The sequence below is a fragment of the Xenorhabdus ehlersii genome, assembly GCF_003610465.1.
GTDB classification, from domain to species: domain Bacteria; phylum Pseudomonadota; class Gammaproteobacteria; order Enterobacterales; family Enterobacteriaceae; genus Xenorhabdus; species Xenorhabdus ehlersii.
In genome coordinates this window covers 626664-742006 of sequence record NZ_RAQI01000002.1, presented here as the reverse complement: position 1 = coordinate 742006, position 115343 = coordinate 626664, and the positions used below count along the sequence as shown (strand labels likewise).

Here is a 115343-nt window from a genome sequence, read left to right as displayed (position 1 = left end):
GGTAGTGTTTTTCCATGGTATTTGTGATGAGGTATCCAATAGGGTACAGGGAATTATGTTAAGAGGATTTGTAAAATCGCAAGATAAATCATCACTATGATTAATGACGGCGATTATAAAGACATTATTTATTATTTGTCGCCACCATATAATCGCAGGAACGTCTTTAATTGAATTAAACTAAAAATAGCGTAGCCAATCCCAAAAAGATAAAAAAGCCACCTGTATCGGTAATTGCAGTAATCATTACACTGGAGCCGATGGCGGGATCTCTTCCCAATTTCATCATAATAAACGGGATTAAGACTCCCATCAGCGCAGCCATCAGTAGGTTTAATATCATTGCCATTGTCATGACTCCCCCCATAGCAAGGTCACCATAGAGCAAATAAGTGATGACGCCCATGATCCCTCCCCAAATAATGCCGTTGATAAAGGCAACACCAAGTTCCCTTAATAGCAGATAAGAAAAACTCCCCGTCTGGATTTGATGGAGTGCGAGTGCGCGGACGATCATGGTGATGGTTTGGTTACCGGTATTGCCACCAATGCCTGCTACGATGGGCATTAAAGTTGCAAGAGCAACGAGTTGGGAAATAGTATGCTCAAAGAGCCCGATAACTCGTGATGCCACGAATGCGGTGCACAAATTGATGGCAAGCCATGTCCAGCGGGTTTTGACGGCCTGACCAACCGGAGCAAAAACATCTTCTTCGCGGCTTAAGCCCCCCATGCGGCGAATATTGGTATCAGTTTCTTCACTTAAGGTATCAACAATATCTTCAACAGTCAGGCGTCCCATTAGGCGCCCGTTATTGTCTACCACGGCGGCAGAAATCAGGTCATAACGTTCAAATGCACTGGCGGCATCTTCACCTTTTTGCTCTGGTAAGAAAGTAACGGTATCCGTGTTCATGACTTCGGAAACTAATTTATCCGGTACGTTTATCAGCAAAGCAGTGAGTGGCAGCTCTCCCTGTAGACGATTTTTGCGGTCAATAACAAAGATCTTATCTGTTGTTTCAGGAATGGCGTATCGGGAACGTAAAAAGCGCTGAACGGTGCCGAGTGTAACGTTGCTTCGTACTGTCACGAACTCGAAATCCATCATTTGGCCGATACTGTCTTTGTGGTACTGCAATACTTCTCGGATACGATTGCGTTGGCCCGGCTCTAAATAGGTCAGCAAGCGTCGAGTGGTATCACGGGGAAGATGTTCTGCAATATAAGCTTGTTCATCTACGTGCAGTTTACCGATGGCACGTAACAGCTCAACTTCAGTCATATCCTTGATTAGATTATCCCAAACGGGAATGGAGGCTTCTACCAGAACCTCACCGCGCTGGTTATTGTCGATCAAGCGCCATAAAGCGAGACGTTCATCATAAGGTAAGGCTTCCAGAATGTCGGCAATATCGGCGGCATGCAGGCTGGTCAGCAGCGCGCTGACTTCCTCTATTTTCTCCAATAACTGTTCGTCACTGATTGCTGAATGTTCATCAGCCTGACCTAATAATGTATCGACAAATAACTTATCGTGGGTAAATAGAGAAAGCAGGCGTTGACGAATATGTGCCAGTTTTTGGGAATGCTGGTTGGCAATAGTTGGAGTATCAGGTGTAAAGGTCGATTGTGACATAGTAAACCTTTAAGGCAGAAAATAGGGCTAACAACCGGCGATTGCAATAATATCGCCATAAATTTAACAGCTATTGGGTATTATATTCTGTTTTCGAACCAGTTGGAGGCGTCACCAATTGCTGCTGGGTTTGCTGATGATGCTCCAATGCTGCCATAAATGAATAGATAAAGCGCCCAAAGAAAATAAAGAAGCTGATAAACAGTACTAATTTTATAATTTGAACAGTTTTCTTTTTCTTTTTCATAACGCGATATCGTTAAGTCGATTCCTCTTCAATGTGTAAGTGCCAGCCAGCCACATCATTCCAGTAGCTTTGCTCTTGCTCCAAATCGAGCAACACAAGCGCATTTTGTTTTAGATAGTTTTTAGGTAAGTAGAGCGTCCAATGACTATGATCAGTTTCTAGCTTTAGTGTATCCGGTGTCGTGGTAGCCTGGCGTTGGTTATTCAACAAGGTTGCCAATCGCAATATTTTAAGCATGGGAAGATACTGTTTTTTCTTAAACAGATAGAAGCGGGGATGTTCATGTACTTTAACCGCTTTGCGGTGGTAACGTACTAATGTTGCCAGCAACGATTGCTGCTCTTGGGTAAATCCTGGTAGATCGGTATTTTGCAGGATGTAAGCTGAATGCCGTTGCAATCCACTCAGATTGATGCTTAAACCGACTTCATGCAGCATGGCTGCCCACAGTAGAATGGATTCCAGTTGTGGATGTATTCGTTTGGGATTTTGCTCTGCCCATTGGTCATAAAGGTTTTTGGCGGTACTCCAGACGCGGGCTGCTTGTTCTCGATCGATATTATAGTGTTTGGCAAGGCTTTTGGCAGTTCGTTGGCGAATATCTTGATGGCGGAAACGATCTTCCATTTCATACAGTACACCTTCCCGCAATGCGCCATGAGACAAGCGGAGTTCTTGAATATGTAAGGCATCAAAAATACCGCACAAGATTGATAATCCAGGAACAAAAGTTTGTTTACGGTCATTAGATAATCCAGGCAATTCCAGCGCCTTGAAATTTTTGTATTTCAGGACACGTTTCACCAGCATGTTTAGGCGCTCTGGGGTGATCAGGCCATCTTTCTCACCCAATTCGACCAACAGTTCGTGTATTGCCTTGATCGTTCCCGACGCACCTAAAGCAAAATCCCAGCCTTTTGTCCGAAATTGCCAGACGAGATTTTCCAATTTTTGCGCCGCCTGGAGTCGTGCCTTGCGAAAATTAGGCTCATTAATGATACCGTCTGGAAAGAACTGGCGAGAAAAACTGACACACCCCATACGACGGCTTTCAATCAAGAGAGGTTCAAAGTCTTCACCAATGACCAATTCTGTCGAGCCGCCGCCAATATCAATCACCAATTTCCGGCCTTTTTCTGGCTGTGTATGCTCAACCCCCATGAAAATCAGGCGAGCTTCTTCATGACCAGAAATAATTTCAATGGGATAGGGGATAACTTCTTTTGCCTGTTGCAGAAATTGTTGTACGTTGGTCGCTTCACGTAAACTATGCGTTCCCACCAAACAGACATTACCTGCGGAAAAGCCTTGCAATCGCTCAGCAAACAGAGCGAGGCATTTCAGGCCGCGGTTTATGGCTTCTTCGCTTAACTCATTTTTATTGTTTAAACCATCAGCAAGATAAACCCGTTTCTTTAAACGCCCAATAACCTGTAATGCACCGTTTACGATACGGGCGATGACCATGTGAAAGCTATTGGAACCCAAATCAATAGTGGCAATTTCTTGCGGTTTGGGTATTGGGGTATCGTGTTTCAACGGCATAGATCAGGCTCTTGGTTCCGGTTGTTCAAGGTTTTTCAAATAATCATAAACAGCAAGCTGTGCGCGGATTTTACGCTTATTTCCTCGCGGAACATAGCGATTGCTCAATTCCTTATCGATATATCGTGCCTTGACGGTATCACTGAATTGTAGTTCAAGGATATCCATAACTTGTTGTTTTAGCCCGGGGTCGAGCAGACAAACTGCCACTTCAATGCGATAGTCAATGTTACGGGTCATCCAATCGGCTGAAGAAAGGAAAACTTTTTCATTGCCTTTGTTGATGAAAACATAAACGCGATCATGTTCCAGGAAACGATCCACAATACTGGTGACTTGAATGTTTTCACTAAAGCCAGGTTGATTGGGAATCAAAGAGCACATCCCTCGCACCAGAATGCGGATCTTGACGCCAGCTTCAGAGGCATCATACAGGCGATCCACCAACTCCTTATCTACCAGGTTATTGATTTTCAGAGTGATGCCTGCCAATTCACCGGCTTGTGCATTTTCGATTTCCTGAGTAATCAGTTGATTGAGCATAGCCCGCGAATTTTGGGGCGATACCATTAAATTATCAAATGTGACGGGCCGATAAGGGTTTTCAATAAAGTTAAACACTCGGCGAACTTCATTGGTGACTTCAGGTTTAGCGGTCAGCAGAGAATAATCGGTATAGAGCCGCGCCGTTTTTTCGTTGAAATTTCCTGTACCAATATGGGCATAACGGATAATTTCTTCCCCTTCCAGACGCGAAATGATGAATAGTTTTGCGTGAATTTTCAGGCCAGGAGCGGAGAAGATAACATGTACACCTGCTTCAGTGAGGCGTTTCGCCCAATGAATGTTAGCTGCTTCGTCAAAACGTGCCTGCAACTCCACCACGACAGTGACTTTCTTGCCGTTGTATGCGGCGTGGATCATGGAGTCAATAATGCGTGAGTCTTTTGCGACGCGGTAGATATTAATCTTAATCGAGAGCACACTGGGATCGAAAGAAGCCTGACGCAGCAATTCCAGCACATGTTCGAATGTGTGATAAGGATAATAAAGCAGAACATCTCTTTCACGGATAGCGTCGAATCCGTTGCGGAAATGGTCGAACCAAGTATGGCGCAGTCGCGGCATCGGTTTATTCTGGAGATTCCGATTTCCTTCATTGGGGAATTTGATGAAATCTTTAAAGTTATGATAACGGCCACCTGCAATCACCGAGTCATCATTGGATAGCCCCAGCTTGCTACGCAGTAGTTCCACCATTTCGTCAGACATATCACGCTGATAGACAAACCGTACAGGCTCTGCTGTCAGTCGCTGTTTCAGCGTGGAAGACATCAATTCCAGCAGGCTGGATTCCATCTCTGTTGCCAGATCATATTCGGAATCACGGGTCATTTTCATCGAATAGACGTTCAACGTGTCGTAATCGAAAAATCCTTTGAAAATTTCATCCAGCGTGTAACGCAGAATATTATCAAGTAATATCATTGACTTGCGTTTTTTTGGCATCTCTGGAGGCAGATTGACGAAACGCGGGACTTTATCTGATGGAATTTCTAACAAAGCATACTGCGTTTCTTGCCCATGAATAATTTCAACGGCCAAATAGGTGTAATCATCTTTGAGAAACTCAACTAAATTAGTTTCTGGGTTGATGACGATGGGTGTGATATGTGGTCGCAAATGCTGGCGAAAATATTGCCGCAGCCAGATTTGTTGATTCGGGGATATCTGCCGTTCATTGATCAAGAAAATCTGATTACGTGCCATTTCCAGCAGTAGATCGTTATAGAGGGCATCGAATTCTTGATCGATCTTGGCAACCTTAGTCTGAATCTTTTTCAATAATTGGCGGGCAGTAGTGGCTGAACCTTGTTCTTCACTGATAAGAATACGCCGCTTTACATCGGCAAAGCGCACTTTATAAAACTCATCTAAATTATTGGAGTAGATCCCTAAAAACCTCATTCTTTCAATCAGCGGGTTACTTTTGTCAGCCGCTTCCTGAAGTACACGTTCGTTGAAAGAGAGCCAACTGAGTTCTTTCTCGGTATAAAGACGATCGTGGGACATTACTACTCCTTACTACTCCACTGAGTTTTTCACTTAGTTTAAGGGTTGGCGTTTAACGAGTCGATGTGCTGGTTTGGGCTTCACGGGTTTTATTGGCGAAATAGTGGTGCTGGAAAGTACACATCCTGATAGCTGTATGATAAGAACCGTTTACAAAAAACTCATCGATTAATTCACCTTCAGTATAGAATCCCAATTTATTGTATATATGAATTGCTTTCGTATTCTCTTTATCAACAATCAGATACAACTTGTAAAGATTTAAGACAGCAAAAGCGTATTCCATTGCAAGTTTGACAGCTACCGCTGCGTAACCTTGTCCTTGATAAGCTGGGGCGATGATAATCTGGAATTCTGCGCGACGGTGGACATAATCAATCTCAACCAGTTCCACCAAACCGACTTTGGAATTCAGGCTTTCTATAATAAAACGGCGCTCACTTTGGTCATGAATATGCTTATCATAGAGGTCGCATAATTCAACAAAGGCTTCATAAGGCTCTTCAAACCAGTAGCGCATAACGCTGGCGTTATTATCGAGTTGATGAACAAAAGGAAGATCTTCTCGTTCAAGAGGACGTAAATTTACCGATGGATTTTCCGAACCACTGGACATTGGATACCTCAGTGTTTTGTGGTGAAATTTATAGGGTATAAGTGTATTTGATGTTGAATAATGTTCGAATAAATAATCATTGCCAGGTAAATCAATCCAAAATAGCAACTTACAGCAAAGTGTTACTGGAATATAGCACTTAAAAAATATTATAACAAAATCTGCTAACACAGAGCCGTAAGTTGAAGCCAGCGGGTTAAATTATTCTGATGCGTAACCTTGTGGCGGCAGAACCTTGCCATCCATAATTGCGTTATTGCTTTCCATCATCAAACGTTGATCTAAAAACCAGCTGATGACCAGAGGATAAATATGGTGTTCCTGGGTTTGTACACGCCCGATGACTTCTTCTTCTTTATCCCCCGCAAAAATCGGCACCTTAGCCTGTAAAATAATAGGGCCGCCATCTAATTCTTCAGTCACGAAATGGACGGAAGTGCCATGTTCTTTATCACCGTTCTCAATGGCTTTCCGATGGGTATGCAGACCGGGATATTTAGGCAAGAGAGAAGGGTGAATATTGAGCAGGTGTCCATAATAGTGCTGGACAAATTCGGGTGATAAGATCCTCATGTAACCTGCTAAGACCACTAAATCGGGTTCATATTGGTCAATGGCTTTGAGTAGGGCGATATCATAATTTGTACGATCCGCATAAGCTTTCGGGTTGATAAAGTAGGCAGGGATATCTGCTTGTTCAGCACGTTGCAAGCCATAGGCATCGGCATTATTACTGAAAACGGCAGCAATATATCCATTAATTCGGTTTTGTTGGCAGGCATCTATGATGGATTGAAGATTGCTGCCATTGCCGGAGACTAAAACGACAATTTTTTTCATAACGGGTTTTCACTGAAGAAATTCATTGATTAATAGGCTCTTCATTTTTCAAGCTACAGCTTTATTAGCTGTAACTTGAAATCAATCAGACAAAATATTTATTTTGTAATAACGACTGGTTGCTCATCGGCATTAAGTTCGACAATTGTACCGATTTGCCATGCATTTTCGCCTGATGTGGTTAAATACGAAATCGCCTGCTCTACCTGAGATTGAGGAAGTGCGATTATCATACCGACTCCGCAGTTAAATGTGCGGTACATTTCATGTTCGCTGACATTACCAGCTTGCTGTAACCAGGTAAAAATTGCCGGCCATTGCCAACTGTCAGCTTTGATTCTGGCTTGCATGTTTTCTGGCAGAACACGAGGAATATTTTCCCAGAAGCCGCCACCAGTCAGATGTGCAATCGCATGAACATCAACTTTTTCAATCAGTTCAAGAATGGATTTGACGTAAATTTGGGTTGGGGTAAGTAAGTGATCGGCGAGTGGTTTCCCTTCAAGCTCGGTAGTTTCTGGATCAACCTGACTTACCTCAAGGATTTTACGGATCAAAGAATAACCATTGGAATGCGGTCCACTGGATGCAAGTGCAATCAGGGCATCACCAGTCTGAACCTGACTGCCGTCAATAATTTCCGATTTTTCAACAACACCAACGCAAAAACCCGCGACATCATAATCTTCACCGTGATACATGCCGGGCATTTCTGCGGTTTCACCACCGACTAATGCACAGCCTGCTTGTTTGCAGCCTTCTGCTATTCCTGTGATGACACTGGCGGCTGTATCAACATCCAGTTTGCCAGTAGCATAGTAATCAAGGAAGAAAAGAGGCTCGGCGCCTTGCACAACCAGATCATTGACACACATGGCAACCAAATCAATTCCGATAGTGTCATGGCGCTTTAAGTCCATGGCCAGACGCAGCTTAGTACCAACGCCATCTGTACCGGAAACCAACACCGGTTCGCGATATTTCTGTGGTAAGGCACATAATGCACCGAAACCACCTAATCCTCCCATCACTTCGGGGCGACGGGTCTGTTTTACGACACCTTTGATACGATTGACTAAGGCATTACCGGCATCAATATCGACACCAGCATCTTTATAGCTAAGAGAGGTTTTGTTGGTCACTGCGTAGCTCCCAGGCGGTTGCATTTTTATGAATAAAACAGAACGGTGACAATTCTAACAGTCTAAGCAAACGTTTGCGATAGCTTTATATCGGTTTCCTGCTAGATCGGGATCGAAGAAAATAACTCTTTAGTAATAAAAATTAACAGATTGGTAGTGGTTTGATACGGAAAAGGAGTTATAATCCCGCGATTTTTTTATCTGCCGGCTATGAGGAGAAACCCATGAAGATCGTTGAGGTTAAACACCCGCTAGTTAAACATAAACTTGGCCTGATGCGAGATCATGATATAAGCACTAAACGCTTCCGTGAACTGGCTTCAGAGGTGGGGAGTCTTCTGACATATGAAGCAACTGCTGATTTGGAAGTCGAGAAAGTGACCATTGACGGATGGTGTGGTCCGGTAGAGATAGATCAGATTAAAGGGAAAAAGATTACGGTAGTACCTATTCTGCGTGCGGGCTTGGGCATGATGGATGGTGTACTGGAAAATATTCCTAGTGCACGAATCAGTGTTGTTGGTGTGTATCGTGATGAAGAAACACTTGAGCCAGTGCCTTATTTTCAGAAATTAGTCTCCGATATTAATGAACGCATGGCATTGGTTGTCGATCCAATGTTGGCAACCGGTGGCTCCATGATCGCTACCATTGATTTGTTGAAAAAAGCGGGATGTCCTGCCATTAAGGTATTGGTTTTGGTTGCTGCGCCGGAAGGGGTCGCTGCACTGGAGAAAGCTCACCCTGATGTTGAATTGTATACCGCGTCGATTGATAAATGTCTAAATGAGCATGGATACATCGTCCCTGGTTTAGGGGATGCAGGTGATAAAATATTTGGCACTAAATAACATTGATAGCCGGCTGGAAAGTCGGCTTTTTTTTGGTTTCTAGCAAGGTGATATAAGAGGATATCAATAATGACTCGTCGAACTATTGGAGTAGAAGAAAGACCTCCTTTGGCACAGACTATTCCTTTAAGTTTGCAACATCTATTTGCCATGTTTGGCGCAACCGTTTTGGTTCCCATTTTATTTAAAGTGAATCCGGCGACAATTTTGTTATTCAATGGCATTGGAACATTACTGTATTTGGTGATTTGTAAAGGAAGAATTCCGGCTTATTTAGGTTCCAGCTTTGCTTTTATTTCGCCTGTATTGTTGTTACTGCCTTTGGGATATGAATTGGCATTAGGTGGATTTATTGTCTGCGGTTTGTTGTTTTGTCTGGTTGCCCTGCTTGTAAAAGTTGCAGGAAGGGGATGGATTAATGTGATGTTTCCTCCGGCAGCGATGGGAGCGATTGTTGCGGTGATCGGCCTGGAGTTGGCTGGTGTTGCTGCTGATATGGCGGGGTTGCGTCCAGCGGTAGGTACTGAAATTAATATGACCAACCTGACCATATCTATGGTTACGCTGGGCGTGACTATCTTGGGATCAGTGATATTCCGTGGTTTTATGGCGATTATTCCGATTCTGATTGGTGTTTTGGTAGGGTATGTGCTGTCATTTTTTATGGGAGTTGTAGATTTAACGCCAGTACGTGAAGCGCCGTGGTTTGCATTGCCGACGTTCTATACACCGTGTTTTGAATGGTTTGCCATTATGACAATTTTACCTGCGGCGCTGGTGGTTATTGCAGAACACGTTGGGCACTTAGTGGTAACGGCAAATATTGTGCAGAAAGACTTATTGAAAAATCCAGGTTTGCACCGCTCAATGTTTGCCAATGGTTTTTTCAACGATGATTTCGGGTTTCTTTGGTTCAACACCTAACACGACTTATGGTGAAAATATTGGTGTTATGGCGCTTACCCGTGTATACAGCACATGGGTGATTGGTGGCGCTGCGGTGATGGCAATATTGCTTTCCTGCGTTGGTAAATTGGCGGCAGCGATCCAAATGATCCCAATCCCTGTGATGGGAGGTGTTTCCCTGTTACTGTATGGTGTGATTGGTGCATCAGGCATTCGAGTTCTGATTGATTCGAAAGTTGATTACAGTAAGGCACAGAACCTGATCCTGACCTCCATTATTTTGATTATTGGTGTTAGCGGAGCGAAAATTCAGATCGGTTCGGCAGAATTGAAGGGTATGGCGCTTGCAACTGTTGTGGGGATTGGTTTAAGCCTGTTTTTTAAACTGATAAGCTTCATCCGTCCAGAAGAGCCATATATTAACTCCTCTGTGGAATCAATCAGAAATGATAAGAAGAGCGAAGTGGTGGAATAAAAGACATTAATGAAATTTATTGGAAAGGGTTTTTTAAAAGCCCTTTCTGTTTTTAAAAATTATTTTCTCTATCATTTTACTTTGTCATTTATAACGATAAGTTTTTCCTTTACCAATAATATCTGCCGTCAATCGCTATTGAAAATAACTTAAGAGAGATAAGTTAAAATCTTCGGCAATACAATATATTTTTACTCTTGGTTTTTACTTTTTACTATTGTCAATATTGACTATTGATAGTATGAGATTATCAAATATAAGAATTTTTATTCTAGGGTGGGTTATTTCTAGCTTGCGCAAGAAATACGAGTGGTTTTGTTACTGGTCGTAATCTATCCATTTTATGGGGAAATATGCTTTGATGATAATCTCCTACTTTAAACAAAGCATTCGTTTCATTTATAGAGACTTTTTGTGGTAGACTTAGCGCTGTTCGTTATCCATTCTGTTTGAGGTGCTTCTGAATACACCGTCGCAGCTTTCACTACCATTATATTTGCCCGATGATGAAACTTTTGCCAGTTTCTTTGCAGGTGAGAATACTTCCTTATTAGCTGCAATAAAATTGGCTATAAGTCAGTCACACGGCAGTTATATCTATTTCTGGTCCCGCGATGGCGGGGGTAAGAGCCATTTGCTTCACGCAGCCTGTGCCGAATTATCCCAACAGGGAGAAGCTGTAGGGTATGTACCACTGGATAAGCGCGCCTATTTTGTCCCTGAAGTCCTTGATGGTATGGAACATTTATCATTAGTGTGCATCGATAATATTGAGTGTATTGCGGGTGATCAGGAATGGGAGATGGCTATTTTCAATCTTTACAACCGCATTGTAGAAATTGGCCGAACTTGTCTTTTAATCACAGGTGATCGTCCTCCACGGCAAATTAACCTGACGTTACCGGATTTGGCATCTCGTTTGGATTGGGGGCAAATTTACAAATTACAACCTCTGTCAGATGATGAGAAAATCCAGGCATTGCAACTACGGGCAAAATTACGGGGTTTCGAACTGCCTGAGGATGTGGGGCGTTTTGTGTTAAAGCGGCTCGATAGGGAAATGCAAACGTTGTTCAGGACCTTGGATGAGCTTGATCGGGCTTCCATTGTGGCACAACGCAAACTCACGATCCCATTTGTAAAGGATATCCTTGAGCTTTGAGTGAATAAAGCAGTAAGGAAATGAGATCAGAATAAAAAAGTGATAGAGAATATATTCCTGTCACTTTTTTATTGAAAACGTTCTTAGTGAAAAATAGTTACAGCAGAATTTCTTTAACCTGTTCAGGGGGACGTCCCAAACGAGCCTTATCACCGACAACAACAATCGGGCGCTCTATCAATTTGGGATTTTCAGCCATCGCCTGGAGCAATGCGTCTTGGGATAACGTGGTATCGTCCAGGTTTAATGCTTTGTAGAGCTCTTCTTTAGTACGCATTAATTGGCGGGCATCTTTGAAACCGAGCTGTTGTAACAGTACGGCAAGCTGTTCTGCTGTAGGTGGTGTATCAAGATAGTGAATGATTTCCGGTGTAATACCGAATTCTTCAATCAGCTTGAGGGTTTCACGGCTCTTTGAACAGCGAGGATTGTGGTAAAAAATCACTTTTCGTGTATCAAGATTTTGCATGTAAAAAATCCTTTATTTTTTATATTGGTCATAACTTTGTTGCAGTTGGCGCAATTGATCAATACGGGCATCATATCGCTCTTGTTCATAACTGCCTAATTTGGCCAACGCACTGGCTTTGCTAAGTTGTTCTATAGCGGAGCCAAAATTACCTTGCAATGCCATGATTTCCGCATAGGCGGCTAATTCATCATTGTGTTTTCCCTGTGCTCCGGCAGTTTTTCTTAACAGTATCCAGCCAGTAAGATCGTCAGGATGATTGAAAGTATAACGAAACAGAAGTTGTGATGCCTGAGAATACTTTTTATCCATAAGATAGGTATTTGCGAGGTTAATTTGCAATACCGGATTGTTTTTCAGTTTCTTGAGTGCATCCTGCAAGCGAATGATGGCGTTGGTATACTGTTTTTGCCCGATATCAATATCCGTCATGGTATCAATAAACCAAATATTATCCGGTTGTTTATCAAGCAATGGAGAGAGTATTGCCCTGGCCTCGGCATACTTTTTATCTTCAGAAAGCAAAATAGCCCGTCCATAGGCAGCAGCCAGCTGTTCTTTGGCGGTTCCCTGGCTGTATTTCTTTAGCCATTGATCAATGTAGGGACGTTGATCAGTTGAATACATGGTTAGAATACGGACACGGGCGAACAGAAAATCTTGGGATTCTGAAACGGCTTTAGTTGAATATTGATTGGCCCGATTACGGGCGTCAGCCAGACGGCTGGCAGGTAATGGGTGAGTATATAGCATTTCAGGTAGTTTGGAGCTATAGCGAGATTGATCTACCAGTACTTGCATAAAATCAGGCATACCGTGTGGATCAAATCCCGCTCGACTGAGCGTTTGTATTCCAATACGATCAGCTTCTTGCTCATTCGATTGGGTAAAACTGATCATGCCTTGTTGGACGCCCGCCAGTGTGCCACTGAGTGCAGCCATGCCGGCTTGTGGATTAGCTATCATAAGCAAAATAGCGCCCAATGTGCCGGTCCATGCCAGAGGGCTGGTACGTTTTTGTTCTTCTATCCATCGTGCTAAATGCCGCTGAGTAACATGGGAAATCTCATGCGCCATGACAGAGGCCAGTTCACTTTCATTGTTACTATAGCGAAATAAGCCCGAATGAAGAACAACATTACCACCAAAAAATGCGAGGGCATTAATATTAGGGTTATCTACCAGATAGAAATGGAAAGGTGTTTTGACTGAATCGGCGTGAGTGACTAATTTTTGGCCTAACTGATTAATATATTGAGTTAGCAGAGGATCATAAATCAGAGGAGCCTGGGCTCTTATCGAGCGTATATATAAATCACCCATAGCCATTTCCTGGTTGATGCTGAGGGTTGCTCCCGCTGTGGTGCCGATATCAGGTAGTGAATCTTCAGCCGGTGCGGAGAATACAGGAGGGTTCCCCAATAACAACAGGCTGATAAAAATAGTTATCAAAGATTTTCTGGGTGTTTTTCTCATAAAGCGATTCTCATAAAATAGTGTGCTCCGTTTTAGCTATCAATTTCATGAATACTTTTATGACAAAGAGTACCTTAAAACTATTAATCATAATAAATTTTAGTGAAAAATACTCATTAAGTATTGTCGAAAAGGAGTTGTATTTATGTTGGATATGATTATGCAATGGTATCGTCGCCGTTTCGCTGATCCACAAGTTGTTGCATTATCAGTTATTTTATTGGTTGGTTTTGGGATCATCTACTTTTTTAATGGAATTCTGGCACCTGTCCTTGCAGCTATTGTGTTGGCTTATTTGTTGGAGTGGCCTACGACACAATTAGGTAAGCTGGGATGTAGCCGTACACTCTCTGTTGCCGTTGTATTAACGGTATTTATGGGAATCAGTGCGTTGATAATCTTGATTGTAGCCCCAACCGTCTGGCAGCAAGGTTTAAATTTATTCTCCGATCTTCCCAATATGATTAATCGGTTTAATGAGTATGCGCTTACTTTTCCCTCCCGTTATCCTGCGCTGGTTGATGTTGGCATTATCGATATGGTTGCTGATAATCTGCGTAGCAAACTCTCTTTGGCGGGGGAGTCCGTTTTCAAATTTTCAGTTGCATCACTGATTGGATTATTGACTCTGGCGATTTATCTGATCCTTGTTCCCTTGATGGTGTTCTTTCTATTGAAAGACAAGGACCAAATAGGGGCGGCATTGCGGTGTGTATTGCCACGTAATCGTAGTTTGGCGGGGAAAGTGTGGCGTGAAATGAACCAACAGATTACCAATTATATCCGCGGTAAAGTGACCGAAATGGTTATACTGACTATCTGCACGTATGCTGTATTTGCCTTCTTTGGATTGCATTATTCGCTATTGCTTGCGGTTTTGGTCGGTTTGTCTGTGTTCGCTCCTTATATCGGCACCGTACTTGTTACCATTCCAGTTATTGTTGTGGCGCTGTTTCAATGGGGGATTGGGGCTGATTTCTGGGGGCTGTTTGTCGCATATCTGGTGGTACAGGGGTTAGATGGTAACCTGCTTGTGCCAATCTTATTTTCGGAAGCAGTCAATCTTCATCCGCTCGTTATCATCCTTTCTGTCATTATTTTTGGTGGATTATGGGGGTTCTGGGGTGTTTTCTTTGCTATTCCACTCGCTACATTAATCAAAGCAGTTATTCATGCCTGGCCGGAAGAAAAAGAATGATAACGGCCAATATTGTAAATGTTTGTAGTGAAGGATGTTTAGGTTCGCTTTGAATAACAATGCAATGGAATAAATACCAAGCGAGTAAACTAAGTTGCCGCTTTATTGATTAAGCGGCAACTCAAAACTTATTGTATCTATGCTGACATTAATGTTGGTTTAGGTAATCCAGCACAACTTGGTGATGATCGCTGGTTTTGAATTTATTAAAAACGTGTTCAATTTCACCTTGTGGATTAATTAAGAAACTGATGCGATGAATGCCATCATAGGTTTTCCCCATGAACTGCTTTTCTCCCCACACACCAAATTGTTCAGCAACTTGGTGGTCAATATCAGAAAGCAGTGTGAAATTCAGCATCTCTTTTTCTACAAAGCGGAATAACTTTTCTGGTGCATCTGTGCTAATACCCAGTACTTCAACATTGGCACTTTTCAGTTCATCTATCGAATCACGTAAGCCACACGCTTGAACTGTGCAGCCTGGTGTCATTGCTTTGGGATAAAAATAGACTAAGACACGTTGACCTTTGAAGTCAGATAAATTAATGGGCTCGCCATCTTGGTCAGGAAGGCTGAATTGAGGGGCCTTATCACCGGCTTTCAATGGACTCATCACTTATTCTCCGTTTAATCGTTTTGATTTAATTGATCTTGTACGATAATACTGCCTTGTGCATTTAATTCTGTACATAGATGATGAAAATTTTCTTTAAATATCGTGCCATTATCATCAACTGGGTTGTGACCAGTGATTTGGATTTGCAGACGAGCAGGGTGATTTCCTTCGGCTGGGTGAGTTTTTGATACCAGTTCCGCGATATTAAGATCTTGGGCTGTGAATAAACTGGTAAAACGTTCAACAATTCCCGGTGAATCAACTACGTCTACCTTAACGGTGATGGTAGAAGGAAATTTTTTCTGGACACCGCATCGGGTACGTTTCATCACTATGAGTAATTCAAGTTCTGCGCCCTTTTGTGGCAAAGTGGATTCGATCAAAGTAATGGCGTTCCAGCTACCAGATAGCAACATGATAAAAGTAAATTCTTCGCCAAACATAGCTAAACGGCTGTCTTCAATATTACAGCCACATGTGCTGACAAGGCGGGTAATGGTATTGACAATGCCGGGACGATCGGTACCTAGGGCAGTGATCACTAAAAAATGCGGTTCTGATGTTGGCAAAGCGATTTTCCTTTAATTTTAGTTGGTGTTTGCTGTGTATGTTGTGTTTTAACATAAGAAATGATCAGGAGAAGGTCAATCGCCTTTGTTAAGGAAGCAAAATTATAATTTATGTTTAATCGGCTACACTTGATATTAACAAAATTCATTGAAATCGCGTGGTTAAAGAGTTTTCTTCTGTATAGCAAGAAAGTACCATGAACCTCTCATTTGCAGTTTTAGGTTTAACTAAGGGGAAATGGCAATGGTAAGCACTCATTCTGGTTTTACAGGCAGTATAGTTGCATTGATAACTCCGATGGACTCAGCGGGTCAGATTGATAAGGCCAGTTTGAAAAAATTGGTTAATTATCATATCGCCAGTGGCACATCTGCGATTGTGTCTGTTGGAACAACAGGCGAGTGTGCAACACTTAACCATGACGAACACGTTGATGTTGTACTGACAACACTGGATATGGCTGATGGGCGTATTCCGGTGATTGCAGGAACAGGAGCAAACGCTACAGCAGAAGCCATCTCTCTGACCAACCGTTTCGAAAACACGGGGGTTTTGGGTTGCCTGTCAGTCACACCTTATTATAATAGACCATCACAGGAAGGTTTATATTTGCACTATAAGGCAATAGCTGAGAATACTGACTTACCACAAATTCTGTATAATGTGCCATCTCGTACCGGATGTGATTTATTGCCACCGACTGTCGCTCGTTTGGCGAAGCTGAAAAATATTGTTGCACTTAAGGAAGCGACAGGGAACTTAAGTCGTATTAGTCAGATCCAAGCATTGGTTAGTGATGAAGATTTCATTCTTCTAAGTGGTGATGATGCAAGTTTTGTCGATTTCATGCAGCTTGGTGGTAAAGGGGTTATTTCTGTCACTGCAAATATTGCGGCAGCGGAAATGGCACAGGTGTGTGAATTGGCTGAGCAAGGTGAATTTTTGCAAGCTCGTGAACTGAACCGCCGACTGATGGAATTGCATCATCAATTATTTGTTGAACCTAGCCCGACGCCAGTTAAGTGGGCTTGCCGTCAATTGGGATTGATTGCCGATGATACATTGCGTTTGCCAATGGTTCCGCTAACGCAGGAAGGGCAAATTCCAGTTGGTAGTGCCTTGAAAATAGCTGGATTACTGTAAAATTTTAGGGAATTTTAATGGCAACATTATTGCAAAAATCGAAGGTCATGAAGATTGCTGGTCTGTCATTGGTGGTTTTTTTAGCTGCCTGCTCCAGTGATCAGCGCTATAAACGCCAAATAGGCGGGGATCAATCCTATCTTGACACGCCTCCAATGAAACTATTGAACGTCCCCGCGGGAATGGCATTACCGCTGCAAAATGGTGAGTATAATATTCCGACAACAACGGCAACGGGGGCTGTGGGTGAAGATTTGGATATACGTCCTCCGTTGCAAGCTCTTGCATTGTTGACGGGTTCCCGCGTTGAAAATAGTGCTAACAGCAGTAAGTTGTTGCTTGAAAATACTCCGGAATACAGCAATTTATGGTCTCAGGTAAACAATCTGTTGGCGGAAAAAGGGTATAAAATCAGCCAGAAAGATGAAGCAGCACAAACCCTGGCGACAGATTGGGTTACATGGCAACGGGCAGATGAAAATGTTCCTTATCAGGGGCGTTACCGTATTTCAGTTACTAAACAGGATTACCAAATAGCGCTATCTGTTGCGAATGAAGGTTTGAAACAGGGAGAAAAGGAAATTACCGATCCGGTACAAATCCAGCGTTATAATGTCGTGATGCTTAATAAATTGGCGGGTGACTTAAGCCAGCAACAAGAAGCTGCGAGCCTGAGCAGTGCTAAAAATTCAGGTCCATTATCTGTACAAAGTGGTAGTGATAATACTGGATTGCCGCAGATCATCGTGCGTGCACCCTATAACGTGGTCTGGAACAGATTGCCGTACGTGTTGGATAGCATAGGCATGGAAGTCACGGATCGTACACGCTCTACAGGCGCAATAGCGGTGACTTATAAAGGACGCAGTTCCTCTGATTGGAAAGCAATAGGGGTAGACGCGCCTTCTATCAGCGAAGGAAATTACAAGTTACAGGTGGGTGATTTGGATAACCGAAGCAGCCTGCAATTTATCAGCGACAAAGGCAAGCCGTTGACTCAATCTGAAAATGATCAAATGGTGGCTGCGCTGGAAGCCGTATTTAGCCAATCCAAAGATAAGTAATATATAAAAGGGGCTCAGGCCCCTTTTATATTTTTGGTGCGTTTTTTGTTTAATCCTTTACGTTTAAAGATGTCATATTTCTGGAGTGTAAAATGCAGAAGAAAGCTGAGTTGTATCGTGGAAAAGCAAAAACAGTGTATACCACTGATAATCCTGATTTACTGGTACTGGAATTCCGTAATGATACATCAGCATTGGATGGTGAACGCATCGAACAGTTCGATCGCAAAGGAATGGTGAATAATAAATTCAATCATTTCATTATGAAAAAACTGGAAGAAGCGGGTATTCCTACGCAAATGGAACAACTGTTGTCAGATAATGAATGCTTGGTGAAAAAACTAGATATGGTGCCTGTTGAATGTGTTATTCGTAACCGTGCCGCAGGTTCCCTGGTTAAGCGTTTGGGAGTGGAAGAGGGGATGGTGCTGAATCCGCCATTGTTTGACCTGTTTCTGAAAGATGATGCCAAACACGATCCTATGGTTAATGAATCTTACTGTGAGACATTCGGTTGGGTGAGTAAAGAGCACTTATCTGAAATGAAACGCCTGAGCTATAAGGCCAATGAAGTATTGAGCAAGCTGTTTGACGATGCGGGTTTGATTCTGGTGGATTTTAAGTTGGAATTTGGTTTGTTCAAGGGCAATGTCATATTGGGAGATGAATTTTCACCGGATGGTAGCCGTTTATGGGATAAACTGACGATGGATAAAATGGATAAAGATCGTTTTCGCCAAAGTCTCGGTGGCTTGATTGAAGCGTATGAAGAAGTTGCGCGCCGTATTGGTGTTATTTTGGACTAGTGACGCAAACGATTACTTAAAAAATATAATATAAAATAGGCAGGATGCTCCGATAATCAAAAGGGCATCCTGTCCCTGTTTTGCACGTTAAATAAACTTTAAAGTAGGGATTTAGTTATTTGTTTCCAGCCCTTTTGGTGCATACAGTCGTAATAAAATTCACTTCTAGAACCCTTGTTGACATCAGTCACATAGCTTTCGACCATGGGAACATTTTGACTGTAGTAACCGTTTTTTCCACATTGCTCTTTATTGATACAAGGTTGCTGCACCATTTGCAGTGTTGATCTTTGGGCTACTTCATTTTTAATCGGAAATTGTTGTAATGCTGACAATCTGCATTCAACTTTTGCTTCACTGAAAGGGACAGGATTACTAGTTGCAGGTACCCATTGGGTGGTGCAACCCGCTAAGGAGATACAGATTATCATAGAGGAGGTTAATTTTTTCATATTCATATCGCTTATACGAACGCATATTAGCTGTAAGGCACTTCTTACAACCTTTCTGCTTTACCTTAGTAAAAAGGCGCTGGTGTTTAAAAGGTTAACTATCAGGAAATAGGGGTTGTATCTTGGTTTATATGGCTAATTATTTATCAATGTGATTGTTTAAAGCAAGGATGTTAACAAACTACTCGTTGTTGCGCTATTACCCAATTTTGGGATGGCTCTTTATGAATATTTTTGATTAAGTGCAAAAATTTTAAGTTATCATCTTTTCCATGCCAGAATTTATGTTTCCTGGTTTAAAAATAATCAAATATTGATCTATCGGAGTTTATGGGAAATAAAAACTCATGAGTCACATCGATCCTACTTTACTTATTTTACTCGTGCTTGCAGGGCTCGGTATTATCAGCCATAACATGACAGTGACACTTGCCATGTTATTTCTATTGGTAGTTCGTATCACACCACTGAATCAGTTTTTCCCTTGGGTGGAAAAGTACGGCTTGACGATAGGTATCCTGATTCTGACTGTAGGAGTCATGGCACCTATCGCAAGCGGAAAAATATCCGCCCAGGACATCTTTAGCTCTTTCTTAAATTGGAAATCACTGTTGGCTATTGCTGTTGGTGTCCTTGTGTCATGGTTGGGAAGCCGTGGTGTAGCTTTAATGTCTGGCCAGCCTTCTACGGTGGCTGGGTTATTGGTCGGCACTGTGTTGGGAGTAGCTCTATTTAAAGGCGTTCCGGTAGGCCCTCTGATTGCCGCTGGTATTTTATCGCTCATGATTGGTAAATCGTGATCATGCGGGTAGCCATTTTAACCATCAGATACTTCACATGTTATACATGTTTATTTTATGGATAATTCGCACTATGTATAGCGTATGGGCAATGTTGCAGGCACAGATGCAACAACAAGGACAGCGCCGTTTAGTTGTTTTGAGTGGTGATCCGCAATGGAGTGAATTGATTGTCAATCAACTGACAAAACAGTTTCACGGGGATTGGTTAACGGTTTCAGCCCATGTATCTGGTGCTATTGATCCAACAAAAGCCGTCAGCTTGCTTGGGCGTGAATTCTTGCATGGTGTTTTTGATGCTACTCAAGGGCTTAATGCTGAAGCATTGGCGATACTGGCTGGTACACTGAAAGCGGGAAGCTGGTTGGTGATGCGTGTACCAGTCTGGTCACAATGGCCAGAACAGCCTGATGAAGATAGTTTGCGTTGGAATGAATCGGCAGGCATTATTTCGACGCCTAATTTTATTCGCCATATTCAGCAGCAACTCCTTGCATTCCCTGAAGTATTATTATGGCGTCAGGAAATACCGTTTCAGATATCTCAGATACCACCATTGCCTGCAACCAGAGCATGGCAGATGCCAGATGGTAACCCAACGGTAAGCCAGCAATCCATTCTTGAAGAATTGCTACAGGCCACGCGAGGCGTTTGGGTGATCACCGCACCACGGGGGCGAGGAAAATCGGCTTTGGCAGGAATGTTGGTACGATATTGGCAAGGAAAATGCTGGTTATGTGCCCCTGCAAAAATAACCACAGAAGTTATTCGGCGTTACTCTAGTATCCCAGATTCTGCTGAACAAAAGTCTTTGGAACAAGAAACACCTTTTTGGTCAGTAGACAATTTGTTGAAATATTGCCGAGCGAAAAAAGGTAAACAGGAAAATAAAGGCGATGCTGATTGGTTATTGATCGACGAAGCAGCCGCGATCCCAACGCCACAATTAGCAGAATTGATCCGCTATTTTCCACGAGTATTGTTGACCTCAACAGTCCAGGGTTATGAGGGAACGGGACGCGGTTTTTTGTTGAAACTCTGTGCTGAATTGCCTGATTGCCATATTCGTGAATTGAAAACCCCAATGCGCTGGGCTGAAAATGATCCATTGGAAGCATGGCTGGATAGTGCTTTGTTGTTCGATGATAAACCGTTCATTGATGACACACGATTAAACGCGGAAGCATTGCATTTTCATCCGATCTATCAACCTGAGTGGTTACAACACTCCACATTATTGCGCCAATTTTATGGCTTATTAACCAGTGCGCATTACCGTACGTCTCCCCTTGATCTGCGGCGATTAATGGATGGTAACGGGATGACATTTTTGTCTGCTATTTCTGGGATGCCAGAGCATAAGCAACAATTGATTGGCGCTTTGTGGATGGTGAATGAAGGCGATTTGTCACAGACATTAGCACATGAGATTTGGGCAGGACGTCGGCGGCCAAGAGGTAATTTGGTGGCTCAATCTCTGGCGGCACATGGCGGTTTTCCGCAAGCTGCCACTTTGCGATCACAGCGAATTAGCCGTATTGCTGTGCAAGCTCAATATCGCCGTCGGGGTATCGCCCAACATTTGATCATTCAGCAATGTCAGGAAGCCAGTAAACAAAAATTGGATTTCATCTCTGTCAGTTTTGGTTATACCGCTGAACTGTGGGCTCTTTGGCAAAAATGTGGTTTTCGTTTGGTGAGAATGGGGACTCACCAAGAAGCAAGTAGTGGTTGTTATACCGCGATGGCTGTTTTGCCTTTGAGTGAGCAAGGGGAACGATTTGCCCAATCCGCACAACAGCGATTATCCAGAGATGCCAGAGGATTAGAATCGTCACTCGGTTTTGCCTTGCCAGTTGAGCATGATTGTGACGAACAGCTCAATGACAGTGATTGGCAGGAGTTGGCTGGGTTTGCATTTGCTCATCGTCCTCTGTCAGCGTCTTATTTTGCATTACAGAGATTATTGTTGAAGAGCAATCTGGCCTTGCCTGCGTTGAGAAAGCATCTTCAACAGCGGCTAAGTATCGAACAATGTGTTAGTGACTTATCGCTGAGTGGTCGTAAAGCCCTATTAACACACTGGCGTGAAGAGACTGCCGATGCATTGGCAAGCATCGATAAAATACTTGCCAAGCACTGGAGAGATTGGGTTATTTCTTGCGATCCCGCTGCGGCCAATCATCTTCATCATCCCATTGATCATTAAGATCTCGGTGCGGGGGCAATTCGGGTTTGTTATCTAAGAAAGATTTCTTATCGACGCGGCTTAGTGCTTTTACTGCATTAACGATAATGCCGACGAGCACTAACAGAACAATCCACCAATAATCTATCAACCAATGCATGGTATTTTCCTCAGAATGTTTAGAGCCTCTTCCATGAGGCTCAGGAGCCTAATGAATTATTTCTATCTGTTAATTATTTTCATGACCAGCTATTTTGCTGAACTGTTATTTTCCTGATTTATAGTTTTCTTAATCTATTATCCTGATGTATTTTTCAAATATATAGGATAGATTGGTTTTTAACCAGTTTATGCCGGCAATATCACGATATTTCCAAGCACTCAATAGAATTTGTTCATCGAATAAATTTTCAGCTTCATGGGATAATGGCCAATAGCTGATATGCCACGGTTCATAAGCTACACCTGCATCGTGGCGCGTAAAGGGACGGTAGAAATCATAGTGAGACATGTTTTCTGTCAGCCAGTGGGTTAATGGTTCAAAGTACCCGCCGTTTTCATACTCCCACGGCTCTAGCTGCAATTTTTTACCTTCTGGTAGCAGAAAGGGATCGTAAATATCCAGCTCCGTACCCCAATGATGACGGCTTGCTCCTGGCAGAGCTGACCAGCGGAGAATAGCTTCACAACGTTCCCCTTCATCCATTTTCGAGATATCAAGAGGCTGGCTATTCTCATCTAATACTGGACGCTGACCACGGAATTTCTCATTCCAGATAGTTTGCTGGCGTGTGAAATCGCGGAACGAACTGGCAGGTTGTAGCTTAAAACCTGCTTTGGCAGCTTCTTTCTGCATGGCAAGAAACGCTTTGGTGGCATTAAACTGCAAACGGTGATTGCCGGTAAGAGTGATCAGGTGATCAGTGGACAGGCCGGTCAAAGCTTCAGGTGTCATCATTTGATTAATTGCTCCATGATACGTTGATAAATCAGGCTCAATTCTTGTAAATCAGTTACCTTGACACATTCATTGGTTTTATGGATGGTGGCATTAATTGGCCCCAATTCCACGACCTGAGCCCCCATCTTAGCAATAAAACGTCCATCTGATGTACCGCCACTGGTTGATAGCTCTGGTTTATATCCACAATAGTGCTCAATAGATTCAACTACAGTGTCAACAAGAACCCCCTTACAGGTGAGGAAAGGCTGGCCTGATAACCACCAGTCAATCTCATATTTTAGATGATGCTTTTTCAGCATATCTTCAACCTGTTGGCGGATCTCGCTATCTGTCAGTTCAGTGCTGAAACGGAAATTAAATTGCACCCACAATTTACCAGGAATAATGTTATTACTGCCGGTTCCCGCCTGAATATTGGCGATTTGCATACTTGTAGCAGGGAAAAATTCATTGCCGTTATCCCACTGAGTATTGATGAGTTCTTGCAGAAAAGGCATTGAACGATGGATAGGGTTATCTGCCAACTGTGGATAAGCAACATGTCCTTGGGTGCCAAAGCTAGTTAAGCTGGCAGTTAGCGATCCTCGTCGTCCGTTTTTGATCATATCCCCAAGGCATTTCTGGCTGGATGGCTCTCCCACCAGGCAATAATCCAAACGTTCATGGCGGGACATTAACTCTTCAACCACCTTAACTGTACCATTGGTGGCTTTAGCCTCTTCGTCGGAGGTGATCAGAAAAGCCAGACGGCCTTTGTGCTCAGGATTTTCTGCGACAAAACGTTCAGCGGCAACAACCATTGCAGCCAGAGAGCCTTTCATATCTGCGGCACCACGGCCATACAGCATTCCGTCACGAATAGAGGGTTCGAAAGGCGGAGTTTGCCATTGTGAGATATCGCCGGCAGGAACGATATCGGTGTGCCCAGCAAGGGCAAAAGTGACTCCGGTTCCACGATAAGCCCAGAAGTTCTCGGTATCGCCAAAAGGCATTCGTTCTATTGTAAAACCAATGTCTTGCAGGCGCTGGATAAGCAGTTCCTGACAACCTTGATCATCTGGGCTGATAGAAGGACGTTTGATTAACTGCTGAGCAAGGTCAATTACCGGACAAGCCATGATACTCTCCTCATCTAGTCATGCGAGAAAAATTGTTGATATTGTTCTGCCTTGAAACCGAGTAAATACTTTTCTATCCCCTCGCTTTTTGAACTTTCTGAGCCTGAGACCAATAGAGGGCGTTTTATGATTGAAGGGTGCTCCAGCATGAGTGCCTTGGCCGCGTCTGCATTGTTAATAGCTGCTTTTTGCTCGTCGGGTAATTTGCGCCACGTTGTGCCACGGGTATTCAGGAGAGATTCCCAGCCAACGTGTTCAATAAATGATTGAAGTAGCTCAGGGGAGAGACCATCAACCCGATAATCATGGAATTGATAAGGTATTTCTTGATCTTCTAACCAACGACGCGCTTTTTTTATGGTATCGCAGTTTTTGATACCGTAGAGAATGGATGTTTTGTGAGAAAGGGTATCTGGATGAAAAGGGGTATTTGACATGATGAGTGCCTTAGTTTTGTCTTGTTCAACATATCCGACATAATGCGGGAAACTGGCTATTTTATCCAGATAACGTATTTTTGCGCAGACTTTCTGTCTGCTTTTTCCTGGCATTGAAGTTACGGATGTTTAAATTATCGACAAAAACAGATTATCTTCATTTAAAGTAATAAATTTATAGATAATATCCTTATTTATTATATGTAAAATTAATTTGTTCCTAATTAATTTATAATTCTTGATAACCCACAATTTCCCCATTGATAAAAATGAGGGAAATTGTGTTTCGTATTGGGGCGTTAAGCAACAAGCCAATGTTAAATGAACTCTGTTTTTCTGTGTTTTAGGTAGATGATAGTGGCTTCGAGACGGGAACGTGATTTAAGTTTTTTCAATAAGTTACGGGTGTGAACTTTCACCGTTTCTTCTGAAATAAAAAGGAAATGAGCAATTTCTTTATTTGTCATCCCTTCTGCAATTTCTTTTAAAACATCTAACTCACGTTTGGTTAATTTTGATAATGGATCAACATAAAGATGGCGAGTGGATAAATATTGATGGATTTTTTCACTGAACACTGCATGACCATCTATGGCTTTTTTTATGTTGTTCAATAGAGAGGTAAGCTCGATATCTTTTAATAAATAACCATTCGCACCGGCATCAACTGCATCGTAAATATCACTTCTGTGATCTGAATCGGAAAGTACCAGTATATAGGAATCAAGCCCTTTGCGGCGGAGAGATTTAATCGTATCAATCCCTGAAAGACCATTGATTTTCAAATCTATCAGAATAATGTCAGGTTTTATTTGGCAAGCGATATTAATTGCGTCTTCGCCATTGCCAGTTTCGGCAGTCACAATGAGTTCTCGTTCTAATTCAATCAACCCTTTTAAGCCGTGACGAATGATAGGATGATCATCAACTATCATGACGGAATGATTATGCATATTCTTTCTCCCATATAGAAATGCAGATTTATGTTTAATAAAACATAAAAGACAGGTTTCTGCTTTATGTTAAATCGCTGTGTGATTTTTATGGAGTATATTGAATCATCGTTAATGAGATTCTGAAAATATATCCTGATATAAAAATAGAAATGGCGCAAACAGGTTTAACCACTCAGATGAAATGAAATTCACTTTCATAAGAAAATGTGTTTCCTTAATTGCTAATAATTTTCCAAATAAATTTGGATGAATATTTTATAGATTAAGTTTTGTTTTTGTAAACTTATTTTAAATGTTAATTTTAAAATCCATCTTTAATTAATTTATCAGGTTATTAATTTGAGATGAAATACCCCTATGTGGGTATCATTAAGATAATATCTATATAATATTGATTAACGTAACGTCATCATTTGTTTGTTTTTTGCACCTTGATTTTAAAGATTATGAACAAAATGTTGCTGACATCATGATTTAACCTTCCGTAACTATTATACTGAAACGGTTTTCACTAAGACATGACGCGTAAAGGATCTGATGATGGATGAAAAATTAAAACAAAGCGCTCTTGATTTTCATGAGTTCCCACAACCTGGAAAAATTACGGTTACACCAACCAAACCCCTGACAACGCAACGTGATTTGGCATTGGCATACTCACCGGGTGTTGCTGCACCTTGTCTTGAAATAGCAGAAGATCCTTTGGCAGCTTATAAATATACTGCACGTGGCAATCTTGTTGCGGTTATCTCTAACGGCAGCGCTGTCTTAGGGTTGGGTAATATCGGTGCATTAGCCGGTAAACCTGTTATGGAAGGGAAGGGCGTTTTATTTAAGAAATTCTCTGGTATTGATGTTTTTGACATCGAAGTGGATGAATCCAATCCTGATAAATTGATTGATATCATCGCAGCGCTGGAACCCACTTTTGGTGGTATCAACCTTGAAGATATTAAAGCACCAGAGTGTTTCTACATTGAGCAGAAACTCCGTGAGCGCATGAAAATTCCTGTATTCCACGATGATCAACATGGTACAGCCATTATCTGTACCGCAGCCGTGCTGAATGGATTGCGGGTAGTTAATAAAGACATTGGCAAGGTGCGCATGGTGGTATCGGGAGCTGGAGCTGCCTCAATTGCTTGTATGAACCTGCTGGTAGCATTGGGTTTGAAACGTGAAAATATTGTCGTCTGTGACTCAAAAGGGGTTATTTATCGTGGTCGCGAAGAGAGCATGGAAAAGACCAAGGCGGATTATGCTATTGAAGATAATGGCAGCCGTACATTGGCAGATGTGATCCCTGATGCTGATATTTTCCTTGGTTGTTCTGGGCCAGGCGTATTGACACAAGACATGGTAAAAACCATGGCAAAAAATCCGCTCATTATGGCATTAGCCAATCCAGAGCCAGAGATTTTGCCACCATTGGCAAAAGCAGTACGTCCTGATGCAATTATTTGTACTGGTCGTTCTGATTTCCCTAATCAGGTGAATAACGTTCTTTGCTTCCCGTTTATTTTCCGTGGCGCATTGGATGTTGGGGCTACAACCATCAATGAAGAAATGAAACTTGCCTGTGTGCATGCCATTGCTGATCTTGCACTGGCTGAGCAAAGTCAGGAAGTTGCTTCTGCCTATGGCGATCAAGACTTGTTCTTTGGCCCTGATTACATCATTCCAAAACCGTTTGATCCTCGCTTGATTGTAAAAATTGCACCGGCGGTAGCGAAAGCGGCGATGGAATCAGGTGTGGCAACCCGACCTATTACCGATTTCGGGGCATATATTGAGAAACTCAATGAGTTTGTCTATAAGACCAACTTATTTATGAAACCAATCTTTTCCCAAGCCAAAAAAGAGAAGAAACGGATTGTATTGGCAGAAGGGGAAGATGTTCGTGTACTACATGCGACACAAGAACTTGTCTCCCTTGGGCTGGCATTCCCTGTCCTGATTGGTCGCCCTGGCGTCATTGAAATGCGGATTAAAAAACAGGGGCTGCATATTGAAGCAGGTAAAGATTTTGAAGTGGTGAACAATGAAAATGATCCACGTTTCAAAGAATATTGGCAAGAATATTATCAAATGATGAAGCGCCGTGGTGTTTCGCAAGAGCAAGCACGTCGGGCAGTGATTGGTAATCCAACGCTGATAGGTACAATCATGGTGCACCGTGGTGAAGCAGATGGCCTGATTTGTGGCACTGTTGGCAGCTACAGTGAACATTATCAGGTCGTGAAAGATGTCTTTGGTTTCCGTCAGGGAGTGCATACTGCAGGTGCCATGAACGCTTTGATGTTACCGACGGGAAATACGTTCATTGCCGATACTTATGTTAATGAAGATCCAAGCCCAGAAGAGTTGGCAGAAATCACGCTGATGGCGGCTGAAACTGTTCGCCGTTTTGGTATTGAACCTAAAGTAGCCTTGCTATCACGCTCAAGTTTTGGCTCTTCTGATTGTGACTCTGCGCAAAAAATGCGTAAGACATTGGCATTGGTTCAGCACATGGCACCATCGCTTGAAATTGATGGTGAAATGCACGGTGATGCTGCGCTGGTGGAAAGTATCCGTCGCGATATCATGCCGGATAGCCCGTTGAAAGGCTCAGCAAACCTGTTAATTATGCCGAGTATGGAAGCGGCTCGTATCAGCTATAACTTGCTGCGTGTGACCAGTTCAGAGGGTGTAACTGTTGGCCCAGTTTTGATGGGGGTTGCAAAGCCCGTTCATATCCTGACACCGATTGCTTCTGTACGTCGTATCGTGAATATGGTGGCATTGGCGGCTGTTGAAGCACAAACAGATCCACTATAAAAATAACTCCCCACTCTAATCGTAAATTTGGGATAAATCGGTGAACTACCCTGTTAGGCTTATGCCTGGCAGGGTTTTTAAATTTGTAAATAATTCTCATTATCTATAGTATGCGGGCAATTTTTCTTTTGATGATTACTTTTTTAATGACTAACAGTTATGCAAACATCTACCCGTATAAAATCGACTTTTTTAACCAGTTCTCTCCTGCTTGGCGGTTGTTTTCTCGCAGGTTGTACCGCAGCTCTAAACAACGCTCAAAATAGCTCTCAGGTAGTGCAGCAAACTCTCCCTGGCGAGTTGATGCGATCTGGTGCGGTGCTTGATATGACAACAGGCAAAGCGATCACGCCAGATCAACTGCTGGAGCTATTGGCAAATTACCCTCGTGTCATTGTTGGTGAAAAACATGACAATCCTTACCATCACCAAATCGAGTTATGGTTAGTTCAGCAACTTGGACAAAAGCGTCCCCAGGGTGCCGTATTACTGGAAATGATTAACCCAAACCAGCAAGAAAAAGTGAATAAGGTGAAAAGCTGGTTGCAAGGTGATCCGATCGTCAGGGAAGAGCGGATTCAGAATTTATTGGCATGGCAACAGGGCTGGCCGTGGAAATGGTATGGTGATTTAGTTATGCAACTGATGAGAGCACCTTATCCTCTGTTGGCAGCAAATTTGGATCGCAGCGAAATTGAACAAGCGTATAAAAATCATGATGTAGAAGATAAAAATTCACTGGTTTCTGATGAGGTCAAAAAGCTGATTGAAGCCACAATTAAAAATTCCCATGGCGGAAATATAGAGCCACAACTTCTTTCTGGCATGACTAAGATTCAGCAAATGCGGGATCAACGGATGGCCGAGCAGCTAATTAAGGCTCCATCACCTGCCTTACTGTTTGCCGGAGGATATCACGCGGTAAAAGCCATGGGGGTTCCTCAGCATGTCAAAAAAATAGCGCCAAATGAAAAAATAGCCGTCTTTGTCATCGCGGAAGAGGGCGTTTCGTTAGATAGCGAATATGCTGATTTTGTCTGGTTTACACCCAAAGTAAGCGAAAATATAACTAAATAATAGTAGGTATCACAAGGAAGTGACTAATTAACAAATAAAAATAGTTTTCATTTATATATTGAATTGATTATCATTCATCTCCATTTATTATTGACATAATGTGCTATAAGAAATGTTGACGTACACCACGTATCAAAATGCTCACTCTGGTCATGTGACAAAATCCTTTCTCGCTGCGATCACACTTCATGCCTTGTTCGTAGGATGGCTGGTCTACAAACCAAAGGATGTGGATCTTGAGGAGCTTCTTCCTCCGCCGGCGGTGATGGTGGAACTGTCAACGCAGACAGAAGCGCTACAAAAAATACAAAAACAGCCAATTGGCATTGAGCAGCAGCTATCTGTTGCCAGTCAGCAGCAGGAGAGCAAAGTTGACGAAATTAACATGCCAAAATTGGATGTAAATGAAAATGCCTTACTTTTGGTGGATAAGCAGAAGAAAAAAAAGAAAGAACAAGATGCACCGAAGAAAACTCAGCCTGTTAAGCGAGTGAAAGCAAAAGAGCAAGAAAGTGAAAAATCCCAAAGTAGTGCTGCGCCAACAACCAGTAATACGACGGCCGACAATGTGACCGCTCGTACCGCTGCCTCCTATGAAAGCAATTCTGATGCCATTGCCGATGCCAAAGCCGTTTGGCAGGCAGAAGTAGCCGGACATTTAAACCGCTATAAAAAATATCCAGAAGATGCCCAGAGAAGAAGACGAATAGGGCGTCCGATGGTGAAATTTACGGTTAACCCATTGGGTGTCGTAATTAACAGTGAACTCACTCGACGTTCAGGAACTAACTCACTGGACAGGGAAGCAAGGATGGTGTTGGAAAGGGCACAGCCTTTACCTAAGCCACCTGAAGTTGTTTTAACTAATGGTAGTGTTACGGTTGAACTGCCGATAGATTTTTATTTATCTCAATAAAAATATAGGGTTGATGGCATGTCACAGCATAAGGCGGCGTTTTCATCAGATACGAAAAGGTCGAATAAAGAAAAGATGGTTTGCAGTAATACGATATGCAGTAAGGCAGTGCGCGGTAAAAGAGTAATGCTTGGCTTGTTGCTCAGTGGCAGTTTATTGAGCCACAGTTTTGCGACTACTGCAATGGAGGAAAATATGGTGCCACCTATGGCCACAAAACAGCCGCATAAAATGGAACTCCACGGAGATGTGCGTGTTGATAACTATTATTGGTTGCGCGATGACAACCGTCAGGATAAAAACGTCATTGATTACTTAACGGCTGAGAATCAATACGCCGAGCAGATGCTGAAATCAGGTGAGGAGTTGCGCGAAACTCTCTATAAAGAAATGGCTGATAGAATGAACAAAGAGGATCAGTCTGTTCCTTATACCTATAATGGGTATATTTATCGTACTGTTTATGAGGCAGGAAAAGATTTTCCAATCTACCAGCGCAAGCCCGTCGATAATTCAACCGATTGGCAGGTCATGGTTGACGGTAATGAGCGGGCAAAAGGCAATAAGTTTTATCAACTTGGTGGTTTTGCGGTTTCATTGGATAATAAGCGCATCGCAGTGGCAGAGGATACCCAAGGGCGTCGTAACTACAAGATCTCATTTAAAAATTTCAGTGATACCGATTGGCAAAATAATGTCATAGAAAATACTTCTGGCAACATTGTGTGGGCAAATGATGGCGAGACGCTGTTTTATGTGCGTAGAGATCCACAAACGTTGCTGCCTTATCAGTTATTCCGTCACCAATATGGCACTGATAGCCAACAAGATAAAAAGATCTATCAAGAGGAAGATGAACGCTTCTATCTGTCGATTTCAGAGAGTACTTCACTTGATTATATTTTGATTTCGAGTACCAGTTACACGAGTTCAGAATATCGATTGATTGATGCTAACAATCCACAATCAGAGCCGCAGGTTTTTTCTGCTCGTCAAGCTGAGCGTGAATATGATTTAGACCATTTCCGTGGGCAATTTTATATCCGCTCTAATCACGAAAACCCATTATTTGGCTTATATCGGACAGATACCATTAATAAACCCTGGGAAACCGTGATTGCTCCACAGGAAAATACCGATCTGGAAAATTTTGCTCTGTTCAACGATTGGTTGATTGTACAGGAACGCACGAAAGGATTGTCGTCGATCCGCCAGATTGATTGGAAAACCCAGCAGGAAAAACGGGTTCAATTCGATGATCCGGCATATATGGCATCATTGGGTTACAACCCAGAGCCCGATACCCATTTCTTGCGCTATAGCTATTCATCGATGACCACACCAAGTTCAGTATTCCAGTGGAATATGCAAACAGGTGAGGGTGAGTTGTTGAAGCAACAGGCAGTAAAAGGATTCAACAAAGAAAACTATGAAAGCCAGCGCATCTGGGTAAAAGCTCGTGATGGCGTGGAAGTCCCTGTTTCTCTGGTATACCACAAGTCTTTGTTCAAAAAGGGTGAGAACCCGATCCTGATTTATGGTTATGGTTCTTACGGCATCAGCATGGACCCTTATTTTAGTTCTGCCTTGCTGAGTTTGCTGGATCGTGGTTTTGTCTATGCCTTGGTGCATGTCCGTGGTGGTGGTGATTTGGGCAAAAATTGGTACTTGCAGGGTAAACTCAAAAATAAGATAAACAGTTTCCACGATTTTATTGATGCGACCAAAACCTTGATTGCAGATGGGTATGGTAATAGCAAGCGCGTTTATGCCGAAGGTGGCAGCGCGGGTGGTTTATTAATGGGTACGGTCATTAATCAGGCGCCAGAATTATACCGTGGTGTGATTGCAAAAGTGCCTTTTGTGGATGTTTTGACAACTATGCTTGATGCCTCTATTCCATTAACAACGGGTGAATATGAAGAGTGGGGTAATCCAAATAATAAAGAAGATTACTTCCGTATTAAATCCTATAGCCCTTATGACAATATTCAATATCAACGTTATCCTCATTTGTTAGTTACGACAGGTTTGCATGATTCCCAAGTGCAATATTGGGAACCAGCAAAGTGGATAGCGAAATTAAGGGAAATGAAACAGGGCAACAGTCTGTTATTGTTAGAGACTAATATGGATACGGGGCATGGTGGAAAACCAGGGCGTTTTAATCGCCTGAATGACATTGCCTTTGATTATAGTTTCTTATTAATGTTAGATGACGCTAAAACCTATTTTCCAGAATTAAAAGATTAATAAAAAATAGCTGATTATCACTCAGGGTGCTGATAGTTTTATCAGCGTCTTGGGTGTTTTATTGCACAAATTTGTGAAGCAATGTGAGTGGTAATAAATATTCTTCAATATTAGGATAATATATTAATGAAAACTGTGGCAAAAATAGCTGGAGCCAGCGCAATGCTGATTGGGCTTCAGGGCATCGCTTATGCTGAAAATGGCAATGACGATAAAAAAGAGAAAGTCATACGATTCAGCAGCCTGAAAGTTTCAGGCTCCCAGGATAATCATAATTCTCCTCAGATTGAGGCCATGGAAAAACCAGGGGCTTATAGCTCTGTGGGGGAAGATCATAAATTAGAATCCGTAGATAGCATATTGCGTAGCTTGCCAGGTACTTATACCCAGATGGATGCAAGTCAGGGGCAAGGGGTCGTGAGTGTTAATATCCGTGGTTTAAGTGGCTTCGGCCGCGTTAATATGATGGTGGATGGTGTCAGCCAGACCTTTTATGGTACGGCACCGAATGAATTTGCACATGGAGGCCAGCCTTATAATCAGTTTGGTGCTTTGATTGATCCCAATTTTATTGTTCGGGTTGACATTGCCCGAGGGCAAACTGATGACGCTGACTCTATTAATGCCTTAGTTGGAAGTGCTAATTTCCGTACTATCGGTGTTGATGATGTCATATTCGAAGGTAATAATCTGGGAGTTCGGACTAAATGGACATATGGTAACAATGGTATCGGTCGAAGTGGCATGATGGCTGTTGCAGGAAAAACACAGGCATTCAGTTCGGAAGGTTCTTTAGGTGCCTTATTCGCTTTCAGTGGGCATAATATTGAATCTCATTATCGAAATGCGGATGGTATCAGTAGTGAAGAGTTTGGTACCAGAAAGACATTTAAACAAAAGCCAAATTCTCAATTGATGAAGCTCAATATTAAACCCAATGATTTTCATGATCTGGAATTAAGTGGCCGTTTTTACCATAATAAATTTAACAGTCGTCATGTTGATAATAATGATTATTATTTGAAATATCATTACACACCATTTAGTGAATTGGTCGATACCAAAATTTTGCTTAGTAAGGCAAATGGAGATCAACGTTTCCTGGATAATAAATTAAGTGGTTTGGGTAAAAGTGAATCGCATAATAAATCTAAATCTATTGATGTTAGAAACACGAGTAGATTTAATTATGTTGATACTGATTTTGCATTTACTCTTGGTAGTAAATTGATGCGTACTAAATATAATAAGAAAACAGGTATAGATCTGGCTGAGGGATATAAATCCACAGAAGAAAATAATTCCTTTGCTCCAAGTGGTGAGCAAAATATTGCCAGTATTTACACTAGGTTGAAAATTGAACGTGGCATTTATACCGCTAATCTGGGGTTAAATTATTTGGATTATAGTATTAAAGGATTCAAACCAGCCTGCGAAGAACGTGTAGAGTGTTTCCCACAAGGGGAGGCGCAATTAAACCTAAAAGAGCGTGGATTTAATCCAAATATCTTATTATCGGCAGAAATCATCCCTGAATTTCAACCGTTTATAAGTTATACCCACTCAATGCGAGCACCAAATGCTCAGGAAATTTTTCATTCCAATGACGGTGGTACTTCTATTAATCCATTCCTGAAAGGTGAAAAAGCGGATACCTATCAAATTGGATTTAATAGCTATCGTCCGAATTTAATTGTCGATGGGGATACATTTCGCTTAAAAGCAACGTTATTCCATACCAAAATTAAAAATTACATGAGTAGTGATCAGTATATGCTTTGTACTGGAAAGAAACTGTGTAAACTTGATGGAAAATTGACCGCCGAAGAAGAGGGTTCACTTAACCCGAATGTTAGCGCTTATATCTATACCAATAGCCTGAAACCAGTAACTATGAAAGGTTATGAGATTTCTGCTAATTATGATGCGGGTATGTTCTATAGTTCATTGGCATATAGCCAACAGAAAACACAGCAACCGACATCATTAACGACCCATTATATGGGAGCAAGCCCGGAATCTCAATTACCAGAACGCTATTTGACATTAGATACAGGTGTTCGTTTCCTGGATGAAAAACTTCGGATAGGAACTATTATAAAATATACAGGGCAATCTTATCATCAGAGTCCTGGAGATGAACGGGATGATAATAATAAAATCATAATGGAAAAATCAGATAAAATTCCAACAATAATTGATTTGTATAGCGATTATCAGATTAATAAAAATTTATTGATTAAATTCTCTGTGCAGAATTTAACTAACCGAAGCTATTCTGACGCATTGAACCGTATGAATACGTCACCTATGATGGCGGATCAAGATACTAAAACGCAAACTGCTCGTGGCAGAACCTATGTTATGGGTGCAGAAATTCGCTTCTAATTTCTCTAATGGAAAATAGCGTTTAAATAACCCTATAACGATAGCGGTGAAAATTCACCGCTATCTTATTAAATCTACTTTAATTTCTTTCTCTTATTGACTTTTGTAACCTGCGTTACCTGACTCTCAACCCAGCCATCCTGCAACCGCGTTTTCAGCCTGTCACCTGCTTTTACTTGATCAACCTGCCTTAGCAACTTTCCATCAGGAGCTTCGCTAATACTATAACCACGACTCAACGTTGCCAGTGGGCTAACAGCCTCCATGCGCGAACAGGAAATGGCAAATTTTTCCCGATAATGCCCTAATTGCCGTTCAATGGACTGTCTCAAACGAAAGTCAAGTTGCTGGATAGATTGGTTATAACGCTGAATTTCCCGCTCAGGATGGATTTGCAACAATCGCTGATTCAACTTCTCATATGAAACTGAGCGCTGTTTTAGGTAACGTAAAAAACTATCAATCAACTTTTGCCGTAACTCAGCTAAATGATTCTGCTGACGCGCCAATTGCAAATCAGGACGTTGCTGCTGGAGGCGGTGCTGCAATACATTAAATCTCTGTTGTTTTTGAGCAAAGAAATAATCCATTGCCATTTCCAGGCGTTGTTGCAGGGATTGTATTTGTCGTAATAACTCTATTTGATTGCGGCTAACTAACTCTGCTGCCGCAGAAGGCGTCGGTGCGCGTAAATCAGCGACAAAATCCGCAATGGTGACATCGGTTTCATGGCCGACAGCACTAACAATGGGAATATGGCTTTGGAATATTGCCCGTGCCACTTGTTCATCATTGAAACACCACAAATCTTCCAAAGATCCTCCACCACGTCCGACAATCAAAACGTCGCACTCTTGTCGCGCATTTGCCAGTTCAATTGCCTGAATAATCTGTAATGGCGCTTCGGCTCCCTGAACAGCTGTGGGATAAATGACAATTGGTAAGGAAGGATCACGGCGTTTCAGGATATGCAGAATATCATGCAGTGCTGCGCCGCTGGTGGAAGTGATGACACCGAGTTGTTTTGCAGGAGAGGGGAGTGATTTTTTATGAATTTGATCGAACAAGCCTTCGGTGGAAAGATTTTGCTTTAACATTTCAAACTGTTGTTGAAGCAAACCATCTCCGGCAGGCTGGATACTTTCTACAATCAGTTGATAATCACCCCTGGGCTCATACAAGGTGATTTGTGCCCGAACCAATACTTGCTGACCATTTTGTGGCCGAAACGTTGCCCTCAAATTGTGACTGCGAAACATGGCAGCACGAACTTGTGCTCGCTCATCTTTTAACGTGAAGTACCAATGCCCTGACGATGGCTGAGAAAAATTGGATATTTCGGCGGATAACCAAATTCTGCCCATTTCCAGCTCAAGTAACTGACGAACAGTCTGATTTAAACGGCTAACAGAAAAAATTCCGGTATTGGTTGGTAGTGACATGTGAGCTAGATCAAACTTCAAAACAATGACTTAATTGACTGATATTAATCCCATCATATTACTAATCAAGAATTTTTTTTAAAAAATGCTGGAGGCAACCGATTTCGGCCTGTATAATGCCGCGGCAATATTTTATCCCTCTTATTGCTCCATAGCCTGGTGAGATATTGCCCATGTTACGAATTAAAAAAGAAGCATTAACTTTTGACGATGTATTGTTGGTTCCTGCCCACTCAACAGTCTTGCCTAACACAGCAGATTTGTCCACTCAATTAACTTCCACTATTCGCCTGAACATACCTATGCTTTCCGCAGCCATGGATACTGTGACGGAATTTTCACTGGCAATCGCACTGGCACAAGAAGGGGGCATCGGCTTCATTCATAAGAATATGTCGATTGAACGCCAGGCTGAAGAAGTCAGCCGCGTGAAGAAACATGAGAGTGGCGTGGTAACTGATCCTGTCACTGTCACGCCACAAACGACCTTGCGCGAAGTCCATGCACTGGCCGAACGTAATGGTTTTGCAGGTTACCCAGTGGTAACAGGAAAGAACGAACTGGTAGGTATCATTACGGGTCGTGATGTGCGCTTTGTTACTGATCTGGAACAACCTGTGACTGCGGTGATGACGCCTAAAGAACGTTTGGTGACGGTAAAAGAAGGCGAAGCCCGTGAAGTTGTTTTGCAGAAAATGCACGAACAACGTGTTGAAAAAGCGCTGGTTGTTGATGATAACTTTCACTTGCTTGGCTTGATTACGGTGAAAGATTTCCAGAAAGCAGAGCGTAAACCAAACGCATGTAAAGACGAGCAAGGCCGTCTGCGTGTTGGCGCTGCGGTGGGAGCAGGTTCTGGCAACGAAGAACGTATTGATGCATTGGTTGCTGCGGGGGTCGATGTACTGCTGATTGACTCTTCCCATGGCCATTCTGAAGGTGTGTTGCAGCGTATCCGTGAAACTCGCGCTAAGTATCCTGATCTGCCAATCATCGGCGGTAACGTAGCGACGGGTGAAGGTGCTAAAGCACTGGTAAAAGCGGGTGTGAATGCAGTTAAAGTGGGTATCGGTCCTGGATCTATTTGTACAACCCGTATCGTTACTGGTGTTGGTGTTCCTCAAATCACGGCTATTGCAGATGCAGTTGAGGCACTGAATGGCACTGGTATTCCTGTTATTGCAGACGGTGGTATCCGTTTCTCTGGTGACATTGCTAAAGCAATTGCGGCGGGTGCATCATGTGTGATGGTTGGCTCCATGCTGGCAGGAACAGAAGAATCTCCGGGTGAAATCGAACTTTACCAAGGCCGTTCGTTCAAATCTTATCGCGGCATGGGTTCTTTGGGCGCGATGTCCAAAGGTTCTTCTGACCGTTACTTCCAATCTGATAATGCAGCTGACAAACTGGTTCCTGAAGGTATCGAAGGTCGTGTGGCTTACAAGGGCCTGCTGAAAACCATCGTTCACCAGCAAATGGGCGGTTTGCGTTCCTGTATGGGGCTGACTGGTTGTGCAACCATTGATGAACTGAGAACTAAAGCTGAATTCGTTCGTATCAGTGGTGCAGGTATTCAAGAAAGCCACGTTCATGATGTGACTATCACCAAAGAATCACCAAACTATCGTTTAGGTCTGTAATCTTATTTAGAGTGGCCCATTATTGGGCCCCTGACTTTTTTTATCTTTTATTGCCACTTGTTTTTGGAATTCACCTCAAATGACAACTAATATCCATCAGCATCGCATTCTTATCCTTGATTTTGGCTCGCAATATACCCAGCTTATTGCTCGCCGTATTCGTGAAATCGGTGTTTATTGTGAACTTTGGACATGGAATGTCACTGAAGCACAAATCCGTGAATTTAATCCGAATGGTATTATCCTTTCTGGTGGACCAGAAAGTACGACTGAGCACAATAGCCCACGTGCGCCGGAGTATGTTTTTAATGCAGGCGTACCTGTGCTGGGTATCTGCTATGGTATGCAAACCATGTCTATGCAATTGGGCGGCCAGGTTTCCAACTCTGATGAGCGTGAATTTGGTTATGCACAGGTTGAAATCAAGAATAATTGCGAACTATTCCGCGATATTCAAGATGGCCTGAGTGAAACGGGCAAACCTCTGCTGGATGTATGGATGAGTCATGGTGATAAAGTGACGGCGATCCCTGCTGACTTTACAATCATTGCCAGCACTGATACTTGCCCGTTTGCTATCATGGCTAACGAAGAAAAACGCTTTTATGGCGTGCAGTTCCACCCAGAAGTGACTCATACTCACCAAGGCTTGAATATCCTGAAACGCTTTGTTCTGGATATTTGTCAATGTGAAGCGCTGTGGACTCCTGCTTCGATCATCGACGATATCGTAGAACGTCTGCGTACGCAGATTGGTGATGATCATGTTATTTTGGCTCTGTCTGGCGGTGTAGATTCCTCAGTTACCGCATTGCTGTTAAACCGTGCGATTGGTAAGCGTCTGACTTGCGTTTTCGTCGATAATGGCTTGCTGCGTTTGAACGAAGCGGAGCAGGTGATGGAAATGTTTGCAGGTAAATTTGACCTGAACATCGTACATGTTAAAGCGGAAGACCGCTTCCTGTCTGCACTGGCAGGCATTGATGAGCCAGAAGCTAAACGTAAAACCATCGGTCACGTATTTATTGATGTGTTTGATGAAGAAGCATCGAAACAAACTCAGATTAAGTGGTTAGCACAGGGCACGATTTACCCAGATGTTATCGAGTCAGCCGCATCTGCAACTGGCAACGCCCATGTGATTAAATCTCACCACAATGTCGGTGGCTTACCAGAAGATATGAAACTGGGTCTGGTTGAACCGCTGAAAGAGTTGTTCAAAGACGAAGTACGTCGTATCGGCCTGGAATTGGGCCTGCCATATGACATGCTGTATCGTCATCCATTCCCAGGTCCGGGCCTTGGTGTTCGCGTATTGGGCGAAGTGAAGAAAGAATATTGTGACTTGCTGCGTCGTGCTGATGCTATCTTTATTGAAGAACTGCATAAAGCGGATCTGTACCATAAAGTCAGCCAGGCATTTACCGTGTTCCTGCCAGTGCGTTCTGTTGGTGTTATGGGTGATGGCCGTAAATATGACTGGGTTGTTTCTCTGCGTGCGGTAGAAACCATTGACTTTATGACCGCTCATTGGGCGCATCTGCCATATGACTTCTTGGGTCGTGTCTCGAACAGAATCATTAATGAAGTTGATGGTATTTCGCGGGTAGTCTATGACATCAGCGGTAAACCACCAGCGACAATTGAGTGGGAATGATTTAGAGCCTCACCAAATCATGATGATTTTCTAATTAATGCCCTGATTTCAGGGCTTTTTTGCTTCCATATCTCACCAAATCAGCATGCAATTTTTGACGGTATTGTAAAATACTTTATAGTATCATGCTCAAAATACCATCAGAGTTTTTCTTGAAATTGAACGCTATCAAATCAACAAAAATGGTGCCGTTATGACGCTAGGGGCGACTATTACGACAATAGCTTCACTAATTGGTTTGATAGCGACATTCCAGAAGTGTAATAAAAATGATAGGTCACTTAACTGGCTGCTTTTGAGCCACGGACGGCTAAAACTGATTTTGTACATACAAAAATTATAAGTTAGCAATTTACTTTATCTATCAATCATACAGAAATTACTGAGGTTTTATGAGTGGGTTTGAGTTGTTTTGAGTTTTGATCTGTTTCGTAGATTATTCTGTATATACTCCAGTGTTTTTCTAATCGGGTTGGGTGTTTTCTTGAGGACACAAGAGAAGACAATAGAACCGACCCGCCAACTAAGTGGTTTATATCTGAAACTGATTACGGTGTTAAATTAAAGATGGTCTTTATTTATTATCCTGAAAAAGGAGTAGCCATAAGAACAGCCTATGCACCTAACGAAGATGAATTGAGAATTTACGGAAAATAGGGTCTAGGAACAGAGAAATGAGCAAACAAACCTGATAGCTTCCACTGATGAAGTATGGGATAACGGTGAGCTTGGTCGCAGTGAAGTTCACGTCAAAGTGTCTGATGATATAACAGATGATCTGATTAATGAGGCATTGGATTTGCAACCGATTTCAATCAGGTTGAATAAGTCTCTGATTGAAGACCTGAAAATGATAGCTGACCTTAATGGCTTGGGCTATCAGCCGTTAATCAGGCAAGTTTTAAATCGTTTTGCCAATAGTGAGAAAAAACGGATACTGACAGAAGTTCACAACAAAGCGATGAAAAGCGAAAAAAGAAAATCAGCAAATAAGCGCCACAAGGCGGCCTGACTAAAGCAATAACTAATCTAACCCGCCTACTTCACCGCGCGGGTTTCTCTTTTATAGGTACTTATATGGATATATTGAGCAAAGAGTGTGATTTCTTTCACGCTTTATGCTCGAATAGGATAAAACTAGGAAATATTCCTAGCTAAACTAGGACCATAGCTCAAGCCAATCTTCCTTTAGTTTTCTAAACTGACCCGATAATAACTATATCTGCGAAACTATATTTACGAAAACTATAACTACGAAAATTTTTGCTTTCTTGCGATTTGTCTTTTTTATTTTCACCTGCTTCAAAAAGGCTCTTTTTTTTGTAGTTATCTAAGGATTTCAAATGCTTAAGATTCTAGAACAAATTCGTAAGCCAACACTGGATCTTCCAGTGGAAGTACGCCGTAAAATGTGGTTCAAACCCTTTATGCAGTCGTATTTGGTGGTTTTTATTGGCTATATGGCTATGTATTTGGTGCGTAAGAACTTTAACATAGCCCAAAACGATATGATCTCGACTTATGGTTTGTCGATGACGCAGCTTGGGTTGATAGGATTAGGTTTTTCTATTACTTATGGTATTGGTAAAACCGTTGTTGCTTATTATGCCGATGGCAAAAATACCAAACAATTTCTGCCATTTATGCTGATCCTATCTGGCATCGCCATGTTAGGGTTTAGTATGAGTATGGGAAATTCCGGCATCAGCATTTTCCTGATGGTGGCATTTTATGCGTTGAGTGGTTTTTTCCAAAGTATCGGTGGGCCTGCCAGCTATTCCACTATTACGAAATGGACTCCCCGTAACAAGCGTGGAACCTATCTGGGTTTGTGGAATATGTCACATAATGTAGGTGGTGCCGCTGCGGCTGGGATTGCACTCTTTGGTGCCAATTATTTCTTTGATGGTCATGTAATAGGGATGTTTATTTTCCCTTCTATTATCGCCCTGATCATTGGTTTCATTGGATTGCGTTATGGTAGCGATTCTCCAGAAAGTTATGGTTTGGGTAAGGTAGAAGAGTTATTTGATGAGCCTGTCAGCGAAGAAGATATCGCGGCAGAAAAAAACCAAATGACCAAACGTGAGATCTTTGTTGAATATGTATTAAAAAACAAAGTCATTTGGCTGCTTTGTTTTGCCAATATCTTCCTTTACATCGTGCGTATTGGTATTGACCAATGGTCAACAGTGTATGCTTATCAGGAATTGGGACAATCAAAAGAAACCGCCATCACTGGTTTTACCATGTTCGAAATAGGGGCGCTGGTAGGCACATTAATGTGGGGGTATTTGTCAGATTTGGCGAATGGCCGTCGTGCCCTGGTTGCCTGTGTCTCGTTAGGGTTGATTATTGTCTGCCTTGAATTCTATCAACATGCAACCAGTGAATACATGTATTTGGGCTCTCTGTTTGTGCTTGGTTTTCTGGTATTTGGTCCACAGTTGTTGATTGGTGTAGCTGCTGTTGGGTTTGTACCGAAAAAAGCGATCAGTGTGGCTGATGGTGTTAAAGGAACATTTGCTTATTTAATCGGTGACAGCTTTGCCAAGCTCGGTTTGGGGATGATTGCTGATGGCGTGCCTGTCTTTGGTTTAACGGGTTGGAAAGGGACATTTGTTGCCCTGGATACCTCAGCATTTGTATGCCTTACCCTGCTTGCTTTCGTGGCTATTGCGGAAGAGAGAAAGATTCGAAAAGCGAAGAAAGCACATTAAGCTATAGTAAAAACTTACTGATGCTGCTGTATATCCGCAGTAGCATTTTTTCATCACTTTGTGCCCTGATATCCCCTATTTTCTATCTATGACGTACTATTGCGAAGCAATATTAATAAGGGTAGTTTAGTCCGATACTTAATTCGATAATAAATGATGATGATTAAAGTAGCATTAGTTGATGATCATGTTGTTGTACGTTCAGGATTCGCTCAGTTGCTGAATTTAGAGTCTGATGTTGAAGTCGTGGGGGAGTTCAGTTCATGTGCTGAAGCCAGACAAGGATTACCGGGATCGGGGGCAACGGTTTGTATTCTTGATATTTCAATGAAAGATGAAAGCGGGCTTTCACTACTGAAAGATCTTCCCTCAGGCATTACCTGTATTATGCTGAGTGTTCATGACTCTGCCACAATGGTGGAGAATGCCTTGAAAGCCGGTGCGCGTGGTTATCTCAGTAAACGTTGCAGCCCGGATGAACTGATTCAAGCGGTGCGGACTACAGCCAATAATGGTTGTTATCTTACACCGGATATTGTACTTAATTTAACGTCATCAAAGAGCAATCCGTCTTCATTGGAATACCTGACTAGACGAGAGCGACAAGTTGGAGAGATGTTGGCTAGTGGTATGGATGTTAAAGCCATCGCGGCTGAATTAGGATTAAGCCATAAAACCGTACATGTCCATCGAGCCAATGCGATGAGTAAATTAGGGGTAACGAATAACGTTGGTTTGGCGAATTATTTTGCCACTAGTGATCTTTAATGCGTCAATATCTGATTAATTCATTTTGCGGCTGGTTACTGTTTTCTTGTTGGTGGTTCTGCTTATGGGTCATCGCCTACTATTTTGTCAATGACTCTGAACTGGCTATTCTATTTTTTCCTTTTGCTTTGCGCCTCGGCATTACTCTTCATACACCCAAGCGTTATTGGACGACTATTTACGGCGCAGAATGGGGGCTTACCATCTGTTTGACGCTCTTAATGGGGCAGCTACAATGGCTGACGGTATTAACTGCCAGCATGGCCAGTTTTCCTCTTGTTTGGTTTGCCAGTCGCTACTATTGTGGCAGTCAATGGCAGCGGTTTGCAGTTATGGTGGCTATCATTCTGACAACATCCATAATTAATGTGGCGGCGATCAGTAATCATAATTCTGCTTTGAGTATTGCATTTTTGGTGAGTTTAACCGGTGGTGTCATGTTAGTTCCTTTGTGCTATTTAGTATGGCATTACCTGTTCCAAAATATTTGGTTTCCCCTGACTGCTAATCTTGTATCGCATCGTATTCAGTTTCATCTGAAACACATTATTCTTTATAGTTCATTGTTTATAATGAATATTTTTCTTCAAGTTGGTTTGCCGAATGAGTTGCGTTATTTTGCTCCATTTTGTCTGGCCATTCCTATTATCTTGCTGGCTTTTCGCTACGGCTGGCAAGGCGCTGTGGTTGGCACTTTGCTAAACAGTATTGCTTTGATTGCCGCACGCAATGGTGTCTCGAATAATAGTGTTTCGAATATAGAGATAACGGATCTTTTGTTATCATTGTTGGCTCAAACGTTAACGGGGATCATGCTGGGGATGGCGGTGCAGCGTCAGCGTGACCTTAATGCACAGTTAAAGCGCCAGCTTCATTGTAATCACAGCTTGTCCCGTCAATTGGTGAAAGCAGAAGAGTCGGTAAGGCGGGAAATTGCACGTGAATTGCATGATGAAATTGGTCAGAATATTACCGCCATTCGTACGCAGGCCAATATTATCCAGCGGATAGAAGTAGCACCGATTAGCGCTAATTGCGCTAAAACTATCGAATCGTTATCCCTCAATGTCTATGATACAACTAAAGGCTTACTTAGCCGGCTGCGGCCTAAAATTCTTGATGATCTCGGTTTGAAAGAGGCTATTGAACAATTATTGCGGGATATGGAATTTGAGTCCCATGGCATATTGGTAGAAGTTTATTGGGAAACGGATTCAGCTGTGGCAATTGAGCAGCTAAGTGACACAACTCAAATTACATTATATCGTCTTTGTCAGGAAGCGCTGAATAATGCCATGAAATATTCTCAAGCGGATCGTATTGGATTGCATTTTTCCATCAACGGGATGATCCATTTATTGATCAGAGATAATGGTATTGGTTGTAAATCTGAGGATCATATGAAAGGGTTTGGCTTACGTGGTATGCGGGAACGTGTGCAGGCCCTGGGAGGGACGTTCTTAATTCATAGTGAAAAACGACAAGGTGATTCGACACCTTCGGGGACGGATTTGTCTATCATCTTGCCTAAACTTTAAGATACGGTCATGACAGCTTCTTCTCAATCCAGGCAGGTACATGACGAGCCGCTATCTGCTGAAGAGATCCGGCAACAGTATCGCTACTGGCGCTTGCATATTATGCTGAGTCTCTATGTGGGATATGCGCTGTTTTACTTTACCCGTAAAAGTTTCAATTATGCGATGCCTGCCATGATAACCGATCTCGGCCTTGATAAAGGGGAAATTGGCCTAATTGGAACTCTGTTTTATATCACTTATGGTTGTTCCAAGTTTCTTTCCGGTATTATTTCTGATCGCTCCAACCCGCGTTATTTCATGGGAATCGGGTTAATTGCCACAGGGATCATCAATATCTTTTTTGGTTTGTCCAGCTCGATTGTGATGTTTACCTTTTTGTGGATATTGAATGCGTGGTTTCAGGGCTGGGGTTCACCGCCTTGTGCCAAATTGCTCACCAGTTGGTATTCTCGCTCAGAGCGTGGTTTTTGGTGGTCTCTATGGAATACATCACACCATATAGGCAGTGCATTGGTTGCGTTGTTTGTCAGTTTCTTAACATTAAATTTTAGCTGGCGAGAAGGATTTATTGTGCCGGGCTGTCTAGGTATTTTGGCTGGGATATTTTTATGTTGGCGATTACGTGACAAGCCTGCCACAATGGGATTACCGACCATTGGTCAATTTCGTAATGATCATTTAGAAAAGGTACAGGAAAATCAAGGGCAAGGGCTAACCACCAAAGAAATACTGAAAACCTATGTTTTTTGCAATAAATATATTTGGTTGCTTTCTCTGAGTTACGTTTTGGTCTATCTCGTCCGTACGGTTATTAACGATTGGGGAAATCTGTATCTGACAGAATATCATCATTATGATTTAGTCAGTGCGAACGCAGTATTATCACTTTTTGAAGTGGGTGGTTTTATAGGCTCGCTGGTGGCAGGCTGGGGATCGGATAGAGTGTTTGGTGGTAATCGCGGGCCGATGAACTTGATATTTGCGATGGGTATTTTCTTATCGGTGGCTGCCTTATGGTTGATGCCTATGACTGGTGTGATTTTTCAATCCATTGGTTTTTTCACGATTGGATTTTTTGTTTTTGGTCCACAATTATTGATTGGTATGGCTGCCGCAGAATGTTCCCATAAGGATTCGGCGGGGGCGGCGACGGGGTTTGTCGGTCTCTTCGCTTATACTGGTGCTGCACTTGCTGGTTATCCTTTTGCCATTATTTTAAAACATTATCATTGGAAGGGGTTATTTATTACCATTTCTGTCTGTGCGGTAATGATAGGTTTATTATTACTGCCATTCCTGCAAGCCCAGTTTCCCAGGCAGAAAATGCAGGATTAATAAATGGGTTAAAATTTATTAAGAAAGCACATGCCGATTACACCATTCTTCCCTAGTTATTTCCCAGAACTCACAATCATATTTTCCTGAAACATACTCTTTTTCTTCCACTTTTATCAGCCTTTCTCCTTGTGCTATTGAGATTTTTTTCGAACCGTAGTTAATACTGGCTTTTTGTGTTCTAAGAACGGATTTCCCCAGTACGTGAAACCAATAATCAGTCACTTTTTCACAGGCTTCACGCATCAATCCTTGGCCTTGATGCTCTAAGGAAAGCCAAAATCCTCGGTTATTATCTTGCCTATCATGTAACCCGATCATACCGATGAGTTCATCGGGATGTTTTTTTACCCGAATAGACCATAACCAGCCTTTTCCTGATTGTATGGTGGGAAAAGCCACGTTTTTGACAAAATATTCTGCGCCATCGTCAGGATATGGCCAGGGAACTGCGCTGCTATCTAAGTATTTGACGACATGCCAATGAGGAAATTTTTGCTGAATTTGAATAGCGTCGTCATAAGCGAGTTTTTTTAATAGAAGCCGTTTGGTCTCTAGATTATCGTATGGCATGTTACCCTCACTTCGTGATAAAAATGTTAATTAATGGTAAAAAAATAAATATTATGTCGGAAATAGTCAATCCAATTTCTTTAATTTAGTAACATAATTGAGTGTCGGGCTTAAATTTCAAAAGAGAGGGTTAAAAAACGTATGTATCAAAAATATGGTATAGTATGTCCCTGATTTTTCCCTATCCATCGGAATGTTATGTCTTATCAATGTCCTTTATGTCACTCACCATTACTGTTTGCTAACTACCAATGGCGTTGCGAAAACAATCACCAGTTTGATTGTGCAAAAGAAGGGTACGTCAATTTACTGCCCGTTCAGCATAAACGCTCAAAAGAGCCAGGGGATAGTGTGGAGATGATGCAAGCGAGAAGGGCATTTTTGCACTCAGGCCATTATCAAGCCCTGCAACAAAAAACAGTTGAGTTGCTTGGTGAATATTTACCAGAAAGCGCTGAAATTTTGCTGGATATTGGTTGTGGTGAAGGTTATTACACAGCGGCGGTTCAGGAACAGCTCAATCTTCAGCGGAAATTGGTAGTGTATGGATTGGATGTGGCGAAAGTCGCAATTCGTTATGGTGCCAGGCGTTATCCCGATGTTAATTTCTGCGTAGCATCTAGCCATCGGCTGCCATTTGCGGACAGTTCATTGGAGGGTATTTTACGGATCTATGCTCCTTGCAAGGCAACAGAATTGGCTCGAGTGGTGAAAATAGGTGGTATCGTCCTGACGGTAACGCCAGGGCCTCGTCACTTGTATCAATTGAAAGAGCTTATTTATCAGGAAGTGCATTTACATCCTGAAAATCAGGAACAATGGGAAGAATTTGAATTAATTTCAACCGAAACGCTGGCCTATACAATGTCATTAAAGGGTGAACAAGCACATAATTTATTGCAGATGACCCCTTTTGCCTGGCGGGCATCAGAAGAAATTAAAACGCATTTGATATCGAGAGAACAGTTTAATTGTGAAGCAGATTTCACGTTAAAAATATATCGACGTATTTGATAATCAAAAGACGGCTGTCATCTTATTAAGCCGGAGTAGCACGATGGTAAGAGAACACATCTCCGGAATATAGCGCTATGTATCCGGAGTAAGTGCAGTTAATAAAGTTACAACATGGAAAACGATAATAATAGCCTTATTCCGCATACCAAAATAATTTAAGATGCTCGAATAATATATTGAAGCCAATGGCAATTAAGACCAATCCCCCAACCAACTCGGCTCTTTTACCCAATAGCGGACCAATATAACGACCAATTAACATGCCTAATGTGGCCATAATCATAGTCATAAGGCCAATTGTCATGGCAGTGTGAAGAATATCAACTTGTAGGAAGGCAAGACCGACACCAATTGCCATAGCATCCAGACTGGTTGCAATTGCAGTGAGAACCAATGCCACTGAACTATGGCGTTGAGGAGTAGCTTGATAAGAAGTTTCAGGTTCACGTTTGAAGCTATCAATTATCATGCGGCAGCCAAGGATCAAGAGCAAGAAAAAGGCAATCCAATGATCCCATTCCATAATATATTGGCTGGCATACAGGCCCAATGACCAACCGATTAAAGGCGTACAGGCTTCAACCAAGCCAAAGATGATACCTGTGCGGATGGCTTCGCGAAAATGAGGTCGGTGGAGGGCGGCTCCTTTTCCTACGGCAGCGGCAAAAGCATCCATGGAAAGGGCAAGCGCGAGAATAAGTGTTGCATAGAGATTCATTAAAATAGCCTCGGTTGGGTGATTCCATACACACACAACACACCCCCAACCAACGGCGCTGTTATGTGTCTATGGTCTTGCCAACCGATTTATCCCCGTATCTTTCAAGCTGCCACTTTGTTAATTGTCACTTGAAATATAACGGGGACATAAAAACCTGGATGTTATTAGGTTCTTTAGGTATTCGTACCACGTTTTATTTTAAACGAGTATGTTGATACGAATTTTCCAGAGATTTTCTGGAACAGGCTACTCCCCAATGACTATGACGGACAATATCATATTAAGAATAAAAGGCAAAAAATATTTTGCCATATTTTAAATATGAAAATGATAATGCTTATCGTTATCTGTCTCTATTTAGGAGGGAAATAAGACCAATGTGAATTATTGATCTTATTTAGTCGAATCCGCCAAGAGAAATCATCTGTTGTTAATAAGAAAGTGATAAATTTTTTCTAAGTCATCCAGCTTTGTTACGGATAGATATATTTTGTTTTGCCCTAAATCCATCATGAGAATGCCGTCTTCAGATAAATTCATTGCGCTAATGCTTTCATAAGAAAAAAAACGGTTAGCATAATAAAAGCCTTGTTTTTTGAATATTAGTTTTGGTGAGCGAATATAACCAAGATATAATGTCACCAAGATGATAAATATTAATAAATAGGTCGTAAACTGACTGCCATGTGATATGACATTATTGTAAATAATAATGGCAATCAAAATGATAAATATCAGCGCATCAATTCGCTGTTTTCTTTTGAGTTTGATATTTAACAGCGTTTTTCCTTTGAGCTGATTGATAATAAATTCATCATAAATCGCAAAAGCGAGCATTAATACAATTAAAACTATTAGAACAATATCATTCAAACTCATTTTTAATCCCTATTTTTATAGTGCATGGGAAATTATTGTCTTGACAAAGAAAGGGGAGGTAAAACCTCCCCGAATATTCAAGTCATGCAGGAATATCAGATCTAGCCAAGGAAACCAAAACGGAAACCGACGATCCCCAGCACGAAAAAGCCGATGATAATCCATAACGGATTGACTTTCTTCCGCAGTAGCCACATACAGCCAAATGTTAACAACAATGGCATTAGCCCAGGCATTAACTGGTCAAGGATGGTTTGAACTGTAGTCACTTTCATCTCACCCGTGATTGGATCAGGAACTTCAGAAACCACTAGCGGAATATTCACTTTGGTCCATTTGTTGACGAGTGCACCCATGACAAACAAGCCGAGAATTGACGCTCCTTCCGTCATTTTCTGCAAGAACCCCCCCCCCATATCTTTAACGATATCCAATCCTTTTTTGTAGCCATAAGCCACACCCAAGTAACGGGTAAGTAATCGCACTAAATTAAACAGGAGGAAAAACAGAATAGGGCCTAGCGGACTGCCACTCATGGCAATACCTGCACCCAGAGCAGCGAATACCGGACGAACAGTTCCCCAGAAAATAGGATCACCTACACCCGCTAAAGGACCCATCAAACCCACTTTGATACCGTTGATAGCCCCGTCATCAATGTCAGCCCCATTGGCCCGTTGCTCTTCCATTGCCATGGTGACACCAAGAATAGGCGCTGCAACATAAGGATGAGTATTAAAAAATTCCATATGTCGTTTGAGAGCTTGCTTCCTTTCTTCGGTATTCTCTGGGTACAGGCGACGAATGGCAGGTATCATTGAGAAGCAGAAACCGAGTGCCTGCATACGCTCAAAGTTCCACGATCCTTGAAATAGGTTAGAACGGAGGAATACACCACGAATATCGCTTTGTGTCAGCTTTTTCTGACCCATATTTGTTGCCTCTGACATGTTGTTTATCCTCTTAATCTAATTCGTTATCAAGGTCGTTTGGGGTATTACCAGCATGGGTGGCTGCCTGTGATTGATTATATTTTGGGCTAAGCTGGATATATAGGATTGCCATGACAATACCAATCACACCTAATGCGACAAGGTTGAAGTTAGTGAAGGCCGCAGTTACGAAACCAAGGTAGAAGAATGGCATCAGATAACCTGCGCGCATCATGTTAATCACCATTGCATAACCGACAACCACGATCATACCACCGGCGATATTCAGGCCGCTGGTAACCACTTGTGGAATGGAATTCAACATATGCTGAACTTCAGAAGTTCCTACTGATACAGCAACAATCAGGGCAGGGATGGCGATTCGCATAGCCTGGAGCAGCAAAGCTGAAACGTGAATGACGCTAATTGCGCGAAGATTGCCGTTTTCTGCTGCTTTGTCGGCTGCGTGTTGGAAACCAACAGTCAAGGTACGGACAATGATAGTCAGAACCTGGCCCGCTGCTGCCAGTGGAATAGCCAGTGCGATACCGGCACCGACATCTTGCCCACCTGCGATAACCAGAATGGTTGAAATGATAGAAGCCAATGCTGCATCGGGGGCGACTGCTGCACCGATATTCATCCAGCCAAGGGCAATCATTTCCAGTGTTCCGCCGATGATAATGCCGGTTTTTATATCGCCAAGCACTAAACCGACTAATGTACAAGCAACTAATGGTCGGTGAAATTGAAATTCATCAAGAATTGAATCCATACCTGCGATACAGGCAACGATGAATATCAACACAAATTGAACAACGGTAATTTCCATTGTTTTTCTCCTGTAACCAAATGTAATTTGGTAAGAATTTTGTTATTGAGTAATGGTTAATAAAATGACATTTGTTTTTATGGTTAAACTTTTTTCAGCAGATCCATCATGTTCAAACGGGTATCACTAGCAACTTTACGAGCTTCAAGTTCTATGCCACGAGAGTTCAGTTTTTCAAAGGCTTCAATGTCAGTCTTATCAACGGAAATCGCGTTGTTGATCTGGGTTTTTCCTTGACGGAAAGCCATGCCACCGATGTTTATGGATTCGATAGCGACGCCACCTTCGACAATGCGCAGAACATCTGTTGGATTGGTGAATAGTAGCATGACACGTTCACCGGCATATTTGGGGTTGTTATAAACCCGAACGCACTTGGCAACGTCTATAACATGAGCGCTAACACCGGGAGGTGCAACTTGTTTCAACAAGGTGGAGCGAACAGTATCCAGGGCAACTTCATCACTGACGACAATGATACGCTTGACGTTAGTTTCCTTAGTCCAACGGGTAGCAACTTGGCCGTGGATAAGGCGATCATCAATGCGTGCGAGGGCAATCTTCATATGGCCGCCCACAGAGGTTGATGAAGCGGAAATGACTGAAACAGGTGCAGCGGGTTTCACGGGTTCAGGTTTGGCAGGATCTTCATCTTGTTTTGCTTTAAGGGCTCGGATCCCTTCTTTGCCGGTTTCCAATGCAACAGCAACCAGCTCTTCCATCGTTGGATCATCGTCACGACACATGAAAGCTTCAACCAGCATCGGAACATTGACACCAGTAACGATTTCATAGTTGTCTTTATCAATCACAATGCGGTTTGCGGCATTGAATGGACTGCCACCCCAGGTATCGACGAAAAACAGTACGCCTTGTTCTGTATCAAGCGATTCCAGCTTTTGGTTGTATTTCTCGAATAACGTATCAGCATTTTCACCGGGCACAAAGTCGATATAAGAAACATTTTCCTGTTCCCCAATCAACATCTCTGTGGTTCGAAGCAGCTGTTCCGCCGCGGCCCCGTGTGTGCCAATCATAATGGCTATACTCACTTGTTTTCCCCTTTCTATAACAATTGAACTCAGACTACTGCAAGCTCATACTCAATATTTCTAATGTATTTAACTTCCTATCAATCAATAGGATAGTCGTGAACATAAAACTGTTATGGTTTTATATTTTGTTACATAAGTAAATATATAGTTAGAATATCATTTGCAGCCTTCAAGAAAATTGCTATCAGTCAGAAAAATTAAGACAGACTATTTTGACAGGTTAAAACAATATTTTATTATGTTAAATAATAAAATTTTATTTTAAAATTCTAATAATTTCTTATAACTTGGTGTTTGTTTTTGTTTCCGGTAACATTTTCTTAATTTTCTTATAAAAAAATTGTGATGTTTTTACCGTAAAATGGAAAATAATGTACTTTAGTAACTCGTTTCAGCCAAAAAAATATCCCTACCAGATGGAAGGGATATTATTTCAGCTAAAATCCAAATGTAGAAAAAATAGGCAATAATACTGCTCATTGCATAATAAATGGGCAGTATTTTATATTAGTCACATTGAACTTTTATCGCCAAACCACCGCGTGAAGTTTCACGGTATTTCGCGTTCATATCTTTGCCCGTTTCATACATGGTCTCAATAACTTTATCGAGAGAAACACGTGGTTCACTGGTACGGCGAAGTGCCATACGGGAAGCATTGATCGCTTTAACTGATGCAATGGCATTACGTTCAATACAAGGAACTTGCACCTGGCCTGCAACAGGGTCACAAGTCAAGCCGAGGTTATGTTCCATGCCAATTTCTGCTGCGATACAAACCTGCTCAGGGCTTGCGCCGAGTAATTCTGCAAGACCGGCTGCCGCCATAGAACAAGCAACTCCAACTTCGCCCTGGCAGCCAACTTCCGCACCAGAAATAGAGGCATTCATCTTATATAAGATACCAATTGCACCCGCGGCCAGGAAATAGCGCGTGTATAGTTCCGCTGTCACAGGTTCAATGCAATGGTTGTAATAGGCCAAAACAGCAGGGACAATACCACACGCGCCATTGGTTGGGGCCGTAACAACACGGCCACCAGCCGCATTTTCTTCATTGACGGCCAATGCAAACATATTGATTAAATCGACAACATTCATTGGGTCATTAGACAATTTGTTTGATGATGTCAGCATACGGTGCAGTGCGGCGGCACGACGAGGAACACGCAATGGGCCTGGTAAAACCCCTTCTGTGTTCAGGCCACGCTCAATACAAGCTTGCATGGTTGCCCAGACATCTGCGAAATACTCAGCAATTTCTTCTTTGCTGTGTAGATCCAATTCATTTTTCATCATCAGGCCAGAAACAGACAAACCTGTTTTATTACAGTTCATCAGTAGTTCAGCCGCAGAGCTGTAAGGATAAGAAACAGGTTTGGAATCCTGGGATGGCTTGCCAAAATGTTCTTCATCAACAATAAAACCACCACCGATGGAGTAGTAGGTTTTGCTGTAAACTTTTTCGTCACCGGCGAACGCATGAATTTGCATGCCGTTTTCGTGCAGTGATAAGTTATCGCTACGGAAGTTCATACCGCCATCGCGAGGAAAATCGACTTCGTGTAAACCATTTGCCAGCGGCAAACGTTCAGTTTGCTCAACATCACGAATAAAACCTGGAATTGAATCAATATCAACAGTTGCCGGCATATTACCTGCCAGACCCATGATGATAGCGATATCCGTATGGTGACCTTTCCCGGTTAATGAAAGTGAGCCGTATACATCAACAGCTACACGCGTGATAGAGGACATTACCCCCTGGTTTACAAGATCATCGACAAATTGTTTGCCTGCTTTCATAGGACCAACAGTATGAGAGCTGGATGGGCCAATACCCACCTTAAACATGTCGAAAACGCTAATCACGCCAGACTCCTTTAAAGAAGAGAGATATAGTTATTTATATAAAGCGCGCTACTTTACTGTTATTTGGTAGTGTTGATAAAGGAGTTTACAGTTTTTTTTTAATTATAATAGCAATTGATATGATTATGGATAAGTAATGCACAGTTTTGTGGCGTTTTGTGTCCAATTTAGGGCGTTTTTTGCACTTGCTGTGCTAAACGATAAATAATGGCTGCGGTTAATCCCCAAATCATATGCTCTTGGTGCCAATAAAAATAGACTCGGCGCTGTTGATTGTGGCGTTTTATATCCAGATACCGATAATGGGGAAGGGAAAGTGCATCAAACAGCGGGATTTCAAAAATGCTCGCTACTTCTGCTGGGTTGGTTCGAAAAGAGATTGGTTCGGAAATAAGCCCAATTACCGGAGTGACACGATAACCTCCAATGCTATCCAAGGGGGCTAATTGCCCCAGTATTTGTACCTTATCTTGCGGTAGACTGACTTCTTCTTCTGCCTCACGCAAGGCAGTGGCAATAAGGGAAGCGTCTTCAGGATCTGCCGCTCCGCCCGGAAAAGCAATTTGCCCGGCGTGGGAGCGGAGGCTTGCGGAACGTTGGGTGAATAACAGCGTTGGCTCTGGCTTACATATAATCGGCAATAATACCGCAGCATTCCGTTGGTTGCTGGCTAAATGTACTGGTCGTGCAGGAAGCTGCAATTGAAACCGATGAATGAAGTCAGAGAGCGATGTCATGGTATAGATAGTTCCCCTAATTGAGGTAAGATCCGTCCGAGTTTATCAAATGTTTCTTGATATTCTTTTTCAGCAATACTATCTGCGACGATACCACCCCCTGCCCAACAGTAAATTTTTCCTTTTTCTGTCAGTAAGGTACGAATAGTAATATTGCTGTCCATTGTACCGCAGAAACTAATATAGCCAACAGCACCACAATATCCATGTCTGCGATGTGGTTCCAACTCTTCAATGATTTCCATGGCTCGGATTTTAGGAGCACCCGTGATTGAGCCGCCGGGAAAACAGGCACGCAGTAAATCTGTGGCATGATATGTGTCGGGCAAGGTTGCTGTGATGGTGCTGACCAGATGGTGTACGGCCGGAAAAGGCTCAACAACAAATAATTCAGGTACTTTGACCGAGCCTGGAGTGGCAACTCGCCCAATGTCATTTCTCAACAAGTCAACAATCATCAGGTTTTCCGCACGATCTTTGCGTGAGTTTGCTAATTTCTCTGCTTGCAATTGATCCTCTGTGGGGTTTTGTAATCGGGGCAGCGTTCCTTTTATTGGGCGTGTCTGAATGTGATGATCTTTCAAAAGAATAAAACGTTCAGGTGAAACGCTGATAACACAGTGTTCAGGCAAGCGAATAAAGGCAGAAAAGGGAGCTTGATTACTTTCATTGAGCTGGATAAATGCCTGCCATTCATCTCCCTCATAATTAGCATGGAACCGTTGTGATAAATTGACTTGATAGCAATCCCCTTCTCGTAGGTAGCAATGGATTTGAGCAATTTTTTCGTGGTATTGCTGTGCTGTCATATTGGATTGCCACGGACTTGTCAGGGAAAAACCTTCTTTCCTGTTTTCTCGTAGAGACTCTAACCATGTCAGCCGTTCGTCAATATTGTGGTAGCTCAGTAACGTCACTTTCTTTAGCTGATGATCAATAATTAATCCCCAATCGTAGATACCTATAGCCATATCAGGAAAGTTCAGTTCATTGGTGGCTAATTCAGGTAACTTTTCAATACGTCGTCCGAGATCGTATCCCCATATACCTAATGCTCCTCCTTGAAAAGGCAGGTCCGGATCAAATTGAGCATCAATACCCCAGGGGTGAAGATGGTCTTTTAATAGCTGGAAGGGATCTTCCTGAGAAAGAGAAACCTTACCATGACAATTAATTTCGGTAGATGCTCTTTGGGTGACAAGGGTTGTCACAGGTTCGGCGACAATAATATCAAATCGATTATGCGGATGTTCGGCGGTTCCAGAATGTAACAGCATGGCCCAAGGTAATGCAGAAAGGGGGGCGAAATAGTGAATGGCGAGATCAGGAGAATACGGTAATTGTCGTTTTTGTAATGCAATTTTCATGACGGCATCAATATTGGTGTTTAGCAATCCATAAGGAATAACATATTAATCCACGGAGATTATCACACAATCTCGCTCCTGACTTGAGATAAAACAGGCTATAATCGCCGTTTGCCATTAATTGTTATGTTTTGTTTGAGGTTATAACGATGTTTTCAGGTATGCCAGCATTATCCCATGAAGAGCAGCAAGCAGCCGTAGAAAGGATCCATCAGCTTATTTCCGAAGGAATGGGCAGCGGAGAAGCCATTGCTATTGTTGCTCAGGAATTACGCGAAAAGCACCAGAACCATGAGCAGATCCATGTTTTATTTGAAGACGGTGAAAACTAGTCGCAACGCATTTTTAACAAAACTCACATAATTACTTTCTACTACATGTTAATTTATCGCAACTTTTAATCCATACTCTTTGGGTGGTAATAGGAGGTAATATGAAGGCAAGTCAATTTATTCGTCGTATTAGTTTATTGAGTGCAGGTGTTTTGTTTTCTGTTTCGTTTACTGCAACCGCTGCTGATAATGAGCGTGTGGCGAAGTTTATTTCTTGTAAAAATTTAACCAAAGATCAAGTAGCGGCACAGGTTAAGCAAGATTTTTTACAAAATCGTATTAATCACTGGGATGAAGACAGAAAGCAATTAGGCACTGCAAAACCGATTGCGTGGGTAAATGTCAATGATATTACTGGTGATAAGGACGCATTGCAGGTTCCTCTGATCGTCCGAGGAACGAAAAAAGATAAAAGTTACAACGTCATAATTGATTGCCAAAAAGAGACTATTAGTTATAGTGAAGTAAAGTAAATAACTTGTCACACCATCTTTTCTTTAAATATGTACGGGATACTGGGAAAGTATCCCGTTTTGTTTAAACAGTGAGAGGGCTTTATGACGGAACAACGAAAACTCTATCCCGCTTATGATGCGTATCAAACAGGGTATCTGGATACGGGAGATGGACACCAGGTTTATTGGGAGTTGTGCGGTAACCCGAAAGGTAAGCCCGCAGTATTCATACATGGTGGTCCTGGTGGTGGGATAGCAAACTATCATCGTCAGTTATTCGATCCCGAACGCTATCATATTATGTTATTTGATCAGCGTGGCTGTGGGCGTTCTAAGCCCTATGCTAGTCTGGAAAATAATACAACATGGCATTTGATAGAGGATCTTGAACGGCTGCGTAATCTTATGGGTGTTGAGAAGTGGCTGGTTTTTGGTGGCTCATGGGGATCAACACTGTCTTTGGCCTATGCTGAAAAACACCCGAATAGTGTGTCAGAATTAGTGCTAAGAGGGATTTTCTTGCTTCGTCCACAAGAGTTGCATTGGTATTATCAAGAAGGCGCTTCTCGTTTTTTCCCGGAAAAATGGGAGCGTACATTATCTATCCTGTCGGAGGAAGAGCGTAAAGATGTAATTGCTGCCTATAACAAACGGCTGACCAATGAAGATTTGCAAGTACAGTTGGAAGCTGCACGCTTATGGAGTCTCTGGGAAGGAGAAACGGTAACATTACTGCCTTCTACAAGTTCAGCTTCTTTTGCAGAAGATAATTTTGCCTTGGCGTTTGCACGTATTGAAAACCATTACTTTATCAATAATGGTTTTATGGATGAAACCGAGCAATTACTGGATCATATTGATGTGATCAGACATATCCCTGCTGTGATTATCCATGGTCGCTATGATATGGCATGTCAGATACAAAATGCGTGGGATTTGGCAAAAGCGTGGCCGGAAGCTGAATTGCACATTGTGGAAGGTGCTGGCCATTCTTTTGATGAAGCCGATATTTTACACCAACTCATCAAGGCAACTGATAAATTTGTTGGAAAATAGATTTACTGGAAATAGTTAAGATAACCACCACGTTGCGGGTGGTTATCTTTTCTCATATCATTCCTTCAGCGACTTTTAGGCTCATAAGGCAGGCGTGACAGTAATTTTGATTGCTGGCGGTAATGCTGTAAGCGTTGTTGGAAATATTCCCGCAGATGTGCTGGTTGTGATTGTTCAACAGTGTCAGGAATGACAGGCATGTTATAACGTTCTTTAAAAGCAACACCGGATGCGGCTAAATCAACATTGACCTTATTCATTTCATCTTTAGATAATTTGGCTAAGTTATGTTCCATTTTGGCCTCTCTGAAAACTCATTTTTAATTTCTCTAAAAGAAAATTAATAGACTCTTTTTTGTTTAGCAAGTTGTTTAAAAAAGGGTAAAAATACATCTAATAAACATAAATAATATCAATTCTCATTTTTATTAAAAATGTTTTTTTGAATAAAAATTTAATTAAACAAAACTGATTCTTATTTTCTCATATTTAATGAGATTTATTCTTGTTTATTTGTTGTGAATAAAACCTTATTTATCAAATTCTTATATATTTTTATTTTGTTTTTTGTATTGTGTGGTTTTAATTGGCATAATACGCCAAGTTTAATGAGTTATTAGGAGAGTTGGCCGATGTTAAAACAAGAAATGATCAAAAAATTAAATGAGCAATTAAACCTGGAATTTTATTCTGCGAATTTATACCTGCAAATGAGTGCATGGTGCAGTGATAAAGGATATGAAGGCGCTGCAGCGTTTTTAAAGACTCATTCACAGGAAGAGATGCAACATATGCAACGTTTGTTTGATTATTTAGGTGACACTGGTTCAATGCCTGTATTGGGCGCTATTCAGGCCCCGCCTGTAGAATTCAAGTCTATCTCTGATGTATTTAATCAGACTTATGAGCATGAAAAATTGATCACAGAAGAGATTAATAAACTTGCCCATGTAGCGATGACGACACAAGACTATTCCACTTTTAATTTCTTGCAGTGGTATGTTGCTGAACAGCATGAAGAAGAGAAACTGTTCAAATCCATTCTGGACAAACTGGAGATGGTGGGCGAAAGTGGAAAAGCTCTGTTCCTGTTGGATAAAGAACTTAAGGGATTGTCTATGGTACCGGCACACGCCTGATATAGCCTTCGTCTTTCAATTTGATCGGTTTTTCCATCGTAACTCCCGTTTCTTTGCGTGTTTTTTCATGCATGGTGAAACCGGGGTTACGGTTCTCCTTCTTTTATCCCCATTTTTGCGTAGTGTCTCACAGGTCAGGACATTACTCGTCAATTACCGCAGATTAAACAGATTTTTTGGTATAGAATCTCCCTTCAAGTATAAAGAATTCATCTACATATTAAAGGGTTATCTATATGTTTATTCTTAACATCCGTTCATTCTGGACCAAATTATCTACTCTTGTGGTTCTGTTTGTCGGCATGTCTTGTCAGCAGGCTTTGGCCCATGCACATTTGAAAGATCAGACTCCCGCAGAAAATACAACGGTTGAAGCTGCCCCACAAACTATCACCTTGAACTTCTCAGAACGTATTGAACTTGGATTCAGTAAGGTAAAATTGATTGGCCCAGAAAGAGCCGTAGTGAAAACAGGTAAGTTGGAACTCGATCCTGAAACCAAAACCAAGTTAATCCTGCCAGTTGAAGGCAAACTTACTGCGGGAAAATACAGTGTTGATTGGAGTGTACTCTCTGTCGATGGTCATAAAACAAAAGGCGTTTATAGTTTTACCGTAAGATAATGATCTCTCTAGAGGCGCTATACATATTCTGCCGTTTCTCTCATTTTGTGGTCGTCATATTGATGTTCGGCCTTAGCTTATTCACCGTAATGCTTGTTTCTGGGCATTTCTCGATCCTAATGAGAGAACGGTTAAAAGTTGGAATCTTAATCAGCACTGTGCTGGCTTTGATAACCTCAATCATCTGGTTTATTGTACAGGCTGGATTAATGGGGGATGGCTGGCACGATGTTTATGCTCTGGATATCTGGCTGGCTGTCTTGGGAACCTCTTTTGGGCAAGTATGGAGATGGCAGTTATTGATAGCTGTACTTGCTGTTGGTGGACTGTTCCTTTCCAATATTAAAGTCAGAAATTTCCTGTTGTTAGGTTGCTCGATTATTTTACTCTCAAACCATGCTTTCATTGGACATGCAGCTATGTATGAAGGAAGCATAGGGCTATTACTTCAAGCCAATCAGGTTATCCATTTACTCAGTGCAGGTTACTGGTTTGGTGGATTGTGGCCATTCTTAGTGTGTCTGCAATTCTTGCGATTACGGCCGCCAGCAGAAACAAACTTATCGCCGAATGCGACTAACCTATATGCAGATAGCGTAATAGCCATGAGAAAATTCTCTCTTTATGGGCATTTTGCCGTGTTTCTGGTGATTGTGACAGGAATTGTGAGTAGTGTGATTCTCATTCCAGATTGGCCCATTTTCAGTCGAGCTCTGTCTGAATACCAATCCATGCTATGGTTAAAAATAGTTTTGGTTATTGGAATGGTTCTTTTGGCTTTGATTAACCGCTATATTTTAGTTCCTAAGTTAAAACAGAAAAGGTGCTATCAGCAATTGATGATCAATAGCTGGCTGGAAATTATTCTGGGTACAACCGCATTGCTATGCGTAGCGATTTTTGCAACGCAACCTCCTGCGTGATTCTTGAATGATTGGTGCAAATCTGGGTACATAAACAGGAAAATTAACGATAAAATCACGGTATGTCTCTATCAGGGGAAAAATAATGAAACGACTATTTTGGGCTCTGCCTCTTTTGCTTCTCTCTTTTCAGGGAGTGGCTGCACCAATAAAAACCATTAGCAAGCTACAGTTTGGCAAACAGTGGGCATTTACTCGCGAAGAGGTTATGCTTGATTGTCGAGCAAATGGCGCGTTGTTTGTGATAAATCCCAGCACATTGATGCAGTATCCGTTGAATGATCGAGCAACACAACTTATGCAAGCCAATAAAGTGATTGCATCATCATTAGAGACAATCCTTTTAAATGATCCCGATCATCCCAATCAAAAAATGAGCGTTGAGCCATTCCAGAAAGCGGCATTGGCTTTATGTGACCATCTATCCAACCGGTAATGGTTAAAATTTGGTAAATCATTGTATGTCAACTACGCTTTAAGTCGTAAGTTGTTCTACGTCTCAATGGCAACTTTTAGCGCAAGGCTCTTTGATAGAGCTATTTTTCCCTAGGCCGAGTAGAGGAGTGAACTCGGCCTTTTTTTTGCTTGTGCTTAAAGTAACAAGACACGATCCTGGGTGCAAGTCACGCTAGTTTTTAAATAAGCTGTGATATCTCCCTAAATTTTACAAGTGAATACTGGTAAAAATAATTAAAGAAAATTTAAATTCAGGAAGAGAGACGGTATTCTGAAAGAAAATTTAAATCATAGTGGCAGATTATGCTTAGAAATAGTCTGTTAAATATGGTAAAAATTTTATGTAAAATCATTGTTTTTATTTTGTTAAATATTGTCTATTGCGTAGGAGCTTATGGATAAGAATGAATTTTATCAAGAGCTAGCAGATAGTCTGATGGCACTGCTATCAGGGGAGTACGATCTTATCGCTTCTCTTGCTAACACAAGCGCATTGTTATACGAACGTTTGGATATTGTTAATTGGGTTGGCTTTTATTTAGTTGATGATGATACCCTAGTTTTAGGGCCATTTCAGGGTAAGATCGCTTGCGTTCGTATTCCTGTAGGAAAAGGTGTATGCGGAACGGCTGTTGCAAATAAGAGTATACAGCGTATTTCTGATGTGCATGCTTTCCCCGGTCATATAGCCTGCGATGCCACCAGTAATGCTGAAATTGTACTTCCTTTAGAAATCAATGGGCAAGTTATTGGCGTTTTGGATATTGATAGCACAGTTTTTGATCGGTTTGACGAGAATGATGAAAATGGCTTGAAAGCGCTAGTTATCAGGCTTTGTAGTCATTTGGAACAATGTGTTGTGTCAAAATATCTACAACAGAACGTAACTTAACATACGTATAACGTGGCATTTATCAGCAACGCTATTATAATGTCGCCTGTTCATGCCTGCGCTGGTTGGCAAAACCGTTGTAATCAGGAAATTTCATGGAAAATCAACCTAAGTTGAACAGTAGTAAAGAAGTCATTGCTTTCTTGGCTGAGCGCTTCCCGCTTTGCTTTGTAGCAGAAGGTGAAGCACGTCCTTTGAAGATCGGGATCTTCCAGGACATCGTTGAACGTATTCAGGATGAGGAGTGTTTGAGTAAAACACAGCTCCGTTCTGCTTTGCGCTTGTATACCTCCAGTTGGCGTTATCTCTATGGTGTAAAAGAAGGAGCCCAGCGTGTTGACCTTGACGGAAACATGTGTGGCGAGCTGGAAATTGAACATATTGAACATGCGCGTCAGCAACTGGCAGAAGCGAAAGCACGGGTACAGGCTCAACGATCTGAACAGCGTGCCAAGAAACGTGAAACTGAAAACGTATCTGACAAGAAAAATGAACGCCCTGTGAATAAAAAGCCGGCTCCTCACCGTCAAAAGAGATCAGGTGAGGGTGAAAAACGTCCGGTGCGTTCGCAAAACCGCCCGCAACAATCGCGTAAACCAGCAGATAAAACCATAAAAAAAATTGCACAACCTGAGTTAAACTCAGTCACTGACGTATCCTCTTTGAAAGTCGGTCAGACTATCAAAATAAACGTAGGAAAAAGTTTAATGGATGCATCTGTGCTTGAAATTGCAAAAGATGGTGTCAGAGTGCAGTTACCTACTGGTTTAGCAATGATTGTACGCGCAGAACACTTAAAGTTCTGATACGGAGGCCAACTTGGGCATGAACAAACTCATTACATTGGCTTTCGTTTTAGGTCTATCATTTTCTAGTATAGGTTATGCAGATACTATTAATGACAATGTCGCGAATGGTAGCCACGCTACTAACGCCAATGTCATTAATGATCACAATACGGCTGTTATCAGCCTGAGCCAACTGCCAGATTTAAAACCGGAACCACAGCATCTCACAGTAAGTAAGCGGATTGTTTCCCGCTTTCTTCGTTCTCATTATCGCCAGTTTTATCTGGATGCAGATTTTTCAGGAAAAATTTTTGATCGTTACCTGAATCAACTGGATTATGGACACAATGTTTTTTTGGCATCTGATATCGTCCCATTCGCGTCTCAAAAGGGAGAATTAGGAAAAGAGCTTGAAAATGGCGATCTAAAATTTCCTTATGATCTATTTAATCTTATGCAAAAGCGCCGCTTTGAACGTTATCAATATGTGCTCTCCCGTTTAGAACAACCCGTTGACTTAAACGGTCATGACACCATTGAAACCGACCGTATCAAAGCACCATGGCCAAAGAGTATTGAAGAGTTGGATAGGCTTTGGGATGCCAAAATCAAATTTGATTGGATAAACCTCAAGTTATCCGGCAAAAAAGATGATAAAGAAATTAAAGAAACTCTGACTAAGCGCTATCGGACGTTATTAAAACGCCTCACACAAACCAAGAGTGAGGATGTTTTTCAAAGCATTATGATGGCTTTTGCCCGTGAAATAGATCCGCATACCAGTTATCTCTCTCCTCGTGATACAGAACAGTTTAATTCAGAGATGAGCTTATCTCTTGAGGGCATCGGCGCTGCTTTACAATATGATGATGAGTATATTGCCATTCGTTCATTGCTTGCAGGCGGTCCGGCGGCCAAAAGCAATTTATTGAAAGTTGGAGATAAAATCATTGGTGTTGGGCAAGTAGGCAAGCCAATTGTCGATGTTGTTGGATGGCGTTTGGAAGATGTTGTTGCTCTTATTAAAGGGCCGAAGGGGAGTAAAGTCCGCCTTGAAATCACTCCAAGTACAAAAGGGGCAAAAAACCACATTGTTACCTTAACCCGCGAGAATATCCGCCTTGAAGATAATGCTGTCAAGATGTCGGTGAAAACGGTAGGGAAAGAGAAGGTTGGTGTTTTGGATATACCAAGTTTCTATGTCGGCTTGACTAACGATGTAAAAGTGCAGTTACAGAAACTCACTAAACAGAAGGTTGTCTCGGTTGTTATTGATTTGCGTGGCAATGGTGGTGGAGCGCTAACAGAAGCGGTATCGTTATCTGGCTTATTTATTCCTACTGGTCCCGTTGTCCAGATTCGGGACAATACCGGTAGAGTTAAAGTGGAGGCAGATACAGATGAGGCAAGATACTATAAAGGGCCTCTGGTTGTTCTGATTGACAATAGAAGTGCTTCTGCATCTGAAATTTTTGCGGCTGCGATGCAAGATTATGGACGTGGATTAATTGTGGGAGAGTCTTCTTTCGGTAAAGGTACCGTTCAGCAATATCGCCCTTTGAATCGTATTTATGATCAAATGCTACGACCTGAATGGCCTGAAATTGGCTCTGTGCAATACACGATCCAGAAATTCTATCGGATAAATGGTGGTAGCACCCAGCTTAAGGGGGTAACGCCTGATATCATTATGCCGACAGGAAAAGAACCGTCTGAAATAGGGGAAAGTCAAGAGGATAATGCGTTACCTTGGGACAGCATTCAGCCTGCGCATTATACTTCCTTGAAAGTGATTTCAGAGTTAACCCCACTACTGACTAAGCTGTATAATCAACGGATTGCTAATGATCCTGAGTTTAAATATATCAAACAGGATATTGCTTACTATAAAGTCATCAAAGAACGTAACGGCGTTTACTCCTTGAACTATGCTCAAAGAGAGAAAGAAAACAAGGAATACGAAACAAACAAATTGAATCGTCTTAATGAACGCTTTAAACGGGAAGGTAAAAAACCGCTCAAATCGCTTGATGATTTACCAAAAGATTATAAAGGGCCGGATCCTTACTTAGATGAATCTGTAAAAATTGCCCTGGATTTGGCGCATCAGCCTGCTGAAATGGCTGTAACGAGGTAGTTTTAAAATTCGTTATAGATAAAAGGTCGGCTTGTTAGTCGGCCTTTTTTATCATATTGTAAAGTTATGTTGTTTCTATCGCTTAACGTCTTAAAAAACTTGAATAATATGGGGTTAGTCCCCACCTTATAGTTTAACTCTTAGTTGAACTGTTTGATAATTAAAGGAAGCAAATTTATATGATGAGAATCGCCTTATTCCTTCTCACAAACCTTGCTGTCATGGTGGTGTTTGGAATAATACTTTCACTTACAGGAGTTCAGCGGAGCAGTGTTGCTGGCCTCATGATTATGGCTGGTTTGTTTGGTTTTGGTGGTGCATTCATTTCTTTGTTAATGTCGAAATGGATGGCTCTGCGCTCTGTTGGTGGTCAGGTTATTGAAAAACCTTCCAATGAAACTGAAGCCTGGTTGATGGAAACTGTACGTCGTCAGGCGGATCAAGTTGGAATTACTATGCCACAAGTGGCTATTTATGATGCCTTGGATATTAACGCATTTGCTACAGGGGCACGCCGTAATGCTTCTCTGGTTGCTGTTAGTACAGGGTTACTGAACAATATGAGCCGTGATGAAGCTGAAGCCGTCATTGCACATGAAATTAGCCATATTGCTAATGGTGATATGGTGACGATGACATTGTTGCAGGGTATTGTGAATACATTCGTTATCTTTATTTCACGTATCATTGCACAAGCTGCTGCAAGTTTCCTTTCCAGCAACGATGATGAAAGTGAAAGCAGCAGTAATGGTAATCCAATTGTTTACATGGTGATTTCCATGGTGTTGGAGATCGTATTTGGTATTCTGGCAAGTATTATTACCATGTGGTTCTCCCGTTACCGTGAATTCCATGCGGATGCAGGATCAGCGAAATTGGTTGGTCGCGAAAAGATGATTGCAGCATTGCAACGTCTTAAGACCAGTTATGAACCTCAGGAAGAGGGGAGAATGATGGCATTCTGTATTAATGGCAAAGCTAAGAGTTTCAGTGAGTTATTCTTATCTCATCCGCCGTTGGATAAGCGTATTGAAGCCCTTCGTAGCGGCGAATATCTAAAATAATGCAATAACCAGTAGCCTAAATAAAATAAGCCAAACTATATATTAATTTGTATGGCGGCATAAACCGCCATATTATTTATATTTCATTGCCGCGATAACCGGTCAAAATCCGTTCCCATTCTTGTTGGGCGAACCAGGTTTGAGTTTTGCCATTATAATGCATTTCATCGGGTAGGAAGACGCCATATTCAGAAGCAATGCCAGTGTAATTTGGCGAATTCCTTGCATCAATTAAAGTACGATATTTAGGTGCAGCGGCAATAACATCTTTAATTGCTTCATTCACATAGCTGGTATTGATGGGATCAAAAGCGACTGAAAGTGGGTAATATAACCGCCACGGAATATTATGAGAGCCGATAGCATCGTTAATACCTGTAATAATGCGGGTAAAATTCATCTCTGATGCTTTGGCTGCATCTAAACTCTCTGTTTCTGCTTCCCATTGATTCCAATGAATAGCCAAAATACGCGTTTTTTTGCCCATATTACGCAATGAATGAATTGCCATGCGTAAGGTTCTAATGACACGGGGATAGAGGGACTCCACATCCCTGGCATCACGCTCTGGTGCCCAGCGGTTATCAGGGGAATTATCTAGATACATTCCTTGTCCTCCCCAGCCCATTAAAATCACGTAAAGATCCGGTAAATACAGTGCATTTCCCTGATTGATATGATCTTGCCAAAATTTAGCAAAGCGGTTGGCTGCGTTGTAAGGATGATCTTGGTTGCCGCGAGGTAAACCGATGGGAGCACCAATATTGGCACTTCCGAAGCTGGTTAATCCTGTCCAGTGAATTTTGGAAAAGTGAGTGCTATAGACCTCTGGTAGGGATAGAGTGAATACATTATTTAAACCTTGAGTAATCCTTTTATTTGGCGGCAATTGTGTGCCATGACCATAGCTGTTAGATTGTCCAAGGATGATAAATAATGGAGCATCATTGGATTTCCATGATGGATATTTTGTTTCGGGAGAGTGAAGCTGTTTGTATGTCATCATTTTCCCCTTGAGTTATATGAATTAATTAGGTATTGCACTCCTTGCGAAAAAATTATTTATATAAGGTAAAGTGTACATGGTTAATCAATTTGATTTATTTTTCTTAACCTAAAACAGTCGTTAATATACATCTGGATTTTTGATTTTATAACACTTAATAATTGTTGGTAACTAGCTATAATTGTCAGATATGTAAATAAGCACATTATATTCAATATTAGATGAGTAATATTTTACATTGTGATTAATTAATCTAATTTTATTGAGGGGAAACTCTGTTCAACACGTTATCAACTATTTAATGATTAACCAAGTATAAAAAAAGACATAGCAAGATAATTAAAAAATAATATTCTGGGAGATATGATGATTGAATGTTTTTTTATGAAATTAAAACGCACTATCTGGCAACGAGATAACATCTATTTTGGATAAATTGATATCCAGTCTTAAGTCAATACCTTAAATACACCATGCTAACTGATATATAAATTCTAAGAAGAAATGAGGTCAATGGTATTGCTTGATTCTCCATTTAGGGGTCGAGAACCAATCTCAGTTATAAAAATATTTGGTATCACCTGACCATAAAGAATTGTGTAATGAGATTTTGTTCCTGTCCTTAAAAATAGAACCCATTTGTTAATTGTATTTGATATCACACGGTTAGCTTTAAAAATATATCAATGAGGGTAATAAAATGATTCGATTTGAGGATAAAGTTGTCATTATTACTGGCGCAGGTAGTGGCATTGGCGAGGCTACAGCAAAGCGTTTCTCACAAGAAGGAGCCATTGTGGTGTTAGCTGGGCGCGATACAGAGAAGCTTAATCGTGTATTGAGTGAATTGCCTTCGGGCAAAGCGTTAGTGATTCAGACAGATGTTGCGGACCGAGAATCGGCTAAAAATATGGTTGATGAAACAGTCAGGCATTTTGGCCGAATAGATATTTTGGTGAACAACGCAGGTTTGTATGTGGTTGGTGATTTATTGAGTACTTCACAAGAAGACGGTAATGCAGTACTGGCTACGAATCTCAATGGTGTACTCAATTGTAGCTATTCTGCTTTACCTTATTTGCTAAAAAGTAAAGGATGTATTGTCAATAATGCCTCGGTATCTGGCTTGGGGGGAGATTGGGGAGGCGCTCATTATTGCGCAGCAAAAGGTGCTGTCGTGAATTTAACCCGTGCGATGGCGCTGGATCATGGTTCACAAGGAGTTCGTGTCAATGCTGTTTGCCCAAGTTTAGTATTGACGCCAATGGTGGCTCGTTTTGATGATGAAACCCTTGCGCATTTCGATAGTCGTATTCCGCTAAAAAGAGCGGGTCAACCTTTTGAAGTGGCAGCAGCTATTGCATTTTTGGCTAGCGAAGATGCCAGTTTCATTAATGGGGTGAACTTACCGATAGATGGCGGGGTAAACGCATCTAATGGGCAACCTAATTTTAATTAAAGGCGTTTTCTGAAAGGTACGGTTCAGAGGAAATATTATTTATCCGGCATTGTTTGTCGAAGGTGGCTCCACAGGCTGTGGAACCACTTAATTTTATTTTGGCTAATGGTATCAGTTTGGGCTATTTGCTACAGTTGAGCGATTTGAGTTTATAACCCTGGCCAGTTCACATAGTGTAGGATGAGTGAACAAGGTCGCTAATGGAATTGCCATGTCTTGTTCATGCATACGAGCCAACAATTGTATTGCTATCAATGAATGACCTCCCAATGCAAAGAAATTATCATAACGACCGACTCGTTCCCGTTTCAGCAATTTTTGCCAAATCTCAGCCAGAGCAGTTTCCACATCACCGAGAGGCGCTTCGTAACCGGAAATTGTCCCAATAGTAGATTGGCCTGATATTGGTGTGTCTTGCGGTAAGTCAGCCTGAATAGCGTTGAAATCGGTCAGTAGCTGCTGGCGTTCTGTGGCAGACAGGGTAGCAATGTTCATGATGGGTTTTTGTGGCTCGGTTTCCAATGTTTTTACCAGATCCGCTAAAGCAGTTGTCATATCAGCAATCAGGCGTGCCGGATCGATTCCTGGTATAGCTTGAGCTGTCAGCAGGAAACCTTTCCCCAAATCATCTACAGCCAGATAGATGGGATAGTTAGTTCTTTCTCGTCCTGTTACCAGACGTATACCTTCCCATAGGGTATTGGCAACATTTGGTTGGCTATGGCGATAATTAAGGAGTGTATTAAAAAGCGGCAGAGGATGTGCTACACCGCTGCAACGTTGAGCTAGCGCCAGTGGTGCCTGTTCATGTTCAAGTAACTGCGTCAAATTGCGGTAAGCTGCTTGCACAGTTTCTTGTGTGCTGTTCCCCGCAAGCGTGATCCGCACGGGCAGGGTGTTGATAAACAGTCCCAGAATTCGCTCAATATCGGCACTTCCTTGCATACGTCCTGACAAGACTGTGCCGAAGATGACATCATCTCGCCCACTTATTTTTGCCAGAACTTGTGCCAAGGCGACATGAAACAAGACTCCGGGACTAACTCCTTGACGGCGTGCCTGTTTGCGAATAGCACGGGTTAGTGTTGCATTAAGTGGCTTGATGATCTCAGTGACAGGTCTGTTTCCACTGTGAACATCTAATATGCCGAAAGGCGTAGTTGGTGTATCCACATCAGCGAGTATTTTCCGGAAATAGGCTTCGTGATCTGGCATCGGCACACGCAGGGATTGGGCGATAAAATGGCGGTACGGTAAGATAGACGGTAATTTTTCAGTACGATGATGCAGGAGTTCATTGATTTCAGCAATGATGATATTCAGCGATATATGGTCATTGAGGATATGGTGGCAACACAACGCTAACAACCACTCGCCCTGATTCGGATCATGCGTGATATCAGCAGAGAATAGCGGAGCCTGGCTGATATCGAGGCGGTGTTGGTATGGATCTGTCTGTGCCAACAATTGAGACGGAACGTCCTTATCGTTATCTGGCACAAAGGTTTTGATACACAGAGGTGCCTGGCGCCAAACAACTTGTACTGGCTGTGTTAAACCCTGCCAGCAGATGGCAGTGCGTAGAATATCGTGACGATTAATAACCTGTTGTAAAGCAGCCAGAAAAGCATCAAGACGCTCGCGGGTGTTGAAAGCAAGCAAGAGGTGCAACAGATAAACATCTCCTTGTGTTTGTAGCAGATGATGGAACAGCATACCTTCCTGTAATGGCGCAAGTGGGTAGATATCCTGAATATTGTTGGCATCATTAGGAACGGTATCAGCGATAGTCTCAATCTCGTGCTGTGTCAGAGAAACCAGCGGCAGCATATCGGGAGTAATGGTGGAGCAACCATCGGGGATGAGATTGGGCGGAGCGGTAAGCGAGGATTCATCATCTTGAATTTCCTGCATTACTTTCGCCATTTTCGCCAGTGTTGGTGTGGAAAATACAGTACGAACATCAAGGTGCCAACCTCGGTTGCGTAGCCGCTCAATCAGGTTGACAACCATCAGGGAATGACCACCGAGTTCAAAGAAATGATCATAACGCCCAACCTTTTCCAGCCCTAATAATGCTTGCCAAATCTCAGCCAGGGCAATTTCCATTTCACCGAGCGGCTCTTCATAAGTATGGGTTGCAATGGATGTTTGATCTGGCATCGGTAGTGCCTGGCGGTTAATCTTGCCATTAGGCGCCAACGGAAAAGCATCTAGTATCACAAATGCGCTGGGCAGCATATAGTCGGCGAGATGTTGTGCCAGTTGCTGACGCAGTTCTGTCGGTCCCAGTTTCATATTCGGTTCGGCGATCAGATAAGCAATCAGGCGCTTATCACCCAGTTTATCTTCACGGGCAAGCACGATAGCCTCACGCACGCCGGGGCATTGCATCAATCTGGTTTCGATTTCTCCCAGTTCGATACGGAAGCCGCGTAGCTTGACCTGAAAATCATTGCGGCCAAGATACTCGATATTGCCGTCAGATCGCCAGCGAGCCAAATCTCCGGTCTTATACATGCGAGCGTTGGAATGTTCGCTAAAGGGATCGACAACAAATTTCTCTGCTGTCAGCTCTGGTCGGTTGGAATAACCACGGGCGACCCCCATTCCGCCGATATAGATTTCGCCACTCACGCCGATAGGAACCGGTTGACCAAGTGAGTCCAAAATATAGATACGTGTATTGGACAGTGGCCGGCCAATCGGAATATTATTGGTGATGGACGGAATATGTTTGTTATCTATCACCATTGCTTTATCTATCAGCATAGCCGTAGCCGTGATGGTAATTTCTGTCGGGCCATAAGCGTTAAACCAGCGGCAGGATTGGGTTTCCGGGTACGACAGCCAATCCATTAAATAGCGGTGTTCCACTTTATCTCCCCCAACAATAACGGTGCGTATATAGGGGCTGAAACCGACACGTCTAGCCTTCATTTCTTGCGCCCAATGGTGCCAGAAAGCAGTCGGTATATTAATGATTGTCACTTTCTGTTCACGTAAAAAATCAACAAACGTGCTATTCGGTATTTTGATATGAGGTGGGCGCAGAACCAGCGTGGCACCCGATGCCAGAGTAGGGAAAATATCTGACACTGAAATATCAAATGCGAAGGTCACAAATTGCAGAATACGATCCCCCAAGGCAGGTTCACTGATCTGGCAATGAGCATGGATAAGGCTGACAACATTGCGATGTTCCAGCATGACGCCTTTGGGGTTTCCGGTTGAACCTGAGGTGTAGATGATATAGGCCAAATGATGCGGCTGAACGCCTGTTTGCCTGCTGTCAGGATTATATTTAGGCTGTTTTTGCAGGTTATCTTGATGAATTTCATCGTCCAACAACCAGATTGGAATATCTTGTATTGGTAAGCGTGTGTGTAAATGTTTCTGGGTCAGCAATATGGCAGGATTGCAGTCTGATAACTGATAAATCAGCCGTTCGGCAGGATATTCTGGATCAAGCGGGATATAACCGGCACCTGCTTTTAAGATCCCGAATAGACCAACGATCATATCCAAACCCCGTTCAACCTGAATTGCTACGCGGTCATCAGGGCGTACACCAAAAGCAATCAAACTATGTGCCAGTTGGTTGGCTCGGCAGTTCAGTTCGTCATAATTCAAGGATTGTTCTTCAAAGATCACCGCCGTAGCATTTGGTGTGCGTTGTACCTGAGCTTCGAACAATTGGTGAATCAACGTATTATGCGGAAAGTCAGCTTGAGGGGCATTGAAATCAACCAATAATTGCTGGCGTTCTGTAACGGGCAACATCGGCAGGCGAGCAATAGCCTGTGTTTCATCGGTTGTCATGGCAGTCAGTACATTGGTGAGATAACTTACCATGCGTTCAACTGTCGTCCGGTCGAATAGACTTGATGCATATTCCAGATAGCCACTGAGACCACTCTGGCTTTCGGTCAGTGACAGTGTCAGGTCGAAGTACGCGCTGTGGTGGGGCGGCGCCATCAACGAGACTGATAAATCGGGTAATTCAAGGGATTGAGTGGGCGTATTGTTCAGGGCCAGCATAACCTGAAAAATCGGATTGTAACCCAAGCTGCGTTCAGGTTTTAGGGCTTCCACCAATTGTTCAAAAGGCAGGTCTTGATGTGCATAAGCTGCCAGCGTCTGTTCACGAACATAAGTAAGCAGATTTGCCACCGAGTTGCACTGTTCCAGTTTGATGCGTAAAGGTAAGGTGTTGACAAAAAAGCCGATCAAACCCTCAAGTTCACTTAATGAACGGTTGGCAACAGGAGTGCCAATGACAATATCATCTTGTCCGCTCAAACGGGCAAGCACGATGCTCCAGGCTGTAAGCAAAGTCATAAATAATGTTGCATCCTGCCGTTGTCCGAGCGCTTTGAGAGCCGACAATAAATCAGCATTCAGGTGAACGGGCACATGAGCGCCTGTATAACTTTGTTCTGGCGGACGTGGGTAATCAATAGGGAGAGCCAGTAATGTTGGTGCGTTTTCCAGTTGTTTCTGCCAGAAATCCCGTTGTGCAGTGAGAACCTCACCTTGCAGCCATTTCTGTTGCCAGACGGCATAGTCCGCATACTGGATGGGAAGGTGGGGTAAAGGATCGCTACATTTCCCTTGTGCAATACGGTAGAGGGCACTCAGCTCGCGGAGCAATATTCCTACTGACCAGCCATCGGTGATGATGTGATGCTGGGTAAGGATCAGCACATGTTCTTCATCAGACAGTTGTAATAATTGACCTCGAATCATTGACTCATTAGCGAAATCGAATGGGGTTTGTGTTTCAAGTTCCGCGAATTCGTTAATACGGGCCATGTGGGAAGTTTTGTCTAATTTGCGCAGATCCCGATAGGTCAGAGAAAAAGCCGTATCTGCACTATCGATGTGTTGGTAAGGTTGTTCATCAATCAGGATAAAACGGGTGCGCAAACTTTCATGTCGGCTGACGAGATGATCAAGCGCAGCTGTAAGTGCAGCATGATCGAGATACCCGTTAAGATGCAGGATTATCGGGATATTATAGGCCAGATTGGCTTTGGTATTGAGTTGAGCAAGGAACCACAAGCGTTGTTGGGAGAAGGAGAGTGGCAGTGGTTGATTGCGATTGGTAGCGGGAATAACGACTTGGGTTGTCATAGGCGTGTCGATGAGCAAGGTAGCTAAATCCACCAGGACAGGATGGGAAAAGAGTTGCTGCAAATGCAATTCTCGCGTCAGTTTCTGGCGTATGCGTGTGGCAAGCTGAATGGCGAGTAAGGAATGCCCGCCGAGTTCAAAGAAATGATCATGACGACCAACTTGTTCCAATGTCAGCAATTCTTGCCAAATCTTGGCCAACGTTGTTTCTATGTTTCCGATGGGCGCTGCATAATTGCGGGTCGCGAGTGCTGTTTGATCTGGCACTGGCAGTGCCTGACGGTTGAGTTTGCCATTGGGTGTTAATGGAAAGGTTTCAAGCGTCACAAAGGCACTGGGTAGCATATACTCAGCGAGGTGTTGTGCCAGTTGCTGGCGTAGTTCTGCTGGTATCAATATCGTATTGGGTTCGGCGAGCAGATAAGCAACCAGGCGCTTTTCATTCGGTGTATCTTCTCGGACAATCACAACCGCTTCTCGCACACCGCGACATTGCGCCAATGTCGTCTCAATTTCGCCGAGTTCGATACGGAAACCACGGATCTTGACCTGAAAATCATTACGACCAAGGTATTCAATATTACCGTCAGGCAACCAACGAGCCAGATCACCACTTTTATATAGGTGGGCATCAGGATCTGAAGAAAAAGGATCAGCAAGGAAGCGTGCTGCGGTTAGTTCTGGAAGATTCAGATAACCGCGGGCAACCCCGATTCCGCCAATGTAAAGCTCCCCTGTAACACCGATTGGCACGGGTTTTTTGTGACTATCAAGCAGATAAATTTGAATATTGGCTATGGGTTTCCCAATCGGTACTCGTCCGATATAACGGTCAGGCACGCATTGCCAAGCGGTGACATGAATTGCAGCTTCAGTTGGGCCATATAGGTTATGTAACTGACAGTGCGCAAAATGGGACAGACATTTCTGCTGCAAGACATAAGGAAACTCTTCACCACTGCATAAAATATGGCGTAAAGAAGGGCAACATCCGGCAGGAATGGCGTGGACAAATTGCTGTAGCATGGCAGGCACGAAATAGATAATAGTAATCTGGCGTTTTTCTATCTCAGACAGTAAATAGTGTGGATCTTTATGACCATCGGGGCGAGCCAAAATTAATTGTGCTCCAAACATCAGGGGTGGGAATAGCTCCCAAACGGAAACATCAAAACTAAAAGGTGTTTTCTGTAAGACCCGATCCTGCGGGGTTAGTTGATAAGCCTTTTGTGACCAAAGCAGACCATTCACGACACCACGATGTTCATTCATTACCCCTTTGGGCAAGCCTGTTGAACCAGAGGTATAAATCACATAAGCCAGATGGCGTGAGGTTAGGCCAAGCACTTTGGGATCTGGGTTATTGATTGGCATGTTTGCTGTAAAGAATGCAAGATTATTGAGATCCACAATGGGTACGTTGGGCAGTCGATTGATTAACGTTGTTTGGGTGAATAAAGTCTGGGTGAGCAAGGCAACGGGAGCTGCATCTTCAAGTATATAAGCCAGTCGTTCGGCTGGATAGCCTGGATCAAGCGGGACATAGGCACCGCCGGCCTTAAGGATAGCGAGTAATCCCACCATCATGGCCGGACTGCGTTCAGAACAAATTGCCACCCGATCATCAGGGCGGATACCTAAGGTAATCAGATAATGCGCTAAGCAATTGGCTTGACGGTTCAATTCAACATAACTCAACGATTGCTCTTCAAAGATGACAGCAATTGCATCGGGGTTTTGCTGTACTTGCTTTTCAAACAGTTGGTGAATAAACGTGTCTTGTGGGAGGTCAGTGGCTGTATTTTGGGAGAATATAGCGTCTTGAGAAGATTGGAGCGCATTGAAATCCACCAGCAGTTGTTGGCGCTCCACAACGGGTAAAATAGAAATAGTCAAAATTGGCTGGTGGGGTGAGGTTTCTAGCGCTTCGGTCAGCCCCGTCAGGGCAGTAGTCATATAGCCGATCAGACGAATTGGATCGATGCCCGATACGGTTTGGGCAACTAAACTAAACCCATCACCCCAATCATCAACAAACAAACCGATAGGATAATTGACTCTCTCTTCTTGCATCAGCAGACGCACACTTTCCCATTTAGCAAAAGTGGTATCCGCCTGGCTATGACGATAATTGAGTAGTGTATTAAAGAGTGGCAAAGGAGGGATCACGTTACTGCAATGTTGAGCCAGCGTCAGCGTTGCTTGTTCGTGTTCCAGCAACTTCATCAAATTGAGGTAGGTCTCTTGAACGGTTGCCTGTGCGCTATTATCTGTAAGCCTGATCCGAATGGGCAGGGTATTGATAAGCAGCCCCATAACGTGATCAATGCCGGTACTGCCCTGCATACGTCCCAGCAATACCGTACCGAAGACGACATCGTCGCGCCCACTGGTTTTTGCCAGCACCAGTGCTAAAGCAACATGAAACAATATACTGGGACTGACCCCCTGACGTCGGGCTTGTGTGCGGATGGCCTTGGACAATGTCACATCCAGTGGCTGTTTAGCCTCTGATATCTGCTTATCCTCACTGTGAATATCCAGTATCCCGAAAGGCGCTGTTGGTGCATCGATATCAGAGAGTACCTGACGGAAATAGGCTTCATGATCTGAAGTCGGCAAATACAGGGATTGAGCGACAAAGTTACGATAAGGCAATGTTGGGGGTAATTTGTCAGTATGACGGTTGTCAAGATAACTATTCTTGGTATGGTCAGGTAATAATGCATCAATTTCATCAATGATACGTTCCAGTGTGACATGATCACAGATTAAATGATGGATGCACAAAACCAGTAACCACTCATCCTGATGCGGGTCATAGGTTATGTCAGCGGAGAATAGTGGTGCCTGACTCACATCAAGACGGTACTGGTGGGGATTGGTGTGCGCCAGTAATTGGGAGGAGATATCCTGTTCGCCATTGGGTAAGAATGTATTAACGGTCAAAGATGCCTGTCGCCAGACGACTTGCACTGGTTGTGCCAATCCCTGCCAGCAGATTGAAGTGTGCAAAATATCGTGACGGTTAATAACCTGTTGTAAGGTTGCCAGAAAGGTATCGAGCCGTTCGCGGGTGTCGAAGGCAAGTAAATTGCGTAACAGATAAGTATCGCCCTGTTTCTGCAACAGATGATGGAACAAAATACCTTCCTGTAGCGGTGCGAGAGGGTAGATATCTTGGATATTGGCTGCCCCACCAGGAAGAGTTGCGGCGATGGCATTAATCTCGTGTTGGGATAGGGAAACTAGCGTCAACATATCTGGGGTAATGGCAGTACAGCCTTCAGGGATGAGATTGGGCGGTACAGTGAATACCGTTGTCTTTTCTTGCTCTGTATTTCCTTGAACGGTATTTTTTTGAACCGACAGTAGCGTTTTTGCCATCTCTTTCAATACGGGTTTAGTGAATATAACCTGAATGTCAATAGACCAGCCCAATTCACGTAGTTGTTCGATCAGGCTAACGGCTATCAGCGAGTGCCCGCCAAGCTCGAAAAAGTGATCGCAGCGGCTGACATATTTCACTCCGAGCAACATTTGCCAAATTTGACTCAGGATGGTTTCTGTTTCTCCTCTGGGGGCTTGGTAACTGCGTGTGACGATTGCCGTATGATCGGGTTTGGGAAGAGCCTGACGGTCAAGTTTGCCATTAGGTGTGAGTGGGAAAGCGTCGAGTGTTACGAAGGCACTGGGTATCATGTATTCTGCAAGGTGTTGTGCGAGTTGTTGCCGTAATGCCATTGGTTCCAGTTCAGTATCTGTCTTCGGTAGCAAGTAGGCGACCAGCTGTTTTGATGCGGGACTGTTTTCACAGGGCAGTACCACGGCTTCACGTATGCCGTGGCATTGCCGTAGCCTTGCTTCGATCTCTCCTAGCTCAATGCGGAAACCACGCAGTTTGATTTGGAAATCATTACGGCCGAGATATTCAATGTTGCCATCGGGCAGCCAACGTCCCAGATCGCCGGTTTTGTACATACGAGCATTTGGATTCTGGGAAAACGGATCGGCAAGGAAGCGTTCGGCAGTGAGTTCGGGACGGTTCAGGTAACCGCGGGCAACACCGACCCCAGCGATATGAATTTCTCCCACGACTCCTCGCGGGACGGGTTGACCGTGCATGTCAAGGATATAGATCTGGGTATTGGCGATGGGACGGCCAATCGGTGGGGCATTGTCTTCCTGACTTTCACATCGGCAAAGAGTAGCACACACTGTGGATTCTGTCGGGCCATATGCATTGATCATCTGCCGTCCTTGTGCCCAGCGTTTGGTCAGCGTAGGTGGACATGCTTCCCCTCCCACCAATAAGGTTTGCAGGGTTGCCGGAAGTGTGTCCATGCTTGCCAGAGCAGTGGGGGACAAGAGGGTGTGAGTAATGGCGTGAGTCTCTAAATAGTGAGACAAGGTTGTTCCCGGCAGCAGGCTCTCCCGCCTGGCAAGGTAAAGGCGAGCACCTGCCAATAGCGCCATGCAGCATTCCCAAATACAGGCATCGAAACTGTTTGAGGCAAATTGCAAGATCCGATTGTTTGGAGTGATGGCTAGCATGTCTTGCTGGGTGGTAATCAAGTTACACAAACTGCGATGTTCTATCATGACCCCTTTGGGCTGTCCGGTGGAGCCGGAAGTATAGATAACATAAGCCAGATGACGGGAGGTCAGCCCCAATGCTTGGATCTCTGGGTTTTCTTCCGATTTTTCATTCAAAACAGAATAGTCTGGAATATCCAGCAGAATGGTTGGCAGGTGACGGTTCCCTATTTTTGTCATCGTTGTTTGAGTAACCAGCGCCACGGGGGCTGAGTCATTGAGCATATATGCCAGCCGCGTGGTTGGATAAGTCGGATCAAGGGGAACGAAAGCGCCACCGGCCTTGAGAATAGCTAATAAACCGACCACCATTTCCAGACTACGCTCAATACAAATTGCCACCCGATCATCAGGACGCACGCCGAGAGCAATCAGTTGATACGCCAGACGGTTGGCGCGTTTGTTCAATTCATCGTAGCTCAGCGATTGCTCTTCAAAGACCACGGCAATGGCATCTGGTGTGCGCCGCACTTGTGCTTCGAACAGTTGATGAATCAGAGTATCTTGCGGGAACTCGGCTTGGGTGGTATTGAAATCCATCAATACCTGTTGGCGTTCAATATCGGGCAGGATTGGCAGATTGACTATTTTTGTCTGCGTAAGAGAGGGCATCTCCAGAGAAGTGAGAGCGGCGTCAAGCAGGACAGCAAGACGGGAGCGGAGCGCCATAACTTCTGTGATACTCAGATAATCAGGAGAAAAATAGAATTCAATGGAAATCGGGGAATGAGTATCTTCAGGACAGGCGGTATTTATGTATTGCTTCATTCTGATACAAAGAGGATAGGGAATACCAGAATGTAGCTCTAACTGTTTGACGTTGACGTTTTCTCCTTCCATATGCAAATTGGCTTTAAACGGTTCGAGAGATAAAGTCACGTCAAATAATCGCGCATTTCCGCTTTGTTGCCGCGAGTGTATTTGTCGGTTGAGTTCTGCGATGGGAAAATGTTGATGCTCATGGCAAAGACTCATTTCAGTTGCGGCTTTGCGCATGACATCACGAAACGTATCTTCCGGTGAAAGGGTGATACCAATAGGGAGCACGGATGCGAACATTCCCATCGTGGACTTTTGTCGCGTATTTTTGCGGTTGTGCACGGGAACACCAATGACAATTTCATTGACACCTGTTGTTCGGGTGAAATAGCAGGTCAGGATGGCATACATGAAATGCAGGAAGGGTAATCCCTGTCCGCCAGCCACTTTCTCGATACGTTTAAAAAGAGCCTGATCGATTGACCAAATGACAGGCTGAGGAGCAGCGGGTTTGGTTTGTTTATGGTTTGTCGTGTTATTGCCATTGACAGGCTGGAGCAAGGGAGGAGGCAGGTTTTCATAGCGTTTCAACCAAAATTGCCTGTCGTGTGAGTAGTGTTCGGAAGCAAGATAATTGAGGTTATCCGTAATAAAATCCAGATAAGAGTGAGCGGAGTTGTTCAGGGTTTCTCCTTTCATCAGGCGGTTATAGGCATCAATAACCTTGTTGATGAGTAGGAACATCCCTGTGCCATCAATGACCAAATGATGACAGCAAAATTGCCAGTACCGACAGGTATTGCTGACTCGCAATAATGTGGTGCGCCACAGGGTCTCACTCAGGTGAAATGGGCGCATGAACTCGGCATCCATGTATTGTTTTACTCTGGTTTCAGCATCTGGACGGGATGAAAAATCTTGTATATCCAGGGTGATAGGGAGAGAGTGAACAACTTTTTGGCTGGGTAAAGCGTGGGTGTTGATAAACTGCAAACGCAGAGTGTCATGACAATCAACAACAGATTCAAAGGCACGGGCAAATAATGTTTCCTTCAATTCTCCTTCAATGCAGATAAAAATGCTGAGGTTGTAGTTAGAAGAATGGGGATGAATAGCCTGATCAAACCAGATGGCTTGCTGGGGAGAACTAAGAGGATAGGTAGGAGAAGAGAGAGAGTTGTTATTACAAATTACTGAGGAAGTTTGTGAAGAGTTGTTATGTAACATTTTCATTTCTCCTTTGTAATTATTTGGTTTTAATTTGTTGCGTCCATCTGAAAATAAAATAAATACTGCCGATAACTGTTTTTTCGTGAAAATGAACTAGCTATAGGTTATTTGTCGAATTTTTATGCTAAATACATACTTGATAGTAACATTACAAAATTAAATTAACTAAAATAAATACTCTATGTCGATATTTTTTGTTGTAAAAGTGTTAATTTTAGATGCGGGTACTATGGTGGATGGTTGAAGAGGAATATCAGGACAAGATGGAAGTTATCCCGCCAGATTGGCGGGTTGATCAGAAAAATAACAGCTACAGTACCAGTTCATGAATGATTATCGCCAAATGGTCAAACATTTCTCCAAATAACCGCTCAGTGAATGGCACCAATGTTGGAAATAACAGGGAAAGCGTGAAAATCCCTACAGTCAGAGTCAACGGAAAACCGACCACAAATACAGAAAGTTGTGGTGTCATGCGGTTTAACATGCCCAGGGAGAAGTTCAAAACCAAAAGTAGGGTAATCATTGGCATTGCCAGCATCATGCCATTGATAAAAATTAGACTGGCACTTTGGGATAGCAACAGAAAACCCTTTGGATTCAATTGGGCTGATTGAACGGGAATGGAATAAAACGTATCTGCCAGAATTGATAATAGCCATAAATGTCCATCAAGAGCCAGGAACAGCAACATCATCATCATATTGAGGATGCGGGCTAAGATAGGCATATTCGGGCCACCAGTAGGATCAAAAAATGTGGCGAATGAAAGTCCCATTTGTAAGCCGAGTACTTCACCTGCATGCCGCACTACGGCAAAGGCGATTTGCATGGTCAGTCCCAAGGCCATACCAATCAATATTTGTTGTATCAAGACCCAAATTCCGGCAACAGAAAAAATCGGAATTTGCGGGGAGGGGAGAGTTGGAACGAGTAAAGCGGTGATCGCTAAGGCCAGACTAATTTTAACTTTTATCGGTATCTGCTTTTCACTGAAAATGGGGGCTGTGCTGAACAAGGCCAACAGACGCACCAATGGCCAGAAAAAATCGCTGACGAGGCGGGAAAGTGTTTCGCTATCAAACGGGATCATAATTAACCGATAATAGTCGGAATACTGCTAAACAGCGTGCGCATGTAATCCAGCAATAAATTTAGCATCCATGGTCCGGCAGTGACGATAGTCACGAAGACGGCCAGGATTTTCGGAATAAACGATAAGGTCATCTCGTTTACCTGAGTTGCCGCCTGTAATAAGCTGATGATCAAGCCACTGATTAAGGCAGATAAAAGGGGGGGGGCAGCCAGTGCTAACGCCACTTTCATTGCTTCAACACCGAGGGCCATTACCGATTCTGGAGTCATAATTTTCTCAAACCGCTTTTTGCTCTTTATTCCAATAAGATTTCACGCTAGACATAACACTATTGATTAAACATAAAAACTCTGTGCCAGTGAACCAAGCAAGAGTTGCCAGCCATCTACCAAAACAAACAGCATAAGTTTGAACGGCAGTGAGATAGTAGCTGGTGGAACCATCATCATCCCCAACGCCATCAAGACACTGGCAACAACCAGATCGATGATCAAGAACGGAATGAAGAGGGTAAAGCCAATTTGGAATGCGGTTTTCAATTCACTGGTAATAAACGCGGGAACGAGCACGCGCATTGGAACAGCATCCGCCGTTTCAAATGCGCCCTGATCGGCAAGACGGGCAAACAGTGCCAGATCATTTTCCCGTGTCTGACGTAACATAAATTGGCGTAAAGGTTTGGCTCCCTGATCCAGTGCGACTTCCAGTGTGATTTTATCCTCACTGTAGGGTAGGTAAGCGTTTTGGTAAACTTTGTCAAATACTGGCGCCATAATGAAAAAAGTCATAAACAACGCCAAACCCAACATAACCTGATTAGGCGGGGCAGAAGGCGTTCCCAGCGCATTGCGCAGCAAACCAAGTACAATGATGATGCGGGTAAAACTGGTCATCATTAGCAGAGCAGCAGGGATGAACCCCAGTGCCGTGATGAAAATCAGGGTTTGGACTGGCAATGACCAACTTTGTCCGCCATTGGCTAAGGGCTGGCTGATGATACCAGGAAACTCGGCTGCCGCGTTCATGGGGAACAGTGGCAGCAGGAGCGCCATAAACAGAGCCGTCAAACGCATTGGATAAAGCCGCGAGACAAATTTTTTGCCTGTCATAAAAAAAACGCTATTTTTCATCATCGTCCTTGTCATTTTTGCTGTTTCGCTGGAGTGTATTTTTTAGCATCTGACCAAATGGCAGCGACTTGAGCGCGGTCTCCTTGTCCACGTTGTCAGGGGGGGCAGGCATTTGATGCAGCATATTGATCTGGTGGGATGTGACTCCTAAAACTAGCCAGTTATCCTCGACTTCTACCACAACAACCCGTTCTTTCGGCCCAAGGGAACAGCTTGCCTTAACGTTTAGCAAACGATGATTTTTGCTTTTAGCCGGGGAAAAACCCAAACGGCGAACTAGCCATGTTATGAAGAAAATCAGCAATAAAACACCGCCCAGGGCACTGCTGACTTGCATCAGCGTTTGACTGGCTGGCAGGGGATCACTATTGCCTGTCTGTTTGATCATATTCACATGGGCATGGCTGGCGGCCGTGTTAACAGGTGCAGCATCAAGTGCTGCATCCTGTTGAAAAGAGGTATGAACGAAAGGCTGGTTCGCCATCATAGTTAACGACTCAAGCGACGCATACGCTCAGAAGGAGTGATGATATCTGTGATACGGATACCGTATTTATCGGATACGACAACCACTTCTCCCTGCGCGATCAAATAACCATTAATCAGAATATCCAATGGTTCTCCCGCCAGACCATCAAGGGGAACGACTGAGCCTTGTGACAGTCTCAACAGTTGTTTGATGGTCATTTTAGTACGGCCTAGCTCGACAGAAAGCTTGACAGGAATATCCATGATCAAATCAATATCGGAAAGCTGGGCCAACGCATCCTGCGCTTCCAGATTCTCAAATATTGACGCGCCGCCGTCAGAGGTTTGCTGTGCGGCCTGTTGTTCCAGCGCTTCTGCCCACATATCTTCAGTCGAGCTGGTATCTGTAGGTTGTTTAGCATCACTCATTGGGCTTTTCCTCATCCAGAGCAGTTAAAACAGGGTTAATCAGGTGTTCAACACGCAGGGCATATTGCCCGTTTAGTGTTCCATATTGACTGGTGAGCACAGGCACACCATCAACGTGAACGATTAAACGTTCGGGTCTTTCAATCGGTAAGACATCGCCTTTTTTCAATTCAAGGATCTTTGACAGCCGTAAAGGGATATCAACAAAGTTGGCCACCAGTTCTAATTCTGAATGTTGAACTTGCTTCACTAAACTTTCACGCCACTGGCTCTCTTCCTGACGTATATTTTCCACTGGGGGATTGGTCAGGCGCTCGCGCAGAGGCTCGATCATGGCGAATGGAATACAAATATTGAATTCCCCGGTCAATGCACCGATTTCTACTTGAAACGGTGTAGTCACCACGATGTCATTCGGTGAAGTGGTGATATTGGTGAATTTCACCTGCGTTTCGGAACGCACGTATTCCACTTCAAGTTTAAAGATGGAATCCCATGCATCACGATAGGCATCCAGTGCCAGTTTCAGCATCCGATTAATGATCCGCTGTTCGGTATAGGTAAATTCACGACCTTCCACTTTGGTTGGAAAACGGCCATCACCCCCAAACAAGTTATCAACGGCGATATAAACTAAGCTGGGTTCAAAAGCGAATAGCGCCGTTCCCCTCAATGGTTTCAGGTGAACCAGATTGAGGTTGGTTGGCACGGCCAGATTGCGGGCAAATTCGTGGTAAGGCTGAACCTTGATAGCGCCGACCGTAATATCCGGGCTACGGCGTAGCATGTTAAACAGCCCCATTCTGAATTGGCGGGCAAAACGTTCATTGATGATTTCCAGTGACTGCAAACGTTCGCGTACAACACGGCGTTGTGTATTGGGATCGTAAGGGCGAACCTCATTTTCTCGGGACGCAGTTTGTTCTACGTCATCAGCAGAGGCACTGTCACCATTGAGCAGAGCGTCGATCTCTGCTTGTGAAAGAATATTGTCACTCATTGTGATTATCGCAGAATAAACGTGGTGAATAACACATCGGTGACTTCTTGATCGGGTTCACCGGGTATTAGTGTCGGGTGTAGTATCTGTTTGATATCTGTCACCAAATGCTTCTTGCCATCATCTTTTGCCAGATCGGTGGCTTCCTGACGAGATAATAACAGCAACATGCGGCTACGAACTTCTGGCAGATATTCATGGAAGCGCTGACGGGTTTTCTCGTCAGTCAGACGCAATGTGATGCCAACGTAGAGAACACGATCGAAATGCTCTTCGTTGTCGATCAAATTGACGGTAAAAGGCTCCAAGGTCATAAATACGGGGGCATCAATGGCTTTGGTTTTTTCTGTACTGTTATTGGCTGACTGATTCATTACCCACCAGCTATACCCTCCGATGGCAACACCAAGAACAGCAATCAGTACTAACAGTATCATCCAAATTGGATTTGTGCGTTTATGCTCGTAGCTATAATCAGACATGGACAGATAAATTCCTGTTTTCTGTTGCGAATAAGTCTCCGCGCATTCCGTGGCGAAGCCCTTATCCATCAAAATCGAGATCAATTATCCCGCGTCTTTGTTTCGGCAATGGCTGGAACAAACGGGGAAAAAACCATTAACTCACACGTTTGTTATCGACCTGTTTTCGTTTTATTCCGACGTCCCACGAAATTAGGCTAATGTTTAGGTGGTAATTAGGCAAAAATATCAATACCTCCTCTGGCCGAGGTGAGTTGTTGAGGTGTCACCCTGATGGCTGATACAGAGGGGGTTGTGATCCCGGTTGCAGCCACTAAACCAGACTCTTGCGTTTCAGCATGGGAATCAGAATTGCTGTTCGGGTTATTGGCATGGTTATCAGCAAAATACTTTTGTTGACTGTTGCCTTGGGCATCACTATTGACACTGCTTTGTGCCAATTGAATGCCGTTTTCAGCCAATGCATGGCGTAACCCGGGTAATGCCGCTTCCAGAGCCGCACGAACATTCTGATGGGCAGAAACAAAATGCAATTGTGCCTGATTGTCTTCAACACTCATGCGGATGTGCAATGCTCCCAGTTCTTGAGGATGTAAGCGAAGTTCTGCCTGTTGTAGACCGTTACGGTTAAAGAACAGCACATGTTGATTGAGCTGTTGCTGCCACTCTTCGCTGCCAAGATGAGCCTTTAATAAAGGTGTAGTGGTACTGTTAAGCTGAAACTGCTGTCCGGTTGAAAGCAGGGAAGGGGTTGCCAATACCGTAGGTGAGTCAATAGAAGCTGTTTCTGCCGTCGAAGATGGCAATGCAGGCGTTGCCTGAATTGCCATCTGGAGCAGATTTGGATCTTTGCTATTGCCTGAGATTGTCTCTTTGAGAAGAGCCTTGCCAGATTCAACCTTATTATTGGTGGCAAGGTTATTGGTAGCCAGTTTGAGTTGTCCGGCGAGCGGTGCCAATTCAGATTGAAGGCTGACAGAACTCTCTGTCTTATTGTTCAGAGGGAGCGCCACCTGTTTAGCCGAAAGTTGAATGTCTTCACCTTGTTCACCCGCTTTAGACAGTTCAACAAAATTGTTGTCAGTTAATCTGCTATCTTTGGCGTTGCTGACCAACAGTGTATTAGCAGGGCTGTTTTCGCTATCCAGCCAGGCAGTTTCCGGCAATGCATCTTCTGGTGAAGAATTTTCCAGCAATTTATTTTCTAACAATTCATTGCCCATCAAACCCTGTGAGTTTTCAGTAAGAACAGCGGAATTTGTATGAGGAGTCAGCAGCTCAGCAAGCTGGATTGGTATCGTCGCACTTAATGTTTCGGCTGATAAGAGATCTTCATCTTTTAATACAGCAAATTCGGCACTGTTTTCTTGCGGTGCTGTTTCTACCGATGATTTATCCTTGACCATGCTGTTATCTGGCACTGCTGCCAATTGCGGCCAGCTGCTTTCTGCTGTTTTATCAGAGGTGGATTTTTCCTCTTTCAGACTATTTTTATCCACTTGAGTAGTGGGCTTCCGCATAGAGGTTGTTTCTGCATTGAGAAGTTGCCCAAATTGAGAAGAATGGTTACCGATCACGGTATTATTTAAAGTCGGCTGACTTTTATCCGTACCTTTGTCCGTGAATTTTAAATCAGTAGGCAAAAGAGTGAGATTCATTGTTTCATTCTCCGTTGTGCACCGCGTTGTGCGTACTCGTCCATTTGTTTTTGCTCCATGCGATTTTGGTGTAACTTCAAATTATGCTCTGCCCGCTGTTGCAGTGTGTCGAAGGCATTCAGGCGTTGCTGTTTTTCCTGCCATTGTGACATGGCTTGTTCAAGACGCTTTTTCCATTGGTTGAGCTGTAATCTGTGCTGTTCAATTGCCATTTCCAGCGTTCTCATAAACTGCTGGTAATTTTGCCAAGTAGAGCAGGACATACCACTGCTGAGCGTGTCATTCAGACGGGTACGATACTCATCCTGATAATTCATTAACGCCGTGAGTTGTTGCTCCATTTGTTGGTGACTTTGCCGAATCTGCGCAAGTTGCGATGCTGCTTTTTCTGCCGCATCCTGGGCAAGTTCACGCAAAGTCATGAGAGGGGAGTGTTGTTGCATGTATTTCCTCGTATTAATCACCAAACAGACATCAGCGTTACTGAATGACATCAATAGTAAATTTATATCGGCACCGTATTGATAAATGTTATACCCCTTGGCAAAAGTATTTTTTGGTTAAACTCCCATAGGCAAAATATTATGTTGGCAATAATTGTTGAAGCTGAGTGCAGGCTTCATCGTATTCGCTGCGCTCGTCAATGCCTTGTTGCAGGAATTGGGCCATATGAGGATAAAGCTCAATCGCCCTGTCAAGCAGAGGATCACTACCCGCAGCATAGGCACCAACGTTGATCAAATCCCGGTTGCGTTGATAGCTGGAAAGCAACTGTTTGAAATGTTGTACTCGCCGATAATGAGTATTGTCGATCAGCGCGGTCATGGCACGACTGATAGAAGCCTCGATATCAATAGCAGGATAATGACCAGATTCCGCCAGTGAACGTGATAGTACGATATGACCATCCAGGATGGCTCGCGCAGCATCGGCAATTGGATCTTGCTGGTCATCACCTTCTGTCAACACGGTGTAAAATGCAGTAATAGAGCCGCCATCACTGACACCATTACCGGCTCTTTCCACCAGTGCCGGTAACTTGGCAAATACAGAAGGAGGATAACCTTTGGTTGCTGGTGGTTCGCCGATAGCCAGTGCAATTTCACGTTGTGCCATGCTGTAACGGGTCAGAGAATCCATGATCAACAAGACATGTTTGCCTCTGTCTCGGAAATCTTCGGCGATGCGCGTTGCATAAGCGGCGCCTTGCATTCTCAGTAAAGGTGAAACGTCGGCGGGAGCGGCAACGACGACCGAGCGTGATAATCCCTCCGTGCCCAAAATATTTTCGATAAAGTCTTTAACTTCACGACCACGCTCACCAATTAATCCCACAATGATCACATCAGCTTGGGTATAACGAGCCATCATGCCAAGCAGCACACTTTTACCGACGCCGGAACCGGCAAATAATCCCATACGTTGCCCACGTCCCACTGTCAGTAGGGCATTGATGGCACGAACGCCAACGTCCAATACATTGCTGATAGGGGTTCTTTGCAGGGGGTTAAATGGCGTTGTTGTCAAGGGGGCGCGATAACCTGTATCGGGGGCAGGTAAACCATCAAGGGGGCGGCCTGCACCATCCAGAACTCTGCCGAGTAATTCCGCTCCCAGAGGTAATCGGCGTCCGGCGCTCGCATCTTCGCCATAAGAACGGGCATAGACGCGAGCGCCTGGCACAATACCTTCTAATTCTTCCAGTGGCATCAGCAACAGTTTTTCGCCATTGAAGCCGACGACTTCACTTTCAACCTCTTCAATGGCGTTGCCATTCTGGCGCTCGATCAGGCAGGTAGCACCGAGAGGCATATGTAAGCCAGTGGCTTCCAGTACCAAGCCTGTGGCGCGGGTCAGGCGCCCATAGCGACGTACTTTTGGTGTTTTTTCCAGCCGCTTTTCTAATGAATCCAAAGTTGCCAACCAGCGACCCAATCTTGCCGTCATCACAATTCTCCCGGTGCTGCCAGACGACACATTTCATGCCAGCGGGTAGCTAAACTGGCGTCCATATCCCCTTCATCGGCGCTGACTTTACAGCCGCCCGGATGCAGTTTGTTATCCGCAACTAAACGCCAGCCGTGTAGCGCCAAAACTTCCCCCAGTTGCTGCTCAACCAGAGGAATATTTTGTGGATGGATACGCAATTGGGGTTTGCCGCTGAACATAGGTTCTTGCTGGATAAATTCGCGGATCTGATTCAGCAGGGCAGTGCCATCACAAACCGCAGGTTGCCCCAGAATATGATGGGCAGCAGTTAATGCAAGTTGCATCAGGCGGGAAGCAATCACGGTATCCAACCCATCCAGTGAATGGCTAAAGTCCGTTAGCAAGGCTTTCCACTGATCAGTAATAACTTGCTGTTGTTGTTTGGCTTCCTGCAAACCTTGTTCCAATCCGGCTTGGCGGCCTTCCTGAACCCCTTGTTCATAGCCTTGAATCTGGCCTTCTGCAAAGCCCTGCACATGACCAGCCTGACGCGCCTGCTCTTTTAGCTCGTCCAGTATTCTTGCTTGTTCCAGCAGCCGATCTTGTTCGCTTGGCTGCTGTTCCTCATCTATGGGTTCCAGTTTTGCCCGCAGGGTTTCCCACTGAGTCAATTCGCCTGGCTGCCATGGCCGCCAGTTTCCATTATTCGACTTATCAGACATAGGTATCGTCACCACCGTTTAGGATCATTTCGCCACTTTCTGCCAGACGACGAACAACAAGCAGGATGGCTTTCTGTTCGGCTTCCACTTGAGACATCCGTACAGGGCCACGGTTTGCCAAATCATCGCGCATGATTTCAGCAGCACGCTGCGACATATTGTTGAGGAAGTGATCGCGCAATGCCTGATCGCAACCTTTCAATGCCACAAGTAAGGAATCGGTGGAAATCTCTTGCAACAGGCGTTGGATACTGCGATCGTCCACGCTGATAAGATTTTCGAACAGGAACATTTCATCAATAATTTTCTGTGCCAGTTCGTTATCGTAGGAACGAACTGCCTCAATGACACCTTCTTCTTGCTGGCTTTTCATCAAGTTGATGATTTCAGCCGCAGTACGAATACCTCCCATCTTGCTGCGTTTCAGGTTCTGACCATCCAGCAGGTTATTCAGTACTTCCGTCAATTCTGCCAACGCAGATGGTTGTACGCCCCCAAAAGTAGCGATACGCAGCATGACATCGTTACGCAGGCGATCATCAAACAGGGCGAGGATATCAGCAGCCTGACCACGGTTCAGGTGAACCAAAATGGTGGCGATGATCTGCGGATGTTCATCGCGGATCATGTCGGCCGCCATCTGCGGTTCCATAAAGTTGAGGGTTTCGATGCCCGTCGTCGTATCACGGGACTCAAGGATATCCTCAAGCAGGCTGGAAGCCCGTTCTTCGCCCAATGCCTTGATCAGTACATTGCGCAGATAGTCATTTGCGTTGATGCTGAGGGCAGCAAACTGTCCCGCATCTTCTTCAAACTCTGCCAGTACTTCAACCAGTTGCTGGTTAGAGACTTGTTTCATCCCCGCCATCGCGACACTCAGTTGTTGCACTTCTCTGGAATTCAGGTGTTTGAACACCTCGGCCGCCTGATCTTCTCCCAAGGTCATTAACATGACGGCACTTCTTTCTGTTCCGGTCAGGCTCATTGTTCGTTACTCATCCATTGACGGATCACCAGCGCGACGACGCGAGGATCTTTTTCTGCAAGTTCACGCAGACGCTGGCTTTGAAGCTCAACATTGACACGTTGGCGAGCTAGCTTACGGCGCATTTTTTCGTCCAATTCAGCATTGGTTTCTGTTTGCTGTTTCGGCGGGTTCTTTTGCGCTTCCAGCGCAGCTTTTTCTGCGGCACGTTTTTTAGCGATTTGTGGCACGATCATCTTACGCCACAGTAGCCATGCAACCAGTACCAACAGTAACCAACGACTTGCTTCTAACAGTTTCTCCAGCAGGGCAGAGTGCTGCCAGAATGGCAAAGGTTCTATCACTTCGCTGGTGTCATTGAACAGTGTGTTAACCACATTCAGGCTATCGCCACGGTCAGCAGAGAAGCCCATTGCTTCACGAGTCAACCCTTCGATTTGTGATAGCTGTTCTGGTGTCAGCGCTTGTGTTTCAGGGCCATTTTCTCCCTTCACGGTGGCATAGTTGACCACAACTGCAACCGAAAGGCGTTCCACTGCGCCAGCCTGCAATTGTGTATGACGAATGGTGCGATCTACTTCATAGTTAGTGGTTTCGTCATAACGGTTATTGCGGTTGTTGCTTAACATACGCTCGTAACTATTGTTTTTGTTAGCGTTACTGCGCTGTTGGTCAGATTTTTCGTCACCGTTGCCTTTGGCATTTGCGTTCGGTTTTTCGATTGGTGCACTTGGTGCAGCACTTGGCTGATTTGACAACGCCCCTGGCACGCCCCCGACCAATGGTCCGCCGCTTTGCTCGCTGGTGCTGCTCTGTTTAGAACGGATAGCAGCCTGATTCGGTGGCTGGTTAGGTTTATATTCTTCTGCTGTTTCTTCGCGACGAGAGAAGTCAATTTGTGCAGTGACCTGTGCATGCACATTGCCCCGGCCGACCACCGGCGCCAGGATGGTTTCAATCCGATGCTGGAAACGGTTTTCCACTTCCTGTGTATATTTCAACTGAGTGGTATTCAAATCGCGGCTAGTGGCATCACTTTGTGTTAACAGGCGACCGGATTGATCTACAATCGTGACATTGCTTGCGGGTAAGCCGGCAACACTACTTGAAACCATATGCACGATAGCATTAATTTGTCCTTCATCCAGTACACGGCCTTGTAGCAACCCCACAGTTACTGAGGCTGACGGCGATTTTTGTTCACGAACGAACAAAGAAGGCTTAGGCAGAGCCAGATGGACGCGCGCGCTCTGGACTGGGCCGAGCGATTCCACGGTACGAGCCAACTCACCTTCCAGCGCGCGTTGGTAATTTACCTGCTCACTAAACTGGCTGATACCGAATTTTTCTTTATCCAATAGTTCGAAACCCGCGGCTCCCCCTTTGGGCAACCCTTGTTGTGCCAGTTTCAGACGCGTTTCATGCACCTTATCGGTAGGTATCATGAGTGCCGCACCATTCTCGGCAAAACGGTAAGGGATATTCATTTGGGTTAATTGCGTAACAATCTCGCCACCATCCTTATCGCTCAGATTGCTGTAAAGTACCCGATAGTCGGGACTGCGCAACCAGAGAAACAGGGCGACGAAGATAGCGATGGCAGCAGAGCCAGCAACTAATAACGGAACTTTTGGATCAGTTTTTATCCTGCTGATGATAGCGTTGAAGCCTTTATTTTGGTTTTCAACGTCGGTTGTTGCTGCACTCATAGACGATCCTTGCCTTGCTGGTCAACATGAATACTAAAAGCGTGGCGTAACAAAACAGACTCCCCATACGCAAGCGAAAAGATTCTTCCTATTATTAATCCCGTCATTATTCGCTGTTCACACCTCTTTTAATGGCACAATAAGCTTCGAATTTTTACTTCAATTACCCGCTTTAGTTTAAAAAGGCTATGTTACGGTGGCAGTAGTGGAAAATTGCCAACCAGCCCACGGCTAATATGGCACTTAATCACATAATCAATAGGGTGATTTAACGCGAGGTTTTTATGTCAATTCCGGCAATTGAAGGTGTACTGCAACAGATGCAGGTTCAGGCTTTACAAGCAGCAAACATTGCCAAACCTATTCCAATACAAGGTGGTTTTGCCAGTCAACTGACTGCGGCCGTGGAAAAAATAAACCAAACACGCCTGAGAGCGACGAAGCAGGCACAAGATTTCACTCTGGGAGTTCCAGGGGTGGAGCTAAATGATGTTATGGTGAATATGCAAAAATCGACTATTTCTCTGCAAATGGGTATTCAAGTGAGGAATAAACTGGTCAGTGCGTATCACGAGATTATGAATATGCAGGTTTAGATATTTATCTCGTTGATAAAAAATAAATATTTATTTTTCATTAATTTCTTGGGGCATATATGGGGCAACTGCGAGTTTTTCATTGAGTAATTTAATTTGGTCATCGCTATTTTCACGCATCCACGCAAGGCTATGCAATGGTTTCTTACATCAGCAGCGTTAGATGATGGTTACGCTCACTTAAATTTGGAAATGATTTATGAACGTGGTCAGATTGAACCTCAAGATTATGAAAAAGCACTTGAACATTATCAACAAGCTGCCAGTAAAAATGTTCCCAATCTGGAAAGTAAAATAAAAGAATTAAAAGAAAAAATTAATTACCAATAGCAAAAACTTAGGGGGCTGGTTTCCCCTATCATCCAAATCTATCCCGATGGCAAATTCATCATCAACGACAAATCCGAGGGTACTACTGTGATTAAACTCGGTACCGGTTATTATCAGATATTTTGATTTGTATTATTCCTTGGATTCGCCTGTTAATTGCCTCATAGTAGCAGAATCGCCACTATCATTTGATGGTTAAATTTTTGTTAAAAAATATAGATAAGATACCTTGATTGTTTGCAAAATATCAATACAATAAAGTGCCGAATTAGATTAACCCAAAAAACGATAGTGACGAATTAACACCACCTGAAATAAAAAATAAATGACACCATTAATCAGAGTTATTGTTAAATGGAATCACGGGTGCCTTTGTGATATCTATTTCGATTCCGTCGTAATTAACTCCATTTCATAGTTATTAGTCGGGAACTGTCCGTATGTATCATGTAAGCGTTGTTTACAACTTTCCTGTTTAATCAGGTCACTGAGTTCATTTAACCTTTTTTGCAACAATCTCTTAGTTTCTTTTTCATTATCCAAGACAGTTTGCAAAATTTTGGTCAATTGCTGTTGTAATGAAATAGGTGCGTCTGAATTTTCTGATAGTAAAGTAACCACTTCGACTGCCTTCAGATAAGTGATCTCCATATCAATCAGTTCATCCCACTTTTCATTTCTAGCTAAATCAATCATTTGCTCACTTAAACTAAGGATCTGCTGATAAGCTGACAAAAGATCCGTATCATTTTTCATTAAACAATATCCTGACTGGCGTTGTAATGAGGACCTATTTGCCGCCAAGCATCTGAAATCTCGGTAAGTAAATCAATCACTTCGGTAATAGCCTTCTCATCATTGCGTAAATTGGCATGGAGTAAACGGCGACCCATATAATCATATAAAGCAAAAAGATTCTGGGCAATCTCGCCGCCTTTCTCGAAATCTAATCCCTCTTTGAGACCATTATCAATGATATTAATCGCCTTTGAAATAGCTATCCCTTTTTCTGGAATATTCCCTTGTTGCATCAGAATGATTGCACGACGCAGGGCGCTGAGCGCCCCGTTGAACAATATCTGAATCAATTGATAGGGAGAGGCATTCATAATTTCGCTCTCAAGATCTACCTGAGCGTATAACTGGCTTGCCGAACGTTGATACATTAGTGTCCTTTTATTATCTTAAAAGTTGGGCCAGGGATAAACCTGCCTGATTCATTGAAGTGGTGAGTTTATCCAGCGCGGTAAATTGTTTTTTATAACGTTGCATTGTGGCTTCAATATTTCTATTCGTCTGTTCTGCTTGTTTTTCCAGTGTCTTCAGACTTTTATTGATACCTTCGGTAACTGTTGCGATAGTCCCTTCGTGGCTATCCAAGGTTTTTTTCAAGAAATTATAAGTTGTGGTTGCAAAACCGGTTTTTTCTCCATCACCCATAAAGAAAGCCTTAACATCGGCTGATTTCTCTTTCAGTTTTTTTTCCAGTTTTTCGTTACTGATTTCCAGTGTACCATCCAATTTTTGTTTGATGCCCAGTTTATTTAGAGTAGCAATATCAGCAACATTTTGTGCTGCAACGAGCTGGTGTTTTAGCTGGCTTTGAATACCTTTTAAAGTACTGTCACCAAGCAAGGGACCATTATCTTTTGAAGGTGCTTCACCTGTTCCAACTTTCTTGTATTTGGTTAATGAACTGAACGTGTTTTGTAGCTCATTATAGGCATCAACCCACTTTTTAATCGCTTCTTTCATTGGCTCAATGTCACGAGAAACCACCAGTGTTTCTGGTACCGGTCTTTTTTCAGTCTTGCCGTTGATTTCGACTTCTTTTTTTTCTGAAACCTTTTTCAGATTCAGCGTAATGCCTTCTGGTGCATCTTTTATTTCATTAGTCTGGCGTTCAATCTTAATGCCATTGATTGTTAATTTTGCATTGGCAGGTTCCACCACTTGTGTCATTTTACCAGTGCCACTGCCTTTGTCGTCAGACTTGTAGTTCAGCCACTCACCCAGTTTAGTATCACCCTGAACCTCAATCGTCATAACTGATTTTGTGCCTGCTTTTTTCGAGGTCAGGATTAAATAGTTTTTATCATCTTCTGCTTTGATAATGCTGGCATTAACGTTGCTTTCTTGTTTATTAATCGCATTACGAATTTCAACCAGAGAAGTTTCATTATCTTTCAGGGAAATGCGTATTGGCTTTTCTTTTTCTTCACCGGCTTTTTCTTCACCTGGTTGCGTAATAATAATGGTACGGGAGCCTTTACCCTGTTCCCCTAATTGGGCTTTTACATCAGGAAATGCCTTAGATTGCAAAGACTGAGCCTTGGCAAGCTGTTGAACTTCAATAACATAGTTACCCGGACTGGCTTTTGAATCTGTACTCGGAGTAAATGTTTTATGATCTTCGCTGGTTTTAGTGGTATTGAGTTTATCAAATTTTTTGAGTTCTTCAGATGCACTCTTTAATTTTTCCAAACTCCCTTTTAACGTACCGAAACCAGTAAGTTTAGCTTTATAGCTGGTTTGTTGCTGGGTTATTGGTTGTAAACGTTTTCTTTCGCTTGCTTCAAGCTTATCCAATAAATTTGGATCTAACCCGGATAAGGCTCCTGCCGAAGAGGAAATGCTAGCCATATTGACTCCTTTTAATAAAAAGCATCACTGGACATGTTATCGGATTAATTTACGAAAAGTTTACTGACAAAATAATTTTTTTGATGGATGGAATAGTTGATGAGAACAGGCGCTATTTGGGTTATCGAGGAAAAGCGGGAAAAAAATAAAAAAGTTTTTTCAAGAAATATTAAAGGTTCTTTTTAAGCAGCCGATAAAACTGTTGGCGGTGGTGAACACCGTGAGCAAAAGGCTCAAGCTAATTATATCGACTTGATTTTAAAAGGAACTCTACTATGGCATCAGTCATTAATACCAACTATTCATCTCTGCTGGCTCAAAATAACCTGACCCGATCTAAAGGTGCTTTAGGTACAGCTATTGAGCGTCTGTCCTCTGGTTTACGTATTAACAGCGCGAAGGATGATGCTGCTGGTCAAGCGATTGCTAACCGTTTTACGGCGAACGTTAAAGGTCTGACTCAGGCTGCCCGTAACGCTAACGACGGTATCTCCATTGCTCAGACTACCGAAGGTGCTCTGAACGAAATCAATAACAACCTGCAACGTATCCGTGAATTGGCTGTTCAGTCACAAAACGGTAGCAACTCTAAGAGCGATATAGAATCCATTCAGAAAGAAGTTACACAGCGTTTAGAAGAAATTGATCGTATTTCTGAACAAACTCAATTCAACGGCATTAAAGTCTTGAATGACAATACAACTATGAAGGTTCAGGTTGGTGCTAATGATGGCGAAGTTATCAACATTGATCTGAAAAAGATCGATAGTCAAGAACTGAAGTTGGAAAAATTTAATGTGGCTGGCGGAAAAGCGCCTCATGGTAAATCTGCAGGAACTAAAATAGCGGGTAAAGATATTGATCTAGCCGATGCTAGTATTACGGCATTGAAGTTGACAGGTACGGAAGTAAATCATGCTCTTGATAAAGATGGCAATGAGATTGCAGATAAATTTGTATTAAAAGGTACTGATAAGGATGGTAAGACCAAATACTACGATGTAACTGTTGATAGCACAAGTGCTAAGTCTGTAGTGAAGGCTCCTACAGAAATTACTGCCAAGCCCAAGCCACTGGAGGTTTTGGATAAAGCCTTGTCAGATGTTGACAGCCTGCGTAGCTCCCTGGGTGCAGTACAAAACCGTCTGGAATCCACGGTTAACAACCTGAACAACACCGTTAACAACCTGAGCGCTGCAAAAAGCCGTATCGAAGACGCCGACTACGCAACTGAAGTTTCCAACATGAGCCGTGGCAACATCCTGCAACAGGCGGGTACTGCTGTTCTGGCTCAGGCGAACCAGATCCCACAAACCGTTATGTCTCTGCTGCGTTAATTGTTATTTTCCAGTTGAGTATTTATGCAGGGTAACCGGCATAAATGACGCTTATAAAATAAGGATCGGTTCGCCGATCCTTATTTTTTGGTCATAATTTTATAAAGACCGTCAAGGGCAGCCTGAAACTTGCTATGCATTTGGTCGGACATAAAAAATTTCGCATAGGTGAAAAAGAAGTGCTTTTACTTCATTGTTCAAACGATTGTACCGATTAGGGGATTGGATAATGGTATCCAGTCTCTTATCCAAAGGTGTCTGTTGTTGTGAGCGATTTGTATACCGCCGAAGGCGTGATGGACAAAAATAGCCTCTGGAAGCGCTATGTACCACTAGTTCGCCATGAAGCATTGAGGCTACAGGTCAGATTACCTGCCAACGTAGAACTCGATGACTTGCTTCAGGCCGGTGGCATAGGCTTACTGAATGCGGTGGAGCGGTTTGATTCCATGCAGGGAACCGCCTTTACCACCTATGCGGTACAGCGCATCAGAGGTGCAATGTTGGATGAGTTGAGGAGCCGTGATTGGGCTCCGCGTAGTGTGCGGCGTAACGCACGTGAAGTCACGCAGACCATCCGTAAACTTGAGCAAGAGTTAGGCCGTCCAGCCAGTGAGCAGGAAGTTGCTAAAGAATTAAAGATTAATCTGATAGAATATCGGCAAATACTGTTAGACACGAATAACAGTCAACTGTTTTCTTATGACGAATGGCACGAAATTCACGGTGAAAGCTGTGAGCCAGTGATTGAGGAGGAGCATGAGGCAAACCCTCTGCAACAATTACTGGAAGGTGATCTTCGTCAGCGGGTCATCGAGGTCATAGAATCGTTACCTGAACGGGAAAAGATGGTTCTTACGTTGTACTATCAGGAAGAACTGAATCTTAAAGAGATCGGCGCGGTGCTTAATGTGGGAGAATCCCGCGTAAGTCAGCTTCACAGCCAGGCGATAAAAAGGTTGAGGGCGCGTTTGAATCCAGAGAAGTAACTTTTTGCTTGTTTGTTTTTTTTGTTAAGACTATACACAGGGCTTTATCTCTTATGTCTATTACAACACAAAAGAAACGGCCTCTTAGCCGTTATATCAAAGATTATAAACACAGCCAGACTCATTGTCTGCACTGTCATAAAACCCTTGACCGTATTTCGCTGGTTTTTAACGGTCAGGTCATCAATAAAGAAGCTATTTCTGAGATGACTGAATTGGTGGATGACAAAACCTGGAATGAGTTGCAGGGTAAATTTGTGGCGTTGTGCCGCTTTTGTAGTGAGATTTATTGCAATAGCCAGACTGATTATTTTGACATTATGTCATTTAAACAGTATCTGTTTGAGCAAACAGAGATGAGTCATAGTACTGTGCGTGAATATGTGGTGCGTTTAAGGCGTTTGGATGAATTGCTGACTTCAAGTAATTATCCGACCGGTGAGTTTACGACAAAAGAGATTCAGGAAAAACTCAGCGAAAAATTATCCCAATCTGCTTTCAGCAATTACAATATTGCACTGCGTAAATATGAACAATATCTGAGTTGGCAACAGAATGGTCGTCATTGATTAATTATACCGATAGATAATGTTGTCAAATTGAAACGATTTCAGAGGGGAATGCGATTATCACGTATTCCCCTCTATGTATTTACTTTTAACCATTTAATTTAGCCACTTATTTTAATTACTAAATAAGTGGCTTCAACGAAAAAAATCATGCTAACCGTAATAATATTAACCAATTGTCATCAAGCTCGCATTACCGCCTGCTGCTGCCGTATTAACACTTAATGAACGTTCATGCAGTAAGCGTTCTAGCATCAAATTGGTTTCACCACGGGCAAACCCCTGTACGGCGATAATCGGCCCCTTACGTTGGGCAATCACCTCACATACTCGGCGCAATTGGTCGCAATCGCCATGATAAATAACCGCTTCCATCGCTGTTTCTTCATTCTGCCAATCGTTAACCCAATGGATATGCCGGTGAATTTCATTCGGTAACTGGCGTTGTAGCCCTTGATGCAGTTCGTCTTTCTCCCAAAGGACCTGACAACCGACAGAGAGTACTGCGGCTAATTGCACCAATGCATCCTGTTCATTGTCTGCAAGGCAAAGAACATGACCGCGCGGTAATAGGGTATAAGTATTGCGCTCTCCGGTTGGTCCCGGCAATAAACGTATTGTCCCGCCTTGTGCCAGTAAACTGTATTCCTGAATCACCTGGCCTAATGCTTCATTATTCTGTTCGGTTACCCAATCCGCCAGTTTGTAGAGAGGTGAGTGCAGATCCACACGGGTTTTGGCATCAAGCTCATACTCTGTATCCTGTCGTTCCAGGGTTTGGCTGGCAGCATTGAGAGGGCGTTGTGACAGTAAGCGATACAGATACAGCGGCCCACCGGCTTTTGGCCCTGTGCCTGATAAGCCTTCACCACCAAATGGCTGCACGCCGACGACGGCACCAACCATATTGCGGTTGACATATATGTTGCCGACTTTTGCTTTACCTGTGACTTGGGCGATGGTTTCATCAATACGAGTGTGGATCCCCAACGTCAAGCCATAACCCGTAGCGTTGATTTGATCCAGCAGCTTATCCAACTCATTACGTTTAAAACGGACAACATGCAGGACTGGTCCGAAAATTTCTTTCTTCAATTCATCGAAACTTTCCAACTCGATAAGCGTTGGTTGGACGAAAGTGCCTTGTGACCATGCCAGGCTGTCGGTGGCATTTTCGTATGCCGCCTGATAAATTGTCCGACCTTTGGTACGCATGGTTTGGATATGACGTTCGATACCCGCTTTCGCTTCTGCATCAATGACGGGGCCAATATCTGTGAATAAGTGCTCAGTATTACCCATCCGGCATTCAGCCATCGCTCCTTTCAGCATGGCGATAGTCCTTTCAGCGACATCTTCCTGAATACACAGGATACGCAGGGCAGAACAGCGCTGGCCTGCACTGTCAAAAGCAGAAGCAATGACATCGGTAACAACTTGCTCGGTTAACGCGGAAGAGTCGACGATCATGGCATTCAGGCCACCGGTTTCTGCGATCAACGGTGTCGGGCGCCCTTGTGCATCAAGACGACCGGCAATATTACGTTGCAACAAGCTGGCAACTGCGGTAGAGCCGGTAAACATCACACCGCGTATACGTTCATCACCAACCAGTAGTGCGCCCACCGTTTCCCCTTGTCCGGGCAGTAATTGCAGCACATCGCGAGGAATACCCGCTTGGTGCAACATTTTTACTGCAACGGCGGCAATAAGTGGCGTCTGTTCTGCGGGTTTTGCCAGGACACTATTGCCTGCTGCCAGTGCAGCGGCGATTTGGCCGGTGAAAATTGCCAGCGGGAAGTTCCACGGGCTGATACACACGACAGGTCCCAGCGGGCGGTGGGTATCATTGGCAAAGTCTTGGCGAACCTGACTAGCGTAATAATGGAGAAAATCTACGGCTTCGCGCACTTCGGCAATCGCATTGTTGAATGTTTTACCCGCTTCACGAACCAGAATGCCGAGCAAAGATTGCAGGTCATTTTCCATCAACTCCGCTGCACGCACTAAAATTGCGGCACGTTCTGAAGGGGGAGTGGCAAACCAAATTGCGCCGGCATCGGTAGCCACATCCAGCGCGTGGCTGACTTCTTGTTCAGTGGCTTCACGAACATAACCCACGATATCGGAATTTATGGCTGGATTATTCACCGGCTTAGCTGTAGGCAGTTCTCCTGTCGGTTGGTAGCTACCACCTAATAACGGTTCGCTGTTCCACGTTTCCATTGAAGAGCTGAGCAGGGCGCTGGAAAGAGAAGCTAAACGATGTTCATTGGAGAGATCTAGCCCTAATGAGTTAACACGGTTTTTGCCGTATAAATCACGTGGCAGAGGGATTTTAGGATGTGGCAGGCCGATTTGCCCTTCAATTTGTGCCAATTCTTGTACAATGTTTACCGGATCAGCGACCAATTCATCAATCGGCAGTGACGTATCGGCAATGCGATTAACAAACGAAGTATTAGCCCCATTTTCCAGTAAACGGCGCACCAGATAGGCCAGTAATGTTTCGTGTGTGCCTACCGGTGCGTAAATACGGCATGGACGATTGAGTTTACCTTCTGAGATCTTGCCGACAACTTGTTCATAAAGCGGCTCACCCATGCCATGCAGGCATTGGAACTCATATTGTCCGGGATAATAGTTTTGTCCAGCCAGGTGATAAATAGCGGATAAAGTATGAGCGTTATGGGTAGCAAATTGTGGGTAGATCAGATTAGGAACAGCGAGCAGTTTGCGGGCACAGGCAAGGTAAGAAACATCGGTATAGACCTTGCGGGTATACACCGGATAGTCTTCCAAACCATCGATTTGGGCACGTTTAATTTCACTATCCCAATAAGCCCCTTTCACCAGCCGGATCATCAATCTGTGACGGCTACGTTGTGCTAAATCAATAATGCTGTCAATGACGAAAGGACAGCGTTTCTGGTAAGCCTGAATGACAAAACCAATACCGTTCCAGCCTTCCAGTTTTGGCTCGAAACACAATTTTTCCAGCAAATCGAGGGAGATCTCCAGACGATCCGCTTCTTCTGCATCAATATTGATACCGATATCATATTGACGGGCCTGTAAGGTGAGGGAAAGCAGGCGAGGATAGAGTTCATCAATAACACGTTCGTACTGGGCACGGCTGTAACGCGGGTGCAGGGCAGAAAGTTTGATGGAAATACCTGGCCCCTCATAAATACCACGGCCGTTTGATGCCTTACCAATGGCATGGATCGCTTGCTGATAGGAAACCATGTAGGCTTGCGCATCTTCTTCGGTTAATGCGGCCTCGCCGAGCATATCATAAGAATAACGGAAGCCTTTTTCCTCCAGTTTGCGTGCATTGGCAAGGGCTTGGGCGATGGTTTCTCCCGTCACAAATTGCTCACCCATCAGGCGCATCGCCATATCCACACCTTTGCGTACCAACGGCTCGCCGCTTTTGCTGATAATACGGTTTAAGGATTTGGATAACTTGGCTTCATTATGGGTGGACACCAGCTTGCCAGTAAACAACAAGCCCCATGTTGCAGCGTTGACAAACATGGAGGGGCTTTGGCCTAAATGAGAATGCCAGTTGCCGTTGCTGATTTTATCGCGGATCAAGGCATCGCGGGTTGCTTTGTCGGGGATACGTAACAAAGCTTCGGCGAGACACATCAATGCCACCCCTTCCTGTGAAGAAAGTGAAAACTCTTGCAACAATCCCTGAACTAAACCTGATCGGCCAATGCCCTGTTTTTGTTGACGCAGTTTTTCGGCAATAGAATAAGCGAGTTTGTGAGCTGCCTTCGTTTGTTCTTCTGATAGCTGTGCACGTTGCAGCAGCATAGGAACCGCTTGAGTTTCGGGGAGACGATAGGCCGCAGTAATTGCAGAACGTTTCACCGATTGGGGTAAAATATGTTCGGCAAAATCCAGAAATGGTTGATAAGGTGCCTCAATCTGTGATTCTACTTCGGAAATCATTTCTTCTTTGTTATCCTGACCTGCTGATATTTCTGGAAGCTTTCCCTCATTTTCCAGACGTTCAAGATAATTAAAAATGGCTTGCTTAATTAGCCAGTGTGGTGTGCGTTCAATTCGTTGTGCTGCGGCTTTGATTCGATTACGCGTTGCTTCATCGAGCTTTACACCCATAGTGGTACTACCCATTTTTACTCCTTAATAGGTAAGACTATAACAAGTTACATAACAATATCTTTCATGTTGCAACTTTGTGCAACTTTGTTAAAAGCAGTCATTCTAAATTTGTGAAATTAATCTTGTTTTCATTATTTTTTCAGTGAAACTTATTATTGATTTTTATTTATTTTATTGATATTTATTGGTTTTATTATAATTGTTAAATTTCAGGTATAACCAGTTATTCAATTTCAAGTGCAACTTCTGGGGCGATAAATGTGATTTAGCAAGCGTTTTTTATAAAAATACAGTTAATTAGTTGTTAAAAATATTTTAGCTAAACTAGGATAGAATGTAATTCTAAAATAATTACAAGTATAAATAGTACATATGAAAACTAATGGCATCTTCAGGTACAACTTGTTACAGCCTGGTCAAGAAGATGAGGTATCACTTAAAGGTACTTCAAGCATAGATGACATTATTTACGCAAATAACCCATTTGCAGAGACATAATTTATAAAAACACTATGGAGAAGAACCTGCATGACAGTAAATTCACCAATGCTCATTACCTTCATTATCTATATCGCAGGGATGTTGTTGATAGGTTTTGCGGCTTATCGTTCCACCAAGAATTTTGATGATTACATATTGGGTGGACGGAAATTAGGTAGTGTGGTAACCGCATTATCTGCTGGCGCTTCTGATATGAGTGGCTGGTTATTGATGGGATTGCCGGGAGTGATCTTTTTCTCCGGTATTTCAGAAAGTTGGATCGCGTTGGGCTGTTTGCTGGGTGCGTATTTGAACTGGCGTTGGGTAGCGGGCAGATTGCGTGTGCATACTGAGATAAATAATAACGCGTTAACTTTACCAGACTATTTCACCCATCGTTTTGAAGACCGGAGTAAAATCCTACGTATTATCTCCGCGCTGGTTATCCTGATTTTTTTCACCATTTATTGTGCATCGGGTGTTGTTGCTGGTGGATTGTTGTTTGAAAACACGTTCGGCATCAGCTACGAAAAGGCTATCTGGCTAGGTGCATTGGCGACAATTGCCTATACTTTCCTCGGCGGCTTTTTGGCCGTGAGTTGGACGGATACGGTTCAGGCAACTTTGATGATTTTTGCCTTGATTTTGGTGCCGGTGCTGATCCTGCTTAAAGTGGGAGGTGTTGGTACTGCAATCGATATCGTTGAAGCCAAAAACCCGGCTTACTTGGATATGTTCAAGGGGCTGAATATCATTGCCATTATTTCCCTGTTGGGCTGGGGTTTTGGTTATTTTGGCCAACCACATATTTTGGCACGTTTTATGGCGGCAGATTCCCACCAGACTATTCATAAGGCTCGCCGTATTAGTATGACGTGGATGCTGTTGTGTTTAGGGGGAACCGTGGCAGTAGGTTTCTTTGGTATCGCGTATTTTGAATTATATCCAGGACAGGCTGCTGCTGTATTGCAGAACCGTGAGCGCATCTTTATAGAACTGTCTGTCATTTTGTTCAATCCGTGGCTCACTGGTATATTGCTATCTGCTGTACTGGCTGCGGTTATGAGTACCTTAAGTTGTCAGCTATTGGTTTGTTCCAGTGCATTGACGGAAGATCTGTATAAAGCATTTATCCGTACCAAAGCTAGTCAGAAAGAATTGGTATGGGTTGGACGTATGATGGTACTGTTGGTAGCAGCTATCGCGATTGTGATTGCAACTAACCCGAATAATAAGGTGTTAGCACTGGCGAGTAATGCCTGGGCAGGATTTGGTGCAGCATTTGGCCCTGTGGTACTGATGTCAGTACTCTGGAAACGTATGACCCGTAACGGTGCGCTGGCTGGTATGTTGGTGGGAGCTATCACTGTACTGGTTTGGATGGAGTACCGCTGGTTTTCCCTGTATGAAATTATTCCAGGCTTTATCTTCGCGACGATTGCTATTATTGCGGTGAGTTTACTAGGAAAAGCACCAAGTCAGGCAACACAACAACGTTTTGCTGATGCAGAAGCGCATTATAAGACCAAATAACCCAATAAAATAAAAAGCCTCTGATTATTCAGGGGCTGATTTGTTATATCCATCGATCAGCTTGTGGTCGGGTTTATTGATAATTCTCGTAACCTTACCATTCTCAAAACCAACGAGCGTGGATCGCGATACCTTTAGGCATCTCCGTTCCTCCTGTAAAGGTCTCGATTTTATCGAGGTGCTGAGTGTAGACTGCCATCGTAATGGTATATCTGAAATTTGGGGGCTGTTTTACTGACGGGAAACACAAAATATGAGCAAAGTTTAGAAGGGGAAAAGCCCCTTTCGGGGCTGGTTTATATTTCTAGTGTAGCGGGGTCTACTCCTAATTTTTCCATTACTGCTTTAATCTCTTCGTTATTTTTCAAATTATCTTCGCCGTACTTAGAGATAGCAGAGGATAAACATTTCTGATCAATGGCGTTGCATGTTTTAAAATCTTCTGTTGCTACAGAAGCAACCTTAACAAAAAGAATTATTTGTTTATCATACTCGCTTGCTTTACTTGGATTTTTTAAAGCATTATTTGCAGATGATACAAGCTTATCGGTCAATTCATCTACGGCAACCGAAACTGGAGTACAATCCCTCACCGATGGAGATCCTATAATGACACTACTACCAACGCAGGCGTATTTAACCTTTTGATTTTTATTTAGCTCAGCGGCAAGGTCTCTATATTTTTTAGAAAAATTGACATGCACTTTATTAAACATATCACCTGTTTTTAATGTCACAACAGGAATATCGCCAAAGCTAGAATCTATTGAATCAATAATACCAGATACGATAATTTTTTTACCTTTGTAGATCTTATCACCTCTGGCTTCATTGTCTGCGTAGACTTTTTGCATTTCTCTGGCTGATACAGCTAAATACTCTGTATCTAGTTGTGAACTACCTCCATCAAAGCTGGTTTCCACTTCATCGTAAATCATCTCTTTGACGGCTTTTAGTTCATTTTCGGTCAACTTAATTGCTTTTTTTGATGATGTTGCCGCAGAGGAATTGCTACTTGATGATTTACTTTCATCATTTCCTGCAATGAAGCCTATAACGATAAGAACAACAAATACTATCCCTACCCATTTCAATACGTTTTTCATTTATATATCCACATACATTAAGTTATCTAATTATTTTAATTGCGTATTTAATTATCTAACGTCAAGGTTTTTGGTTTTTTATACAGATATTGTGTAATTATTAACCCTTTCCTTTTAGGGGGTATTTGCAGTTAACTTGCTGTAACGGTTTCTTTTTTACTTGCTTTTTTCTTCAAAATCATTGAGATAATAATTGCCAATACAAAAAGAACTATATGAAAGCCAACATAGAACCAATAAAGCCCTACGCCATCGCCACCATCGCTGTGTATTGAGGCCGCCGTCACCATGAGGCTTGGAGATAAAAAAGCCGTGGAAATGATGTTCATACCAAATGTTACACCAGATAATGTTGGGCTTTTATAAAATGACATTAGAGCAAGAACACTACAGAACATAGCGATAAATACGCCACCAACTGGAATAAAGATAGACAAAGCAGCAAATACAAGAGCAATAATAGATAATGCTTTCATTTTTAAACATCCCTAATTAAGGCGCCAAAATGTTCAGAAGCCTACCACTGAAAGGCTGGGCTGATTCCCCATTACTGGGTATTATATTCACCACCATCTCGGCATTGTTAAGTTTAAGTTTTATTCATATTCGCTTTATTTAAGCGATATATTTTCGGCAGTGGTTCTGACACCAATCGCAATAATATTTTTTTATTTCATTCTTGTCAAAAATATACAATGAACTATTGGCGGGATAAAATATTAACTAACGCACAATTCACTCTATTTAATTGCTAATGTGATACCGTAATGGGCGTATTGAGCTGATTTTTCTGGTAATGGAGGTGCAATATTCTGTTAAATTTTGATATCTCCCTGTTTAATTATTGTCTGGTTTCTGTTGTTATTAATTGAGTGAGTGGGTAGTGACATCAATTTATTGAATCCAAGTATAGTATGCCTATTTGGAAAATATTCAGACGGCAAAGATTGATGTTACTGGGTCACGTATTCAATCCGTTGATGGTGGAATATAATTCCCTCTTTTCGGAGAAATTAAATGGCAACAGTTGAAGTGAAATGTCGATTTGGAATGTCAAATGGTGATGTAATTTGTTGTTATATAACGCGATGCTCGACTTTTATGGTGAGTTGAAATGACATAGCCGCTCCTTTATAACTTTAAGTTGACAAACAAAGAGAAATAAAGGAACAAAAGGCTATGTCACAACAAGATTTTATCATTTGGGTGTTTTGTTGGGTAGAGGATAATTTAACGGAGTTACAGCAAGGCACACGATTGAGAAGCCGGGGGAGCCCACCCAAGTTGGGTGACGCAGAAGTCATCACGATAGAGGTTATTGGTGAATACTTGGGTTTTTCAACAGATAAAGGGATTTGGACGTATTTTTGTCACCACTGGCGTGAGTGGTTTCCAGGACTCGGTTCACGAGCCAATTTTGCCAAACAAGCCTCGAACCTTTGGGTTATAAAACAAAAATTGCAGGAAAAGCTAGCGATATTATTGGGCGCCCTCGACAGGCCGGTACATATTATCGACGGATTTCCGCTGCCAGTCTGTGGGTTCAAAAGAGCTAAAGGGAGCGCCAACTTTAAAGGGCAAGCCGATTACGGGTACTGTGCCGCCAAGAACGAAACTTACTACGGATTTAAAGGGCATCTGATGATAGATGAAACCGGTGTGTTAACAGGGATCACGTTGACTCCCGCCAGTGTCAGTGAGCGTGAAGCCGCCTGGGATTTGGCCGCCCCCGATAAAAGGGTATCTGCTCGGTGATAAAGGCTATTTAGGCATTGAGTTTAAACTGGAAATGAAGAAACAGGGCATTGAGATGATTACCCCGATGCGTACCAATATGGATGATCCTCTTCCCAAGGAAACGAGAAGAATGATTAACGCCAAACGCCGTTTAATTGAAACCGTGATTGGTCAACTCGCCGGACAATTTGCTATCGAGAAGTGCTGGGCACGGGATTTGTGGCATTTGAGTAATCGAATTGCTAGAAAACTTCTTTCTCACACGTTGGGTATTTTTGCCAATTTTAAACAAGGTAAAAGTCAACGCGACTGGCTTCAACAAGCCAACGTTATAAGATGTTAAAGTCGAGCATCGCGTTGTTATATAGTGATTTTATTTATCTATTAATGAGGTGGTATAGCCTAACGTATAGCAATAGCCGTTATCCAAGCCGCGCTATTCATTAATTTCAAATATATCCAGTGATAACCTGATATTCCATTATCAATAAAGCAGAGTCAGCACACTAAACGTCCTGAGCTAATGACTGACGACGAATTTCGTCGAGATTAAGTAGGTTAGTACGTTTAACGTTCTAAGCTATGGAGGTTGCGACGTTTTGCGTCGGAACCTATTGAGCGATAGAACTGACAGCCAACTGATAGCCCTGCCAGTAAGAAGATTTCCCCATAACAGTGATCACCTGACCTTTCCGCAATAGCATCACCGATAGCGCCATCTCATCAAAGCCAACGACACGCAGCGGATAATCACTGCGCTTCTCGCTCTGTACCTGCATAGTAGCAACTACCATCACTTTATCTGTCTGGCATTTGATGCGCTTGGGGGCAACGGTTATCTTCCCTGTGACTGTGGCGACTATCGATGATGCGTTCTTTTGCTTTCTTCGTGCCATTTTCCACCGTCTATAGATGAACTGGTTTTTCAACCATGATAATAATCAATAAGTTAAATCACTGCGAACGTAATACGTATGGAGTCAGTTACATTCAGCAAAAGGTATCATCGAAATGGTGATACCCACTTTAAAGATGGTCACGATTTTGACCATGTTGTTTTATAGGGCTTTTTATGGACGGCTTACTCAAGCCCTCCTGCGTTGTGATTTCCACAATAGAGATTTAGCCAATTTATTCGAAAATCACGCTCTAACGAAAAAAACGCGAAATAACTGTACCACTTGGAGTATTTTACTTTTATATCAATCAATTAAGGTGGTGCGGATACGAAAAATAACTGCGCCATATCTGTACCACCGCTCACGGAAGCAATGACCTGTGGCAACCGTGGTGATTTCCACCCTAGTTGCTTAACTCATTGATTTCTCCGAGGCCGTCACTTTGACTACCCGAGACATCTCTTCCGTAAATTCGTCTTTATTCCAACCGTTGGGGAAATCCCAACGGTTACTTTATGTGCTGGAAAAAACGACTTAACCCTTTGTTTCTAGCTCACTCTTTTGGGCACACCTCTTATTGAGTTGTGCAAGTTTTGTGAGTCAGTATTACTGCCGCGCAAATTTTGCAAGTAACTATCAGTTACGCTCAAAGTCCGATTATCGGATATTGGGTTTTGCATACCGATATTATCGATGCTCAAAATTTAATCAGATCCCAAGTTCGGGATCTGATTAAATATCAATTGGTTAGATGCTATTTTAGCCATAAAATCACCAGGCTGATTTTATCGAGGGGCCAAACTGACCCGAAATAATCGGGGCAGTGCTTGCCTCGAACACTGTTGATGGTATTTTGCGCTCTCCGATTTTGAAGCACTCAAAATATAAGCAAATGCCAAATCTGGCGTTTGATTGAATCTCAATGGGTTATCACCTAAGCCCGAATTCGGACTTTGCTCTACCGTCAGATTCGTCGGTAGCCATTAAGTTATATACGGGAAGATCACGCATGTACTAAAGTAAAAGGTGTTTCGGAAATCGAAATACCCAAGGTGGGATAGCCCATCTTGAGATGATCTGGTTTTTTCTTCATGATTAAAATCAAATAGATGCATTAATGTTAACCGTAACCTATTGATTGTTAATAACTCTGTCTCTGTGCCGGAAATTAGTAAAATTAATGGGTTACGCTAAATGGGATTTGAAAGCCTTTTTAACCGATTGATATTCCACAATTCCCGCTCAGAACCGGAATTCCTGCACCGTGCGGGAATTTGGTTAAATCAATGAGTTACCTAAATTCCGCCGATGAGAATAGCTTAATCTCTGGGTTGGGTTTTACCAGCACATTCGCTTTTATGCTGTATGACTGGCTTAAATCGTTAAACTTGGTTTCTGCGGGAAGCCCATCCATCAGATACAACAAGCAATCTTTACCATAGGGCATAACTTGTAGCATATCCGTTAGCATCATTGGTCCTCAGACTGTAGTTGAAGGCTTCCAGATTCTTGTCTTCATCGTCTAATAGTTCCCAGCCTGAACAGATAGCTTCCATCTTGCGTGTGGTGTATTGACTGAGGTGGCGATAACCCGTGCTGACAATTGACTAAAGTTGTATTGTTGGTCTTTGTTCTGTTTGTGAGCTGCTTTGCGTTTGAAGCGACCTAATCCCAGTATCTCGGACATCGTTTAATTTGCCATTTGTTATTTTCCTGTTTGCAATAAAGCCTTGTCTACTAGCTTGCGAGCCACTTCGTGAAGCGTGGGTTTAATACCCAGTTCTGAACGGCTGTACTCGTCCCGCTGTATCTGGCGTAGGGCATCCATCTGCTGACGAGTCAGTAAGATGGCTTTGTTATCGATTTTCATACTTACACCTCAATCGCTGATAATTTATACAGTCATATTGTTGCAATATATGCAGCAAATAAAATTAATGATGCAAAATAAGAAACAATAAGATTCACTATAAATTAACGACAGCAGGAAGCGGCAATATCATGAAATACCGCCGTTTGGTGAGGCTTGATGTTAGACGTCCTAGACGTCCGTGTCCAGATGCCGAAAAATTCAGTGTGGAATGTGAAGCAGAAGGTGGTGGAGGTTGCCACTGATCTTGATCATACTGAATTGGTGGAGTAAGGGAATGATTAACCCGCAAAAAATTGCGGGTTATCTTTAAGATTATTTATTTGATTTCCTGAAGAGGATAATAACGTGACTCTATTTTAACGTTGACATCAAAGCCACCAGAATTATCTTCATAAGCGCTATCTAAAAATATAAGGGTTAACTCACCATCTGTGGGAACTGTCCTGTGGAGAACTCCATTGCCAATCTCATAGGTGTTGTCGCCAATCTTTGCGACTAAAGCCCCTCCGGGAGGGCGAGGAGGTACGCCTTGAGGGGCAGACCAAGGGTTTGTATTATCAAGAGTGTACCGAACCCATCCCGAAGCAGTAATAGAGATCACGTCACCTTTTTTGAGTACAAGTCCCGTGGGTTGACCTTGTTGAAGTTTTCCAGAAACAGTTCCAGTCCAATCATACATAGCATTACCTCGAATTATATTTTGAAAGCGGAAGAAGAATTAAAATTGTAGTTATTTAGTGTCCGGCATTTGCACCCGGACAGAAATAAATCTGCCATCGGGAATATCGATTAAATCACCGTCTGAGTAACCTTCCCGTATATTTCTGGCGAAAATGGGAGCGTCTGAATGTTCGCGGTGGTAGGTCATTAATTTGATAGAGCCATCGGGTAGGGTTTCGTGATTTACCCAAACTAGTGGTAATTTGTTCAGGCAAAGTGGTATCTCTATATTGCTCCATATATCTCTGGTATTAAAACCGGAAACACCTTTAATATGGTAAATACCCTTGGAGACTCGTTCAGCAGTTGCACCTTCAGAGCCACCATTTTTTTTCAGCGAACCATCAGAAAATAGATTGATTACCGGGGTAATGTTTTTCACAAATCCGCTAGCATCAATATAATGCTGAGAGGTTGACATAATGGTACCAAATCCTTTTGGTAGGGCTTGAACAGATTCGTTTTTATTTCCTGCTGCATTTCTGTCTAGAAAGTAAAGCAAAGTCTTTTCATCATTAGGGAGCCCTTCTATCCTCCAAAATGTTCCATTGGGTCGGAACATATTTATACCTCCCCTTGGTATGTTTGGATTTACGCCTATCCCCCACGGATCTACTGTGAATGCACGTCGAGTGTTAATGTCTACTGCATATCCTAAAGTATCAGAGCTACCACCTCGTACAATACCTGTTTGAATATCATTGCAGTACCAACCATAATTAGTGAAGGCTACAAGCTTATTAGCTTCTTGATGAGGCGCAGATACGATCTTTACAGGGTTCGCTTCTTTCGGTGTTGTTTCTATTTGTTGAAATTGGAAAGAGCCTGGATAAACTCCACCATTTTCGGATACTGCGCCTATGTTACTAATAAATTCTTGTTTATTAGGAATATCAGCCCCATTCTGATTTTTAGCTAGCCTACTTTCGGCATTGGTATTGGCATTGATAGCATTCTGATTTGCGGTGGTTGCTAATGTGTTCACTTCACTGATATGAGAGTCAGTTTCTGCTTTAGTGTAAGTTCCGACATCCTCTGCGTTCAGAGTGATATCAGCAGATAGGGCATGACCATTAACTTTACGCCCAATTGGAACACGGTCACCGGCATTATTGTTTGCAGTATTGGCTAGGTCATATGCTGCTTTCACTGCTTTGGGTGTTGCAGCCATCGTTTCGCTATCACTGCCAGTATCATTACTCAGGACAACAAAACCTTTATCCTGTAATGTTGCATTTGGATGGTTACGGCTTTGGGCGTGCTCATTTATCGCTTCTTTGACATATTCCGGTGTTGTAACAATCACGAGATTGCCATCTTCTGAGACAGGTACATCAGGCTTCTTATCTTGCATAATTATTCCCTCATCTAATCAACAATACACATTGCTAAATAACATGAAGGCGGTGGGAGACTTCTCCGCCGGTGAACATCAACAAAAGGGTTCATCAATACGGGAAAATACGGCTTGACTAATATTTGATAGGTAGCATGTTTTGTTGGCAGGATGACATAAAATGACAGGTAGAGAATTAATAGAGTTTGTCAGAAGACTGATGAAAATTAATACTTCAGAGAGCCTGCTTAGATTATTAAATCATCAATAAAGAAGCTCCCATAACGGAACAAAATCAAGTGGTTAGAACGGGCCGCTCAACACCTATATCATAGTTAAATCAATATATTAGGTGTGATTTGATATGTTTCGGTCAACATACTGTTTGGGATTAGAGAACGTCCCTTCATGCTATATAAATCAGGTGGTTAATATGATTCTTAGTAGGAAAGAGAACACCCCATGAAAGATGAATTCGAATCGTGCGATGATTTCGATGGATTTTAATTCCAACCGGCAAACCATCTCTACAAGCTCAAATATCCGGTAATTCCGTTTAGTTCAAACTTACTCGTTATTACTTCGGTACTTTTTACGTAATCTGAACCCAAGAGTGACAAAATAAATGGCTAGTAAACTTTCAAATGAGTTATATAGCCAGTCCACTTCAATTTCAGATGTCATCCACTTTAAAATTGATAGCGCGAGTAAAAATATCCCACCAAAGATGAATGCTCGAGGTGTCTTATCTCCGAGTGGTAATTTTTTAAATTGTGACATATTAAATCCTTATAATATTTACTGATGGTTATTTGACATGAGTTTCACATATTTGGTTATTCCGAACAACTGAATACTGTAGTTATAAATGCTTCGGTAGTGTGAGATAGTCAGACTGAACTAAATCAGCCAATCTATTCAAAGCTGCTTAATGCGGCTTTTTTCACGTAAAACCACCTTTAATACCTTGATATTACTTATCTTCTGCATGATGCAGGTTTAGTGCTATATCATCGTTCCGCTTGAAACGGAGGCAATGGAAACGAACACAGGGGCTACCCTCTTTAAGAGATATGGTTAAAAATAGCTCAGCATATTTAAAGTACCGATCTGTTATCGATATGCTTACTTTGGCCTGTCCATCAGCCAAATTTTCGCCCAATGAACCCGCTAAAAGAGAAAGCTGATTTTCCCGATTTGAAATCGGAGAAAACATTGCCACTTCTGAATAAGCGACTATGAAATGCAAGTGTAGATGAACATGCCTACCATGTAATATAGCTATTTTTTGTTCACCAATTAGAATTTGCTTAAAGCATTATTCACATAAAAAACCATCTTTATCAATTTCAGTATAAACATTGAGAATCAGGAATAACTAGTCATCTTTGCAAATAGAAACTCTCTCGCTCAGTGAGTAATCACCTGCAAACTGATTAATATCTATACGCGGGATAGACTCATCGAAATGACGATCAACACCGCGAAACTCCGCACTATATATCATAGATACATTCTGTAATTAGTAAGAGAAAAAACTTCATGATACTAACTTGATAGATAAACACTATTGGTCTTTAAAAGTCACCTATTTTTATTGTTTATCCTGGCTTTCAGGAACCGCCAAATTTCAGGGAAGCAGGGGATTACTGCCAGAACAAAAAAGAACAGAGTTAATTTGAATTCGTGTGCAACAAACAAGCCAATGAGAGCGAATAACCCAAACATTGTTGACGTCATCCATCTGATATCATTAAAAATATCCTTTATCATCCAGATAAGAGCCCGCTTAATCCATTGCAGAAACATCAATATCGTCCTTGTTCGCTGTGGTAGTCAGATTATATGTAATACATCCTGGGTACTGACGCACTTTTATCTCCAACTGCTGAAATATTTCTATGGTTGACTTGTGGCGATTATTTGTCCGGGTAAGCAAGCCTATTGCAATTAGACTCGTTATAGCTCTGAAGCAAAAGTTTACGCGATTCGCTATCTGCTCGTAAATTTCCCGCTTCATCTCGAAAAATAGTAGCTTTATTTACTTGATTAAGTGTTGTGTACATCATTCCTAGCGAAAATTCTGGAGAAGATGAAAAAAGAGTGGTTAGCAATACCATCGGAATCTTTGATCCAAATTCTTCAGGTATGTTTCCATTAGGAAGTTGATGGGATTTTATTTCTTTAATGAGTGGGATACCTAAATCTGTTCCTTTATTGACCAATGCTTTGAATTCATCATCTTTTTGTAGCCACTCTGCGTAGAATGCACAATTAAAAATATTAACGAGCGCTTTAATCGTGGCGGCGGTGTGCAGGTGTACTCATGGTTAATCAACTCTTATGATGGAATGATGGGGCATTATTATTGCACGAAATTTCTCATGACGACACCATCTAGTTATCCATCTGAAGATGAACTATTATCTATAAAGCACCACCCGTCTATAAAGTACCACCCATAATTTAAGGCTCTTTGCATCTCAGCATGAGATCTTACGATACGAATTCACTACAGGATAACCTATATATGAGTACCCTTAATAAGCACAAAACAGATAAATAAGCCGCAGCAACCACAGTTTTTTTCGGTTGTTGCGGCGTTCTCAAGAAGCACTTAATTCTATGAGCACGCCGCCAAATCCTTAACTTTAGGAGATGGATTCGTGCAATCAAAAGATTTTTTCTGGCAATATTCTCTTACCGCCACAGTATTACTGTTATCACCATTCAATTTACTGGCATCACTGGCTATGGATATGTATCTGCCCGTAATGCCTTTCATCGCTGATGCACTTAGTGCCGGAATAGGAACGATCCAGCTAACGCTGACTGCATATATGATCCTGTTAGGAGTCGGCCAGCTTCTATTTGGCCCTCTATCAGATCGGTTTGGCCGCCGTCCTGTTTTGCTTAGCGGTGGAATTGCTTATACGGTTGCTTCATTCGGCCTTGCCATTACTTCATCCCCCGAAGTTTTTTTGGGTCTTCGCATTATTCAAGCCTGTGGGGCTTCAGCATGTCTCGTAGCCATGTTCGCGGCTGTACGCGATATCTATTCGGGCCGTAAAGAAATCAACGTGATCTATGGCTTGCTCGGC

At 43.0% G+C, this 115343-nt stretch carries 97 protein-coding genes, 5 pseudogenes and 1 riboswitch (1 of these 103 only partly in view); of the genes and pseudogenes, 43 read left to right on the top strand and 59 right to left on the bottom strand.

The features are described from left to right. Nucleotides 1–175: 175 nt before the first annotated feature. The 7 genes from mgtE to purM form a co-directional block, all read right to left on the bottom strand. Nucleotides 176–1639 (bottom strand): magnesium transporter, encoded by a 1464-nt coding sequence (gene mgtE, locus BDE27_RS09335; RefSeq protein WP_099131366.1) that lies wholly within the window; start codon nucleotides 1637–1639, stop codon nucleotides 176–178. Between the two features lie 70 nt (nucleotides 1640–1709). Next, nucleotides 1710–1886: a YfgG family protein gene (locus BDE27_RS09330; RefSeq protein ID WP_099131365.1), complete on the bottom strand. Its 177-nt coding sequence runs from the start codon at nucleotides 1884–1886 to the stop codon at nucleotides 1710–1712. 12 nt (nucleotides 1887–1898) lie between these two features. After that, a complete protein-coding gene (gene ppx / locus BDE27_RS09325; protein WP_099131364.1) occupies nucleotides 1899–3431 on the bottom strand; it encodes an exopolyphosphatase in 1533 nt (510 codons plus the stop codon). 3 nt (nucleotides 3432–3434) lie between these two features. Continuing rightward, nucleotides 3435–5504 (bottom strand): polyphosphate kinase 1, encoded by a 2070-nt coding sequence (ppk1, locus tag BDE27_RS09320; protein ID WP_099131363.1) that lies wholly within the window; start codon nucleotides 5502–5504, stop codon nucleotides 3435–3437. A 52-nt stretch (nucleotides 5505–5556) separates the two neighbouring features. Then, nucleotides 5557–6120 carry a spermidine N1-acetyltransferase gene (speG, locus tag BDE27_RS09315; protein WP_099131362.1) on the bottom strand — a complete coding sequence of 188 codons (564 nt, stop codon included), beginning with the start codon at nucleotides 6118–6120 and terminating at the stop codon, nucleotides 5557–5559. Between the two features lie 201 nt (nucleotides 6121–6321). Beyond that, complete coding sequence (purN, locus tag BDE27_RS09310) at nucleotides 6322–6960, bottom strand: phosphoribosylglycinamide formyltransferase (RefSeq protein WP_099131361.1); 639 nt, start codon at nucleotides 6958–6960, stop codon at nucleotides 6322–6324. Nucleotides 6961–7058: 98 nt separating this feature from the next. After that, nucleotides 7059–8102 (bottom strand): phosphoribosylformylglycinamidine cyclo-ligase, encoded by a 1044-nt coding sequence (purM, locus tag BDE27_RS09305; RefSeq protein ID WP_099131360.1) that lies wholly within the window; start codon nucleotides 8100–8102, stop codon nucleotides 7059–7061. Between the two features lie 224 nt (nucleotides 8103–8326). Here purM and upp point away from each other — a divergent pair, with 224 nt between their 5' ends. The 3 genes and pseudogenes from upp (at nucleotide 8327) to hda (ending at nucleotide 11496) form a co-directional block, all read left to right on the top strand. After that, nucleotides 8327–8953, top strand: a complete 627-nt coding sequence (gene upp / locus BDE27_RS09300; RefSeq protein ID WP_099131359.1) for a uracil phosphoribosyltransferase — start codon at nucleotides 8327–8329, stop codon at nucleotides 8951–8953. 69 nt (nucleotides 8954–9022) lie between these two features. Then, a pseudogene (gene uraA, locus BDE27_RS09295) lies at nucleotides 9023–10334 on the top strand (uracil permease). A 454-nt stretch (nucleotides 10335–10788) separates the two neighbouring features. After that, the gene (gene hda, locus BDE27_RS09290; RefSeq protein ID WP_074019532.1) at nucleotides 10789–11496 is read left to right on the top strand and encodes a DnaA inactivator Hda; all 708 of its coding nucleotides are present in this window, start codon (nucleotides 10789–10791) and stop codon (nucleotides 11494–11496) included. A gap of 97 nt (nucleotides 11497–11593) precedes the next feature. Here hda and arsC read toward each other — a convergent pair whose 3' ends face one another. Both arsC and bepA read right to left on the bottom strand, forming a co-directional pair. Next, nucleotides 11594–11965 carry an arsenate reductase (glutaredoxin) gene (arsC, locus tag BDE27_RS09285; protein WP_099131356.1) on the bottom strand — a complete coding sequence of 124 codons (372 nt, stop codon included), beginning with the start codon at nucleotides 11963–11965 and terminating at the stop codon, nucleotides 11594–11596. Between the two features lie 12 nt (nucleotides 11966–11977). Next, nucleotides 11978–13441, bottom strand: coding sequence for a beta-barrel assembly-enhancing protease (gene bepA, locus BDE27_RS09280; RefSeq protein WP_099131355.1), 1464 nt, complete (start codon nucleotides 13439–13441; stop codon nucleotides 11978–11980). Between the two features lie 145 nt (nucleotides 13442–13586). On the opposite strand from bepA, the gene BDE27_RS09275 reads away from it, so the two are divergent. Beyond that, the gene (locus tag BDE27_RS09275) at nucleotides 13587–14639 is read left to right on the top strand and encodes an AI-2E family transporter (RefSeq protein WP_099131354.1); all 1053 of its coding nucleotides are present in this window, start codon (nucleotides 13587–13589) and stop codon (nucleotides 14637–14639) included. Nucleotides 14640–14787: 148 nt separating this feature from the next. Here BDE27_RS09275 and bcp read toward each other — a convergent pair whose 3' ends face one another. Next, complete coding sequence (gene bcp / locus BDE27_RS09270) at nucleotides 14788–15255, bottom strand: thioredoxin-dependent thiol peroxidase (RefSeq protein ID WP_099131353.1); 468 nt, start codon at nucleotides 15253–15255, stop codon at nucleotides 14788–14790. 14 nt (nucleotides 15256–15269) lie between these two features. Then, nucleotides 15270–15827, bottom strand: a complete 558-nt coding sequence (locus BDE27_RS09265) for a glycine cleavage system transcriptional repressor (protein WP_099131352.1) — start codon at nucleotides 15825–15827, stop codon at nucleotides 15270–15272. A 244-nt stretch (nucleotides 15828–16071) separates the two neighbouring features. On the opposite strand from BDE27_RS09265, the gene dapA reads away from it, so the two are divergent. The 3 genes from dapA (at nucleotide 16072) to purC (ending at nucleotide 18841) form a co-directional block, all read left to right on the top strand. After that, the gene (gene dapA / locus BDE27_RS09260) at nucleotides 16072–16971 is read left to right on the top strand and encodes a 4-hydroxy-tetrahydrodipicolinate synthase (protein ID WP_099131351.1); all 900 of its coding nucleotides are present in this window, start codon (nucleotides 16072–16074) and stop codon (nucleotides 16969–16971) included. Between the two features lie 17 nt (nucleotides 16972–16988). Further along, nucleotides 16989–18035 (top strand): outer membrane protein assembly factor BamC, encoded by a 1047-nt coding sequence (gene bamC / locus BDE27_RS09255; RefSeq protein ID WP_099131350.1) that lies wholly within the window; start codon nucleotides 16989–16991, stop codon nucleotides 18033–18035. Nucleotides 18036–18127: 92 nt separating this feature from the next. Continuing rightward, complete coding sequence (gene purC, locus BDE27_RS09250) at nucleotides 18128–18841, top strand: phosphoribosylaminoimidazolesuccinocarboxamide synthase (protein WP_099131349.1); 714 nt, start codon at nucleotides 18128–18130, stop codon at nucleotides 18839–18841. Nucleotides 18842–18939: 98 nt separating this feature from the next. On the opposite strand, the gene BDE27_RS09245 is transcribed toward purC, so the two are convergent. Beyond that, nucleotides 18940–19293 carry a hypothetical protein gene (locus BDE27_RS09245; RefSeq protein ID WP_099131348.1) on the bottom strand — a complete coding sequence of 118 codons (354 nt, stop codon included), beginning with the start codon at nucleotides 19291–19293 and terminating at the stop codon, nucleotides 18940–18942. 347 nt (nucleotides 19294–19640) lie between these two features. Between BDE27_RS09245 and BDE27_RS09240 the strand changes: the two genes are divergently transcribed. Then, nucleotides 19641–20093, top strand: coding sequence for a DUF441 domain-containing protein (locus BDE27_RS09240; RefSeq protein WP_099131347.1), 453 nt, complete (start codon nucleotides 19641–19643; stop codon nucleotides 20091–20093). Between the two features lie 73 nt (nucleotides 20094–20166). Continuing rightward, nucleotides 20167–22302 carry a tRNA(Met) cytidine acetyltransferase TmcA gene (locus BDE27_RS09235; RefSeq protein WP_099131346.1) on the top strand — a complete coding sequence of 712 codons (2136 nt, stop codon included), beginning with the start codon at nucleotides 20167–20169 and terminating at the stop codon, nucleotides 22300–22302. Here BDE27_RS09235 and BDE27_RS09230 read toward each other — a convergent pair. From BDE27_RS09230 to BDE27_RS09210, 5 genes are all read right to left on the bottom strand, one after another. Further along, complete coding sequence (locus tag BDE27_RS09230; protein ID WP_072059750.1) at nucleotides 22247–22441, bottom strand: YpfN family protein; 195 nt, start codon at nucleotides 22439–22441, stop codon at nucleotides 22247–22249. The genes BDE27_RS09235 and BDE27_RS09230 overlap by 56 nt on opposite strands. Before the next feature lie 129 nt (nucleotides 22442–22570). Next, complete coding sequence (locus BDE27_RS09225; protein ID WP_099131345.1) at nucleotides 22571–23239, bottom strand: M15 family metallopeptidase; 669 nt, start codon at nucleotides 23237–23239, stop codon at nucleotides 22571–22573. Continuing rightward, the gene (dapE, locus tag BDE27_RS09220; RefSeq protein WP_099131344.1) at nucleotides 23236–24363 is read right to left on the bottom strand and encodes a succinyl-diaminopimelate desuccinylase; all 1128 of its coding nucleotides are present in this window, start codon (nucleotides 24361–24363) and stop codon (nucleotides 23236–23238) included. The genes BDE27_RS09225 and dapE overlap by 4 nt, the downstream gene beginning before the upstream one ends. Nucleotides 24364–24377: 14 nt before the next feature. After that, a complete protein-coding gene (locus tag BDE27_RS09215) occupies nucleotides 24378–24800 on the bottom strand; it encodes an ArsC family reductase (RefSeq protein ID WP_099131472.1) in 423 nt (140 codons plus the stop codon). A 317-nt stretch (nucleotides 24801–25117) separates the two neighbouring features. After that, nucleotides 25118–25753, bottom strand: a complete 636-nt coding sequence (locus BDE27_RS09210; RefSeq protein ID WP_099131343.1) for a response regulator — start codon at nucleotides 25751–25753, stop codon at nucleotides 25118–25120. Between the two features lie 543 nt (nucleotides 25754–26296). Here BDE27_RS09210 and maeB point away from each other — a divergent pair. The 5 genes from maeB (at nucleotide 26297) to BDE27_RS09185 (ending at nucleotide 35210) form a co-directional block, all read left to right on the top strand. Continuing rightward, the gene (gene maeB / locus BDE27_RS09205; protein WP_099131342.1) at nucleotides 26297–28576 is read left to right on the top strand and encodes an NADP-dependent oxaloacetate-decarboxylating malate dehydrogenase; all 2280 of its coding nucleotides are present in this window, start codon (nucleotides 26297–26299) and stop codon (nucleotides 28574–28576) included. A gap of 159 nt (nucleotides 28577–28735) precedes the next feature. Further along, nucleotides 28736–29653, top strand: coding sequence for a ChaN family lipoprotein (locus BDE27_RS09200; RefSeq protein ID WP_099131341.1), 918 nt, complete (start codon nucleotides 28736–28738; stop codon nucleotides 29651–29653). A gap of 112 nt (nucleotides 29654–29765) precedes the next feature. After that, complete coding sequence (locus tag BDE27_RS09195) at nucleotides 29766–30569, top strand: energy transducer TonB family protein (RefSeq protein ID WP_099131340.1); 804 nt, start codon at nucleotides 29766–29768, stop codon at nucleotides 30567–30569. 183 nt (nucleotides 30570–30752) lie between these two features. Further along, nucleotides 30753–32822 (top strand): S9 family peptidase, encoded by a 2070-nt coding sequence (locus tag BDE27_RS09190; protein WP_244208762.1) that lies wholly within the window; start codon nucleotides 30753–30755, stop codon nucleotides 32820–32822. 126 nt (nucleotides 32823–32948) lie between these two features. Continuing rightward, nucleotides 32949–35210 carry a TonB-dependent receptor domain-containing protein gene (locus BDE27_RS09185; RefSeq protein WP_099131339.1) on the top strand — a complete coding sequence of 754 codons (2262 nt, stop codon included), beginning with the start codon at nucleotides 32949–32951 and terminating at the stop codon, nucleotides 35208–35210. A gap of 74 nt (nucleotides 35211–35284) precedes the next feature. Here the strand turns inward: BDE27_RS09185 and xseA are convergent, their stop codons facing one another. Beyond that, nucleotides 35285–36652 (bottom strand): exodeoxyribonuclease VII large subunit, encoded by a 1368-nt coding sequence (gene xseA, locus BDE27_RS09180; protein ID WP_099131338.1) that lies wholly within the window; start codon nucleotides 36650–36652, stop codon nucleotides 35285–35287. Nucleotides 36653–36825: 173 nt separating this feature from the next. Between xseA and guaB the strand changes: the two genes are divergently transcribed. From guaB to uhpC, 7 genes are all read left to right on the top strand, one after another. Beyond that, complete coding sequence (guaB, locus tag BDE27_RS09175; protein ID WP_099131337.1) at nucleotides 36826–38292, top strand: IMP dehydrogenase; 1467 nt, start codon at nucleotides 36826–36828, stop codon at nucleotides 38290–38292. 79 nt (nucleotides 38293–38371) lie between these two features. Next, nucleotides 38372–39949: a glutamine-hydrolyzing GMP synthase gene (gene guaA, locus BDE27_RS09170; protein WP_099131336.1), complete on the top strand. Its 1578-nt coding sequence runs from the start codon at nucleotides 38372–38374 to the stop codon at nucleotides 39947–39949. 754 nt (nucleotides 39950–40703) lie between these two features. Beyond that, complete coding sequence (locus tag BDE27_RS09160) at nucleotides 40704–40961, top strand: hypothetical protein (RefSeq protein WP_244208738.1); 258 nt, start codon at nucleotides 40704–40706, stop codon at nucleotides 40959–40961. 331 nt (nucleotides 40962–41292) lie between these two features. Then, a complete protein-coding gene (gene uhpT, locus BDE27_RS09155) occupies nucleotides 41293–42669 on the top strand; it encodes a hexose-6-phosphate:phosphate antiporter (RefSeq protein WP_099131333.1) in 1377 nt (458 codons plus the stop codon). 159 nt (nucleotides 42670–42828) lie between these two features. Beyond that, entirely contained in the window at nucleotides 42829–43437 is a 609-nt protein-coding gene (gene uhpA / locus BDE27_RS09150) for a response regulator transcription factor UhpA (protein ID WP_099131470.1), read from the top strand. After that, nucleotides 43437–44975, top strand: coding sequence for a signal transduction histidine-protein kinase/phosphatase UhpB (gene uhpB / locus BDE27_RS09145; RefSeq protein ID WP_099131332.1), 1539 nt, complete (start codon nucleotides 43437–43439; stop codon nucleotides 44973–44975). Before uhpA ends, uhpB begins: the two co-directional genes overlap by 1 nt. A 9-nt stretch (nucleotides 44976–44984) precedes the next feature. Beyond that, the gene (uhpC, locus tag BDE27_RS09140; RefSeq protein ID WP_099131331.1) at nucleotides 44985–46313 is read left to right on the top strand and encodes an MFS transporter; all 1329 of its coding nucleotides are present in this window, start codon (nucleotides 44985–44987) and stop codon (nucleotides 46311–46313) included. Between the two features lie 18 nt (nucleotides 46314–46331). Here uhpC and BDE27_RS09135 read toward each other — a convergent pair whose 3' ends face one another. Then, nucleotides 46332–46886 (bottom strand): GNAT family N-acetyltransferase, encoded by a 555-nt coding sequence (locus BDE27_RS09135; RefSeq protein ID WP_099131330.1) that lies wholly within the window; start codon nucleotides 46884–46886, stop codon nucleotides 46332–46334. 198 nt (nucleotides 46887–47084) lie between these two features. On the opposite strand from BDE27_RS09135, the gene rlmA reads away from it, so the two are divergent. Then, nucleotides 47085–47900 (top strand): 23S rRNA (guanine(745)-N(1))-methyltransferase, encoded by an 816-nt coding sequence (rlmA, locus tag BDE27_RS09130; protein ID WP_099131329.1) that lies wholly within the window; start codon nucleotides 47085–47087, stop codon nucleotides 47898–47900. Nucleotides 47901–48036: 136 nt separating this feature from the next. Here rlmA and mntP read toward each other — a convergent pair whose 3' ends face one another. The 8 genes from mntP to pabB all read right to left on the bottom strand — a co-directional run bounded on the left by mntP (nucleotide 48037) and on the right by pabB (nucleotide 56298). Then, entirely contained in the window at nucleotides 48037–48621 is a 585-nt protein-coding gene (gene mntP / locus BDE27_RS09125; protein ID WP_143707513.1) for a manganese efflux pump MntP, read from the bottom strand. Nucleotides 48622–48767: 146 nt separating this feature from the next. Further along, a riboswitch (yybP-ykoY riboswitch) is annotated at nucleotides 48768–48893 on the bottom strand. A gap of 151 nt (nucleotides 48894–49044) precedes the next feature. Beyond that, the gene (locus BDE27_RS09120; protein WP_099131327.1) at nucleotides 49045–49503 is read right to left on the bottom strand and encodes a DUF986 family protein; all 459 of its coding nucleotides are present in this window, start codon (nucleotides 49501–49503) and stop codon (nucleotides 49045–49047) included. A 101-nt stretch (nucleotides 49504–49604) separates the two neighbouring features. Next, nucleotides 49605–50453 (bottom strand): PTS mannose transporter subunit IID, encoded by an 849-nt coding sequence (locus BDE27_RS09115; RefSeq protein WP_167450570.1) that lies wholly within the window; start codon nucleotides 50451–50453, stop codon nucleotides 49605–49607. 13 nt (nucleotides 50454–50466) lie between these two features. Beyond that, entirely contained in the window at nucleotides 50467–51267 is an 801-nt protein-coding gene (locus tag BDE27_RS09110) for a PTS mannose/fructose/sorbose transporter subunit IIC (protein WP_099131325.1), read from the bottom strand. A gap of 83 nt (nucleotides 51268–51350) precedes the next feature. Continuing rightward, on the bottom strand, nucleotides 51351–52319 hold the full coding sequence (gene manX, locus BDE27_RS09105) for a PTS mannose transporter subunit IIAB (protein WP_099131324.1): 969 nt from the start codon (nucleotides 52317–52319) through the stop codon (nucleotides 51351–51353). A 510-nt stretch (nucleotides 52320–52829) separates the two neighbouring features. Continuing rightward, complete coding sequence (locus BDE27_RS09100) at nucleotides 52830–54194, bottom strand: L-serine ammonia-lyase (RefSeq protein WP_099131323.1); 1365 nt, start codon at nucleotides 54192–54194, stop codon at nucleotides 52830–52832. Between the two features lie 167 nt (nucleotides 54195–54361). Next, the gene (locus BDE27_RS09095) at nucleotides 54362–54931 is read right to left on the bottom strand and encodes a CoA pyrophosphatase (RefSeq protein WP_099131322.1); all 570 of its coding nucleotides are present in this window, start codon (nucleotides 54929–54931) and stop codon (nucleotides 54362–54364) included. After that, on the bottom strand, nucleotides 54928–56298 hold the full coding sequence (gene pabB, locus BDE27_RS09090; RefSeq protein WP_099131321.1) for an aminodeoxychorismate synthase component 1: 1371 nt from the start codon (nucleotides 56296–56298) through the stop codon (nucleotides 54928–54930). The genes BDE27_RS09095 and pabB overlap by 4 nt, the downstream gene beginning before the upstream one ends. Before the next feature lie 149 nt (nucleotides 56299–56447). Here pabB and BDE27_RS09085 point away from each other — a divergent pair, with 149 nt between their 5' ends. The 3 genes from BDE27_RS09085 (at nucleotide 56448) to pip (ending at nucleotide 58141) form a co-directional block, all read left to right on the top strand. Beyond that, a complete protein-coding gene (locus BDE27_RS09085) occupies nucleotides 56448–56630 on the top strand; it encodes a YoaH family protein (protein ID WP_099131320.1) in 183 nt (60 codons plus the stop codon). Between the two features lie 101 nt (nucleotides 56631–56731). Further along, nucleotides 56732–57103: a protein YebF gene (gene yebF, locus BDE27_RS09080; RefSeq protein ID WP_099131319.1), complete on the top strand. Its 372-nt coding sequence runs from the start codon at nucleotides 56732–56734 to the stop codon at nucleotides 57101–57103. Nucleotides 57104–57187: 84 nt separating this feature from the next. Further along, a complete protein-coding gene (pip, locus tag BDE27_RS09075; protein WP_099131318.1) occupies nucleotides 57188–58141 on the top strand; it encodes a prolyl aminopeptidase in 954 nt (317 codons plus the stop codon). Nucleotides 58142–58206: 65 nt separating this feature from the next. Here the strand turns inward: pip and BDE27_RS09070 are convergent, their stop codons facing one another. Further along, entirely contained in the window at nucleotides 58207–58437 is a 231-nt protein-coding gene (locus BDE27_RS09070) for a DNA polymerase III subunit theta (RefSeq protein ID WP_099131317.1), read from the bottom strand. A 336-nt stretch (nucleotides 58438–58773) separates the two neighbouring features. Here BDE27_RS09070 and ftnA point away from each other — a divergent pair, with 336 nt between their 5' ends. The 8 genes from ftnA to htpX all read left to right on the top strand — a co-directional run bounded on the left by ftnA (nucleotide 58774) and on the right by htpX (nucleotide 66163). Then, nucleotides 58774–59280: a non-heme ferritin gene (gene ftnA, locus BDE27_RS09065; protein ID WP_099131316.1), complete on the top strand. Its 507-nt coding sequence runs from the start codon at nucleotides 58774–58776 to the stop codon at nucleotides 59278–59280. A gap of 236 nt (nucleotides 59281–59516) precedes the next feature. Further along, nucleotides 59517–59903: a copper homeostasis periplasmic binding protein CopC gene (copC, locus tag BDE27_RS09060; RefSeq protein WP_099131315.1), complete on the top strand. Its 387-nt coding sequence runs from the start codon at nucleotides 59517–59519 to the stop codon at nucleotides 59901–59903. After that, a complete protein-coding gene (gene copD / locus BDE27_RS09055) occupies nucleotides 59903–60826 on the top strand; it encodes a copper homeostasis membrane protein CopD (RefSeq protein ID WP_099131314.1) in 924 nt (307 codons plus the stop codon). The genes copC and copD overlap by 1 nt, the downstream gene beginning before the upstream one ends. An 85-nt stretch (nucleotides 60827–60911) precedes the next feature. After that, entirely contained in the window at nucleotides 60912–61262 is a 351-nt protein-coding gene (locus tag BDE27_RS09050) for a YebY family protein (protein ID WP_099131313.1), read from the top strand. Nucleotides 61263–61676: 414 nt separating this feature from the next. After that, complete coding sequence (locus tag BDE27_RS09045) at nucleotides 61677–62174, top strand: GAF domain-containing protein (RefSeq protein ID WP_099131312.1); 498 nt, start codon at nucleotides 61677–61679, stop codon at nucleotides 62172–62174. 95 nt (nucleotides 62175–62269) lie between these two features. Continuing rightward, nucleotides 62270–62980 carry an RNA chaperone ProQ gene (gene proQ, locus BDE27_RS09040; protein ID WP_099131311.1) on the top strand — a complete coding sequence of 237 codons (711 nt, stop codon included), beginning with the start codon at nucleotides 62270–62272 and terminating at the stop codon, nucleotides 62978–62980. Between the two features lie 19 nt (nucleotides 62981–62999). Then, entirely contained in the window at nucleotides 63000–65099 is a 2100-nt protein-coding gene (prc, locus tag BDE27_RS09035; protein ID WP_099131310.1) for a carboxy terminal-processing peptidase, read from the top strand. A 179-nt stretch (nucleotides 65100–65278) separates the two neighbouring features. Continuing rightward, complete coding sequence (gene htpX, locus BDE27_RS09030) at nucleotides 65279–66163, top strand: protease HtpX (RefSeq protein ID WP_099131309.1); 885 nt, start codon at nucleotides 65279–65281, stop codon at nucleotides 66161–66163. Between the two features lie 76 nt (nucleotides 66164–66239). Here htpX and BDE27_RS09025 read toward each other — a convergent pair whose 3' ends face one another. Further along, nucleotides 66240–67169, bottom strand: a complete 930-nt coding sequence (locus BDE27_RS09025; RefSeq protein WP_244208737.1) for a sialate O-acetylesterase family protein — start codon at nucleotides 67167–67169, stop codon at nucleotides 66240–66242. 700 nt (nucleotides 67170–67869) lie between these two features. On the opposite strand from BDE27_RS09025, the gene budC reads away from it, so the two are divergent. Next, nucleotides 67870–68628: a meso-2,3-butanediol dehydrogenase gene (gene budC, locus BDE27_RS09020; protein ID WP_208638577.1), complete on the top strand. Its 759-nt coding sequence runs from the start codon at nucleotides 67870–67872 to the stop codon at nucleotides 68626–68628. A gap of 111 nt (nucleotides 68629–68739) precedes the next feature. On the opposite strand, the gene BDE27_RS20615 is transcribed toward budC, so the two are convergent. The 17 genes and pseudogenes from BDE27_RS20615 to fliF form a co-directional block, all read right to left on the bottom strand. Continuing rightward, a complete protein-coding gene (locus BDE27_RS20615; RefSeq protein WP_479688246.1) occupies nucleotides 68740–68976 on the bottom strand; it encodes a phosphopantetheine-binding protein in 237 nt (78 codons plus the stop codon). A gap of 114 nt (nucleotides 68977–69090) precedes the next feature. Further along, nucleotides 69091–73956, bottom strand: a pseudogene (locus BDE27_RS20610) (amino acid adenylation domain-containing protein); the annotation flags it as partial. 108 nt (nucleotides 73957–74064) lie between these two features. After that, nucleotides 74065–75462, bottom strand: a pseudogene (locus BDE27_RS20605) (non-ribosomal peptide synthetase); the annotation flags it as partial. 168 nt (nucleotides 75463–75630) lie between these two features. Beyond that, nucleotides 75631–80346, bottom strand: a pseudogene (locus BDE27_RS20600) (non-ribosomal peptide synthetase); the annotation flags it as partial. Nucleotides 80347–80659: 313 nt separating this feature from the next. Continuing rightward, nucleotides 80660–81442, bottom strand: a complete 783-nt coding sequence (fliR, locus tag BDE27_RS09010) for a flagellar biosynthetic protein FliR (protein WP_099131306.1) — start codon at nucleotides 81440–81442, stop codon at nucleotides 80660–80662. Nucleotides 81443–81444: 2 nt separating this feature from the next. Continuing rightward, nucleotides 81445–81714 (bottom strand): flagellar biosynthesis protein FliQ, encoded by a 270-nt coding sequence (gene fliQ, locus BDE27_RS09005; protein ID WP_099131305.1) that lies wholly within the window; start codon nucleotides 81712–81714, stop codon nucleotides 81445–81447. 66 nt (nucleotides 81715–81780) lie between these two features. After that, nucleotides 81781–82518, bottom strand: coding sequence for a flagellar type III secretion system pore protein FliP (fliP, locus tag BDE27_RS09000; RefSeq protein WP_099131468.1), 738 nt, complete (start codon nucleotides 82516–82518; stop codon nucleotides 81781–81783). Nucleotides 82519–82564: 46 nt separating this feature from the next. Continuing rightward, the gene (gene fliO / locus BDE27_RS08995) at nucleotides 82565–83062 is read right to left on the bottom strand and encodes a flagellar biosynthetic protein FliO (protein ID WP_099131304.1); all 498 of its coding nucleotides are present in this window, start codon (nucleotides 83060–83062) and stop codon (nucleotides 82565–82567) included. Nucleotides 83063–83064: 2 nt separating this feature from the next. Continuing rightward, nucleotides 83065–83472 carry a flagellar motor switch protein FliN gene (gene fliN, locus BDE27_RS08990; protein ID WP_047767905.1) on the bottom strand — a complete coding sequence of 136 codons (408 nt, stop codon included), beginning with the start codon at nucleotides 83470–83472 and terminating at the stop codon, nucleotides 83065–83067. Continuing rightward, the gene (gene fliM / locus BDE27_RS08985; RefSeq protein WP_099131303.1) at nucleotides 83465–84472 is read right to left on the bottom strand and encodes a flagellar motor switch protein FliM; all 1008 of its coding nucleotides are present in this window, start codon (nucleotides 84470–84472) and stop codon (nucleotides 83465–83467) included. Before fliM ends, fliN begins: the two co-directional genes overlap by 8 nt. Before the next feature lie 5 nt (nucleotides 84473–84477). Continuing rightward, nucleotides 84478–84954 (bottom strand): flagellar basal body-associated protein FliL, encoded by a 477-nt coding sequence (gene fliL, locus BDE27_RS08980; protein ID WP_099131302.1) that lies wholly within the window; start codon nucleotides 84952–84954, stop codon nucleotides 84478–84480. Nucleotides 84955–85169: 215 nt separating this feature from the next. Continuing rightward, nucleotides 85170–86612, bottom strand: a complete 1443-nt coding sequence (locus BDE27_RS08975) for a flagellar hook-length control protein FliK (RefSeq protein ID WP_099131301.1) — start codon at nucleotides 86610–86612, stop codon at nucleotides 85170–85172. Beyond that, a complete protein-coding gene (fliJ, locus tag BDE27_RS08970; RefSeq protein WP_099131300.1) occupies nucleotides 86609–87055 on the bottom strand; it encodes a flagellar export protein FliJ in 447 nt (148 codons plus the stop codon). Before fliJ ends, BDE27_RS08975 begins: the two co-directional genes overlap by 4 nt. Before the next feature lie 139 nt (nucleotides 87056–87194). Then, nucleotides 87195–88559, bottom strand: a complete 1365-nt coding sequence (gene fliI, locus BDE27_RS08965; RefSeq protein ID WP_099131299.1) for a flagellar protein export ATPase FliI — start codon at nucleotides 88557–88559, stop codon at nucleotides 87195–87197. Then, entirely contained in the window at nucleotides 88559–89263 is a 705-nt protein-coding gene (fliH, locus tag BDE27_RS08960; RefSeq protein ID WP_099131298.1) for a flagellar assembly protein FliH, read from the bottom strand. Before fliH ends, fliI begins: the two co-directional genes overlap by 1 nt. After that, nucleotides 89256–90248, bottom strand: coding sequence for a flagellar motor switch protein FliG (fliG, locus tag BDE27_RS08955; protein ID WP_099131297.1), 993 nt, complete (start codon nucleotides 90246–90248; stop codon nucleotides 89256–89258). The genes fliH and fliG overlap by 8 nt, the downstream gene beginning before the upstream one ends. Then, complete coding sequence (fliF, locus tag BDE27_RS08950) at nucleotides 90245–91957, bottom strand: flagellar basal-body MS-ring/collar protein FliF (RefSeq protein WP_099131296.1); 1713 nt, start codon at nucleotides 91955–91957, stop codon at nucleotides 90245–90247. Before fliF ends, fliG begins: the two co-directional genes overlap by 4 nt. 284 nt (nucleotides 91958–92241) lie before the next feature. Here fliF and fliE point away from each other — a divergent pair, with 284 nt between their 5' ends. The 3 genes from fliE to BDE27_RS20595 all read left to right on the top strand — a co-directional run bounded on the left by fliE (nucleotide 92242) and on the right by BDE27_RS20595 (nucleotide 93009). Beyond that, nucleotides 92242–92553 carry a flagellar hook-basal body complex protein FliE gene (fliE, locus tag BDE27_RS08945; RefSeq protein ID WP_099131295.1) on the top strand — a complete coding sequence of 104 codons (312 nt, stop codon included), beginning with the start codon at nucleotides 92242–92244 and terminating at the stop codon, nucleotides 92551–92553. 132 nt (nucleotides 92554–92685) lie between these two features. Beyond that, on the top strand, nucleotides 92686–92883 hold the full coding sequence (locus tag BDE27_RS08940) for an SEL1-like repeat protein (RefSeq protein WP_099131294.1): 198 nt from the start codon (nucleotides 92686–92688) through the stop codon (nucleotides 92881–92883). A gap of 15 nt (nucleotides 92884–92898) precedes the next feature. Further along, complete coding sequence (locus tag BDE27_RS20595) at nucleotides 92899–93009, top strand: phage tail fiber protein (protein WP_478207857.1); 111 nt, start codon at nucleotides 92899–92901, stop codon at nucleotides 93007–93009. 255 nt (nucleotides 93010–93264) lie between these two features. Here the strand turns inward: BDE27_RS20595 and fliT are convergent, their stop codons facing one another. From fliT to fliD, 3 genes are read right to left on the bottom strand one after another with little or no spacing between them, the layout of a single operon-like run. After that, on the bottom strand, nucleotides 93265–93639 hold the full coding sequence (gene fliT, locus BDE27_RS08935) for a flagella biosynthesis regulatory protein FliT (RefSeq protein WP_099131293.1): 375 nt from the start codon (nucleotides 93637–93639) through the stop codon (nucleotides 93265–93267). Then, nucleotides 93639–94049: a flagellar export chaperone FliS gene (gene fliS, locus BDE27_RS08930; protein ID WP_099131292.1), complete on the bottom strand. Its 411-nt coding sequence runs from the start codon at nucleotides 94047–94049 to the stop codon at nucleotides 93639–93641. The genes fliT and fliS overlap by 1 nt, the downstream gene beginning before the upstream one ends. A gap of 13 nt (nucleotides 94050–94062) precedes the next feature. Then, nucleotides 94063–95526 carry a flagellar filament capping protein FliD gene (fliD, locus tag BDE27_RS08925; RefSeq protein ID WP_099131291.1) on the bottom strand — a complete coding sequence of 488 codons (1464 nt, stop codon included), beginning with the start codon at nucleotides 95524–95526 and terminating at the stop codon, nucleotides 94063–94065. A 275-nt stretch (nucleotides 95527–95801) separates the two neighbouring features. Here fliD and BDE27_RS08920 point away from each other — a divergent pair, with 275 nt between their 5' ends. From BDE27_RS08920 to fliZ, 3 genes are all read left to right on the top strand, one after another. Next, nucleotides 95802–96863, top strand: a complete 1062-nt coding sequence (locus BDE27_RS08920; RefSeq protein ID WP_099131290.1) for a FliC/FljB family flagellin — start codon at nucleotides 95802–95804, stop codon at nucleotides 96861–96863. A gap of 266 nt (nucleotides 96864–97129) precedes the next feature. Continuing rightward, nucleotides 97130–97852, top strand: a complete 723-nt coding sequence (locus BDE27_RS08915; RefSeq protein ID WP_099116287.1) for an RNA polymerase sigma factor FliA — start codon at nucleotides 97130–97132, stop codon at nucleotides 97850–97852. A gap of 53 nt (nucleotides 97853–97905) precedes the next feature. After that, complete coding sequence (gene fliZ, locus BDE27_RS08910) at nucleotides 97906–98421, top strand: flagella biosynthesis regulatory protein FliZ (protein WP_099131289.1); 516 nt, start codon at nucleotides 97906–97908, stop codon at nucleotides 98419–98421. Nucleotides 98422–98589: 168 nt separating this feature from the next. On the opposite strand, the gene putA is transcribed toward fliZ, so the two are convergent. After that, complete coding sequence (putA, locus tag BDE27_RS08905) at nucleotides 98590–102570, bottom strand: trifunctional transcriptional regulator/proline dehydrogenase/L-glutamate gamma-semialdehyde dehydrogenase (protein ID WP_099131288.1); 3981 nt, start codon at nucleotides 102568–102570, stop codon at nucleotides 98590–98592. 516 nt (nucleotides 102571–103086) lie between these two features. Between putA and putP the strand changes: the two genes are divergently transcribed. After that, nucleotides 103087–104571: a sodium/proline symporter PutP gene (putP, locus tag BDE27_RS08900; RefSeq protein WP_099131287.1), complete on the top strand. Its 1485-nt coding sequence runs from the start codon at nucleotides 103087–103089 to the stop codon at nucleotides 104569–104571. 296 nt (nucleotides 104572–104867) lie between these two features. Here the strand turns inward: putP and BDE27_RS08895 are convergent, their stop codons facing one another. Together BDE27_RS08895 and BDE27_RS08890 are read right to left on the bottom strand one after the other, a co-directional pair. Continuing rightward, on the bottom strand, nucleotides 104868–105677 hold the full coding sequence (locus tag BDE27_RS08895; RefSeq protein ID WP_099131286.1) for an OB-fold protein: 810 nt from the start codon (nucleotides 105675–105677) through the stop codon (nucleotides 104868–104870). Between the two features lie 131 nt (nucleotides 105678–105808). Then, nucleotides 105809–106153 carry a hypothetical protein gene (locus BDE27_RS08890; RefSeq protein WP_099116282.1) on the bottom strand — a complete coding sequence of 115 codons (345 nt, stop codon included), beginning with the start codon at nucleotides 106151–106153 and terminating at the stop codon, nucleotides 105809–105811. Between the two features lie 703 nt (nucleotides 106154–106856). Here BDE27_RS08890 and BDE27_RS20400 point away from each other — a divergent pair. Next, a pseudogene (locus tag BDE27_RS20400) lies at nucleotides 106857–107757 on the top strand (IS982 family transposase). Between the two features lie 268 nt (nucleotides 107758–108025). On the opposite strand, the gene BDE27_RS08880 reads toward BDE27_RS20400, so the two are convergent. From BDE27_RS08880 to BDE27_RS08840, 7 genes are all read right to left on the bottom strand, one after another. Next, a complete protein-coding gene (locus BDE27_RS08880; RefSeq protein WP_099131285.1) occupies nucleotides 108026–108310 on the bottom strand; it encodes a hypothetical protein in 285 nt (94 codons plus the stop codon). Between the two features lie 1294 nt (nucleotides 108311–109604). Beyond that, entirely contained in the window at nucleotides 109605–109787 is a 183-nt protein-coding gene (locus BDE27_RS08875) for a hypothetical protein (protein ID WP_099131284.1), read from the bottom strand. A 48-nt stretch (nucleotides 109788–109835) separates the two neighbouring features. Further along, on the bottom strand, nucleotides 109836–110000 hold the full coding sequence (locus BDE27_RS19435) for a hypothetical protein (protein WP_167450569.1): 165 nt from the start codon (nucleotides 109998–110000) through the stop codon (nucleotides 109836–109838). An 18-nt stretch (nucleotides 110001–110018) separates the two neighbouring features. Continuing rightward, nucleotides 110019–110183, bottom strand: a complete 165-nt coding sequence (locus BDE27_RS19430; RefSeq protein WP_167450568.1) for a hypothetical protein — start codon at nucleotides 110181–110183, stop codon at nucleotides 110019–110021. Nucleotides 110184–110502: 319 nt separating this feature from the next. Then, nucleotides 110503–110865, bottom strand: a complete 363-nt coding sequence (locus tag BDE27_RS08870) for a LecA/PA-IL family lectin (RefSeq protein ID WP_099131283.1) — start codon at nucleotides 110863–110865, stop codon at nucleotides 110503–110505. A 51-nt stretch (nucleotides 110866–110916) separates the two neighbouring features. Next, nucleotides 110917–112260, bottom strand: a complete 1344-nt coding sequence (locus BDE27_RS08865) for a phage tail fiber protein (protein WP_187652064.1) — start codon at nucleotides 112258–112260, stop codon at nucleotides 110917–110919. 1901 nt (nucleotides 112261–114161) lie between these two features. Further along, nucleotides 114162–114467, bottom strand: a complete 306-nt coding sequence (locus BDE27_RS08840) for a hypothetical protein (RefSeq protein ID WP_099131278.1) — start codon at nucleotides 114465–114467, stop codon at nucleotides 114162–114164. A gap of 441 nt (nucleotides 114468–114908) precedes the next feature. Between BDE27_RS08840 and cml the strand changes: the two genes are divergently transcribed. Further along, nucleotides 114909–115343, top strand: the start of a protein-coding gene (cml, locus tag BDE27_RS08835; protein WP_099131277.1) for a CmlA/FloR family chloramphenicol efflux MFS transporter. Its footprint extends 780 nt past the window's final position; 435 of the gene's 1215 nt are visible here — the first part of the coding sequence; it begins with the start codon at nucleotides 114909–114911; the stop codon falls past the right edge of the window.

Coding starts and splice junctions, on each gene's coding strand:
- mgtE (WP_099131366.1), bottom strand. CDS start 1,639: ATGTCACAATCGACCTTTACACCTGATACTCCAACTATTGCCAACCAG.
- BDE27_RS09330 (WP_099131365.1), bottom strand. CDS start 1,886: ATGAAAAAGAAAAAGAAAACTGTTCAAATTATAAAATTAGTACTGTTT.
- ppx (WP_099131364.1), bottom strand. CDS start 3,431: ATGCCGTTGAAACACGATACCCCAATACCCAAACCGCAAGAAATTGCC.
- ppk1 (WP_099131363.1), bottom strand. CDS start 5,504: ATGTCCCACGATCGTCTTTATACCGAGAAAGAACTCAGTTGGCTCTCT.
- speG (WP_099131362.1), bottom strand. CDS start 6,120: ATGTCCAGTGGTTCGGAAAATCCATCGGTAAATTTACGTCCTCTTGAA.
- purN (WP_099131361.1), bottom strand. CDS start 6,960: ATGAAAAAAATTGTCGTTTTAGTCTCCGGCAATGGCAGCAATCTTCAA.
- upp (WP_099131359.1), top strand. CDS start 8,327: ATGAAGATCGTTGAGGTTAAACACCCGCTAGTTAAACATAAACTTGGC.
- arsC (WP_099131356.1), bottom strand. CDS start 11,965: ATGCAAAATCTTGATACACGAAAAGTGATTTTTTACCACAATCCTCGC.
- bepA (WP_099131355.1), bottom strand. CDS start 13,441: ATGAGAAAAACACCCAGAAAATCTTTGATAACTATTTTTATCAGCCTG.
- BDE27_RS09275 (WP_099131354.1), top strand. CDS start 13,587: ATGTTGGATATGATTATGCAATGGTATCGTCGCCGTTTCGCTGATCCA.
- bcp (WP_099131353.1), bottom strand. CDS start 15,255: ATGAGTCCATTGAAAGCCGGTGATAAGGCCCCTCAATTCAGCCTTCCT.
- dapA (WP_099131351.1), top strand. CDS start 16,072: ATGGTAAGCACTCATTCTGGTTTTACAGGCAGTATAGTTGCATTGATA.
- bamC (WP_099131350.1), top strand. CDS start 16,989: ATGGCAACATTATTGCAAAAATCGAAGGTCATGAAGATTGCTGGTCTG.
- purC (WP_099131349.1), top strand. CDS start 18,128: ATGCAGAAGAAAGCTGAGTTGTATCGTGGAAAAGCAAAAACAGTGTAT.
- BDE27_RS09245 (WP_099131348.1), bottom strand. CDS start 19,293: ATGAAAAAATTAACCTCCTCTATGATAATCTGTATCTCCTTAGCGGGT.
- BDE27_RS09240 (WP_099131347.1), top strand. CDS start 19,641: ATGAGTCACATCGATCCTACTTTACTTATTTTACTCGTGCTTGCAGGG.
- BDE27_RS09235 (WP_099131346.1), top strand. CDS start 20,167: ATGTATAGCGTATGGGCAATGTTGCAGGCACAGATGCAACAACAAGGA.
- BDE27_RS09230 (WP_072059750.1), bottom strand. CDS start 22,441: ATGCATTGGTTGATAGATTATTGGTGGATTGTTCTGTTAGTGCTCGTC.
- BDE27_RS09225 (WP_099131345.1), bottom strand. CDS start 23,239: ATGATGACACCTGAAGCTTTGACCGGCCTGTCCACTGATCACCTGATC.
- dapE (WP_099131344.1), bottom strand. CDS start 24,363: ATGGCTTGTCCGGTAATTGACCTTGCTCAGCAGTTAATCAAACGTCCT.
- BDE27_RS09215 (WP_099131472.1), bottom strand. CDS start 24,800: ATGTCAAATACCCCTTTTCATCCAGATACCCTTTCTCACAAAACATCC.
- BDE27_RS09210 (WP_099131343.1), bottom strand. CDS start 25,753: ATGCATAATCATTCCGTCATGATAGTTGATGATCATCCTATCATTCGT.
- maeB (WP_099131342.1), top strand. CDS start 26,297: ATGGATGAAAAATTAAAACAAAGCGCTCTTGATTTTCATGAGTTCCCA.
- BDE27_RS09200 (WP_099131341.1), top strand. CDS start 28,736: ATGCAAACATCTACCCGTATAAAATCGACTTTTTTAACCAGTTCTCTC.
- BDE27_RS09195 (WP_099131340.1), top strand. CDS start 29,766: ATGTTGACGTACACCACGTATCAAAATGCTCACTCTGGTCATGTGACA.
- BDE27_RS09190 (WP_244208762.1), top strand. CDS start 30,753: ATGGAGGAAAATATGGTGCCACCTATGGCCACAAAACAGCCGCATAAA.
- BDE27_RS09185 (WP_099131339.1), top strand. CDS start 32,949: ATGAAAACTGTGGCAAAAATAGCTGGAGCCAGCGCAATGCTGATTGGG.
- xseA (WP_099131338.1), bottom strand. CDS start 36,652: ATGTCACTACCAACCAATACCGGAATTTTTTCTGTTAGCCGTTTAAAT.
- guaB (WP_099131337.1), top strand. CDS start 36,826: ATGTTACGAATTAAAAAAGAAGCATTAACTTTTGACGATGTATTGTTG.
- guaA (WP_099131336.1), top strand. CDS start 38,372: ATGACAACTAATATCCATCAGCATCGCATTCTTATCCTTGATTTTGGC.
- uhpT (WP_099131333.1), top strand. CDS start 41,293: ATGCTTAAGATTCTAGAACAAATTCGTAAGCCAACACTGGATCTTCCA.
- uhpA (WP_099131470.1), top strand. CDS start 42,829: ATGATTAAAGTAGCATTAGTTGATGATCATGTTGTTGTACGTTCAGGA.
- uhpB (WP_099131332.1), top strand. CDS start 43,437: ATGCGTCAATATCTGATTAATTCATTTTGCGGCTGGTTACTGTTTTCT.
- uhpC (WP_099131331.1), top strand. CDS start 44,985: ATGACAGCTTCTTCTCAATCCAGGCAGGTACATGACGAGCCGCTATCT.
- BDE27_RS09135 (WP_099131330.1), bottom strand. CDS start 46,886: ATGCCATACGATAATCTAGAGACCAAACGGCTTCTATTAAAAAAACTC.
- rlmA (WP_099131329.1), top strand. CDS start 47,085: ATGTCTTATCAATGTCCTTTATGTCACTCACCATTACTGTTTGCTAAC.
- mntP (WP_143707513.1), bottom strand. CDS start 48,621: ATGAATCTCTATGCAACACTTATTCTCGCGCTTGCCCTTTCCATGGAT.
- BDE27_RS09120 (WP_099131327.1), bottom strand. CDS start 49,503: ATGAGTTTGAATGATATTGTTCTAATAGTTTTAATTGTATTAATGCTC.
- BDE27_RS09115 (WP_167450570.1), bottom strand. CDS start 50,453: ATGTCAGAGGCAACAAATATGGGTCAGAAAAAGCTGACACAAAGCGAT.
- BDE27_RS09110 (WP_099131325.1), bottom strand. CDS start 51,267: ATGGAAATTACCGTTGTTCAATTTGTGTTGATATTCATCGTTGCCTGT.
- BDE27_RS09095 (WP_099131322.1), bottom strand. CDS start 54,931: ATGACATCGCTCTCTGACTTCATTCATCGGTTTCAATTGCAGCTTCCT.
- pabB (WP_099131321.1), bottom strand. CDS start 56,298: ATGAAAATTGCATTACAAAAACGACAATTACCGTATTCTCCTGATCTC.
- BDE27_RS09085 (WP_099131320.1), top strand. CDS start 56,448: ATGTTTTCAGGTATGCCAGCATTATCCCATGAAGAGCAGCAAGCAGCC.
- yebF (WP_099131319.1), top strand. CDS start 56,732: ATGAAGGCAAGTCAATTTATTCGTCGTATTAGTTTATTGAGTGCAGGT.
- pip (WP_099131318.1), top strand. CDS start 57,188: ATGACGGAACAACGAAAACTCTATCCCGCTTATGATGCGTATCAAACA.
- BDE27_RS09070 (WP_099131317.1), bottom strand. CDS start 58,437: ATGGAACATAACTTAGCCAAATTATCTAAAGATGAAATGAATAAGGTC.
- ftnA (WP_099131316.1), top strand. CDS start 58,774: ATGTTAAAACAAGAAATGATCAAAAAATTAAATGAGCAATTAAACCTG.
- copC (WP_099131315.1), top strand. CDS start 59,517: ATGTTTATTCTTAACATCCGTTCATTCTGGACCAAATTATCTACTCTT.
- copD (WP_099131314.1), top strand. CDS start 59,903: ATGATCTCTCTAGAGGCGCTATACATATTCTGCCGTTTCTCTCATTTT.
- BDE27_RS09050 (WP_099131313.1), top strand. CDS start 60,912: ATGAAACGACTATTTTGGGCTCTGCCTCTTTTGCTTCTCTCTTTTCAG.
- BDE27_RS09045 (WP_099131312.1), top strand. CDS start 61,677: ATGGATAAGAATGAATTTTATCAAGAGCTAGCAGATAGTCTGATGGCA.
- proQ (WP_099131311.1), top strand. CDS start 62,270: ATGGAAAATCAACCTAAGTTGAACAGTAGTAAAGAAGTCATTGCTTTC.
- prc (WP_099131310.1), top strand. CDS start 63,000: ATGAACAAACTCATTACATTGGCTTTCGTTTTAGGTCTATCATTTTCT.
- htpX (WP_099131309.1), top strand. CDS start 65,279: ATGATGAGAATCGCCTTATTCCTTCTCACAAACCTTGCTGTCATGGTG.
- BDE27_RS09025 (WP_244208737.1), bottom strand. CDS start 67,169: ATGATGACATACAAACAGCTTCACTCTCCCGAAACAAAATATCCATCA.
- budC (WP_208638577.1), top strand. CDS start 67,870: ATGATTCGATTTGAGGATAAAGTTGTCATTATTACTGGCGCAGGTAGT.
- fliR (WP_099131306.1), bottom strand. CDS start 81,442: ATGATCCCGTTTGATAGCGAAACACTTTCCCGCCTCGTCAGCGATTTT.
- fliQ (WP_099131305.1), bottom strand. CDS start 81,714: ATGACTCCAGAATCGGTAATGGCCCTCGGTGTTGAAGCAATGAAAGTG.
- fliP (WP_099131468.1), bottom strand. CDS start 82,518: ATGCGTTTGACGGCTCTGTTTATGGCGCTCCTGCTGCCACTGTTCCCC.
- fliO (WP_099131304.1), bottom strand. CDS start 83,062: ATGATGGCGAACCAGCCTTTCGTTCATACCTCTTTTCAACAGGATGCA.
- fliN (WP_047767905.1), bottom strand. CDS start 83,472: ATGAGTGATGCTAAACAACCTACAGATACCAGCTCGACTGAAGATATG.
- fliM (WP_099131303.1), bottom strand. CDS start 84,472: ATGAGTGACAATATTCTTTCACAAGCAGAGATCGACGCTCTGCTCAAT.
- fliL (WP_099131302.1), bottom strand. CDS start 84,954: ATGTCTGATTATAGCTACGAGCATAAACGCACAAATCCAATTTGGATG.
- BDE27_RS08975 (WP_099131301.1), bottom strand. CDS start 86,612: ATGAATCTCACTCTTTTGCCTACTGATTTAAAATTCACGGACAAAGGT.
- fliJ (WP_099131300.1), bottom strand. CDS start 87,055: ATGCAACAACACTCCCCTCTCATGACTTTGCGTGAACTTGCCCAGGAT.
- fliI (WP_099131299.1), bottom strand. CDS start 88,559: ATGACGGCAAGATTGGGTCGCTGGTTGGCAACTTTGGATTCATTAGAA.
- fliH (WP_099131298.1), bottom strand. CDS start 89,263: ATGTCTGATAAGTCGAATAATGGAAACTGGCGGCCATGGCAGCCAGGC.
- fliG (WP_099131297.1), bottom strand. CDS start 90,248: ATGAGCCTGACCGGAACAGAAAGAAGTGCCGTCATGTTAATGACCTTG.
- fliF (WP_099131296.1), bottom strand. CDS start 91,957: ATGAGTGCAGCAACAACCGACGTTGAAAACCAAAATAAAGGCTTCAAC.
- fliE (WP_099131295.1), top strand. CDS start 92,242: ATGTCAATTCCGGCAATTGAAGGTGTACTGCAACAGATGCAGGTTCAG.
- BDE27_RS08940 (WP_099131294.1), top strand. CDS start 92,686: ATGCAATGGTTTCTTACATCAGCAGCGTTAGATGATGGTTACGCTCAC.
- fliT (WP_099131293.1), bottom strand. CDS start 93,639: ATGAAAAATGATACGGATCTTTTGTCAGCTTATCAGCAGATCCTTAGT.
- fliS (WP_099131292.1), bottom strand. CDS start 94,049: ATGTATCAACGTTCGGCAAGCCAGTTATACGCTCAGGTAGATCTTGAG.
- fliD (WP_099131291.1), bottom strand. CDS start 95,526: ATGGCTAGCATTTCCTCTTCGGCAGGAGCCTTATCCGGGTTAGATCCA.
- BDE27_RS08920 (WP_099131290.1), top strand. CDS start 95,802: ATGGCATCAGTCATTAATACCAACTATTCATCTCTGCTGGCTCAAAAT.
- fliZ (WP_099131289.1), top strand. CDS start 97,906: ATGTCTATTACAACACAAAAGAAACGGCCTCTTAGCCGTTATATCAAA.
- putA (WP_099131288.1), bottom strand. CDS start 102,570: ATGGGTAGTACCACTATGGGTGTAAAGCTCGATGAAGCAACGCGTAAT.
- putP (WP_099131287.1), top strand. CDS start 103,087: ATGACAGTAAATTCACCAATGCTCATTACCTTCATTATCTATATCGCA.
- BDE27_RS08895 (WP_099131286.1), bottom strand. CDS start 105,677: ATGAAAAACGTATTGAAATGGGTAGGGATAGTATTTGTTGTTCTTATC.
- BDE27_RS08890 (WP_099116282.1), bottom strand. CDS start 106,153: ATGAAAGCATTATCTATTATTGCTCTTGTATTTGCTGCTTTGTCTATC.
- BDE27_RS08880 (WP_099131285.1), bottom strand. CDS start 108,310: ATGGCACGAAGAAAGCAAAAGAACGCATCATCGATAGTCGCCACAGTC.
- BDE27_RS08875 (WP_099131284.1), bottom strand. CDS start 109,787: ATGATGCTAACGGATATGCTACAAGTTATGCCCTATGGTAAAGATTGC.
- BDE27_RS19435 (WP_167450569.1), bottom strand. CDS start 110,000: ATGTCCGAGATACTGGGATTAGGTCGCTTCAAACGCAAAGCAGCTCAC.
- BDE27_RS19430 (WP_167450568.1), bottom strand. CDS start 110,183: ATGAAAATCGATAACAAAGCCATCTTACTGACTCGTCAGCAGATGGAT.
- BDE27_RS08870 (WP_099131283.1), bottom strand. CDS start 110,865: ATGTATGATTGGACTGGAACTGTTTCTGGAAAACTTCAACAAGGTCAA.
- BDE27_RS08865 (WP_187652064.1), bottom strand. CDS start 112,260: ATGCAAGATAAGAAGCCTGATGTACCTGTCTCAGAAGATGGCAATCTC.